At 42.1% G+C, this 115343-nt stretch carries 97 protein-coding genes and 1 tRNA gene (2 of these 98 cut by a window edge); 53 read left to right on the top strand and 45 right to left on the bottom strand.

Going from position 1 to position 115343, the window contains the following annotated elements; all coding sequences use genetic code 11:
- The 4 genes from EOD41_RS13195 to EOD41_RS13180 form a co-directional block, all read right to left on the bottom strand.
- On the bottom strand, window positions 1-201 hold the beginning of the coding sequence (locus EOD41_RS13195; protein ID WP_127705644.1) for a LytR/AlgR family response regulator transcription factor. 474 nt of this gene lie to the left of the window's left edge; 201 of the gene's 675 nt are visible here — the first part of the coding sequence; it begins with the start codon at window positions 199-201; the stop codon falls past the left edge of the window.
- Complete coding sequence (locus EOD41_RS13190) at window positions 201-1703, bottom strand: TlpA family protein disulfide reductase (protein ID WP_127705642.1); 1503 nt, start codon at window positions 1701-1703, stop codon at window positions 201-203. The genes EOD41_RS13195 and EOD41_RS13190 overlap by 1 nt, the downstream gene beginning before the upstream one ends.
- Window positions 1700-3148: a sensor histidine kinase gene (locus EOD41_RS13185; RefSeq protein WP_205780560.1), complete on the bottom strand. Its 1449-nt coding sequence runs from the start codon at window positions 3146-3148 to the stop codon at window positions 1700-1702. Before EOD41_RS13185 ends, EOD41_RS13190 begins: the two co-directional genes overlap by 4 nt.
- Window positions 3149-3537: 389 nt before the next feature.
- Window positions 3538-4569 (bottom strand): hypothetical protein, encoded by a 1032-nt coding sequence (locus tag EOD41_RS13180; protein WP_127705640.1) that lies wholly within the window; start codon window positions 4567-4569, stop codon window positions 3538-3540.
- 609 nt (window positions 4570-5178) lie between these two features.
- Between EOD41_RS13180 and EOD41_RS13175 the strand changes: the two genes are divergently transcribed.
- The 3 genes from EOD41_RS13175 (at window position 5179) to EOD41_RS13165 (ending at window position 8636) form a co-directional block, all read left to right on the top strand.
- Window positions 5179-6597, top strand: coding sequence for an alkaline phosphatase family protein (locus EOD41_RS13175; RefSeq protein WP_127705638.1), 1419 nt, complete (start codon window positions 5179-5181; stop codon window positions 6595-6597).
- A gap of 16 nt (window positions 6598-6613) precedes the next feature.
- Window positions 6614-7708, top strand: coding sequence for a lysylphosphatidylglycerol synthase transmembrane domain-containing protein (locus EOD41_RS13170; protein ID WP_127705635.1), 1095 nt, complete (start codon window positions 6614-6616; stop codon window positions 7706-7708).
- 73 nt (window positions 7709-7781) lie between these two features.
- Window positions 7782-8636, top strand: a complete 855-nt coding sequence (locus tag EOD41_RS13165; RefSeq protein ID WP_127705633.1) for a PI-PLC domain-containing protein — start codon at window positions 7782-7784, stop codon at window positions 8634-8636.
- A gap of 26 nt (window positions 8637-8662) precedes the next feature.
- Here the strand turns inward: EOD41_RS13165 and EOD41_RS13160 are convergent, their stop codons facing one another.
- Window positions 8663-11473 carry a substrate-binding domain-containing protein gene (locus tag EOD41_RS13160; protein ID WP_240663397.1) on the bottom strand — a complete coding sequence of 937 codons (2811 nt, stop codon included), beginning with the start codon at window positions 11471-11473 and terminating at the stop codon, window positions 8663-8665.
- Window positions 11474-11788: 315 nt separating this feature from the next.
- On the opposite strand from EOD41_RS13160, the gene EOD41_RS13155 reads away from it, so the two are divergent.
- From EOD41_RS13155 to EOD41_RS13095, 13 genes are all read left to right on the top strand, one after another.
- Window positions 11789-13120, top strand: a complete 1332-nt coding sequence (locus EOD41_RS13155; protein ID WP_127705631.1) for a sugar porter family MFS transporter — start codon at window positions 11789-11791, stop codon at window positions 13118-13120.
- A 1-nt stretch (window position 13121) separates the two neighbouring features.
- Entirely contained in the window at window positions 13122-14072 is a 951-nt protein-coding gene (locus tag EOD41_RS13150) for a carbohydrate kinase family protein (RefSeq protein ID WP_127705629.1), read from the top strand.
- 208 nt (window positions 14073-14280) lie between these two features.
- Window positions 14281-17328 (top strand): SusC/RagA family TonB-linked outer membrane protein, encoded by a 3048-nt coding sequence (locus EOD41_RS13145; RefSeq protein ID WP_205780559.1) that lies wholly within the window; start codon window positions 14281-14283, stop codon window positions 17326-17328.
- A 19-nt stretch (window positions 17329-17347) separates the two neighbouring features.
- Window positions 17348-19048, top strand: coding sequence for a RagB/SusD family nutrient uptake outer membrane protein (locus EOD41_RS13140; RefSeq protein WP_127705625.1), 1701 nt, complete (start codon window positions 17348-17350; stop codon window positions 19046-19048).
- A 21-nt stretch (window positions 19049-19069) separates the two neighbouring features.
- Complete coding sequence (locus EOD41_RS13135) at window positions 19070-20464, top strand: DUF4960 domain-containing protein (protein WP_127705623.1); 1395 nt, start codon at window positions 19070-19072, stop codon at window positions 20462-20464.
- Window positions 20465-20515: 51 nt separating this feature from the next.
- On the top strand, window positions 20516-22075 hold the full coding sequence (locus tag EOD41_RS13130; RefSeq protein WP_127705621.1) for a glycoside hydrolase family 32 protein: 1560 nt from the start codon (window positions 20516-20518) through the stop codon (window positions 22073-22075).
- Between the two features lie 8 nt (window positions 22076-22083).
- On the top strand, window positions 22084-24051 hold the full coding sequence (locus EOD41_RS13125) for a glycoside hydrolase family 32 protein (RefSeq protein ID WP_127705619.1): 1968 nt from the start codon (window positions 22084-22086) through the stop codon (window positions 24049-24051).
- A 23-nt stretch (window positions 24052-24074) separates the two neighbouring features.
- Window positions 24075-25595 carry a glycoside hydrolase family 32 protein gene (locus EOD41_RS13120; RefSeq protein WP_127705617.1) on the top strand — a complete coding sequence of 507 codons (1521 nt, stop codon included), beginning with the start codon at window positions 24075-24077 and terminating at the stop codon, window positions 25593-25595.
- A 23-nt stretch (window positions 25596-25618) separates the two neighbouring features.
- Window positions 25619-27241 carry a glycoside hydrolase family 32 protein gene (locus EOD41_RS13115; protein WP_127705615.1) on the top strand — a complete coding sequence of 541 codons (1623 nt, stop codon included), beginning with the start codon at window positions 25619-25621 and terminating at the stop codon, window positions 27239-27241.
- Window positions 27242-27395: 154 nt separating this feature from the next.
- Window positions 27396-27863: a MarR family winged helix-turn-helix transcriptional regulator gene (locus EOD41_RS13110; RefSeq protein WP_127705613.1), complete on the top strand. Its 468-nt coding sequence runs from the start codon at window positions 27396-27398 to the stop codon at window positions 27861-27863.
- Window positions 27864-27953: 90 nt separating this feature from the next.
- Complete coding sequence (locus EOD41_RS13105) at window positions 27954-30530, top strand: DUF5686 and carboxypeptidase-like regulatory domain-containing protein (RefSeq protein WP_127705611.1); 2577 nt, start codon at window positions 27954-27956, stop codon at window positions 30528-30530.
- A gap of 3 nt (window positions 30531-30533) precedes the next feature.
- Complete coding sequence (locus tag EOD41_RS13100; protein WP_127705608.1) at window positions 30534-31190, top strand: START domain-containing protein; 657 nt, start codon at window positions 30534-30536, stop codon at window positions 31188-31190.
- Between the two features lie 93 nt (window positions 31191-31283).
- Window positions 31284-32342, top strand: a complete 1059-nt coding sequence (locus EOD41_RS13095; RefSeq protein ID WP_127705606.1) for an NAD(P)H-dependent flavin oxidoreductase — start codon at window positions 31284-31286, stop codon at window positions 32340-32342.
- A 2-nt stretch (window positions 32343-32344) separates the two neighbouring features.
- On the opposite strand, the gene EOD41_RS13090 is transcribed toward EOD41_RS13095, so the two are convergent.
- The 5 genes from EOD41_RS13090 to EOD41_RS13070 all read right to left on the bottom strand — a co-directional run bounded on the left by EOD41_RS13090 (window position 32345) and on the right by EOD41_RS13070 (window position 38502).
- The gene (locus EOD41_RS13090) at window positions 32345-33121 is read right to left on the bottom strand and encodes an oxygenase MpaB family protein (protein ID WP_240663395.1); all 777 of its coding nucleotides are present in this window, start codon (window positions 33119-33121) and stop codon (window positions 32345-32347) included.
- On the bottom strand, window positions 33121-33459 hold the full coding sequence (locus EOD41_RS13085) for a ribosomal maturation YjgA family protein (RefSeq protein WP_205780558.1): 339 nt from the start codon (window positions 33457-33459) through the stop codon (window positions 33121-33123). Before EOD41_RS13085 ends, EOD41_RS13090 begins: the two co-directional genes overlap by 1 nt.
- Before the next feature lie 175 nt (window positions 33460-33634).
- Entirely contained in the window at window positions 33635-34891 is a 1257-nt protein-coding gene (locus EOD41_RS13080; RefSeq protein ID WP_127705602.1) for a PepSY-associated TM helix domain-containing protein, read from the bottom strand.
- A 31-nt stretch (window positions 34892-34922) separates the two neighbouring features.
- The gene (locus EOD41_RS13075; protein ID WP_127705600.1) at window positions 34923-36134 is read right to left on the bottom strand and encodes a DUF4374 domain-containing protein; all 1212 of its coding nucleotides are present in this window, start codon (window positions 36132-36134) and stop codon (window positions 34923-34925) included.
- Window positions 36135-36138: 4 nt separating this feature from the next.
- Window positions 36139-38502 carry a TonB-dependent receptor gene (locus EOD41_RS13070; RefSeq protein ID WP_127705598.1) on the bottom strand — a complete coding sequence of 788 codons (2364 nt, stop codon included), beginning with the start codon at window positions 38500-38502 and terminating at the stop codon, window positions 36139-36141.
- A 259-nt stretch (window positions 38503-38761) separates the two neighbouring features.
- Here EOD41_RS13070 and EOD41_RS13065 point away from each other — a divergent pair, with 259 nt between their 5' ends.
- Window positions 38762-39649: a dienelactone hydrolase family protein gene (locus EOD41_RS13065; protein ID WP_127705596.1), complete on the top strand. Its 888-nt coding sequence runs from the start codon at window positions 38762-38764 to the stop codon at window positions 39647-39649.
- A 72-nt stretch (window positions 39650-39721) separates the two neighbouring features.
- Here the strand turns inward: EOD41_RS13065 and EOD41_RS13060 are convergent, their stop codons facing one another.
- Complete coding sequence (locus EOD41_RS13060; protein WP_127705594.1) at window positions 39722-41407, bottom strand: sodium/sugar symporter; 1686 nt, start codon at window positions 41405-41407, stop codon at window positions 39722-39724.
- 207 nt (window positions 41408-41614) lie between these two features.
- Complete coding sequence (locus EOD41_RS13055) at window positions 41615-43237, bottom strand: NADP-dependent glyceraldehyde-3-phosphate dehydrogenase (protein WP_127705592.1); 1623 nt, start codon at window positions 43235-43237, stop codon at window positions 41615-41617.
- A 384-nt stretch (window positions 43238-43621) separates the two neighbouring features.
- On the opposite strand from EOD41_RS13055, the gene EOD41_RS13050 reads away from it, so the two are divergent.
- A complete protein-coding gene (locus EOD41_RS13050; RefSeq protein WP_127705590.1) occupies window positions 43622-44452 on the top strand; it encodes a phytanoyl-CoA dioxygenase family protein in 831 nt (276 codons plus the stop codon).
- Window positions 44453-44471: 19 nt separating this feature from the next.
- Here the strand turns inward: EOD41_RS13050 and EOD41_RS13045 are convergent, their stop codons facing one another.
- Window positions 44472-46064, bottom strand: coding sequence for a S41 family peptidase (locus EOD41_RS13045; protein ID WP_127705588.1), 1593 nt, complete (start codon window positions 46062-46064; stop codon window positions 44472-44474).
- Window positions 46065-46167: 103 nt separating this feature from the next.
- Between EOD41_RS13045 and murQ the strand changes: the two genes are divergently transcribed.
- The 3 genes from murQ to EOD41_RS13030 all read left to right on the top strand — a co-directional run bounded on the left by murQ (window position 46168) and on the right by EOD41_RS13030 (window position 48569).
- Window positions 46168-46980, top strand: a complete 813-nt coding sequence (gene murQ / locus EOD41_RS13040) for an N-acetylmuramic acid 6-phosphate etherase (RefSeq protein WP_127705586.1) — start codon at window positions 46168-46170, stop codon at window positions 46978-46980.
- Between the two features lie 138 nt (window positions 46981-47118).
- On the top strand, window positions 47119-47685 hold the full coding sequence (locus EOD41_RS13035) for a hypothetical protein (RefSeq protein ID WP_127705584.1): 567 nt from the start codon (window positions 47119-47121) through the stop codon (window positions 47683-47685).
- A 146-nt stretch (window positions 47686-47831) separates the two neighbouring features.
- Window positions 47832-48569, top strand: a complete 738-nt coding sequence (locus EOD41_RS13030; protein WP_127705582.1) for a Bax inhibitor-1/YccA family protein — start codon at window positions 47832-47834, stop codon at window positions 48567-48569.
- Between the two features lie 72 nt (window positions 48570-48641).
- On the opposite strand, the gene EOD41_RS13025 is transcribed toward EOD41_RS13030, so the two are convergent.
- The 6 genes from EOD41_RS13025 to EOD41_RS13000 all read right to left on the bottom strand — a co-directional run bounded on the left by EOD41_RS13025 (window position 48642) and on the right by EOD41_RS13000 (window position 54816).
- Window positions 48642-49457, bottom strand: a complete 816-nt coding sequence (locus EOD41_RS13025) for a TlpA family protein disulfide reductase (RefSeq protein ID WP_127705580.1) — start codon at window positions 49455-49457, stop codon at window positions 48642-48644.
- Window positions 49458-49484: 27 nt separating this feature from the next.
- Window positions 49485-49793 (bottom strand): hypothetical protein, encoded by a 309-nt coding sequence (locus EOD41_RS13020; RefSeq protein WP_127705578.1) that lies wholly within the window; start codon window positions 49791-49793, stop codon window positions 49485-49487.
- A gap of 90 nt (window positions 49794-49883) precedes the next feature.
- The gene (locus EOD41_RS13015; protein WP_127705577.1) at window positions 49884-51581 is read right to left on the bottom strand and encodes a sodium:solute symporter; all 1698 of its coding nucleotides are present in this window, start codon (window positions 51579-51581) and stop codon (window positions 49884-49886) included.
- Window positions 51582-51695: 114 nt separating this feature from the next.
- A complete protein-coding gene (locus EOD41_RS13010; protein WP_127705575.1) occupies window positions 51696-51902 on the bottom strand; it encodes a hypothetical protein in 207 nt (68 codons plus the stop codon).
- Window positions 51903-51984: 82 nt separating this feature from the next.
- Window positions 51985-52236 (bottom strand): hypothetical protein, encoded by a 252-nt coding sequence (locus tag EOD41_RS13005; protein WP_127705573.1) that lies wholly within the window; start codon window positions 52234-52236, stop codon window positions 51985-51987.
- 114 nt (window positions 52237-52350) lie between these two features.
- Window positions 52351-54816 (bottom strand): PIG-L family deacetylase, encoded by a 2466-nt coding sequence (locus tag EOD41_RS13000; RefSeq protein WP_127705571.1) that lies wholly within the window; start codon window positions 54814-54816, stop codon window positions 52351-52353.
- 194 nt (window positions 54817-55010) lie between these two features.
- On the opposite strand from EOD41_RS13000, the gene EOD41_RS12995 reads away from it, so the two are divergent.
- From EOD41_RS12995 to EOD41_RS12980, 4 genes are read left to right on the top strand one after another with little or no spacing between them, the layout of a single operon-like run.
- Complete coding sequence (locus tag EOD41_RS12995) at window positions 55011-55640, top strand: TetR/AcrR family transcriptional regulator (protein ID WP_127705569.1); 630 nt, start codon at window positions 55011-55013, stop codon at window positions 55638-55640.
- Window positions 55640-56998, top strand: coding sequence for a TolC family protein (locus EOD41_RS12990; RefSeq protein ID WP_127705567.1), 1359 nt, complete (start codon window positions 55640-55642; stop codon window positions 56996-56998). Before EOD41_RS12995 ends, EOD41_RS12990 begins: the two co-directional genes overlap by 1 nt.
- Window positions 56999-57022: 24 nt before the next feature.
- Window positions 57023-58078: an HlyD family secretion protein gene (locus EOD41_RS12985; RefSeq protein WP_127705565.1), complete on the top strand. Its 1056-nt coding sequence runs from the start codon at window positions 57023-57025 to the stop codon at window positions 58076-58078.
- A gap of 3 nt (window positions 58079-58081) precedes the next feature.
- The gene (locus EOD41_RS12980) at window positions 58082-59626 is read left to right on the top strand and encodes a DHA2 family efflux MFS transporter permease subunit (protein WP_127705563.1); all 1545 of its coding nucleotides are present in this window, start codon (window positions 58082-58084) and stop codon (window positions 59624-59626) included.
- Window positions 59627-60015: 389 nt separating this feature from the next.
- Here the strand turns inward: EOD41_RS12980 and EOD41_RS12975 are convergent, their stop codons facing one another.
- The 5 genes from EOD41_RS12975 to EOD41_RS12955 all read right to left on the bottom strand — a co-directional run bounded on the left by EOD41_RS12975 (window position 60016) and on the right by EOD41_RS12955 (window position 63729).
- Entirely contained in the window at window positions 60016-60600 is a 585-nt protein-coding gene (locus EOD41_RS12975; RefSeq protein WP_127705561.1) for a carboxymuconolactone decarboxylase family protein, read from the bottom strand.
- A 77-nt stretch (window positions 60601-60677) separates the two neighbouring features.
- Window positions 60678-61223, bottom strand: coding sequence for a peroxiredoxin (locus tag EOD41_RS12970; protein WP_127705559.1), 546 nt, complete (start codon window positions 61221-61223; stop codon window positions 60678-60680).
- A gap of 111 nt (window positions 61224-61334) precedes the next feature.
- Window positions 61335-62201, bottom strand: a complete 867-nt coding sequence (locus EOD41_RS12965) for a DUF2911 domain-containing protein (protein WP_127705557.1) — start codon at window positions 62199-62201, stop codon at window positions 61335-61337.
- A 452-nt stretch (window positions 62202-62653) separates the two neighbouring features.
- The gene (locus EOD41_RS12960) at window positions 62654-63151 is read right to left on the bottom strand and encodes a hypothetical protein (RefSeq protein WP_127705555.1); all 498 of its coding nucleotides are present in this window, start codon (window positions 63149-63151) and stop codon (window positions 62654-62656) included.
- Window positions 63148-63729, bottom strand: coding sequence for an RNA polymerase sigma factor (locus tag EOD41_RS12955; RefSeq protein ID WP_127705553.1), 582 nt, complete (start codon window positions 63727-63729; stop codon window positions 63148-63150). The genes EOD41_RS12960 and EOD41_RS12955 overlap by 4 nt, the downstream gene beginning before the upstream one ends.
- Before the next feature lie 258 nt (window positions 63730-63987).
- On the opposite strand from EOD41_RS12955, the gene EOD41_RS12950 reads away from it, so the two are divergent.
- Window positions 63988-64335 carry a DUF6249 domain-containing protein gene (locus tag EOD41_RS12950; protein ID WP_127705551.1) on the top strand — a complete coding sequence of 116 codons (348 nt, stop codon included), beginning with the start codon at window positions 63988-63990 and terminating at the stop codon, window positions 64333-64335.
- Window positions 64336-64383: 48 nt separating this feature from the next.
- On the opposite strand, the gene EOD41_RS12945 is transcribed toward EOD41_RS12950, so the two are convergent.
- Together EOD41_RS12945 and EOD41_RS12940 are read right to left on the bottom strand one after the other, a co-directional pair.
- Window positions 64384-64902 carry a DinB family protein gene (locus EOD41_RS12945; RefSeq protein ID WP_127705549.1) on the bottom strand — a complete coding sequence of 173 codons (519 nt, stop codon included), beginning with the start codon at window positions 64900-64902 and terminating at the stop codon, window positions 64384-64386.
- Complete coding sequence (locus tag EOD41_RS12940) at window positions 64880-66088, bottom strand: sensor histidine kinase (RefSeq protein WP_127705755.1); 1209 nt, start codon at window positions 66086-66088, stop codon at window positions 64880-64882. The genes EOD41_RS12945 and EOD41_RS12940 overlap by 23 nt, the downstream gene beginning before the upstream one ends.
- A gap of 256 nt (window positions 66089-66344) precedes the next feature.
- On the opposite strand from EOD41_RS12940, the gene gltX reads away from it, so the two are divergent.
- The 3 genes from gltX to EOD41_RS12925 all read left to right on the top strand — a co-directional run bounded on the left by gltX (window position 66345) and on the right by EOD41_RS12925 (window position 70305).
- Window positions 66345-67865 (top strand): glutamate--tRNA ligase, encoded by a 1521-nt coding sequence (gene gltX, locus EOD41_RS12935; protein WP_127705547.1) that lies wholly within the window; start codon window positions 66345-66347, stop codon window positions 67863-67865.
- A gap of 160 nt (window positions 67866-68025) precedes the next feature.
- A complete protein-coding gene (gene lptB, locus EOD41_RS12930) occupies window positions 68026-68766 on the top strand; it encodes an LPS export ABC transporter ATP-binding protein (RefSeq protein WP_127705545.1) in 741 nt (246 codons plus the stop codon).
- A 15-nt stretch (window positions 68767-68781) separates the two neighbouring features.
- Entirely contained in the window at window positions 68782-70305 is a 1524-nt protein-coding gene (locus tag EOD41_RS12925; RefSeq protein ID WP_127705543.1) for a GH3 auxin-responsive promoter family protein, read from the top strand.
- Between the two features lie 2 nt (window positions 70306-70307).
- On the opposite strand, the gene EOD41_RS12920 is transcribed toward EOD41_RS12925, so the two are convergent.
- Genes EOD41_RS12920 through EOD41_RS12900 form a run of 5 tightly spaced genes read right to left on the bottom strand, consistent with a single transcriptional unit; the run spans window position 70308 to window position 73961 of the window.
- Window positions 70308-70619 carry a hypothetical protein gene (locus EOD41_RS12920; RefSeq protein WP_127705541.1) on the bottom strand — a complete coding sequence of 104 codons (312 nt, stop codon included), beginning with the start codon at window positions 70617-70619 and terminating at the stop codon, window positions 70308-70310.
- Window positions 70620-70672: 53 nt separating this feature from the next.
- A complete protein-coding gene (locus EOD41_RS12915) occupies window positions 70673-71206 on the bottom strand; it encodes a shikimate kinase (RefSeq protein ID WP_127705539.1) in 534 nt (177 codons plus the stop codon).
- Between the two features lie 9 nt (window positions 71207-71215).
- A complete protein-coding gene (locus EOD41_RS12910; protein WP_127705537.1) occupies window positions 71216-72274 on the bottom strand; it encodes an ABC transporter permease in 1059 nt (352 codons plus the stop codon).
- A 2-nt stretch (window positions 72275-72276) separates the two neighbouring features.
- Complete coding sequence (locus EOD41_RS12905; RefSeq protein ID WP_127705535.1) at window positions 72277-73428, bottom strand: BT_3928 family protein; 1152 nt, start codon at window positions 73426-73428, stop codon at window positions 72277-72279.
- On the bottom strand, window positions 73425-73961 hold the full coding sequence (locus tag EOD41_RS12900) for a DUF1599 domain-containing protein (protein ID WP_127705753.1): 537 nt from the start codon (window positions 73959-73961) through the stop codon (window positions 73425-73427). Before EOD41_RS12900 ends, EOD41_RS12905 begins: the two co-directional genes overlap by 4 nt.
- 139 nt (window positions 73962-74100) lie before the next feature.
- On the opposite strand from EOD41_RS12900, the gene folP reads away from it, so the two are divergent.
- On the top strand, window positions 74101-74955 hold the full coding sequence (gene folP, locus EOD41_RS12895) for a dihydropteroate synthase (protein ID WP_127705533.1): 855 nt from the start codon (window positions 74101-74103) through the stop codon (window positions 74953-74955).
- A gap of 2 nt (window positions 74956-74957) precedes the next feature.
- On the opposite strand, the gene EOD41_RS12890 is transcribed toward folP, so the two are convergent.
- Complete coding sequence (locus tag EOD41_RS12890) at window positions 74958-77342, bottom strand: PAS domain S-box protein (protein ID WP_127705531.1); 2385 nt, start codon at window positions 77340-77342, stop codon at window positions 74958-74960.
- Window positions 77343-77667: 325 nt separating this feature from the next.
- Here EOD41_RS12890 and EOD41_RS12885 point away from each other — a divergent pair, with 325 nt between their 5' ends.
- The 7 genes from EOD41_RS12885 (at window position 77668) to EOD41_RS12855 (ending at window position 86304) form a co-directional block, all read left to right on the top strand.
- Window positions 77668-78831 (top strand): zinc-dependent alcohol dehydrogenase, encoded by a 1164-nt coding sequence (locus EOD41_RS12885; RefSeq protein WP_127705529.1) that lies wholly within the window; start codon window positions 77668-77670, stop codon window positions 78829-78831.
- Between the two features lie 36 nt (window positions 78832-78867).
- Entirely contained in the window at window positions 78868-79671 is an 804-nt protein-coding gene (locus EOD41_RS12880; RefSeq protein WP_127705527.1) for an SDR family NAD(P)-dependent oxidoreductase, read from the top strand.
- A gap of 182 nt (window positions 79672-79853) precedes the next feature.
- The gene (locus EOD41_RS12875; RefSeq protein ID WP_127705525.1) at window positions 79854-80972 is read left to right on the top strand and encodes a hybrid sensor histidine kinase/response regulator; all 1119 of its coding nucleotides are present in this window, start codon (window positions 79854-79856) and stop codon (window positions 80970-80972) included.
- 20 nt (window positions 80973-80992) lie between these two features.
- Window positions 80993-84553: a response regulator gene (locus EOD41_RS12870; RefSeq protein WP_127705523.1), complete on the top strand. Its 3561-nt coding sequence runs from the start codon at window positions 80993-80995 to the stop codon at window positions 84551-84553.
- Window positions 84554-84558: 5 nt separating this feature from the next.
- On the top strand, window positions 84559-84927 hold the full coding sequence (locus tag EOD41_RS12865; protein WP_127705521.1) for a response regulator: 369 nt from the start codon (window positions 84559-84561) through the stop codon (window positions 84925-84927).
- A 4-nt stretch (window positions 84928-84931) separates the two neighbouring features.
- On the top strand, window positions 84932-85750 hold the full coding sequence (locus tag EOD41_RS12860; RefSeq protein WP_127705519.1) for a CheR family methyltransferase: 819 nt from the start codon (window positions 84932-84934) through the stop codon (window positions 85748-85750).
- Window positions 85732-86304: a chemotaxis protein CheB gene (locus tag EOD41_RS12855; protein ID WP_127705517.1), complete on the top strand. Its 573-nt coding sequence runs from the start codon at window positions 85732-85734 to the stop codon at window positions 86302-86304. Before EOD41_RS12860 ends, EOD41_RS12855 begins: the two co-directional genes overlap by 19 nt.
- A gap of 9 nt (window positions 86305-86313) precedes the next feature.
- Here the strand turns inward: EOD41_RS12855 and cobA are convergent, their stop codons facing one another.
- On the bottom strand, window positions 86314-87048 hold the full coding sequence (cobA, locus tag EOD41_RS12850) for a uroporphyrinogen-III C-methyltransferase (RefSeq protein ID WP_127705515.1): 735 nt from the start codon (window positions 87046-87048) through the stop codon (window positions 86314-86316).
- A 247-nt stretch (window positions 87049-87295) separates the two neighbouring features.
- Here cobA and nirB point away from each other — a divergent pair, with 247 nt between their 5' ends.
- Together nirB and nirD are read left to right on the top strand one after the other, a co-directional pair.
- Complete coding sequence (gene nirB / locus EOD41_RS12845; RefSeq protein WP_127705512.1) at window positions 87296-89782, top strand: nitrite reductase large subunit NirB; 2487 nt, start codon at window positions 87296-87298, stop codon at window positions 89780-89782.
- A 26-nt stretch (window positions 89783-89808) separates the two neighbouring features.
- Window positions 89809-90159, top strand: a complete 351-nt coding sequence (nirD, locus tag EOD41_RS12840) for a nitrite reductase small subunit NirD (RefSeq protein ID WP_127705510.1) — start codon at window positions 89809-89811, stop codon at window positions 90157-90159.
- On the opposite strand, the gene EOD41_RS12835 is transcribed toward nirD, so the two are convergent.
- Window positions 90156-90806, bottom strand: coding sequence for a Crp/Fnr family transcriptional regulator (locus tag EOD41_RS12835; protein WP_240663393.1), 651 nt, complete (start codon window positions 90804-90806; stop codon window positions 90156-90158). The two genes, nirD and EOD41_RS12835, sit on opposite strands and share 4 nt — an antisense overlap.
- Before the next feature lie 481 nt (window positions 90807-91287).
- On the opposite strand from EOD41_RS12835, the gene EOD41_RS12830 reads away from it, so the two are divergent.
- The 7 genes from EOD41_RS12830 (at window position 91288) to EOD41_RS12800 (ending at window position 100743) form a co-directional block, all read left to right on the top strand.
- Window positions 91288-92820: an alginate export family protein gene (locus EOD41_RS12830; RefSeq protein ID WP_127705506.1), complete on the top strand. Its 1533-nt coding sequence runs from the start codon at window positions 91288-91290 to the stop codon at window positions 92818-92820.
- 10 nt (window positions 92821-92830) lie between these two features.
- Window positions 92831-94117 (top strand): MFS transporter, encoded by a 1287-nt coding sequence (locus EOD41_RS12825; RefSeq protein ID WP_127705504.1) that lies wholly within the window; start codon window positions 92831-92833, stop codon window positions 94115-94117.
- 20 nt (window positions 94118-94137) lie between these two features.
- Window positions 94138-97650: a nitrate reductase gene (locus EOD41_RS12820; protein WP_127705502.1), complete on the top strand. Its 3513-nt coding sequence runs from the start codon at window positions 94138-94140 to the stop codon at window positions 97648-97650.
- Window positions 97651-97652: 2 nt separating this feature from the next.
- Window positions 97653-99089 carry a rubredoxin gene (locus EOD41_RS12815; protein ID WP_127705500.1) on the top strand — a complete coding sequence of 479 codons (1437 nt, stop codon included), beginning with the start codon at window positions 97653-97655 and terminating at the stop codon, window positions 99087-99089.
- A complete protein-coding gene (locus EOD41_RS12810) occupies window positions 99082-99684 on the top strand; it encodes a DUF4202 domain-containing protein (RefSeq protein ID WP_127705498.1) in 603 nt (200 codons plus the stop codon). Before EOD41_RS12815 ends, EOD41_RS12810 begins: the two co-directional genes overlap by 8 nt.
- 47 nt (window positions 99685-99731) lie before the next feature.
- Window positions 99732-100382, top strand: a complete 651-nt coding sequence (locus tag EOD41_RS12805) for a DUF1349 domain-containing protein (protein WP_127705496.1) — start codon at window positions 99732-99734, stop codon at window positions 100380-100382.
- A 76-nt stretch (window positions 100383-100458) separates the two neighbouring features.
- The gene (locus tag EOD41_RS12800; protein ID WP_127705494.1) at window positions 100459-100743 is read left to right on the top strand and encodes a GNAT family N-acetyltransferase; all 285 of its coding nucleotides are present in this window, start codon (window positions 100459-100461) and stop codon (window positions 100741-100743) included.
- Here the strand turns inward: EOD41_RS12800 and EOD41_RS20930 are convergent.
- The 10 genes from EOD41_RS20930 to EOD41_RS12755 all read right to left on the bottom strand — a co-directional run bounded on the left by EOD41_RS20930 (window position 100740) and on the right by EOD41_RS12755 (window position 108881).
- Entirely contained in the window at window positions 100740-100958 is a 219-nt protein-coding gene (locus EOD41_RS20930) for a hypothetical protein (RefSeq protein ID WP_205780557.1), read from the bottom strand. The genes EOD41_RS12800 and EOD41_RS20930 overlap by 4 nt on opposite strands.
- Window positions 100959-101294, bottom strand: a complete 336-nt coding sequence (locus tag EOD41_RS20925; protein WP_205780556.1) for a cupin domain-containing protein — start codon at window positions 101292-101294, stop codon at window positions 100959-100961.
- A gap of 58 nt (window positions 101295-101352) precedes the next feature.
- On the bottom strand, window positions 101353-102030 hold the full coding sequence (locus EOD41_RS12790) for an MCP four helix bundle domain-containing protein (RefSeq protein WP_127705492.1): 678 nt from the start codon (window positions 102028-102030) through the stop codon (window positions 101353-101355).
- Between the two features lie 84 nt (window positions 102031-102114).
- Window positions 102115-103464 carry an alkaline phosphatase family protein gene (locus EOD41_RS12785; RefSeq protein ID WP_127705490.1) on the bottom strand — a complete coding sequence of 450 codons (1350 nt, stop codon included), beginning with the start codon at window positions 103462-103464 and terminating at the stop codon, window positions 102115-102117.
- 7 nt (window positions 103465-103471) lie between these two features.
- On the bottom strand, window positions 103472-104668 hold the full coding sequence (gene eboE / locus EOD41_RS12780; RefSeq protein WP_127705488.1) for a metabolite traffic protein EboE: 1197 nt from the start codon (window positions 104666-104668) through the stop codon (window positions 103472-103474).
- Window positions 104669-104680: 12 nt separating this feature from the next.
- Window positions 104681-105844, bottom strand: a complete 1164-nt coding sequence (locus EOD41_RS12775; RefSeq protein ID WP_127705486.1) for a 3-dehydroquinate synthase — start codon at window positions 105842-105844, stop codon at window positions 104681-104683.
- Between the two features lie 51 nt (window positions 105845-105895).
- Window positions 105896-106783, bottom strand: coding sequence for a UbiA-like protein EboC (gene eboC, locus EOD41_RS12770; protein WP_127705484.1), 888 nt, complete (start codon window positions 106781-106783; stop codon window positions 105896-105898).
- 2 nt (window positions 106784-106785) lie between these two features.
- On the bottom strand, window positions 106786-107766 hold the full coding sequence (locus EOD41_RS12765; RefSeq protein WP_127705482.1) for a TatD family hydrolase: 981 nt from the start codon (window positions 107764-107766) through the stop codon (window positions 106786-106788).
- 15 nt (window positions 107767-107781) lie between these two features.
- Window positions 107782-108519 (bottom strand): EboA domain-containing protein, encoded by a 738-nt coding sequence (locus tag EOD41_RS12760; RefSeq protein WP_127705480.1) that lies wholly within the window; start codon window positions 108517-108519, stop codon window positions 107782-107784.
- Window positions 108516-108881, bottom strand: coding sequence for a transmembrane 220 family protein (locus EOD41_RS12755; protein WP_127705478.1), 366 nt, complete (start codon window positions 108879-108881; stop codon window positions 108516-108518). The genes EOD41_RS12760 and EOD41_RS12755 overlap by 4 nt, the downstream gene beginning before the upstream one ends.
- A gap of 280 nt (window positions 108882-109161) precedes the next feature.
- On the opposite strand from EOD41_RS12755, the gene EOD41_RS12750 reads away from it, so the two are divergent.
- From EOD41_RS12750 to EOD41_RS21265, 4 genes are all read left to right on the top strand, one after another.
- Window positions 109162-110688 carry a sialate O-acetylesterase gene (locus tag EOD41_RS12750; protein ID WP_127705476.1) on the top strand — a complete coding sequence of 509 codons (1527 nt, stop codon included), beginning with the start codon at window positions 109162-109164 and terminating at the stop codon, window positions 110686-110688.
- Between the two features lie 101 nt (window positions 110689-110789).
- Window positions 110790-110864: transfer RNA gene (locus tag EOD41_RS12745), tRNA-Val, on the top strand.
- Window positions 110865-111102: 238 nt separating this feature from the next.
- Window positions 111103-111279 carry an Arm DNA-binding domain-containing protein gene (locus EOD41_RS21270; protein ID WP_127705751.1) on the top strand — a complete coding sequence of 59 codons (177 nt, stop codon included), beginning with the start codon at window positions 111103-111105 and terminating at the stop codon, window positions 111277-111279.
- Window positions 111280-111331: 52 nt separating this feature from the next.
- The gene (locus EOD41_RS21265) at window positions 111332-111718 is read left to right on the top strand and encodes a phage integrase SAM-like domain-containing protein (protein ID WP_127705749.1); all 387 of its coding nucleotides are present in this window, start codon (window positions 111332-111334) and stop codon (window positions 111716-111718) included.
- A gap of 195 nt (window positions 111719-111913) precedes the next feature.
- Here the strand turns inward: EOD41_RS21265 and EOD41_RS12730 are convergent, their stop codons facing one another.
- Entirely contained in the window at window positions 111914-112336 is a 423-nt protein-coding gene (locus EOD41_RS12730; protein WP_127705474.1) for a hypothetical protein, read from the bottom strand.
- Between the two features lie 997 nt (window positions 112337-113333).
- On the opposite strand from EOD41_RS12730, the gene EOD41_RS12725 reads away from it, so the two are divergent.
- The 3 genes from EOD41_RS12725 to EOD41_RS12715 form a co-directional block, all read left to right on the top strand.
- On the top strand, window positions 113334-113723 hold the full coding sequence (locus tag EOD41_RS12725) for a DUF4348 domain-containing protein (RefSeq protein ID WP_164849935.1): 390 nt from the start codon (window positions 113334-113336) through the stop codon (window positions 113721-113723).
- 23 nt (window positions 113724-113746) lie between these two features.
- Window positions 113747-114202 (top strand): hypothetical protein, encoded by a 456-nt coding sequence (locus tag EOD41_RS12720; RefSeq protein WP_127705470.1) that lies wholly within the window; start codon window positions 113747-113749, stop codon window positions 114200-114202.
- A gap of 422 nt (window positions 114203-114624) precedes the next feature.
- Window positions 114625-115343, top strand: the 5' portion of a protein-coding gene (locus EOD41_RS12715) for a helix-turn-helix transcriptional regulator (RefSeq protein WP_127705468.1). The gene runs 265 nt beyond the window's last position; the window shows 719 of its 984 coding nt (coding positions 1-719); its start codon is at window positions 114625-114627; its stop codon lies off the right edge, out of view.

Here is a 115343-nt window from a genome sequence, read left to right as displayed (position 1 = left end):
TTGCATCAGTTCCATACCGGTAATATGGGGCATTTTAATATCCAGAAAAAGCAGCTGCACATTGTTCTTTGCCAGGTAATCTATCGCCTCAAACGGATTCGTAAAATAGCCATCCATCTGCAAAAAAGGCACCTTTCCCGCGTGCGATCGTATCACTTCAAGGGCAAAGGGTTCATCGTCAATAGCTATGGCGTTTAACATTACAGGTATTTTTCAATCTGGCGGTAAAGTTCAGCGCCGTCACTTGGGCGTTTGGCCAAAGTTTCAACCAGCTTACCATCTTTGTCAAATATAAAATATGTAGGGTAATAATTTTGCTTGTCCTTTTGGCCGGGTAGCAATTCATCCCAAAATGAGGATACCTGGTTGTTGTTTTTACGCAGGTGATAACCCGTCATGCCATTCGTCGCTATAAATTCGCGCCAGCGCTTGTCCTGGGTATCGTCGTCCATATCAAGGTATACAAACACAACGTCCTTATTTTTAAAATACTGTTTCAGCGCCAAATTATATTTAATTTCCGCCTTACATGGCCCGCACCAGGTGCCCCATACATCAAGATACACCACTTTGCCTTTAAGCGATGATATCACTTGGTTAATAGATGTTATATTCTCAAACCCGTCAATAATCTGAATATCACCTTTACTTTGGTTTGCAGCCAATGCAGTGCGCAGGTTATTCACCATGCTTGTTAGCTCAGGCAGATATTTACTACGTGGAAAATATTTATTCATCTCCTCCATTAGCGGTAGCGTATAGGTTATGTCTTTTTCATAACATTGAACTACTATGGCCTGCGCCAGCCACGCTTCGGCTACAAGTTTCTCGTAAGTGTTGTGTATGGGCAGCCAATTCAAAAATATTTTTCCTTTTTCGTTTATCACCTTATTCGCATCATCGAACGTAAGATTGTAATATTTAAGTACGGATGTTTTACCCGCGGCCTTGTCGGCTTCAATTTGCAAATATGTCTCGCCTTCCATACGCGCCCCGTTAGCATTGGCCATCTGATAAAACATTGGCCCGGCCGGAAAAACTTCAGGTGTAATGGAAATATCTTTGTAAATCGTCAACAAAAATTCGGCAAGGGTTTTCCTGTTTTTACCAGATGAGCGGCCAAAGTGCACTAACTGTACTATGGCTTCGGATTTTACTTCCTGTGCAATAAGCGCTTTTGTAGCCGATGGTAACTTCGCGGCGTTTATTTCGGCAATCTTTTCATCGCGGATAGCGAACCATGGCTTTATTACCAGTTTCTGCTGTTCTTCGTTGCTGTATTTTGCAAAGGGATTATCTTTCCCGAAACCTTTGCCAAAAAATGGTATTTGATCCATTTTTAGTTTATACAGTAGCCGGTTCTCTGCGGCGGCGCTCCCTTTAAAATGGCTCAATACAGTATCTCTTAAATTGATGCGGAAGGATACCGCTTTACCGGGTGTAAGCAGCAACGTGCTTTTTACACCATGATATTCAAGCGTAGCGAATTTTTGTTCAGACACATCGATCAGCTTATTAAAATTCCCTTCATTATCAACACCAATGTTGATGTTATTTTCGCGATAATAACCGTATACGAACGGTATATTAATAGTAATAGAATCGGTCCCGGCCGCGCCAGGTACGCTCCCGCTGAGCCTGAACTGGGCCATACAGTTAAACGCGGCTATTAAGACAAGGCAAAATATTATCAGTTTTTTCATGTTAATTTTATGGTTAGGTGGATAAAAAATTCTTTGGTGGTTTCGCGTATCACCAGTTCGTGCCGCTGCGGATAAAGGTGCTGCAAACGTTGTTTTACATTTTCCAGCCCTATGCCTGAGCGTTCACGCTCAGGGTCGGTAGACGAATACACGTGGACGCTGTTGTACACATCAAGCTGCAATTTATCATTGCTAAGGCTTACGCTGATGTTGATCCATGATCGTTCGCGAAGGCTGATGCCGTGCTTGTATGCGTTCTCTACAAAAGGTATCAGCAGCATGGGCGCTACCTGGTAGTAGCCTTCAACGTCGGGTATGGCAACATCGATACTGATATCGGGCGATGTGGAGATACGCAGATTTTGCAGATCGATATAATTTTTCAGGTAATCGAGCTCGCGGCTAAGCGCTATATTGTCCTGTGTATTTTCGTGCAGCATAAAACGCATCATGTCGCCCAGTTTCTGAATGCCTTCGCCTGTTTTTTCGGCCTGTTCACTCAACGCGGTACCATACAGTGTATTAAGGGCATTGAACAGGAAATGCGGGTTAATTTGCGACCGTAGAAATTGCAGATTGGCCGTTGAAGTACTCAGTCCGCTGCGCAAATCACTTAATTCGGTTTCACGGCGTTTACGATGCGTATATACAGCTAATGACAGCGGAACAATCAGCAATTGCTGCCCTAGCCAAAATGCCATAAACATAGCCGGCCAGTTATTGCCGCCGTTAGTGCCCTTGAAAGTAAAAATGGCTATAAGCGGAGCGCTAATTAATAAAGAAACAATGAACAGTTGCGTCCAGAGTAGCGGGTTTTTTAATTTGCTTTTAAGTAACCAGTGCACTAAAACCGCATGATTAATGAAAGCCCCCGGTACTATCAGCAAAAAGAAAAAGCCAACCGCGTCGGTTACATGAAACAACACTGCCGGTACCAGTAACAGCAGCCAGAAGAATACGAAACAAAATATATCGTTGTAAATGAGTTTTTTATCTCGCGAAAGATTGGATTGATGATTAGTTTGATACCAAGCAACTACGCGTTTAATCACTTGGTATGCTGCCAGCAATCCGAAAATATTGATAGTTGTCTTAAACTGTTCGAATATCGCCGTCATTACAACGGTGCTGTTGTAAGGCTCTTTATACCAGCTGATAAATACCAGCGCTATCCATACCGCAATAAAAACCGGCAGAACGGTTAATATCGCGTTGCCAATTTTCCTCTCGTTAATTAAACGGTTTGGCAAACCTGTGGCTGCATATAAAAACGACAGGTACAAGCACAAATACCAGCAAACTTCAGGTATAAAATAATTGCTAAGAATGTCAAAATACAGGCCATGCGAGCGAAATTCGGCTCCAAAATTACCGGCAAAATCGGGCTGACTGTAATAAAGTATAGTGGTGTTGATAGGCTGATAAACACATATCAGCATTAGCATTGTCGCGATAAAAATTTCGACGTGTTTAAGTTTCCTGCTGCAAGCTTACGCCTGCTTTGCCTGCTTATAAAATAAATGTGACATAAGTGCTGAAAAATGTGACGAATATTAATTAAGAATAAGAGCATCGCATGTTAGAGGGCTGCTTGGTTTGTAGCGTTTATAAAGTCAGAATTTTTCTTTGTAACAAGTTGACCTGCCTACACACACGACGAGATAAGGTAAAGAAAACACAAGTAATTTGTGATAATATCAAAACACCTTAGTATTGTGACTTAGAAACCAAAACCTACAATGAAATATACCAACCGGACAAGGTCCTACAACAGGGATAGGCACCCAACATATTTTCTATGTTGCTCTGTACAGCACACTTATATAGTATTTAATTAAAACTCAATTTTATATAAACCGTTACCGGCTAGATAAAGCGTTTTGCCGTCCTTTGAAATTGCCATGCGTTTGTTCTCTGCCTCTTCTGCAATTGCCGTAACGTAGTTATTTCTAATACGCAGCACGAAACCTGTATTCCCTACGGTGTTCGATCCGGTGTTATATTCACCTGTCTTTAAATAGATTGTTTTGGCGTCTTTCGATATTCTTATACCCGCAGTGGTTCGATAGCCAACGCTATCTATATGGCCCTCAAGAGGGAAAGGGAGGTGATTACTTGCACCTATACCGTAAACATCTTGCAAAATATAATCGAATGACTGGGCAGCGACGGTAAAAACGTACATTTTTGCAAAATAAAAGTCGTTAAAGGCTGACAGGCCGGCCATCCAAAGCTGACCCGGCGTTCCGCCAACATCAAAGGTAGTAAAAAAGGCGCCTTCCGTTGTACCTTCGTCTGGCGAAACCAAACCAACCTGGCCGTTTTTGGTGATTTTTAGCGTTGATACCAGACCCGGGTTAAAAAGACGCTGTACTCCAACGATCAGGGACTGATCAGTCTCGTCAACCGCAACAGGATATTCACCGAAGGTTTCAGCTGTAAAGTCCTGCAAGGGGGCTTGTCCAACAGTATATTCTTTAATCAGTCGTCCAGCTTTTATAACTTTTATGCCGGTTGATGCCCGTAGATAAAAAGTAAAATCCTTTGATATAGCCAAATAAGTAGGATTAAAGTTGTTGTAAACCAATGCCGGCCAGTTTAAGTCAACAAGGTTTGTGCCAACCAGGCGTTTTAATTTGCCGTTTTCAAGCAAAAAAACTTTATCATCATAGCAGATATGAATATCGGTAAATGTATGCTGCGCAGGAGTAAATATTGCTTGAGGTACATATAGCGCGCTATCCGTAGGTGTTAAAGTTTCTTCATCCGAAGGTTGTGGCGAATCCTGCAACTTTTTACAGGAAAAACTGATTATTACAATGGCCAGAACTATCAGCCTGATTGTAACGGTGTTTAATCTTTTCATACCTATTTGTTTAATTGGCTTGCGAAACTTCATGCAAGTTCAAACAAAACGAACTTTGTTGAAGTAGTTTAAATGCGATTGTATAATTAAACGTGAATAACTGTAAAATACACGCGTCGTCTTGCACTGTATATAAGCATATTGCAAATAGTATAGTTCTTATCAGTTAACGTAATACCAAAGGATCTGCTACATTACAGGGTTATTTAGAGTGCATCTTTATCATAATTATCATCCGAGTGCAAGAGTATTGTTAGGAACAGTTGATGTTTGGATTGACATATTAAAATCAGGCACGAGCACCGCCAAAAGCGAATTTTTTGCGTTAACCTGTTTGCCTGAGTTGTTCTTTCATGGAAGAAATCCGTAAAAATCGTTATACAATAATTTAAATTTGTATTAAATCATGCTTAAACAAATCGGGGATAACATAATTAGTTATACATAATATAGCACTTTTTAAAAAAATTAGTTAAATAAAATATCGTTTAGTTACCCTTTTACTTGCCATATATAAAAAAACTTAGGTAAGGTGCTGCAAAGAAATTTTTAGTTCGTTTATTTGCAGCACTTTTTTTAATACATTTTGATATTTAGTGCTTATAGATAATGATGAATAAAAAAAGAGTACTGTTTTATTTGCTGGACGGTGCTCATAGCGAAGTAATGCCTGAATTAATTTCAGCAGGCATGTTGCCTAATATAAGCCGCATAATTAATGAGGGTACCTACCGAAATGCTACAAGCTGTTTTCCTTCAACAACAGGCCCGGCTTATCTTCCGTTTTTAACCGGGCATTTTCCCGGCACAATGGGTATAACAGGTATACGTTGGTTTGATAAAAAAGAATTTAAGAGAACCCGATGGAACAAAATGGCCATGCGTTCATACTGTGGTCCTGAAGCTGCATGGTTTAATACCGATATGCCCTCTGATAAACCAACGTTATTTGAATTGCTTGGCGAATCATACAATTTGTTTAATATGATTACCCGTAATGTACCTGATGAGCGTGATTTAGGAAAGAAGGGAAAGGGGCCAATGTATATGAAAGCTCACTTTAGGCTCAAACATCATCCTGTAGACATTGAGGGGCATCGTAGAATAATGGCCTTATTAAACTCAGGTAAAGATTTTGATTTCCTTTTTGCTGTATTTCCAAGTGTTGACTGGGATTCTCATTATCATGATATACGTGATAAGCGAACTTTTGAGGCATATAAAATAGCTGATAATAGTATAGGCGAAGTAAGGGCTTTATTAGAGGAAAAAGGTTGGTGGGATGATACCTTATTTATATTAACTTCAGACCATGGGCTTACCCCAACACATACCCATTTGGACTTAGGTGATTGGATGACAAATCATGGGCTTAAGTCGGTATATTATCCTGTAATATGGAAACAAAAGCCGAAATCGGCAGTAATGATTTCCGGTAACTCGTTCGGTAGTATCCATTTGCTTAATCATGAAGGTGATCATGTTTTAAGGGATAATGAGATTCAAAATATTATGGGAACACAGCGGTTACAAGAACTTGTTGCCGAACCTGCAGTAGATTTTGTTGTATATCGTGGCGATGAGGAACAATCATATATAGTACAAAACGAGCAAGGCAGGGCTATTGTAAGTGTTAATGAAGATGTTTTTAGCTATCAAATATTAACAGCAGATCCGCTTAAGCTTGGTAAAGATATAAAGGTAAACGGACACAGAGCCGCACTTGAAGCTACGTTTAATTCTGAATACCCTGATTCACTATTTCAAATTTATCAGTTATTTCAGAGCCGCAGAGCAGGCGATATTGTTGTAAGTGCAAACATAGGTTATGATCTACGGGATTTTTGGGAATACCCCGAACATAAAGGCTCTCATGGATCTCTTAATAAATCCCACATGCTTGTGCCGTTAATATATAATCAAAAAAACTGGAACGAATTCCCGGCCCGAACTGCAGATATTTATAATACAATTTTAAAGTGGAAAGGGATACATCCTGAGTACTCAGAGGGTGAACCGTTATTCTAACGTACAATTATATTTTATGATAGAAAACCAATCAGGCGAAGATCAACAAGATGCAATTGCTGAAAATAAGAAAGATGTTAAGGCGATATTTGACAGAAAAACAATAATAAAGGGAGCTTTTTGGTTTGCCCTGATAACAGTTATAACTATTGCCGGTATATTTTTTTATAATAATACCGGCGATACAATAAAAGCCTTATCCCATATCTCTTACGGCTACATTCTGATCTGTATAATTATGCTGTTTGTTGATCTCATGTTAGGTAGTTGGCGTAATCATATTTATATACGTAAATTAAGTCCGCAAGTATCTCATTGGGTTAGTTTTAGGGCAAACGTAGCCAATATGTTTATGGGTGCGGTTACACCAGCTCACGGTGGTGCAGGTCCTGCACAAATTTATGTGTACACAAGTAATGGCGTAACATTTATTGATGCATTTGCTGTAAGTTTAATTAACATGGGTGCAACCCTGATATTTATGCCACTGGCCGGTTTTGTAGCTATCATGTTAATGGATACAAGTGCTGTAAGCGGCATAATACCTGCTATGCTTAAGTATGGCTTTAGCTTTTTTCTTCTTTTTTTGATAGCTTTTTTGCTGGCGTTCTGGAAGCCGGTGTGGATTGGCAAACTAATTAAGCAGTTAGCTAATTTTATAGCAATTTTGTTTCCTAAACGTAAACAGAAGCTTGAAAACTGGGCAGAGCGGTCTTATTTAAACATTGCTAAATATCAACAAACTTGCAGTGTAATTATTAAACAAAATCCTTATTTATTTCCACTAAGTATTTTAATTACCACTGTACTATATTTAAACAAGTACTGCTTACAATATGTAATATTGTTAGGCTTAGGTGTACATTCTGATTTAATACAGGTTATAAGCATACAAGTGCTTATACAGTTTATGATATATTTTGCCCCAAGCCCTGGTGGAAGCGGCTTTGCCGAAGTAGGTATATCAATTCTGTTCAGCAAAATTGTTCCGAAAACTTTGATACCTGTATTTACACTTCTTCAACGATCATTTTTGTTGTTTTTTCCTGCGCTTATTGGGGCATATGTGGTTATTAGCTTATTAAAAAAGCACACAACTCAAACTGAGTAATTATCATTGACAATTTATTGATAGTCAATTAATTTTATATATTGCGGGAAATCTATAAAAGGTTTCCTTTATCATGTTTAAACAGTATTTACATTGGCTTTTTACCCGGGTTTTAACGCTTGTTATAATAAGTTTTTGTATAGTATGTAAAGCTATTTGCCAAGACACATCATTTCCGCAAGGGTTTGCTCATAATGATTATCTTCATAAAAGACCTTTAAATGAAGCGTTGGAAAACGGATTTACCCATATTGAGGCCGATGTTCATTTACTTAATGGAAAACTAATAATAGCCCACTACTTTCCATATTTCAAAAGCCAACGTACGCTTGAAAAGGTATACCTTAAGCCTCTTGCAGCATATTTACTTAGAGATTCTCAAAAAGTTGCCCATGCCGGCGCATCCTCAATAGTGCTCATGATTGACATTAAAACTAATGCCGCAAAAACTTATGAAGCTTTAAAGCCTGTATTAAAGAAATATGAAAATATTTTAACAAGTTATCATTCGGGCGTTATAAAGCTTGCACCTGTTACAATAGTGCTTTCAGGGCATAAACCACTAAATATTATATTAAATGAAGATTCAAGATTAGTATTTGCAGATATTGAGTTAGATAAAATAGAAAAGTTCGAAAATCAGCCAAATGTTTTTTTAATGGCCAGCTGCAAATATTCTAAATTTTTAAGCTGGAGGGGAAACGGGCCTGTTCCTGTAACTGAAGATATAAAACTAAGGGAGTATATTAAGATGGCTCATGAGAGAAATGAAAAAGTACGTTTGTATGCTGCACCTGAAAACCAAAAAGTTTGGAGTTATTTACTTTCTATAGGAGTAGATCTGATAAACGCTGATAACCTGGTTAACCTGCGAAAATTTTTATTCCATAATCAGTTTCAATTTGCATTGAACCGAAATGAACGATAAACCTCTGGAGGCTTTATTTCACTTTTTCAAATGTGCTGACTTCTTTTGAACTCTGTAGGGGTTATACCATATTTAGCCTTAAAAACCGTTGAAAAGTAATTGGGTGTCGCAAATCCTACCATGTAAGTAACTTCTGCAATGGTGTAGTTTTCATTAATTAGCAAGTACTTAGCCTTTTTAAGGCGACGTTTTAAAATGTAATCGGTAATGCTGCAGTTTAACAGGGCTTTTACTTTGCGATATAACTGAACACGGGATATGCCTATCAGCTTGCAAATATCATCAACGCTGAAGTTTTCGTTAGATAGATTTTGCTCAACAATGCCTGCAAAGTCGTTTAGAAACTTTTTATCCAGCGAATTTGACATCGGAACTTTTCCTTGTGTACTTATATCGCTTGAATAATGATCTTTTAGCAACGCCCTGTTCTTCAGTAAGTTTTTAGCTGTTGCCAGTAGGTAATCATAATTAAAAGGCTTGGCAATGTATGCGTCAGCCATGCTTTCAATACCGTGTATTTGTTGTTCAATACTGCCTTTAGCAGTTAGCAGAATAATGGGAATATGTGATGTACGGATATCTGATTTTAAGCGTCTGGTAAGCTCGGTACCTATAATACCGGGTATCACCACGTCCGAAATGATAATGTCGGGCACCAGTTCATAAGCGCTGTCAAGGCCGGCGGTGCCACTACTGGCAGTATATACTTCATATTGTTCGCTTAGTTTGGCGCTCAGGTAGTTTAGCAGGTCGATATTATCTTCAATAATCAATACCGATTGTTCTTTCAGTTCACGCAGCGCGTCGGTATTCTGTATTTCTGTCGTCTCATCCAAATCGGTAGTGTAAACTTTTGACCGTTCGTATAATTCCGCTTTATTGAGAGGTTCCCTTTTTATTTCATCTTCAGCGAAATGTTCAGCGCCGGTTTTCAAAGTCAGGGTGAAAGTTGTGCCTTCCCACTTTTTGCTTGATACTTTTAAATCGCCATGGTGCAGCAACATCAATTCTTTTGACAGTGAAAGTCCCAACCCCGAACCTTTGGTGGAATTGGTGTCAGCCTGATAAAAATGTTCGAAAACATGCAGCACTTCATCGTCCGTCATACCAATGCCGTTATCCTGAAAATCAACATACACATATTCATCGTCCTGCCTGATAAACACATGTATCTTACCATTTGGCCCGGTAAATTTCAATGCATTTGCCAGTAGGTTAAATACTACTTTGTCCAGCATATTGGCATCAAACCAAACGTCAATGTTTTGCGCGTCTGTATGGATTAACCGCAGGTCGATATTGCGTTTTTTAGCGCTGTGCTGAAAACTGTCAATTATATCTTTAACAAACTCAACCAGGTTATTTGGCGAGGCGTTCACCTGCATTTTTTCGTATTCTATCTTGCGGTATTCTATCAACTGGTTCACCAGTCGCAGCAAACGGAATGCATTTTTATGTATCAGGTTCAAGTTTTTACCCGCAACCGAACGAATTTTATCATTATTCAGCAAATCTTCCAGCGGCGATAGTATCAGCGTAAGCGGCGTACGGAACTCGTGGGATATATTGGTAAAAAAGTTCAGCTTAGCTTCAGTTGCCATTTCGGCCTTTGCCGACATTTCTATCAGCTTGTTACGTTGGCTTAAAATCTCGTCGTTCTTGGCTTCAAGGCTTTTATTAATCTTACGGTTTTCTAATAGAGAATACGAAGCCAGTCCGCCAAAAATTATGGCCAGTACCAGTGTTATAACCGTGATGTTTAATACCGTTTGCTGGCTTTTAAATAGTGTTTCCTGCTCGGTAAGTAAAGCTTGCTGGCGCTCGATATCTTTTTGCTGGCTGCTTACTTTTGCCCACTGCAGTTTCATCAGCTGCACGTTTGATGAATCGATAACCAGCGATTGCAGGTTATTTTCTTTTGAGAACGACTCTTTATTCAATATCCGAAAGGCGGTTACAATAGCTTCTTTACCGCCGGTCGGGTACAACATACTTGCATTAAGCACACCTGAGCCTACCATTTGTAAACCGCCACCATTACCGGGCAGCGCGTCAATACCTACTACCTTAATGCTGTGATTTAATCTGAGGCGATTTATAACACTACGCGCGCCCGCTGCCATCACGTCATTATGGGCAAATACCATATCGACGTTGTTAAGGGATGCGGCCGATTTAAGCAGTTGATTTTCGGCAGTACCTTTTAGCCAGTTGCCGTATAACTGCGAGGTTACTTTAACATCTTTAAACCGCTTAATGCCATCGGCAAAACCACGCTGACGTTCTATAGCAGGTGATGATCCGGGCAAACCCATTATTTCAACGATGTTGCCTTTGCCTTTTAAAACATTACCGGCATACTCACCGGCCATTTTGCCAATCTCGTAATTGTCAGCGCCTACATAGGCGGTGTACAGGTTTGATGATGTTTTACGATCAATAACCACTACCGGGATACCTTTATTATAAGTCTGCTCAACAATAGGGGTAAGGGGCATGGCCTCGTTAGGTGAAATAATTAGGATGTCAACACCGTCGTTAAGCATCTTTTTTACCTGTTCTATCTGTGTTTTGCTGCTTCCGTTAGCATCAGCATAAACTAAAGTGGCATTAGGATGAAGCGAGAGCTCCATTTTAATCTCTTCCATCATGGTTTTTCGCCACAGGTCGCTACCTACACATTGCGAAAAGCCGATAACATACTCAGGATCGTGTTTTTTACCACCACAGCCGCTTAACATGGATATGGCAAGCGTAAAAAGCAGTGGTTTTGCAAACACGTAACGCTGCGTAGTATAATTAAACACCTTTTTTAATACAGAAGATACAGAGCGCATTAATAACAGGATAATTGGTTATAACAGCCTTAAAGAATGGCAAAGATTAAAGATATATAAAAATGTACGCTTGCTCCAAATAGCGGCTTGGTAACATAGTGTACTAAGTAACTGCCGATGTATCAAAACTGTAAAATATGGTTACAAAATTGTAAATGTGTTTAAATAAAGCAGGGGGGTAAAAAATTAAATTACTGTAATTCAAATAGTTATTATTAAACTGTAATTTATAATCATTTGGTACGATTATTATATTCCGCCGCCGCATATCACTCTACCTTGCAGCCATTAATTCCAATTATACTTTAACATTTTATGGGAAAACATTCTGTACTGGCCTGGTCAATGGTCGTAGCGCTTGGGGGCTTTTTGTTCGGTTTTGATACCGCGGTTATCTCCGGCGCCGAAAAATCTATTCAACAATTCTGGCATCTTTCAGTATTTGAGCATGGCCTTACCATATCTATCGCGCTTATAGGTACTGTTATCGGTTCGCTGTTTGGCTCACGCCCATCTGATAGCTTCGGGCGTAAAAACACTTTGTATTTTGTAGCAGTAGCCTACCTGTTATCATCATTGGGTACCGCGCTTGCAGGCGACTGGTCAGTTTTCCTGGTGTTTCGTTTTCTTGGGGGGCTTGGCGTAGGCGCATCATCGGTAACTGCGCCTATCTATATATCAGAAGTTTCACCTGCCGACCGACGCGGCAGCCTTGTCGGTTTATTCCAGTTCAACGTAGTGCTGGGCATACTTGTATCCTTCCTGTCAAATTACCTGATCAGTCAGCTTGGCGATTCATCATGGCGCTTAATGCTGGGTGTCCAGGCTGTACCATCGGTGATTTTTTTAGTGCTGATCTATTTCATACCGGAAAGCCCGCGCTGGCTTATCCTTAAAAAGGGTGCTACGGATAAAGCGCTATCTATCCTCAGGGTTATCAATCCGCTGAATTGCGACGATGAGTTAAAAGCTATCCAGAATTCGGCACGTAACGCTGAAGTTAAAACAGAAAGCACCGGCATTTTCAGCGGTAAATACAAAACCCCGGTGATGCTGGCGGTATTGTTCGCCTTCTTTAATCAGGTATCGGGTATTAACGCCATAATTTACTATGCTCCGCGCATTTTTGAAATGGCAGGCCTTGGCGCACATTCATCATTGCTGTCAACAGTAGGGGTGGGATTGATTAACTTTATTTTTACTCTGATCGCTATTAATTTTATTGATAAGGTTGGCCGCCGTGTGCTGATGTTTATCGGGTCAGTAGGCTTGATCTCTTCGCTGTTTTTGGTGGCATATACTTTTTACACGGGTCAGTTCAACGGCTTTTCAATACCTATTTACATGATGATATTCATCGCCTTTTTCGCCTTTTCACAAGGGGCAGTTATCTGGGTGTTTATATCGGAGATATTTCCGAATGAAGTACGCGCAAAAGGACAAACGTTAGGTAGTTCAACACACTGGGTAATGGCCGCATTAATAGCCTTCTGCTTCCCGTACCTGGCAGAGCGGCTGGGAGGCGCTACCACCTTTGCCTTCTTCGGCGCCATGATGATACTGCAACTAATATTTGTTTGGCGTATGATGCCCGAAACCAAAGGTAAATCACTTGAGCAAATAGGATCGAACTTAATAATGCATTGATATGGGAAACGGATACAATAACAATTCGGTAGTTTGTTTTGGCGAAATACTTTGGGATGTGTTGCCAACCGAGCGTAAGCCAGGAGGCGCGCCTATGAACGTGGCTTATCATCTGCATAAACTGGGCATTAACAGTTCAATTATAAGCGCTATAGGTAACGATAAACCCGGCGCCGACCTGATAGACTTTCTTGGCAGCATAGGCTTGTCGGCAAATTTTGTGCAGGTAACCGAGGCGCAGGCCACCAGCGAAGTGCTTGCCCGCATAAATGATAACCACGAAGTATCATATGAAATAGTTTACCCGGTAGCGTGGGATAAATTAGGCTGGTACAAAGAGTACGAAACACTGGTAAAAAACTCAGGTGCTTTTGTATTCGGCAGCCTTGGCTCGCGCGATGCGGTAAGCCGTAAAACACTTTTTAAAATGCTTGATTATGCAAGTTATCGTGTGTTTGATGTGAACCTGCGTGCACCGCATTATACTACTGAGTTGATTACCGCCCTGCTTGAACGCTCAAATCTGGTAAAGTTGAATATGGGCGAGCTGATGATGATTGCCAGCTGGTATAATGCCGATTGTGATACCGAAGCCGAGGCTATCGCCACATTATTTGGCCGTTTCAGCATCAGCGAAGTATTGATAACCAAAGGCAGCAAAGGGGCATCATACTATACTGCCAGTTACAGGTACGATTATCCTGCTTATAGTATCAACGTAGCAGACACAATAGGCAGCGGCGATGCTTTTCTGGCGGCATTTTTAGCCATGAAACTGCGCAACGAATCAATGGAAACCACGCTTGACTATGCTGTGGCCATGGGCGCATTCATAACATCGCAGTCGGGAGCGTGCCCTGCTTACTCAGTGTTTGACTTTGACAGATTTATATGGCAAAAGAAATATACCGAAAAAAGAAATTACCGTAGCGGTAGCCTGCTTGCAGGTTAAGTATTCCTTATAGATTGATTGAACCAAATTATTACCACTTAAAACTAAAAATTATGAAAAAAACGAATAGTTTGCAGCCGTCATAAACAGGGCTGTATAACAAAACCAATTGTAACCATGAGGCTTCTCCAATGCCTCAGCCTAAATGTTTATTTTTTAACTTTTTTAAAAGGAAATGAAATTGAAGTATTTTTTACTCATTCTTTCTATGTCTTGTTTTTTCCAGATAACAAGCGCACAGAACAAAACTACCGTATCCGGAAAAGTGACCGACGCTAAGGGCGAAAGCCTTGTAGGCATTAGCGTACTGCTAAAGGGTACCGCAACTGCATCGGCTACCGATGTGAACGGGCAATACAGCCTGCCTGTACAAGGCGACAATGCGGTGCTGGTTTTCTCATATCTGGGCTTTACAACACAAGAGATTGCTGTTAATGGCCGTACCAAGATTGATATAACCTTAACCGATGACGTAAAAACCCTTGAACAGGTAGTTGTTACCGGTTACCAAAGTCAGCGTAAAAAAGATCTAACCGGCGCTGTTACGGTTGTAGATGTTGACGAGGCAAGAAAACAAGCCGTTGCAAACCCCATAAAAGCTTTACAGGGGCAGGTGCCGGGTATGTACATCACCAGTAGTGGTTCGCCAAGTGCACCTGTAACTGTGCGTATAAGAGGTATAGGTACGCTTAACGATAATGATCCGCTTTACATTATTGACGGTGTGCCTACTAAGGCAGGTATGCATGAGCTAAACCCAGCTGATATAGAATCAATGCAGGTGCTTAAAGATGCCTCTGCTGCAAGCAGCTATGGCGCACGTGCCGCAAATGGTGTAATTGTAATTACTACCAAACATGCAAAAGGTAATGGTACCGCTGTAAACGTTAATGCTTATACAGCGCTTTCAAGTTATCTTAATAAAATAGAAATGCTTGATGCCGAGCAATACGGCAAGGTACTTTGGCAGGCAAGCGTAAACAGTGGTTTCGACCCAAATACAAACAGTATACAATACCGGTATGACTGGAATGTTGACCCGGTTACAAATCAGCCGGTTTTAAGTAAGGTGTATGTCCCTGAATACCTGGATGCAGCACACACTATCAAGTCGGCCAATACAAACTGGTTTGACGAAATATCACGGTTAGGTGTTGTGCAAAACTACGATGCGCAGGTATCAAACGCCACGCCAAACGGTAATTACTTATTCTCATTGGGTTATTTTGACAATAAGGGCATCATCAAAACAACCGGTTTTAATCGTCTGTCTGTTCGTATGAACAGCGATTATAAATTGTTCGACGGCAAATTTACCATAGGAGAGAACCTTAGCCTTACTAAAACCAAAGAGGTACAGGCTGATATTATCAACGCGGCATTGCAGGCTGTGCCGCTTATCCCGGTACACACAGCTGATGGCATAGGTTGGGGCGGCCCCGTAGCGGGTATGAACGACAGGCAAAACCCTGTACGTGTGCTTGAAGATAACAAACAGAACGGCTATAATTATATGCGCCTGTTTGGTAACTTCTTTGCTGAACTAAAAATTATTAACGGTTTAACTTTCCGCTCAAATTTTGGTATTGATTATGGCAACTACAATGCCCGTAACTGGCAAAAAAAGTATGTAAGCGGTTACCTGGTTAACGATGTAAATAAGGTGATTAACTCGCAAAATCATGTAGTTAATACAACCTGGACCAATACTTTAGATTACCAGCTGGTAAAAAATAACCACAGGTTAAATGTAACTGCCGGTACCGAGTACGTTACCTCAAATACAAATTTCTTCAATGCTTCCCGCGAAGATTATGTTTTGGAAGATCCTGATTATATGTACCTGGATGCCGGAACAGGTATTAAAGATAATAGCGGCTACGGCGCAAAAAATGTATTGTTTTCATATTTAGCAAAAGCGAATTACTCATACCTTGATAGATATCTTATATCAGGAACCTTAAGGTATGATGGCTCGTCGCGCTTCGGGCAAAATAATAAATTTGGTTTATTTCCGGCTTTTTCTTTGGGATGGCGTGTTAGTGAAGAGCCTTTCTTCAAAAAAATCACCTCTGTATTTGATGACCTGAAATTGCGTTATGGCTTTGGTATAACCGGTAACGAGCAGATTGCTAACAATGCTATTTATAACATTTATCTTTCAAACTATAACATTACTTCGTATGATATAAATGGGAATAAAAGCGGTGTGTTGCCATCCGGTTTTTACCTTACCCAAAACGCTAATCCCGACCTTAAATGGGAATCGACAAAAATGTCAAACATTGGTTTAGACTACTCGCTGTTTAATCAGAAAATTTATGGCAGCATTGATTATTATATCAAAGAAACGTCAGACATCCTGATACTTCCGCCATATATCGGCGTGTTGGGTGAAGGTGGTAACCGTTGGGTTAATGGCGCATCAATGCAAAACAAAGGTTTTGAGTTTATGGCTGGCTACCGTACCTCGATTAATAACGACTGGCGTTTAGAACTTGTAGGCAATATCGCAACGGTTAAAAATAAAGTAACCAAGCTGCCAAACGAAGTGATTAACGCTTATGGCGGCGACGGTAGGGGGCAAAATATATTGGGCCGTCCATTCGGATCATACTTTGGTTATGTGGCCGATGGTTTGTTCCGCACACAAGCCGAAGTTGACGCTCATGCCGACCAACCAGGTAAAGGCCTTGGCCGTATCCGCTACCGCGATTTGGATAACAACGGTGTAATAAACGATTACGACCGTACCTGGATAGGCGTACCTATACCGAACTTTACCTATGGATTCAACGCAAATATTACTTACAAAAATTTTGATCTGTCGTTCCTGCTGCAAGGTGTAGGTTCTGTCGAGGTAGATAATCAGGCTAAACGCTTTACCGATTTTTGGAGTGCAGTTGAATCATCATCTAACAAAGGCACACGCCTGCTAGATGCATGGAGTCCCAGCAATCCTAATTCAAACATTCCGGCGCCTGCACTTACCGATGCTAACTTTGAAGCACGCTTTTCAACCTACTTTATTGAAAACGGTATGTACCTGAAATTACGTAACGCGCAGTTAGGCTACACTTTCGGACAGAATGCTTTAAGAAAAGTAAGATTGAAATCGGTAAGGGTATACGTTGGCGGAGATAACCTGGCCATACTGCTGAAATCAAAATCATTCACCGGGCTTGATCCGGAAAGCGCAGCCTTTGGCTATCCAAACCCGACAGTATTTACCGGTGGTGTTAATGTGAGGTTTTAACCAATTTAAATGAACTGAAATGAAAAGATATTTATTAACAGCGATAATAGGAGCAGCGATATTGTTTGGATCATGCCGCAAGGCGCTTGATGTTGGTCCGCGCGGATCGCTTAACGAAGATCAGGTAGCCACCCCCGAGCAGGCAGAGGGTTTTGTAATTGCAGCCTATTCACAACTGGGCAATGATGAAATAAACCGGGCTTTCAGTATGTATCAGTATGGTAACGTTCGTGCCGATGACGCTTACAAAGGAGGGGGTGGTATAAATGATGGTGACGTATTTCATGCTATGGAAACATTTGTTACTTCAAGGCCCGATCAATGGAACTATGATGGTATCTGGTTCAATATTTATATAGGTATACGACGGGCAAATGAAGGTTTACGCATTATGAACAAGTTTACCGAGACTGAGTTCCCGCTTGTTGAAACCCGTAAAGCCGAGCTGCGCTTTCTGCGTGGCTACTGGTACCTGATGCTCGAGAACCTGTTTAAGCAGATACCTTACATTGATGAAAATGTACCTGCCGAAGAATACAAATTTGTGCTGAATAATGAGTTTACACGGGATGAGATACTGGAAAAGATAGCTGCTGATTTTGAATATGCCGCAGCAACTCTGCCGGCTACACAGCCGCAAATAGGGCGTGCAAATAAATATGCGGCTTATGCTTTCCTTGCAAAAACAAGGTTATTTCAGGCCTATAAGCAGGATGACAAGCATGCCGTTACCAGTATTGATGCCAGTTTACTGCAAAAAGTTGTTGATGCCGCCGACAATGCCCTGAACTCAAGCTACAAACTTCAGCCTGATTTTGCCAATAACTTTTTACCCGGAAGCTTCGAAAATGGTGAAGAAGCCTTTATGTCGGTACAATTTTCAACCAATGATGGTGCCGGACGTGGCCGTCTTAATTTTGGCGACATGCTTACAGCGCCTCAGGGGCTTGGCTGCTGTGATTTCCAAAAACCGTCGCAAACCCTTGTAAACGCCTTCAGAACCACCACCGACGGTGTGCCGTTGTTTGACTCGTATAATGATCAAAACGTAGATTTTTCAGTAAACACTGTCGATCCGCGCCTCGATCATACCATATCACGCCCGGGTGTGCCTTGGAAGTATGAGCCTGTGCACATGGTTACTGAAGCATGGAGCCGCAACATACCAATCTATGGTGTATATAACTCAATGAAAGAGAACGTATCGCCCGATTGTGATTGCTTTGTAAACGTGGCTCCTTTCTTCGGTAATACTAAAACACGCATACTTATCCGGTATGCCGATGTAATGCTGTTTAAGGCTGAAGCTTTGATAGAACTTGGCCGTCAAACCGAAGCCTTGCCGCTTATTAATGAAATACGTGCTCGTGCTGCAAACAGTACTGCTAAGTTAAAAATGGTAAACGGTCAGCCTATATCAAAATATAACGTTAAACAATATGTGCCGGGTGTAAACATTACATGGGATCAGGATAATGCCCGCAAAGCACTACGTTTTGAGCGCAGGCTGGAAATGGCGCTTGAAGGTGAACGCTTTTTCGATCTGATGCGCTGGGGGATAGCAGACCAGGTGATGAACCAGTTTTTTGAGGACGAAAGAGGAACACGTACAATTTATCAGGGGGCACATTTTACTAAGGGTCGCGATGAGTTTTTGCCTGTACCGCAAAACCAGATATTCTGGAGTGAAGGGCGCTATGTGCAAAATCCGGGTTATTAATTATACCTAAACATTAATAAGATGACAATATATATAAAACACTATAAAGCTTTTTCGCTGCTGATGGCGCTGGCGCTGCTGTGGTCATCGTGCAAAAAAGACAAAAACACAGCTTTTGATGTAAATGCCGATGTTACGCTTAAATCATACAGCATTAATAATATACAAGGCGAAATAGATGAGAAAACGGGTGCCATTACTGTATCAATGCCTTTTGGTACTGATGTTACCGCTTTAACTGGCGTTATGCAGTTACCCGGCGGTGCTAATGTATCACCTGCATCTGGTACCGAGCTTAACTTTACAGGTCCGGTTAAATACAGTGTTACAAACGGCAATTTGTACAAAGATTATACAGTAACGGTGAAAATTATTCCGCCGCTTTCATCATTTAGCATAAATGGTGTAAACGGCAGTATTAACCAGGAAAACAAAAGTATAACGGTGATACTACCTGACGGTACCGATCTTACAAGTTTGTCCCCTGAAATATCACTGGTAAATGGCGCCACTGTTTCACCTAACAACGGCGCCGCTCAGGATTTTTCGCAACCCGTTGAATATACCGTTACCATGGGCGGCTTAAGCGTTGCTTATCATGTAACCGTTATCAGCAATTCCACAAATGAATATGCTTATCTGGGACTTGCGGCAACACGTTCAGCAATAACTGATCCGGATGAAAAGGCTGCTGCCGACTGGTTCTTTACAAATTATCCTAATGCAGATTATGTATCATTCCAAAGCATTGAAACCGGTCGCAGTTTGTCAAGCTACAAAGTAATATGGTGGCATTTTGATGCCGCACAGAATTTGCCAGCCGCCGCACTTACGCAAAATGTTACCAATAAGCTTAAAGATTTCAGAGCCAATGGAGGCAACCTGTTACTAACTACATACGCCGCTCGGTATGTTGAAGCACTGGGTATAGTGCCTGAAGGCAGAGGGCCAAACAATGCATTTGGCGATTTTGAAGATGAAAAAGGGAATGGTGGTGGTTTCGTTGAAGCCAATGCTGATTGGGGCATCTCATTCAAAGGGCATGAAAACCATCCGATATTCCAGGGCGTGGATACTTATGAGCCGGGTAAAGCATGGCTGCTGCAAAAAGGTACCTTCAGGGCAAACCATACCTCATGGTGGTTCCTGCCCGAGTGGGGAGGTTACGGCAACGGTGCAACATGGCGCGAGCAAACAGGTGGTATCAACCTGGCATCTGAAGCATGGGACGATAATCTTGACGGACGCGTGGGCTTAGCCGAATGGAAAACCGGTAATGATGCCAATGTGGTGATCATAGCTTTCGGCGCATACGACTGGTATAGCGAACCGAAAAATGGCGGCGGAAGCAACGGCTATATCAGCAATATTCAAAAGATTACTAAGAACGCGATTGACTATTTAAGGGATAATTAAAACACCGGCACCGGCCTGTTAGCGCCGGTGCTTTAAAAATATTTTGATACAATGAGTTTTAAAGAATTTTTACTGGCAGGGGGTATCGCGCTGACATTGTTTAGCTGTAGCAAAGACAAAAGCAATGTGGCGGTAGAGCCGTTTCAGGATGAAACGTTTAACATCTTCCCGAAGCCAACCGCGCCGCAATCGGCGGGTTCTACAGGTTACACAGGCTGGATTGGCGACGTTATGCCGCATTATGCCGAAGGTAAGTTTCAGCTTTTCTTTTTACATGATGCTACCGACGCCGTCAAGCAAAGTAGCCCGGGCCAGCACCCCATACACCGTTTTACTACTGAAGATGCGCTGAACTTTACTTATGAGGGTGAAGCTATTCCGTATGGCAATGCGAATACACAAGATCAGCTTGTGGGCACAGGCTCAATGGTAAAAGCGGGTAATACGTACTATTTTTATTATACAGGATTTAATAGCAACACAAGCTGGCTGCAAAACAACAACACCGGCTGGACCAGCGCAAATACTCGTGAAGCGGTTATGTATGCTACCAGTACCGACCTGAAAACATGGACAAAGAAACAAGACTTTATTTTGAGGGCACCTGCCGGATACACAGCTAATGAGTTTCGTGATCCGTATGTGTTTTATAACGATGAGTTTAATGAGTACTGGATGCTGATGAGCGCGCAGCAGGGAGGCAAAGGTGTAATATTGGTGTTTACCAGTGACGATCCGGCTACAGACAACTGGCAGGTGCGCGGAAACCTTAATGTAGAGGGTAATTACCTCATGATGGAGTGTTCGGACATATTTAAAATGGGCAACAAATATTACATGTTATTCGCTGAAGACTGGACAGGCACCCCTGGAACGCACTACCGTGTATCAAACTCTAGTAATGGACCATGGGTTAAACCAACAGGTGGTACTGATATGTTTGACGGGCACCAGTTTTATGCCGGTCGGGTAGCAACCAATGGTGCCGATTTTTACACCTTTGGATGGGCGCATCGCCGTAATCCTGTAAATGATAATGGTACACGTAACTGGGGCGGTAATTTGATCAGTCATCAACTGGTACAGTTAAGCGGCGACAGGCTTGGAGTGAAAAGCCCGGACGCTGTTCAAAGCTATTTTACCAAAGAAGCTGATTTGACTGTTGCAGGACAAACCGGTACAGTTGATAAATCAGGTTCCAGTTACGCTATCGACGGTTCGACATCGGCTTCGATGTTTAAATTCGGTGAAATAAAAGGTACTGCTAAAATTGCCGGTAATATTAGTTTAAGCAACCTTACCGGCACAGCCTCTATCGGTTTCAATGCATCAGCTAACAATACAGGAACATATATTATAAAGTTTGACCCGGCTAACAACCGCATCGCTGCATGGAATTATGGTACAGAAGTTACCCGCGTTCCATTCAACTTCGAGGCCGGAAAAAGCTATAGCTTCAGCATTGTAATCGATAATTCAGTCGCCGTATTATATGTAAATGATGAAGTAGCTTTAACCAACCGGGTTTATAGTTTGCAGAATCATATGTGGAGCTTTGGTGCCGAAAATACCAAAGTTACCTTAGGTAATTTAAAGCTGCTTACACACTAACCAGGGATATGAAAAATCGGGTTTATTTTATAGTTGGTTGTATGCTGTTTATGGCTGCGGCAATGGTTGAGCGGGTTGCTGCGCAAAATCAAGCCGTGGCTATAACACAGCAAAAATACTTTCCGCAATATCATTTCAGGCCTTTACAAGGATGGATAGGTGACCCGGACGGATTGGTTTATACCGATAGCACTTTCCATCTGTTTTGGTGGGGGCATGCTACCTCAAAAGACCTTGTGCACTGGCAGGAGCAGCCACACCCAATGAAGGGCGACGATGGTTCGTTCTCATATTTCAGCGGCTCTGTAGCGGTTGATCATGATAACACCAGCGGCTTTGGGCATAAAAGCATGATAGCCGTTTTTACGCGTCATTTTGCAGGTGATAGTTTGCCCGAAACACAGGTGCTTTCAATAAGTACCGATGGGGGGCAGGTGTTCAACTATTACAAAGACAACCCGGTGTTGGATATTAAAAAGATATTCTTTCGTGATCCGCAGGTGTTTTGGTATGAACCTGCAAAATTATGGAAAATGGTTGTCACAGTGCCTGATATCCAGCAGATACATATCTACGAATCAAAAGACCTGAAAAGCTGGACTTTCTGCAGCAAGTTTGAAGGCCTTGGCGCTAAAAACTCATTTTGGGAATGCCCTGATTTATTCGAGCTACCTGTCATCGGCACAAAACAAAAGAAATGGGTACTGCTTATAGGTCGCGGGCCCAACCGGGTTCAATATTTTGTCGGAAATTTTGATGGTAAAAAGTTTACACCGGATACTAAAACAGCCGAATATCTGAAGACCGGTAAAGGTTTGCATGCAACGCTATTTGAAAACTTCGAGAACGGCTTAACCAAATGGAAGGTTGAAGGGAACGCTTTTGCAATTAATACATCAGAAGCGGTAGATAATTTGGGTAGCGGTTATGCAGGTACATCCACCAAAGCATCATCAACAGGGAAACTCATTTCACCTAAATTCACTATAAAAAATAACGCTATCAACTTTTTACTGGCAGGGGGAAAGCATCGTGACAGTACCTGTATTAACCTTGTGGTTAATAGCAAAGTGGTACGTGCCACTACCGGCGATAACACTAAAGTATTCAAATGGAACGGCTGGGATGTTCGCGACCTTAAAGGTAAAAAAGCGCATATAGAGATTGTTGACAAAAACGGCGGCGCCAATAACGCCTTTATTGCGGTTGATCATGTCATCTTCTCAGATAAACTGATGAATCAGCAGTTGGAGCATACCACATGGCTGGATTATGGCCCCGATTATTATGCCACCCGCACCTGGCGCAACTACGATAAAAACCGCTCGTTTGGTGATACGGTTTTTGCTATCAGTTGGATGGGTAATTGGGATTATGCCGGAAAGATACCATCAACATGGGGCAAAGGCTTTGAGTCGGTACCACGAATTATGGCCTTGAAACAAACGGAAGCCGGTTATCGTGTGGTTCAGCAGCCAATTTCTGCTTTAAAGCAGTTTCGCAGTAAGCCATACCAGGTTGAAAGACTGAAAGTTTCAGGCACAAAAAAGTTAGGTTTTCAGCCTGAAAGGAATAGTTATGAGCTTGAAGCAGAGTTAAAGCCAACTGCTAACTCTGTATTCGGATTAAATTTACTTGTTGGCGATGGTCGTAAACTGGTCTTGAGGTATGATCCGACAATTTCACAGATTACTTTAGACAGAACAAATTGTACAGATCACACCAGTGACGCTGAATTTACAAAGCTATTTGCCAAAAAGTACAGCGCGCCATTAAGCCTGCAAAACGGTATATTGAAGCTGCATATTTTTGTAGATCAATCGTCAATAGAAATATTTACCAACGATGGCGAAGTAGTGCTTAGTGCGGTAACCTATCCGTCCGAAAATCAAACCGGGATAGAGCTGTTCGTGGAAAATGGCGAAACCATGCTTAACAAGCTAACCGCCTGGGGACTAAATTCAATCTGGAAATAATGAACTTAATTACTATACCGATTATGAGAAACACAAAGATATTATCAGTACTGTTTGCCTCGGTTATTGTGGCGGCCTGTAGTACAAGCAAGAAATCGATAGCACAAAGCAATTCACCTGCCGAGAAACACCGTCCTCAGTTCCATTTTACGCCAAAAGCACACTGGATGAACGATCCGAACGGGATGGTGTATCTTAATGGTACTTACCACCTGTTTTTTCAGCATAACCCGGGTGGTACCACCTGGGGGCCAATGCACTGGGGCCATGCAGTTAGCAAAGACCTGATGCACTGGCAGGAACGGCCTATTGCACTGTATCCCGATAGCTTAGGTACTATATTCTCGGGCAGTGCGGTGGTTGATAAGGATAACACCGCCGGCTTTGGCAAGAACGCCATTGTAGCCATATTTACGCATCACAACAAGGCAATTGAGGACGCTAAGACAGGCCTGCACCAAAACCAAAGCATAGCGTATAGTACTGATGAGGGCAGAAACTGGACGAAGTATAAAGACAACCCGGTACTGCCTAACCCTGGCATATGGGATTTTCGTGATCCTAAAGTGCAATGGTTTGAGTCCGGAAAAAAATGGGTGATGACACTGGCTACTAAAGACAGGATAACTTTCTACTCGTCTCCTGACTTGAAGAAGTGGACAAAAGAAAGCGAATTCGGCGAAAAGCTGGGCGCTCATGGCGGTGTGTGGGAGTGTCCAGATCTGATAACGCTTGATTACAATGGGCAAAAGAAATGGGTGCTGTTTATCAGCATTAATCCGGGCGGGCCAAACGGCGGCTCGGCAACGCAGTATTTTATAGGCAACTTTGATGGCAAAACTTTTACACCCGAAAATACAGCTACACGCTGGGTTGATTATGGTCCGGACAACTACGCTGGCGTAACCTGGTCAAACACCGGTAATCGCAAAATATTTTTAGGCTGGATGAGTAATTGGGACTATGCCGAAAAAGTGCCAACGCAAAGCTGGCGCAGTGCTAATACCATTCCACGTGAGTTAATGCTGGTTGACGAAAATGGTATGCCATATCTTGCATCGGTACCTGTTAAAGAGCTTGATGCTATCACTTCAAAAGCTACTACGCTAAACAATATCACTGTAAAAGGTGATTACGATTTAAGTGAAAAAGTTTCGCCATTGGGCAGTAAATACGTGCTCGATATTACAACAGCCGCCGACGACAGCTTTTCGCTTAACCTTACCAATGCCAAAGGAGAAGAAGTGGTGATTGGTTACGATAAGGCCAGCAACGCTTTCTATGTTGATCGAAACAAATCAGGCGACCTGAGCTTCTCGCAGAACTTCGCACGGAAAATCACAGCGCCTCGCGTAGCTGCAAGTAACCAGGTATCGTTAAAACTGGTTATTGATGTGGCATCAGCCGAAGTTTTTGCCGATGGCGGCCGAACAGTGTTGACCACAATATTTTTCCCCACAGAAATCCTGAACCAATTACATATTAAGTCTGCTAATTTAGTTATTCAAAAGCTCCAATACTCCGGGATTAATTCCATCCATTAATAACTAACCAAATACCAAAAATTATGAGACTATCCAATGTAAAACCTGGCATAGTGGCTTTGCTATGCCTTGCAGCCTATGGCTGTAAACAGGAAAAAAGCCTTGTTCCATCTACTCAAAAGAGCAACAAAGATCCAAATTTGCGTACCGACCTGGTGTGTACGCAACAAACCGAGCAAACAGATTACAGCATTTTTAAGATGACGGCCGACGGTTACCGCGTAGGTGATATGGCGCCCTATTATGATGCCGCGACAGGAAATACGGTGGTTTACTTCCTGAAAGACATTTGGGACGACCCGACCAACACGCGCCACCCGATGTATGCGTTTACCACTAATAACTTTTACAGCTACTCAGCAACCGGACAAATTATCGGTTCAAGTTCGGCTACCTGTGCGCAGGATAATGCAGTAGGAGCAGGAAGTGTGGTAAAAAGCGGCTCAACGTATTATTTCTTCTATTCAGGAAGGAACAACAACTATGTATCGTGCGGCAGTAAACTGGAAGGTGTTGTACGCGCGTCGTCAACCAGCCTGACATCAGCCTTCACAAAAAACACCGGCTTTACCACCATTACGGTACCAACAGGATTGGGATATGATGAAAACGATAACTTCCGCGATCCGTATGTTTTCCTTGACGGTTCTACCTGGAACATGCTGCTGACGGCACGCAAAAATGTATCGGGCACATGGCGGGGTGTTATAGTAAGATACACCTCAACAGACCTTAACACCTGGACGCACCAGGGCGTGTTGTATGATGGCGACTCTACCAACTATTTCAATATGGAGTGCCCGCAAATGATAAAGCTTGGCAGTACTTACTATTTGATCTACTCCGACCAGATAAACAAGTACATGTACTACCGCAAATCGTCATCATTAACCGGTCCGTGGAGCGCGCCGGCAGGCTACAGCCGCTTTGAGGGTAAAGGTTTCTTCGCGGGTAAGGTAATTACTGATCAGTACGGCGATAATTACATCTTCGGCTGGACCAACATCTTATCAGGCCATACCGATGCCGGCTCATGGGTGTGGGGTGGCAATATGGTAGTGCATAAGCTGTACCAACTGGCTAATGGCGATTTAGCTGTAACAATACCTCATACTTTACAAAACTGGATGAACACCAACACGCATACTGTTGTGAAAGACAGTCAGTGGGGCAATGTAACCAACACTATCCCGGGTACCCATTCATACCGCATTGTCAGTCCGGCGCCGTTGGATGTAGCTAACGTGATATTTCAGCCTATTACCCGTGACCGGTATAAGATCAGCACTACTATGCGGTACACCAGCTCGAGCAAGGATTTTGGATTTATGATAGGCGCCTGTGATGGTTATAATGATTTTTATAGTTTGCGATTTGTACCTTCGCAAAACAGGTTCAGTTTTGACAAAACCCAGCATGGTTCTATAACCACATCAACAACGCCCACCAACGATGTACCGCTGAACCTTTCACCCAATACCGATTACTTTGTTGAGATAGTGGTGGAAAACTCAATGGTAGTGGTTTATATCAATAACACCGTCGCGTTTTCAAACCGTATTTATAAAGCAACGGGCACAAACTGGGGCATATTTACTGATAATAGCGATGTTACCTTTAGTAATATCACTGTTAAATATCCGTAATTAATTTTTAATTAGTTCTTAATATAATTAAAGCCCTTTGAAATACCAAAGGGCTTTTTTGTATTGTATTGCTGATTAATGTTTGATATGGTATAATGCTTGCATCATTGCAATATAATTCATATCCTTAGATTTGTTTACAATGGTTAACCCAATGACAACGACGGAACGGAAAGTAGCGCTTGCAATTGAACTTGGCCGCGCGATGCATGACCTGAAAAATCATGTCAGACAGGTTATTCAAGACAAACTAAAAGCTTGTGATACAAATATTACGTTTGAGATGCTGGAGATTATGTGGATGTTATGGGATCGGGATGGCGTTAATCAGCAAGAGATTGCTGATAAAACTTTACGTGATAAATCAAGCATGACGTACCTTATTGATAATTTGGTAAAACGAGGAATGGTTAAACGTGTAGAAGATAAAAAGGACAGACGCAATAAACTTATTTTTTTAACCGGTGAAGCAGTTAAATTAAAAGATCAATTGTGCCCTTGGTTAACAGAAGTATATACCCAAGCTACTACCGATTCGAAAATTGATGATTTGCAAGCCAGTATTGAGCAACTTAAACGAATGATTTCAAATTTAAGACAAGATAACACCTCAAGTCATTAACAACAAATTAACTATTACGCATATTTTCATAGCTTTGTAAAATAGTTTGATATTAAACTATTAGTGCTCAAACTTTCTGACTTTTGCTGCATGAAAGATTCTGAGCGGAGACATGCTGCACGATTTTATACAGTAGTACTCTTTATTATTTGCATTATAGTTAGCATTATACCAGCAGCTGCACAAAATACGGTTATCCACGGTACTATCAGGGATGCTAAAACAAAAGAAACCTTACCATATGTAACTGTTGCCGTTGTTGGCAGTACACAAGGTGTACGTACTGATAATAATGGCAAGTACACATTAAATATTACCGGAACGTTTACGCAAATTCAGGTTTCCTATGTGGGTTACGCGCCGGTTACCAAAAACATTTTGCCGGGTCGTGAACAAACCATAGATATTACCTTACGTACAGATACCAGAGTGCTGCAGGAAATAGTGGTTAAGGGTGGCAAAAAGAAAAAGTACACCAATAAGAACAATCCTGCTGTTGAACTTATCAGAAAGGTTATTGCACATAAAGCGCAAAACCGGATGGAAAGCTATGATTATGTGCAATACCGGCAATACGAAAAGATGTTCTTTTCGTTAAGCAACCTGTCTGAAAAATTTAAGAATAAAAGGATTTTCAAAAATTACCAGTTCTTGTTTCAGGAGCAAGACTCAACCGCTATAGGTGGTAAAAACCTGCTGCCTATGTATATGGAAGAAAAATTATCTGACAATTATTACCGGAAAGATCCGCACGCACAAAAGCAGGTTATAGTGGCGCAAAAACAGGTAAAATACGATGAAAATTTTATAGATAATGACGGGCTAAGCACATATTTTAACCGGATGTACCAGGACATTGATATTTATGATAATAATATATCAATGCTGAGCAACCAGATTTTAAGCCCGATTGCTGATGCAGCGCCCACTTTTTATAAGTTTTTTATTACAGACACAATTAGAGATCAGCAGCCGCAATTGGTAGAGCTGAGTTTTACTCCCCGCAATACAACCGATCAATTATTTGAAGGGAGTATATATATTACGCTCGACGGTAATTACGCTGTAGAAAATGCAGTGCTTTCAGTTAATAAAAACATTAACCTGAACTTTGTGCGGAATATGCAGGCAACATTAAGCTTTGGAAAAAGCGCCGACAGCAGGTATCATTTAAGTGCAAGCGACCTAAAGATTGATTTCGGCATTAATAAGAACAAAGGCGGCGGCATTTTTGGTGAACGTACGGTTACTTTTTCTGATTTTAAGATCAATCAAGCCCAGCCAAAAACTACATATGAGGGACCATCAGTTGTTACAGTACCTAATGCCGATGAAAAAAGTGAGGCTTATTGGCAATCAAACCGCCTGGATACATTAACCGCTGCGCAGCGTGATATCTACAAAAATATCGACAGCTTGCAAACCATTCCGGCTTTTAGGCGCACAATGGATATCATAACCCTTGCAGTGGCCGGCTATAAAAATCTCGGCCCGTTTGAGGTTGGTCCGGTAAATACTTTCTACAGCTTTAATCCGGTTGAGGGGTTCCGCCTGCGTTTAGGAGGACGAACTACCACCGATTTAAGCAAGCGCTATTATTTTGAAACCTACGGCGCTTATGGTTTTAAGGACGAAAAATTTAAATACTTTTTAAGCGGAACCTATTCCATTAATAACAAATCTATTTACAAGTTTCCGCAGCACTATATTCGCGCCAGCTTTCAGCACGATACCAAGATACCCGGACAAGAACTGCAGTTTGTACAGGAAGATAATTTTCTTTTATCATTTAAACGCGGTGATAACGACATGTGGCTTTACAACGATATTTTCAGGTTAGACTATGTGCACGAGTTTCCAAGTCATTTTTCGTACCGCCTCGGGTTTAAAAAATGGAACCAAAATGCGGCAGGCGGGCTTTATTTTATAAACAACATTAAGGGTGAATCAAACACGGTGAATACTATCCGTACAACGGAGTTATCCGCCGAACTTAGATACGCACCACATGAAAAATTTTACCAAGGTAAATTATACCGCACACCCATACCTGATAAGTATCCGATATTTACATTACGTTATACACAAGGTTTAAATGACTTTTTAGGAGGCGATTACGGTTATGGTAATTTGACAGCCAACGTAAGCAAGCGTTTTTATTTGTCGCAGTTTGGTTATACGGATATAACTGTTGAAGGTAACCGTATTTTTGGGCAAGTGCCGTTTCCACTACTTGATATTCACCGCGCTAACCAAAGTTATGCGTTTCAGTTTCAGTCATATAACTTAATGAATTTCCTTGAATTTGTTAGCGATCAATATGGCAGCATTAATATCGACCATAGTTTTAACGGCTTCATCTTTAATAAAATACCATTGCTAAAAAGATTGAAATGGAGGGAAGTAGTTAACTTTAAAGGGTTATGGGGTAACTTACGTGATGAGAACAATCCTGCCTATCACCCTGATCTGCTTGCATTTCCCGTTAATGAAGATGGAACGCCCGTAACTTATACCTTAAATGGCAGACCATATATGGAAGGCAGTATAGGCATATCTAATATTTTTAAATTATTAAGGGTTGACCTGGTGAAACGCTTTAGTTATTTAGATAACCCCGATGTATCAAAGCTGGGGGTAAGGTTCTACGTAAAGTTTGACTTTTAAACGATGGCATACACAATAATAAAGGCAGTTATAATAATTACTATTCTCAGCCTGATAACGTCACACACTTTTGCGCAAACTGATTGGAAGTTAAAAACAGAAGAAGATGGTATAAAAGTGTACCTCGCACCTGTATCAGGCTCAAGGGTTAAAGCGGTTAAAGTAGAATGTGAATACAATGCCGGACCGGCAGCGTTGGTTGCTGTGTTGATGGATGTTAAAAACTGTACCGAATGGGTGTATCATACTAAATCATGTGTATTGGTTAAACAGGTATCGCCTTCAGAACTATATTATTATTCAAAAATAAGTTTGCCGTGGCCGGTAGAGAACCGTGACTTTGTGGGGCATCTTACAGTTTCGCACGATTTAAAAACACATGTGATTACAGTAGATGGTCCGGCAGTGCCTGGTTTTGTGCCCGAGAAAAAAAGTATTGTACGAATTGCAAACTCAAAGGGCCGATGGACAATTACACCTACGGGTAAAAACCATATCAGGGTTGAGTACGTTTTGCAGGTTGATCCTGGAGGTAATCTGCCGGCCTGGTTGGTTAACATGTTTGCCGCAGAAGGGCCGATCCAAAGTTTTAAAAATTTAAAACTACAAGTTGAAAAACCTCAATATCAAAATGCACAGCTGCCTTCAAATTTAAAGTAGGCTTCAGGTAAATGATACGTACAAGCAACGCATTAACATTTTGCTGATGTACCAGTAATTTCGAAATTTGGTGTAGCTTGACTAGTTATCGCTATGCCCGATATTCAATTTCTATTAAACATTAATGATGCTATTGTGCAGGCACCCATGCTTGGTATTACTACACCTGCCATGGTAGCGGCTGCTTCAAACGCTGGTATTTTAGGATCGTTGCCGGTTGGCGGTTTATCACCTGAACGTACATTGGAGCTTATTAAGGAAACAAAAGCGTTAACCGATAAGGCTTTTGCCGTAAATCTGTTCGCGCATCTGCCTGCTGATAACGTGTATGATAAGCAAGTGCAGGCGATGCAAAATTTCCTTGACAAGATATGCGCAGAATTTAGTATCCCTTACAAAAGTCAGGATAGCAGTAAATTCAAGTTTTATTATTATGAAGACCTTATCCAGGTGTTACTTGATGAAAATATTCCGGTGGTAAGCTTTACATTCGGGCAGTTAAAAAACAGTGTAATTGCAACATTTAAAGAAAAAGGTACTTTATTAATAGGAACCGCTACCAGCATTGCAGAAGCGAAGGCATTGGCTAATTCTGGCATTGATATAATAACTGTGCAAGGTATAGAGGCTGGTGGGCATCGCGGCACTTTTTTGCAAGAACAACCTTTGCCTCAAATTAGCTTATTTGCACTTTTGCCGCAAATAGCTGATGAGGTTAAAGTACCACTACTAGCTGCAGGCGGTATTTACAATAAACGGACTATAAAGGCTGCCCTCGCCCTTGGTGCTTCAGGTGTACAGGTAGGCAGTTTATTTATTACTGCTGATGAAAGTGCCGCCAGCGAGGCTTATAAAACCGAGATTTTAAATGCAAAAGACACATCTACAGCGCTTACCACGGCTTTTTCGGGGCGGTGGGCGCGGGGTATAGAGAATGAGTTTATGCGGCGTATGTTAAATACCGGCCTTGATATACCTTATTACACCATACAAAACCAGCTTATGGCTCCCATAAGAACTTATGCGCAAAAAAATAACATAAAAGACTTTATCGCGCTATGGGCCGGGCAGTCGGCCGGAAAAAGCAGAAGAGGATCAACAACAGATATAGTATCTTATTTGATAAGCGAATTTAAAGCTGCTATAAATTAGTATTACAGCCCTTTGATATCCAAAGCCTTGATCTGCACTTTATAGTTTGCTGGTAGTATAGCTTCCTTTAATAAGCCATCAAGATTAATTTTTCTGCATAGCTTATATACACATATAATTGGTTTAAAAATTCCGCTTTCTTTCAAATCCAACAGCTTTTTAACTCTGGCAGGTGATAACAAGGCTTGTACCTGCATTAAAATTACATATCGGAAAAAGCCGAGGTGCTTTTTGTATTGCTTATATAAATCAACTGTACAATCACTTTTTATCAGATTATCATTTAAGTGGCTTTCCCGCATCACAGCCCATTCGGAGTAATTTTCAGGTAAGCCGGGTATATTCATGCCTTCCCCAACCTTTGAAAATACACGAAATATCTCAGCCCTTTGCGCGTCACTAAGTTTTTCTTCAAGCAACTCATACGACCGTATTGAATAATCAATCAGCATAAACAATACATCACGGTATGCCCATGCAGGTATGCTATCGCCTCGTTTTTCCTCAACGCCTTTATGTATGGCGGTTATCTGGCTTATCGCTTTCATGGCTGTTTCCTGTTCCGAAAAAACAATCATCCGGGCATAGTTTACAGTTGAAAACAGCCGCCCTAACGGATCAGCCGGAAGTTTCCCGGTAAAGTACAGCCAGTCGACAGCCTTGTTCAAAGCAAACTCGGCCGACGCCCCGGCGAAAATGAACAGCACCGTATCGGCTCTTCCCCAAATCTTTCTTACAATCGAATGTTTATCCACAAAATATCCGGTGTTACTCATCATTATTTTCCTTTATATCTTTTAACCTCAACACAACTGATACATATAACTCCCAAAGTATAAGCTACGATATCAGTCCATGCAAATGAGCTTCCGAGTATTACCCGGGCCAGTGTTAATTTTTCTAATCCTATCCAACGTATAAAGTGCAAGTATTGCAGCGTTTCTACTAAGTATGCAAAAATGAGCACACCTATTACCGCAGGCAGCCAAGGTATATTTATAAAGCTTTTTACGGTGCAATAAATAAAGATCACTACCAAAAAGTCTCCGAAATAAGGCCTGATAAAACTGTCATTTACAAACGCAGCTATTATTATTTCTGTTATTAAAAGCGCCACAGCCAATAAAAAATATTGTTTGTTGAATCGAAACGTAGCTTTATTGTTCATTTAGAAAGTGCTTTGTATTGCAAAGCTAATTATTCCTTGTTTATAATCAAAATTTAATAAAAGCAAAAAGCCTCTCAAATTTGAGAAGCCTTTAATTAACTGATAGGGTTTAACGAAATTAGAATCAATCCTGCAGAACTGGTTTTAGTGTTTTTATATCCGGCTTAATAACTGCGGTGCGTTGACGTGGCTTTTTGTTCCGTTTGCCCCACCATACCAAAAAGCCCGTTATGGGTAAACTCGCACCAATTAACGAAGCAAAAAATGCAAGTACCTTACCTGGCAGCCCCAGTATGGCGCCTATGTGTATATCAAAATTCATTTTACGCAGTTTTTGCCCGAAACCGGCTTTTTCATAGGGTACGGAATAAGGGTCTTTACGGTTGAGTGGTTTCAGGGTAAACTGGTCAAACGTATAACTGCGGCTGTTATAGAACTGACCGGCGGTAGGGTATACGGTAATATTTATTGCAGCATTAGAAGCGGTATCAGGAAAGGTATAGTAAAAGCCCATAGCTTTTGGGTTTTCTGACAATACCTTTTTCCAAACGCTCTCTATGGCAAGCTTAGGGTCAATCGCGTTAGCTTTTTGCAAACTGTCCGACTGCAGCCTTCTGAATTCGCCCGGCTTTTCGCCACCTGATGTAACCCAGTACAGTCCGTCGCCAAACCATTTTACACCGAACACCATCCCGGTAATAGCAATAGCGAGCAGGAAAAGCATGGCATAAAAGCCAAGCACATTGTGCAGATCGAGATTAACGCGTTTGAACGATGCACCCAATTTTATCTTAAAGCTTTTGTCACGGGTTGATTTATTCCACTTTTTGGGATACCACCATATCAAACCGGTTATCAGCAAGACGATAAAGATCAGCGTAGCGTAGTCAACAATAGGGCGGCCAATATCATAAGGCAGCCATAAGGCCCTGTGCCCGTCAAGTATAAATCGGAAAAAGTCGAAGTCGCCGCGTTTGCTTTCCTCTTTTTTGATGATCTTACCTGAGTATGGATTGATCATCAACTGTACACCACCTCTGCGACCACCGCCACGAACGAACTTGCCAGGTTTACGCAAACCAAGATAAATAGCTTCGCCCTGATGATAGGTGGCGTATGAGGGTATAAGTTCAGGATAGTTGGTCCGCGCAATGTTAGTAAGCGCAGCAGGTGAAAGTACGGGCTTATTTTGATGAGTTACATGCAGTTCAGGCTCAAGCCAGGCGGTTATTTCCTCATTAAAAACCCAGATGCATCCGGTAAGGCATACAACAAACACAATGATGCCTGAAAACAAACCGAGCCAAAGGTGCAGCCAGTTGTTGATGCGTTTGAACCGCGAATCTTTAGATCTTTTTGGTGTAGTTGTAACCGGTTTCATTGTGTTTGTACTTATATAATAAAAGATATGATTAGTCGAGGTGCTGAATAGCGGTAATTACGCCGCCTTCTACTTTTAAGCCTTTTGTAGCAGTTGCCGTAGAAGCATCAATTTTATAAACCCAACTGCTGGCATCGGTAAGGTTTACCCCAACGTAAGCGGTTTTTCCGTCTTTTGGTGTGTAGTTATTGGTGGTAAGACCGGCAATAGTGGCTTTTGCAGGCAGACCAGTAACCGGTTTATAAGTTTTATCAACCACGTTAACAATACCTACATTGCTACCAACTGTATAGGCGCCTTTTTCAGTTTTGGTGGTTGCGTTAACAATAAAAGTATTATTGCCCACATATAACCAGTTGGTGATGTTCATGCCGCCGGTTGCTTCTTCAAAATTGAAAAAATAGCTTTGGTCGAACTCGGTTGTACCCGCTTTGATGCGTGTAATAGCTGATGGCTTGGTTGAGTTAAATGTGCCATCTTTCACAGCAACTGACGACGAAAAAGCATAAACGTCATTGTTTTCAGTTACAGCCAAACCATCAGTGAAGTAGCGACCGATGAAACTGGTACGGTCGTCAGTGATTATTTTGTTTAAAGACATATCGGCGTAGTTGAAAACCGCAATCCAGGCATTGTTCGGATGGTTAGTGGCAAAAGTCCTGTCGATAATGCTGAAATAAGGCGCGTAAACTTTGTCGCCAACTTGTTTTAGCCAGCTAAAGTGTGCAAGTTCGCCAGTGCCGGTAAGTTCGAGTGTATTAGTTGAGCCTTCAGAAGTAATAAGCAGGCTATTAGTGTTTACTTTGTACCAAAGAGAGTTTGGGGTAGCTACGTTTCTTGATATTTTAAATAATAGCAAGTCATCATTAACCGGGGCAAAAGCCTGTACGGTTTCAGTTTGGAAGTTGGTAAGTTTGTTCAATTTACCATCTACAATGTTGTATGCAGTAACAGCACCCGGATTACCCTGCCCGTAAAGCATACTGAAGAATTTATTGTTGTGGGTTACATAATAACGGTAAGTACCATCCTGCTCAACACCGTTACCGGCAGTTGAAATACGGCCCGTGTCAAGGCTGCTTGCTGTAAGTAAATAATCGGCAACACCTGTTGAAGCTGTAGGGGTTACAGTAACAATAAAGTTTCCCGGATCTTCGGGTACCGCTTCGCTATTTTCCTTTTTTGCACATGAGGCTAAAGCAACGGCTACTACTGCTGCCGCTAGAGTAAATTTAATTTTCATACGATTAATTATTTGTTTTGTTAATAAAATATCTGAGATTGAGGTAGAAACCGCGTCCTGGCTTTTGTAAGCTGAAATTATCGTACAATAACTCATTGGTGATATTGCGGCCTTCTAGTGATATATTGTACCGTCCATCAGCCATGCTGTAAACCACGTTAACATCATGGCTTAACTGCATAGGTACAACCTTTTTTGTATCAGTACTTGGTGTACCGCGGCTTGGCCAATACAGCCAAAAGGCATGTACATAAAGCAAGTTATACCCAAAAGTTAATTTGTTTTTAGTTCCACCAATTCCCTTAAGAGTTACTGCTACGTCGGTATTGCCAAAGAAGTAAGGTATATTTGGCATCTGGTCCCCGTACAAGTCACTCTTAGTGGTATAATATTGTCCGGTAGAGGGGTTTACTTCATAAAGCTGCAGGTTTTGCAGGTATTGATAAGTTAATGTTGTACCTGCATTTAACCAGTTTTTGTAAGAGTACCTTATTTCACCATCAACCCCAACGGTATTCACACCATCGCGATTGTCAGGTATCAATTTAGTTTGATTTTGATTTAAGCGGGAATAAACAAAGTTGTCTGATTTACGATAAGTAAAAGTGGCGTTTGCCATGAACTTATTGTCACTGTTAATAGCAAATGCATAAGCTGCACCGGCATTAAGGTTTTGTGATTTTTCAGGCTTCAGGTTAGGGTTGCCTTCAGAATTGATCACATCACCAAATATCTCGTCGGCCTCGGGCATTCTGTTGGTAAGCTCGTACGATGCTTTTAACTGGAAATCTTTTGTTAAAAAGTAGGTTCCTGCTATACCGTAGCCAAACTTATTCATGGTTGAAGTAGTATTTCTGTCACTGGTAACGGTGTTCTGATAAATGTATTTACCAAAAACTGAAGCGCTCCATACACTTTCTATATTATAAGAGTATCCTAATCCAAGTACATTCTTCTGAGTTTTTTTTGGGGCATCATCCTGTTCAATTTTCAGCTCGTCTGTGCCTTTACGATTAAATGTGGTAAATACGTCGCTTAACGCTATCGATTGATTCTCGGCAATACGGTAATTGAGCATGGTATTTACTATACCATTATTGTTTTTGTATTTATATAAACTGCGTGATCGCTCACCGCCTCCTGTGCCTCCTGGCTTGGAGTTACCGTACCAATCAAACCGCGCATCAACCGTATCAATGTTTTGCTCGGTACCAAAGTTGTAATTGGCATTTAAGGTAACGTCAAGATTTTTTAACAGATTGTCTTTTTTATATTTTAACGAGGGCATAACAATGTTACCCCTGCGGTGCCAGGCGCCAAAAACGCTTTCCATACGTGCACCTGTTTGAATTTCCTGATAATTTTTGCCAAGCGTAACGCCTAATAGCAGCTTATCAGCAAAGCTTTTATCAACTACGCCTACATTGGCTATCAGAGTTTCGTTATGATATTTGTCGTGAAAACGCGGTACAAAAACAAATTTACCACCATTGGCACCGGTATATATGTCGGCTGCACCAACATATACTTTATAATTATTGTCTGAATAATTTTGAAATGCATTTAGCTGAAACGTAAAACCACTTTTGCTGGTGGCAGCGGCGTTAATTACGCTGCGGTGAGTGTTGAATGAGCCGTAAGAGTATGATGCATCGATATAATTACGATAACGATTACCGGTTATTATATTGATTGCACCGCCCAGCGCGTCAGAACCTAACCATATAGGCACTACACCCTTATAAACTTCCACCCGCTCAGCTATATTAATAGGTATGTTATTAATTTGAAAAGATGATCCAAAGTTATCCATAGGAATACCGTCGATAAAAAAACGGACACGACTACCTGAAAAACCGTTTAATGAAAGGTTGAAGTTAGAACCTACGCCGCCTGATTCTCTAACCCGCACACCTGATACACGGTCAAGCGCGTCGGCAAGGTTAAGCGTAGTGTTATAGAGTTTTTTGGCATCAACTGCGGTAATGTTATACGCCTGGCGGTTGCTTTCCTGTGCGGCTGTAAGGCCGGTAACCATAACGGTTTCCATGGTAACCAGGTCGTCATCAAGTGTTATTGTCAGTTCGGTTTCTTTACCGGCGATGTCGATATGGCGGGTTTGGGTTTTGTAGCCAACCAGGCTGATAGAAAGTGTGTAGCTGCCGGGCTTAATGTGCTTGATAACAAATAGTCCGGCTTCATTTGTAATGGCTCCGAGTGAGGTGTTAAGAATTTTGGCAGTGGCGGCGGGCACTGGTTCGCCCGCACTGTTTTTGATGCGCCCTTTTAATGATGATAAGGTTTGCGCGCTGGTAAAAATGCTATAGGTACACAGTAATACCAATAGCAAAATTTTGTTACTTTGCATTGCTTTTTAATTGACACGTTGAAAGGCCCCGGTTTCCCGGGACGAGCCGTACAGTTCCCGCTGTGCGGCTCTACTTTTTGTTTCCCACGGCAAATATATATTTATTTAGACTGATTACAAATAACAATATGCGTTTTTATCGTTTTTATACGGAGAAGCATATCATTGCATATAAATTATCAGCTAACCTGGTGAAGTAATGCGATTTATTGCAGATGTAAATTATTTTAATAATTACATTTGATGAAAGCATTTGCCCATGAGCCAGATAAAAAAAGAAGACGTTAAACAGGAAGTTTTCGACCTGTATGATGATTACGCGCATAACCGTGTCGACCGCCGGTCGTTCATCGAAAAACTATCCCTTTACGCTGTAGGCGGATTAACAGTGCCCGCGCTTATGAGCTTCCTGATGCCCGATTACAAAAATAATGTTCAGGTTCCGCCAGATGATACGCGGCTCGATTCGGGTTTTATAACTTATTCGTCACCCAAAGGCGGTGGAAGTATCAAGGGCCTGCTTTCAAAGCCGAAGGATGCTAAAGGCAAACTTGGCGGTATCATTGTAGTGCATGAGAACCGTGGACTTAACCCTTACATCGAGGATGTGGCACGCAGGGCAGCACTGGCCGGCTTTATTACTTTAGCACCTGATGCATTAACACCATTGGGCGGTTATCCAGGCAATGATGATGAAGGACGGACTATGCAGGCCAAACGCACGCAAAGTGAAATGCTTGAAGATTTTATAGCCGCATACGAATACCTGAAACAGCATAAAAATTGCAATGGTAAGGTAGGCGTGGTTGGCTTTTGTTTCGGAGGCGCTATAGCTAACCAGATGGCTGTCCGTTTGCCCGATCTGGCGGCGGCTGTGCCTTTCTATGGCAGTCAGCCCGCTGCTGAGGATGTGCCTAAAATAAAAGCGCCGCTGATGCTGCATTATGCTTCGTTAGACACCAGGATAACTGAAGGTTGGCCGGCTTACGAAGCTGCCTTGAAACAAAACGGTAAAAAATACGAGGCGTTTATTTATGAAAATGCTAATCATGGTTTTCATAACGATACCACACCGCGTTATGATAAAGCTGCTGCCGAACTTGCCTGGAAACGAACAATAGATTTCTTTAAAGCGCGTTTAGCATAAGCCGTTACGTTTGATTATAAAAAAAGGTCCATGCATTTGCACGGACCTTTTTTATGATCATTAAGATAATTTCTACCAGAAAATACTGTACAGTGCTACAAGCGCAGCTACAATAATTAATGCACCTGCTGTAAATGCACGGTTGGTTTTAAACATTGAAGATTCAATTTCCAAGCCGTTTGTTTTTACACCTTTTGCAATATCTATTTTTGATATAACGTACATGCCAATTACACAGATGATGAATACAAAACCCATCCTGTCAAGAAATGGTATCTCATAAACACCTTTATCATTTGCTTTCGAAAACCCAAATGGTGCTAACCATGAAAGATTAACCCACAGAGGCAAAAACTTAAACAGTACTGAAAACGCAAAACCACCTATGGTTGAAAATAACGCTGCATTTGAGGTTGCTTTTTTCCAGAAGAAGCCTAAAATGAACATGGCGAAAATACCTGGTGATACAAAGCCGGTGTATTCTTGTATGTACTGGAAGCCTGATTTACCTTCACCCATCAACGGATCGCCGAGGAAGAGCGAAAGTATTACTCCTAAAAACATGGCAACTACTACCGATATTTTACCCAGCGAAACCAACTGCTTATCAGTAGCAGCTGGATTAATAGCCTTTTTGTAAATATCTAATGTGAATATAGTAGCGATACTGTTAGCCTTACCTGCCAGTGATGCTACTATAGCAGCTGTTAAAGCCGCGAACGAAAGGCCTTTCAGACCTGAGGGAAGTAGATTAAGCAATGAGGGATATGCTTTGTTAGGATCAACAACGCCTTTTGCTGTAAGCATTTCCTCTTGAAACATACCTTTTTGGTAAAGGTAATAAGCGGCGATGCCAGGCAACACAACAATAACCGGCATAAGTAATTTCAAAAACGCCGCGAACAGTATACCGCCGCGTGCGGTTTTTAAATTAGCGCCTAACGCCCTTTGCGTAATGTACTGATTACATCCCCAGTAATTAAGGTTAGTGATCCACATACCACCTATAAGCACAGTTAAACCAGGAAGATCCATATAGTGCTTATTGTCTTTTTGAAATATCATGTGGAAGTGATCGTTCACTTCCTTATGCAACACTTTTAAGCTGCCTGTAATACCTTCTACCCCTGCTTGCTGGCTTATCAAATCAAGTGCAAGATAAGTAGCCACCAAACCGCCCAGTATCAAAACAAATACCTGTATAACGTCTGTATAGCCAATTACCTTCATACCACCAAGAGTTATGATGATCGCAAATACAGCCAAAAATCCTATACATAGATATATGTTATAATCAGTGATAGCATTTAGTGCAAGTGCGCCCAGGTATAATATGGACATCAGGTTAACTACGATGTACAACATCAGCCAGAAAATAGCCATGATCATGGCTACTGTGCCATTATACCGCTCGTGCAGAAACTGTGGCATGGTAAATATTTTGTTCCGCAGATAAACCGGTATAAAGAATACCGCTACCACAATCAGGGTGGCCGCTGCCATCCACTCATAAGTAGAAATAGCAAGTCCCATGGTAAAGCCGGAACTGCTCATGCCTATAAACTGCTCGGCAGAAATGTTTGAGGCGATAAGAGATGCGCCGATAGCCCACCATGTCAACGATCCCTCAGCCAAAAAATAATCTTTTGATGTAGCGTCAGCGTTGTGTTTACGCTTGTACACCCAATACCCGTACGCCGCGACGATTATGAAATATATCACAAATACGCCGTAATCACCCAGTGAAAGTGTTTTCATTTAAAAAATTAGGTTTAATATGTCTTTTTGACAATTATAGGTTTTAGTTCTTGGTTTATCAATATGTAATTGATAACTTTTTTGCAATATATAACTTTAGCTATAAACTCAAGTGTTAAAGTTACACAAGCGAATAAAATTGTGACAGATGCTTAGGCTTAAAGTAAAGAAAGCGGCGTTAAGCCGCTTTCTTTATGAAGTATAATATTACAATATAAACTTAGTGCTCAGGAAACTGGAATCGTTGTCGTTCACAATTTCATTGATGATCTGTTTATTGGTATCATTCATTTTAGTTGCTACCAACGAGCGGATAGAGAACGAACGCAGCGCGTCATGAACCGATAGTGTACCTTCCGCGCTGTCTTTGCGGCCGGTAAAAGGAAACACGTCCGGTCCGCGCTGGCATTGCGCATTGATGTTAACGCGGCTTACCAGGCTCACAAACGGATCAATAAGCGATGAGATCTCTTTAGCATCGTTGCTGAAGATACTTACCTGTTGACCGTGCGGAGAATCGATCTGATAGTCGATCGGCTCATCGATAGAATCAAACGGTACAACCGGGATAACCGGACCAAACTGCTCTTCGCGGTATACTTTCATTTTATCGTTTACCGGGTATAAAACCGCAGGATAAACAAATGATTCAGAGATAGTACCGCCGTTTTCATTGATCACACTTGCGCCGTTAGCTTTCGCATCCTCAATTACTTCTTTCAGGTAATCAGGTTTGTGTGGCTCAGGCAGCGGGGTAAGTTTAACGTCTTTATCCCATGGCAAGCCTACTTTCAGCTTTTCAATACCTTCGGCCATCAGTTTTAAAAACTCATCGGCTACGTCTTTGTGTACGTAGATAATCTTGATAGCGGTACAACGCTGGCCATTGAACGACAATGAACCTAAAAGGCACTCGCTAACGGCAAGCTTAACATCAGCATTTTTGGTGATGATAGCCGCGTTTTTGGCATCCAAACTTAAAACAGCCCTTAAGCGGTTAACTTTAGGGTGACGTTTTTTCAAATCGTTTGCCACCTTGCTTGAACCGATGAAGGCCAGCACATTGATCTTGCCGGTTGCCATAAGTCCTGGTGTTACTACCGCGCCACGGCCATAAACTGTGTTCACCACACCTTTAGGGAACGACTCCTGGAAGGCTTTCAGTAAAGGGTAGTGCAATAACGTACCATGTTTAGGTGGTTTAAACAATATGGTATTGCCCATTATCAGGGCAGGTATAAGCGTAGTAAAAGTTTCGTTAAGCGGATAGTTGAACGGCCCCATACACAACACCACGCCAAGCGGTGAGCGACGCACTTGTGCAACAACGCCTTCTTCAATTTCAAAGCGAGACGACTGACGATCTATATCCTTAAGCGCTTCAATAGTGGCAATCATGTATTCAACCGTACGGTCAAACTCTTTTGCCGAGTCACCGTATGATTTGCCAATTTCCCACATAATCAGTTTAACAATCAGCGCGCGCTGCTCCTGCATTTTATTAATGAACTTTTCAAGGCTCTTTATGCGGTTGTCAACGCTCATGGTAGGCCATTCGCCCCTTCCGTTATCGTAAGCAGCTTCGGCCGCGGCAAGCGCGTCCATAGCTTCAGCTTCGGTGCAAAGCGGGTAGGTGCCAATAAGCTTTCGCTTTAATCCTTCACTTGTTGGAATGCAAACCGGCGAATAAACTTCGCTAACCGGCCCGTCCCATTTCCGCATTTCACCATTGCACAAATACTCGCGCTGGTGTATTTCCTCAATCCTGAATTCCTCCGGTATCCGGTCTTCTTCAACAAAGAGTGATCTGATCTGGTCTTGAAAACTCATGGTTATGTATTGTTTTTTGTCTGTGTTAAGATCTTTGCAATTTAAATCGTGCCGATCATGGGGTCAGTATAATACATGCCTTTCTAAGCGAAAAGCTGCGCAAAGTAAAAATTAAATTTATAACATCAATAACCTGATTGTGAAATTATGAGTAATGTTTGAATTTTTTTGCAATCGATTGCAGTAAAATGACTTATTGTTTTTTTAACACTAAGTGCTTGAACGCATAGTTGTTATATAAATGTGTTGTTGTCGGAAGGCAATTATTGCCCTCAATCCCTTGATTGCTACCTAAATTATGTTTAAAAACTTTATTTTTTTAGTACGATAATGGTAGTAAATAGCGCAATTTAACTCAAGCTTTGAGTAATCAATTATACTATCATGTCAGCAAAAAAATTAACCGCTCAGCAAATCACTGACTATCATAAGGATGGTTATGTTATTATAAAAGGCTTTTTTAATAAGGACGAAGTTGACCGCATGTACACCACCGCGCTTGAAGATGATGCTATGGCGAAGAATGCTGTTGACTTAAACGATCAAACCGGTAAAAAAACGAGATTGTCATTATGGTTTACGCCCGGAAATGATGTGTTTGGGTATATGACTCGCAGCGAGCGGATGGTAAATGCGGTAGCGGAATTATTGAACGACGACAGCGCCGTATGCCATTTTCATTCAAAACTGATGCAAAAGGAGCCGAAAGTTGGCGGCGCCTGGGAATGGCACCAGGATTATGGTTATTGGTATAAAAATCAGTTCATGTTTCCCGACAGGCTTATTAGCGTGATGATAGCGCTTACACCTGCCAATAAAGAGAATGGTTGCCTTCAGGTAATAAAAGGTTCGCATAAAATAGGGCGTGTAAACCATGGCTTTTCGGGTGAACAGGTAGGCGCCGATATGGTGATGGTTGAAAATGCTTTAAAAACCATGCCCCTTGTTTACTCGGAACTTGAACCAGGCGACGCGTTGTTTTTTCATCCTAACTTGCTGCACCGCTCGGAAGCTAACTTGTCTGATTATCCGCGCTGGTCGATTATTTCATGCTATTGCTCAAATTCAAATCTGGCTTATAACGAGCGTGCTACATCATGGCAGGTGCCTATTGATACTGTGCCTGATGAGGCTGTGCTGGAGTGGGAAGCAGCTTCATTGTCAGAAGCGGATTTTATGACAAAAGAACAGGACCCGGCCCTTAAGCAAAGCTGATTCTAATAAATAAACTATACTAATTTAAACTTGCAACGGCCTTGTCAAAAGCAGGGTCGTTGCTGTTTAAGGTACGGAAGTATGCAGTATCACCCCATTTAAAACGGGCTGCGTTGGCCTTAAGTAACGCTTTGATGAGGGGCTTTGAAATTGCTAATTCTTTGTAATCGATTGTTTTTAATGTTTGTGCAGCATACAACATAAAATCGTTTAAGGTAGCGTCGTTAACACTGTAATTGTTCAGGAAGGTTTCCTGACGATCATAACCTTTTAATACAGGCTGCATTTTATCAAGCACATAAGCGGTGAACAATTGCTTTTCGGCAAGTGCACTAACCAGTACAGAGTTTTCAGTTGTATCAGCCGGAACAAAAATATCAGGCATAATGCCGCCTCCGCCAAATACTTTTTTACCTGATGTGGTATGATATGGCGACATCTTTTTGAAAGCGCTGTCTGCTAAATTATTTTCTGCAGAAAATAACTCTCCTTTGCGCATGCGCTCAGCCAGTTCGTTACGATAACTTTCAACGCCCTGGCTGTACGATTTTTGTATGGAACGACCTGATGGTGTATAGTATCGTGCTACGGTAAGGTTTACCGCCGAACTATCCCTGAATTGAAACTGCTGCTGTACCAATCCTTTTCCAAACGAGCGGCGGCCTACAATAACCGCACGGTCAAGATCCTGCAAGGCGCCGGCCAATATCTCGCTTGCTGAAGCGGAATGTTCATCAATAAGTATAGCCAGTTTACCGTTTTCAAAGTTGCCCGAGTCGGTAGCAAAGTAATCGGTGCGTGGTTCGTGCACACCTTTGGTATAAACAATCAGCTTGTTTTTTGGCAGAAACTCATCGGCAAGTGCTGTGGCTGTGTTTAAATATCCGCCGCCATTTCCGCGCAGATCGAGCACCAGCTTTTTCATGCCCTGTGCTTTAAGAGCTTTTAAGGCCTTTTGAAAATCAGCATCAGTAGTAGCTGCAAATTTGCTTATTTTAATATAGCCTACATCGTCTGATGCAATGTACGCAGCATCAAGACTGCTTAAAGGCACTCTTCCTTGTTTAAGTACAAGTTGTTTTGGAGCTCTACTTCCCGGCATCAGTACCAACAATTGCAGCGGGATGCTTTTATCGGTGCGCAAAACTTTAGCTATTCCATCATCTGTTAAACCTGTGCCCGAGAATTTTTTATCGTTTACGCTGATGATTTTAGTGCCGCCAACAAGCCCTGCTTTAGCTGCCGGTCCGCCAGGATAAACCTGAGTCACAATAAAGGTGTCGCGCAATAAATGATATTCTATCCCCAAACCGGTGAAACCGCCTTCAAGCCGTTCGTTAACAGAAGTTGCTTGCCTTGGCGGAAGGTACAGAGAGTGGGGGTCAAGTTTTTGAAGTAGTTCGTTAATGGTTTCGCCTTCAATGCTGTCAACGTCAATAGAATCAACGTAGTTGTTTTGTACCAGTTGCAGCACCTGCGACATTTTGTCGCTTCGGCCGGTTAAACTGAACGGCTGCCCTGTAAGATCATCTTTACTGATGAAAATACCCAGCGCCACCCCTAAAAATACCAGCAGGGCCGACCTGAAAACTATAGAAGCCGTTCTTTTCATAAATGCTGCACACAAATATAATCTATTGACAATATCCCGATTATCATGTGTATATACTATTTGATGTTTTTTACCGATTTTTGTTTCAGCTAATTTCAAATAAATGGATGCTACTACCGAGCAAAGCTCAAACTATAACAACCTGGAGCAGATGAGCGTTAAAGAACTGCTGCAGAATATTAACCGCGAAGACAAAACAGTGCCCGACGCGGTTGAAAAAGCTTTGCCGCAAATAGAGGCGCTGGCTACTATAACCGCCAAAAAAATGCGCAATGGCGGTCGGTTATTTTACATAGGAGCAGGCACCAGCGGCCGTTTGGGCGTGGTTGACGCATCAGAATGCCCACCTACTTATGGTGTGCCGTTTGATATGGTAGTTGGCATTATTGCCGGTGGCGATGGCGCCATACGCAAAGCTGTTGAATTTGCCGAGGATGACCGTGAGCAGGCATGGAAAGATTTGCAAGCCTGGAACATCAATGATAAAGACGTTTTGGTAGGCATCGCGGCTTCGGGCAGAACGCCTTATGTTATTGGCGGGCTGGAAAAAGCTAATGAAAACGGTGTTATTACCGGCTGTATAGTTTGTAATAGCGGTAGCGCTGTAGCCGCAGTTGCCAAGTATCCCGTTGAAGTTATCACCGGGCCTGAATTTGTAACCGGCTCAACACGAATGAAGGCAGGTACAGCGCAAAAGCTGGTATTGAATATGCTTACCACTACCGTAATGATACAATTGGGGCATGTAAAGGGTAATAAAATGGTGGATATGCAGTTAACCAATAATAAACTGGTTGACCGCGGCACCCGCATGATAATGGCCGAAACCGGTTTGCCAGAAAATGAAGCGGCCGTTTTATTAAAGCAATACGGCAGCGTGCGCAAGGCAGTAGAAGCAGCTTTTATGAAACAGTAGTTTGTGAAAATAAGAAAATGCTTTAGTAGCAGTGGCAGTTGCGGTAGCAGTTTCTATCTGTTAGAATTTAGTTTTTAGCATTTAGAATTTATAATACGATTAGAGTTTAGTATTTAGATTTTAGAGTTTAAAAAGAGAATGCACGAAATAGAGCCATATTACCGCTGGCGCGATGATTATATAGCATCAGAAGACGAGCATTCGCCTTTTTATGCAACCCAGTATAGTGAGTTTGAATTTGATAAGCAGATATATAATTATTTGCTGCATCCGCAGTGGGATACCTTTGGTTCGAACACGCTGTACCTGAAGGTGTTGTTTGTTGATTACGACAGGCATTACAGCATCATTGAGTTGATTGGTGAATGGAATGACGCCATTAACAATGATATTATGTTGCTTAAGCGCGAACTGATTGAATTGATGATGGATGAGGGAGTAAATAAATTTGTGCTGATAGGGGAGAATGTATTGAACTTCCACTCGTCAGACGATTGTTATTATGAGGAGTGGTTTCAGGATGTTGAGGACGGCTGGATAGCAGGCATAAACTTCAGAGAGCATGTGATAGAGGAGTTCCGCAGAAATAACATTGATTATTATATCAATTTCGGCGGCGAACTTGATGAACTTACCTGGCGGGGATTAAAACCAGTACAAGTATTTAAAAAGGTTGAAGAGCAGCTGACTCGCAGGTTGAATTAATGCTTTGCCATGCTGAACCTATTTTAGCATCTCACATGCAAAGCAAGTTTGTCCTGAGGATTCCGAAGCCAGTTCGGGATGACTTATAATCGCTTGTTTTGTAGCCTGACAATACTTATCCTTGTATAGATTTATCGAATTAAAAAATGGAAAATAACACACACGATTACGTTTACGACCCGAACGTAATACAAATAGAAGACGCCGATGCGTCTCGCAGGTTTATTGCCAATGTATTTATGTGGATGTTTGTCGCGCTTGGTATATCAGCGGGGCTGGCATGGTGGTTTGGGCATAACGATGTTTTATTTAGCTATTTGATTGATGTCCAAACAAATAGTCGTACTGGTTTAGGAACTATCGTAATGTTTTCTCCTTTAGCATTCATTCTTGTAATGTCATTTGGTGTAAACAGGCTGTCGTACCCGGTACTTATGATACTTTTTGTAGCATACGCATCATTTATGGGTATCAGCTTAAGTTTTATTTTCAGAGCTTATCCACCTGAACTTATTACCGGAGTATTTATCACTACATCAGTGGTTTTTGGAGTGATGGCAATAGCCGGTTACACAACGCATCAGGATTTAACAAAGTTTGGCGCGATATTAACTATGTTGCTTGTAGGCATCATAGTAGCCTCAATAGTTAACTTTTTTATGAAGAGTAGCGGCCTTAGTCAAATCATTAGTTACGTTGGCGTAGCCGTGTTTGTAGGCCTTACGGCGTATGATGTTCAAAAGCTAAAACGCATCGGTGCAGGCCTTGAGTATGGAGAAGCATCAACTAAAAAGATGGCCATTATGGGTGCGTTAACACTATATCTTGATTTTATCAATCTGTTTTTGATGCTGCTGCGCGTGTTTGGTGGCCGCAGAAATTAAGATTATTGGTATTAAAAAGAAAGCCGCTTTAACTAAGCGGCTTTTTTGTTGCTGTGATCTACAGGCAAGTTATCATTGTGCCAATTGCTTATCTATTTGCTGGCTAATATCAGCCTCTAAGTTGTCGTTATACCCGTTTGAGCTTAATAGTATCTTTCCTGTACTATCAACTAAATAAAAACCGGGAGTGCCAACGGTTTTTAATGCCCTTTTCTGTCTTTTTTCTGCTATATAAATTGGGAAGGCCAGGTTATTGCTTTGACGGTATTTTGTAATTTGTTGTGCGGTATCATCACAATAAATACCAAATATTAACACTCCGTTCTTTGCATACTTATTTTGCAGCCGATTTAACATAGGGTTTGCCAAGGTATTGGCGGGACAGGCTGTGGCGCCAAGTTCAATCAACATAACTTTGTTTTTAAACTCCTGTGCCATGACATTTTTGCCGTCTAAGCTAATAACCTTTAGTTCCGGGATTTGCTCGCCATTAGAAAGCATTGCTGTGATTTGTAAAGCAAACCCTTGCTTTTTAAATCTAACTTCTTCCTGGCTAATGCTTTTATTTATAACGTAATTAGAAAAAATATTTTCCTGGTACATTTGCACCCGACCTAAATTGTAACCACCTTTCTCAGCATCGCCTTCCGCTGTTTGCTTTATTTTAAGTGGGAGTAGTGTGTGCTTGTCAATAAGCAATTGGTAATGAGTGTAATTATGGCTGTTGATAATAATCGTATCAGAAATTTTTACCAAAAAGTTATAACAGATAGCATCATTTACTATGCTGTCTTCTTGCTGAACAATAGGCTTTTTGCTATTAATCAAAGTATTTAACACCTCTTTGGCACTTTTCCATTCGCACCAAACTTTGTCAGGCTTAATCAAGTCTGCCGAATATAAACTATCGGCAAGTTAAATGGTGTATAGGGAGTCGCCGTTATAGACTTCTCTAAACTTGGGAGTACCTTCAAAGGTATTGCTGTAGCTATTCATAGCCGTAATTGTCCCTTGGTTATCAAACAATAAAGCAGTTTGCCTTACGCCCCGTGCTGTATCGCCCGTACTAAACGGGTTTTTGCTGATATACCTGTTTTGGTATCGAACGCTTTTTAACGCGTTCATTTTTTGTAATGATTGCTTCAGTATCTGAAGGGGTTGGGCTTGCAGATTATAAAATACAGTAAAGCAGAAAATAAAAAGTAATGAGTTGGTTTTGAGCATCTTTAACTGATTGGTTTGCCAAATGTGCTATCTTAAAGGCATTTAGTGTGTTTATATTGGATCTTTAACATTTTTTAAGAATTGTAAATGTTAAGCAGAGGCGGTTTGTTGCCTGAAAATATTGTTGAGAACTAATGCAATCACTACAACACTAATGCATCCAACTGCATTCAGCCACAAGTAAGCTACAGCTTGAAAGTAACCTAATACGCATACGATAATTTCTGATAATATCGCGGCAGCAAAAACTGCGTTGCTTTTGATGCGCTTTAAGTAAAATGCTACCACAAAAATACCCAGCATAGTACCGTATATATAGGAGCCAAGCTGGTTTACCGCTTCAAGTAAATTGCCCAGTCTGTTTGCATATAAGGCCATGCCAATACTTGCCATGCCCCATATAACCGTTGCCCAGCGTGAGGCGTTCAGATACCCTTTATCAGATGCATCAGGATTAATAACTCGTTTATAAATATCAATTACACTTGTTGAGGCAAGTGAGTTAAGCGCACTGGCTGTTGACCCCATTGAAGCCAGGAACACAATTGCTATAAGCAGCCCGATTAGTCCGATTGGCAGGTTTTGAGTAACAAAACTTAGAAACACGTAATTGGTATCGTTGCCGTCAGCCTTTGGGTTGGTCTTTTTCATTACCGCTATGGCATTGTTGCGTGTATCGTGTACTCGTTTATCGGCGGCTTTAAGTTCTGCCTGGGCAGTAGATATGCGTTGTTCGTCCTTATTGTCTAAGGCTGTTAATAAGCTTTCGGCTTTTGCTTTACGTTGCTCAAAGGCCACAGAATATTGTTTTTCTGCTGCCTGATACTCATTTGCATACTTTCCTTTTTTTACCTGAGCTACTTCATATTGATTAAAGAAAACAGGCGGTTTGTTAAACTGATAGAAAGCAAATACCAGCACACCAATCATCAATATCAAAAACTGCATTGGTATCTTAATCAGTCCGTTCATAATAAGGCCCATGCGGCTTTGCGCTACCGAACTGCCAGTTAAATAACGACCGACCTGGCTTTGATCGGTACCAAAATAACTCAACTGCAAAAAGAAACCACCGATGATACCGCTCCAAACATTGTAACTGTTATCAGGGTCGAACTTCCAGTCGATAACATTCATACGGCCAAGCTTACCGCCAATTTTCAGCGCATTGATAAAACCGGTATTGTCGGGTAGGAGTTTTACCACCATCACCCCGGCAAAAAACATTCCTAAAAAGATGATACTCATTTGCAGCAGCTGCGTGTACGATACCGCTTTTGTACCACCGTAAACCGTATAAATAATCACCAGCGTACCAATAAAAAGAGTAGTGTAAGTAGTGTTTACATTCAATATAGTTGACAGGATAATGGAAGGAGCATAAATAGTAATCCCGGTTGAAAGTCCGCGCTGTATCAAAAAAAGAAAAGCTGTAAGTGCACGGGTTTTTAAGTCGAAACGCTGTTCCAGAAACTCGTAAGCGGTATAAACTTTAAGACGGTGAAAAATGGGTACAAAGGTAATGCACAACACAATCATGGCCAGCGGCAGCCCGAAATAAAATTGTACAAAGCGCATCCCATCGCTGTAGGCCTGCCCGGGAGCTGAAAGAAAAGTAATGGCGCTGGCCTGCGTGGCCATAACCGAAAGACCTACATGATACCAGGGTAACGAGCGGTTGCCTACCAGAAACTGGTCGATATTTTTATTGCTGCCGCTTTTCCATATGCCGTAAATAACAATGGCAAGTACGGTTACAACAAGTACTATCCAGTCTGTAAGGCTCATTCAAAATATTTAGTGACGAGCCAAAATACAGAAATAAGAAAAACCAGCCAAACACCCACAAGGATGTACAACCGGTTCCAGTTATGTATAAAAGAAGGTAATTCGTTTTTTGGATTAGACGTTTTCACGGCCTTTAACCAGCACATTCACAAAAAATGCTGCGGTAAGTAAGCCTAAAACACCACCAACAGGTATGTAAATTAAACCACGGTCGACAATGGCGCCTACAAACATGCCGCAAACCAGTGCTACCAGGTAATAAACGTAATCGTATTTGCGGGCTTCTTCCTCTTTTTTATGCGAATGGTGATGATGTGACATAATAATGCTTTTGTTGCCTGCAAAAATAAGGTTTAATATTTTGCTGACAACAGCTAAATTATCATTTAATGAAAAGAATGTGTTACTTGCAGTGCCAGTCATCGCACCATGGCGGCGATGAAGTGCCGTCACCATGATTTACTTTATAACAAGTGCGTTCTTCAATATTGCCGTAATTATCACAACTTGAGTTAACCCTGGCTTCAGTCCATTCTTCACGTACGCCTTTTGTGCCGGGTTCTGCTAATTTTTTATCAATAAGTTTGTTTGTTTCTGATGCCGGTCTGCTGTGTGCATCTTTCAGAATTTCACTGATTTCTTTTATCAATTCCATTTTATATAATTTAGGGTTGATTATAATTGCTTATTACCTAAATTAAGTGGAATGGCTATTCGCCACTATATTAAATAACGCATCGTGCTTTATATGTATAATGTTGTGATATAGTTAATTTTTTACCGGTTTGCTTAAAAGATTTATAAACAACCTGTAAGCCCCGGGTACACCGGCAGGCAGCTCCCTGAAAAATGCCAGAGAAGTATAAACAAAGCGCCCTTTGCCGTAATCAGTAACTAAAAGCGAACCTTTATCGGGAGACATTCCAGTATCATTCATCAATAAGGGCGTGTTATAAGTTGCATCAATACCCGATGCAAAGTATAGTCCGCGTTCCTGTATCCAGCCTTCAAAATCAGCCTGGGTAATTTTGTTAGGATAATTTAAAACAGGATTAGCCGGATCAGCAAAGGTTACCTTGGCATCTTCTTCGGTTACACGTTGATTAACCACGCTGAAAGGGTAGGGGCCGATATTATCAATTAGTATGTGCCCGGCGGTGTTGTATTGCACTACCAGGTTGCCACCGTTTTTAACATATTCAAGCAGTCTTGGCTGCATAATGGCCATGCGCTCGTTTACATTGTAAGCACGAACACCTACCACAATAGCATCGTAAACCGAAAGATCGCTGTTTGTAACCGCGTCTTCATCCAAAATATTCACTGTATAACCTACCTGACGTAATGATTCAGCAACCTTATCGCCTGCGCCGTTTATGTATCCGATATTTTTGCCGTTGGTTTTTAAATCAAGGTTCACCATTTTGGCCTGTGCGGGCGGGAACAGCGTAATATTCGGAATATGCTCATAACGTATTTGCTTATAGCCAAGGCTCCATTTTTGCCCGTCAACATCTACTTGTGCCTCAAGCGTAGCTACGGTTGGGTTACTGTTTGCCGGGGTGATGGTGAACGCCACAGTCCATTCGTCGCCTTTATTCTTTCCGCTAAAATCAATTTTTTCAGGAATTACCTTCCAACCTGAAACAGGTTTTATGCTAATGCTGCCCGCTTTATTGGTAAAGGCTTTCAGCTTAACATGTACGGTTTGCGGCTGCCCGCTTTTAAACAAGTAAACAGGATTTTCAATATTCGCGGTAACAGGAGGTGTTATTTCAACAGGCTGATAAACTTCGCCGCGTACAGGGTCGGTAAATTTGTATACGATGGGGCGCTGATAGCTGATTTTTTTATTATTTATCTTAAAAGTAAAACTCGTTTTTGTATAGTCGGGGTTTTCAGAGTTTCCGGCTAATGTATCATTAGCTAAGGTGTACATTCCAATGCCACGCGGAGATGCCAGCCAGTATGGTTGGGTTATGTTATAATTAAGGCTTGAGGTATTTTGTGTTGAAGTTGCCAATACGTTTCTAGTAAAAACATGCCCATGAGCACTGGCAATGTACTCACCAGGACTAATTTCGGCAGATTGGACCTTAAAATCATTCCTTTTTATAATTTGCGAACTTACATTCATACTATCACCCACCACATAACTCGGCTGTTCAGCATAACTTTCAAACCATAACCCCGCGCAGGCGGCAATCAAATCTTTTACCTGTTTGGTTTTTTGCTCACGCCAGTAGGTGTCATCCACTTTTTCTATTTTGTCAAGAAGGGTAACCAGTGCCGATACCGATTTTTCGGGATGCTGCGCGTCAAATGCTTTTTGTAAAAATAGGATATCATTGCTGATACCTGCGCTGCCTGTTACACGTGCCCAGGTGGTTTTCACCCCGTCAAGCAAGCTATTTTGCGGAACGTCACCTTTGATTGTTTTAAAAAATTCAAACCATTCGCCGCGTTGTTTTGCCGCGCCAAACCCTTGCGATTTATGGTTCGAGCGGCTTTCGGCGGCTATTTCACCATAACTTTTGCCAAGTAATGTATTGTAACCGCCTACATCAAGCCTGAACTGATCAGATGACGTAGTGTTGGTGCCGCCAAAGTTAAACGTGTTCCACAGCAGGCGTTTGGCCTGCCATACCTGCACATATTTTAAATGTTCAGGGAAGCGCTTTGGGTCGGCAGCGGCGGTAAATGCCTCCTGCGCCAGTATGGCTGATGAGGTGTGGTGCCCGTGCCCGCCTTCGCCTGTTGTTGGAAAGCGACATATCATTACATCGGGCCTAAATTTGCGTATCACCCAAACCACATCGCCTAATATTTTTTCCTTATCCCATATTTTCAGGGTTTCTTCAGGACTTTTTGAAAAGCCGAAATCGTTAGCGCGCGTAAAAAACTGTTCAGCGCCGTCAACCCGGCGGGCAGCTAAAAGTTCTTGGGTACGTATAAGTCCTAACTGCTCACTTTGTTCGTTCCCTATTAGGTTTTGCCCGCCGTCACCGCGGGTTAACGACAAATAGCCCGTGCGGTAGTGCATTCCTTTTGCCAGCCAGGCCAGCAAACGGGTATTCTCATCGTCGGGGTGGGCCGCTATATATAAAACGCTGCCCAAAACATTCAATCCGTCAAGGTTTTGTTGTATGGTTACGGCATCGGCCGGAGGCGCCGTTTGCGCAAATAGAGTTAGTATTTGAAATAGAAAAAGGGTAGTTAAAAAAGGCCGTTTCATATTCTGTAAAAATATATAAAAGATTGAGCGCACATAATCGTCTGTACTAATAAAGCGCAAACATTGTTGTTAAATTATTATTAATTAATCGATTGATTGATTTTTTATAATTGATTATCAATATGTTATGTTTTAATGACAATAAGTTAACATTAATTAATCAATCGATTAATTAACTTTGTGCTGTAAAAATTATGGAAAAGGATAAATCAGATAAGAAGGATCACATACTCGACGTAGCTGAAAAAGTATTTTCAGATCTGGGGTATGACGCTGCTTCAACCCGTACCATATCAGGCGAAGCAGGGGTGAATATGGCCATGTTGAACTACTACTTTGGATCCAAAGAAGGATTGTTCCTGGCGGTATTCGAGCGTAAAATAGAAATGTTCCGCAGTATGTTACAGAACCTGGGTAACGATGCAAGCATGAATGCATGGGATAAACTGGATGCGTTTATTGAAGCATTTATTAATAAGGTAGTTGTAAACAGCTGTTTTGCCAAGCTAATTAACCGTGAGATGTCACTTAACCGCCGCGACGGATTGATGGATAAGATAGGCGACATACTGCTAACAAATGTGCTTGAAGTAAAGAAGATTATTGATGACGGAAAAGCAAGCGGGCAGTTCAGGCAGGAAGCCGATACCGAGATGGCGGTTGCAACAATTTTTGGCACAAAGAATTACATCACCAACACCTCATTGGTGGCATCAAAAATGTTAGGAAACGATGTAAATGACGCAGCCTATATGGAGAATGAATTAAAGCCCCGTATCAAAAAATATTTGAAAGAATTATTAAAAGCGTACTTACTAAAATAATGACAACATATAATAACACAACCAATCCGCACTTTTTACACCGGGAGCTGTCTATATACGCCCTGGTGGCTTTTCTTGTTGCTATGCTGCTTGCCTTTACGGCCAGCGCGCAGGAAAGGGTGATGACACTTGACGAAGCCATAAAACTTGGCGTTGAAAACAGCAAAGCATTAAAATTATCAAACACCCGCATTGAACGTGCCGTTGCCCAGTATAACCAGGCAAAAGACGAATCGCTGCCAACTGGTAGCGCAAGCTTTGGTTACAGCCGTGCACAAATCCCGGCTAACCGTTTAGAGTTTGGCGAAGAAAGTTTCTCTTTGCCAAAAAGTGCCAATGCTTATCTGGGCACTTTATCATTAAGCCAGGTAATTTTCGCAGGTAATAAACTAAAGTATGCCCGCGAATCAACCGAACTGCTTACGCAGATAGCTCGCCTGGACGAGGTGAACGATAAAGATCAGATCGTTTACAATATCATCAGCTCATATTATAACCTGTACAAAGTGTTACAGGGTCAAAAAGTAGTGCAGCAAAACATTGCCACTATTGATCAGCAAATTAAACAGTCGCAACGCTTTTTTGAGCAGGGTATTGTAACCAAAAATGATGTACTGCAATTCCAGTTGCAACGCTCGAACGTTGAGTTAAATGGCATCGACCTTGAAAACAACCGTAAGATTGTTAATTATAATTTGAACATACTTTTAGGATTACCTGAAACCACTCAGTTAAGAATTGAACAGGTAGCAGGCGCCGAGCAGCCAATGGGTATGCTGAACAGCTATATTGATACCGCGCTGGCGAACCGTCCCGAATTACAGCAGGCTGATTTGCAGGCGCAGGTGGCCGACAAGAACATCAGCAGTGTAAAAGCTAATACGCTTCCAAATCTTGCCGCTGCTGCAAGCGCTTACTATGTAGGTGTGGCTGCTAACCCGCTGCCAAAATCAGGTAGCTACATTACGCCAATATCTATTGGCTTAACTGCATCATGGAACTTTGGCGCGCTGTGGACAAATAAGCATAAAGTAGCTGAAGCCAAAATTCAGCGTACTGAAGCCGACATTAACAAAAGTATCACTGTCGACAGGATTAAGAACGAGGTGAACCAAAACTATCAAACCTACATTTCGGCGCTTGAGAAAATAAGGCTGCTGCAAACATCTATCGCGCAAGCGGGCGAAAACAATAAAATATTGGAATCAAAATACCGCAGCAACATTGCTTCGGCTGTTGACCGTGCAGATGCGCAGACATTGTTGTATCAGGCGCAGATCAACCTTGAACTTGCTAAAGCTGACGCCGGACTTGCATACTATACTTTATTAAAATCAACCGGAAAACTAAACAAGTAATAAACACACTCACTATATATTAAAATGGCACAGAATACAGAATCATCAGAACCAAAAAAGAAATCGAAAGTAATACCTATCATTTTAGGGGTTATCCTGCTTGCAGGTGTTATTTTCGGTATAAAAGAATACATTTATTATAGCGGTCATGAGGATACAGATAACGCTCAGATTGACGCGGATATTAGTCCGGTAGTAGCACGCGTAGGCGGTTATGTAGATAGCATTTTATTTGAAGAAAACACCCACGTTACCAAAGGCCAGCTGCTTGTTAAAATTGACGACCGTGACCTTAAGGTAAAAGTTGAACAGGCACAGGCCGCACAATCGGGCGCTACAGCGGGTATCGACGTTGGTCAGCAACAGATATACACTAACCAGGCTAATTCAGCTACTGCAAAAGCTAATGTAGCATCAGCTGCCGCAAAATTAGAGCAGGTACGTAAAGATTACGACCGTTATGCCAACCTGGTTAAGGACGGTTCAATCACCCGTCAGCAGTTTGATCAGGCTAAAACCGAATTACAGGTAGCACAAGCAAATTATCGTGCTGCACAGGATCAGTATAAAGCCGCTGTGGAGCAGGTAGGTACTACCCGCAGCCAGTTAAAGGTTACCAATACCGGCGTTACCCAACGTCAGGCTGATGTTGACTTTGCAAAACTGCAGTTAACTTATGCATCAATAAAAGCGCCTGCAAGTGGTATGGTTGCTAAAAAGAACGTACAGGTGGGCCAATTGGTACAGCCGGGACAAACCTTGTTTGCTATTGTTAACGATAACAGCCTGTATGTAACCGCCAACTTTAAAGAAACACAGCTGAACGACATTCGTAACGGGCAGCATGTAAAAATTGAGGTTGACGCTTATCCGGATTTAGAATTGGAAGGTTCAGTTTACAATTTTTCGCCTGCCACAGGTGCAAAATTTTCTCTGCTACCTCCGGATAATGCTACCGGTAACTTTGTGAAAGTAGTACAACGCATACCTGTTAAAATCAAAATAAACGGAACTCCAGAACAATTAGCGAAACTACGCCCCGGCATGAGCGTAGATGTTTCGGTAGATATAAAAAATTAAATAATGGCTGAGACTGGCTTTAAAAAATGGATAATTACCATCACGGTAATTATGGCATCGCTGCTTGAGCTTATTGATACCACTATTGTAAACGTATCGCTGCCTGACATTATGGGTAACCTTGGCGCTACGCTTGAGGATATTGCATGGGTGGTAACAGGCTATGCGGTAGCAAATGTTATTATATTGCCCATGTCGGGTTGGCTGGGTGATAAATTCGGCCGGAAGAATTATTTTTTGGCCTCAATAGTTGTGTTTACTATAGCATCATTTTTATGCGGTAATGCCACTACACTCGAAGAGCTTGTAGCTTTCAGGATTTTACAAGGCCTTGCCGGTGGTGGCTTGATATCCACTGCACAGGCTATATTGATAGAGACCTGGCCGCGCGAACAAATAGGTACGGCAACGGCTTTGTTTGGTCTTGGTGCCGTAGTTGGCCCTACTGTAGGCCCAACAATAGGTGGTTATATAACCAACCACTATGCATGGCCATGGATATTTTACGTTAATATTCCTGTAGGCGCGCTGGCATTCTTTCTTACTTACACATTTGTTAAAGAAACGCCCAAAATTACAGGCAAGCCTGTCGACTGGTGGGGGATATTACTGCTTGCTGTTTCGGTAGGCTCGCTGCAAACTATACTTGAAAAAGGTGAAAGCGAAGATTGGTTTGCTACTCCGTATATCACCGTGTTAACAGCAACAGCTATTATTGGTGCCATATTATTTGTATGGCGTGAATTAAATACTGATCACCCTGTGGTTAACTTTAGCATTCTACGACATCGAAGCTTCGCAGTGGGTATGTTTACCTCATTTATCTTGGGTTTCGGTTTATATGGGTCGGTATTCGTGTTCCCGGTATTTTGTCAGAACCTGTTGGGTTTTACCGCCCAACAAACCGGTGAGTTGTTGTTTCCTGGTGGTTTATGTACTATTATGATGATGCCTTTTATCGGGAAGATGCTGAATAGAGGTATACCTGCACAGTTTATGGCAACAGCCGGTATGTTCCTGTTCTTTGTGTTTACCTGGATGTTGAGCAATTCGACACTTGAAACCGGCGAGAGAGATGTGATGATACCATTGCTGATACGCGGTGTTGGTATGGCGCTTTTGTTTGTGCCTTTAACCACCCTGGCTATGGCCGATCTTAAGGGACCTGAAATAGGACAGGGTTCTGGTTTGAACAACATGATGCGCCAATTAGGTGGCTCATTTGGTATTGCGGCGTTAACTACATTAATACACGTTAGGCAGGGTTATCACCGAAATGAATTATTGACGAATATTAACGTTTATGATCCTGAACTGTTACAGCGTTTAAATATGTACACCCAAGCTTTTGTAGCCAAAGGCAAATCGATAATGGATGCCACACAAATGGCATACAGGGCAATTGAGGGTACGGTAGTTAAGCAAACATTGTTGTTAACTTATGATGACGCGTATTGGGTTTCAGGACTGATCATGTTGTTCTCGATACCGCTGCTTTACCTGCAGCCTTTCCGTAAGAACATGAAAGCGGTTACTGACGCGCATTAGCCCCCTAACCCCCTAAAGGGGAATAAGATTCATAATATTGATTTTAAAATAATGAACGCCGAATAATGAAGTAAAGATCAATTCATCATTCGGCGTTTAACATTCAGTGTTTGTAATTCCCCCTTCAGGGGGGTAGGGGGCAAACAAAAGCCGTTTCGATACTGAGTATGAAACGGCTTCCCCAAAAAATTAACAATTAAATTAATTTCCACCCCAGCAGCACAGTTCAAGAAATATATTATGAAACCGAGGTTTGTTTAATCTTGCTATAAAATTAATTTTTTTTGCACGATAAATACAAATTTAATTTTTGAACTTATAGTTCATAAAAAACGGCCTTTACAATATTGTAAAGGCCGTTTTTATTTAAAGCGCATATTATAGTAATTTTAAAAGATTACCTTACCGGTTGCAGTTACCAGCGAGGCGATGCGTACGGCATCAAAAATACGCTCTTCGGTAGTACCAAGTTTAATCAGCGAATCTTCGTGAGCATTAACGCACATCTCGCAACCGTTTACTGCCGATACAGCTAAGCTAAGCAGTTCAAAAAATTCTTTACCCGTTACAGGCTTCATCATTATCTGCATACGGATACGTGCAGGTATCTGGCCGTATTTTTCTTTTTGAGTAAAGTGCCTGAAACGATAAAACACGTTGTTTGATGCCAGCAATGAAGCGCAGCCAACAGCTTCAGCAATTTCTGCAGCAGTTGCGCCTTGCTCTTCAGCATAGCGGGTATAGTAATCGGTAAGTGGTTTATTTACGTTGTTTACAGCGATGCTTAAACCAACCAATGCGCACTCTTTAGCGCTTAAATGTTCTGATGTTAAGGTGCTGGTAAAGTTAAGTTTTAAATCGCGCAGGTAACGTGATTCGCCTTTTTCTAACAAAGTAAGGCTTTCGTTACGGTATGCGGCGTCAATACCTGCAAATTGCAGTATTTCGCCTATTATTTCGGTGCTTTCGCTCATGTTATTTAATTTTAAGGGTACAAAAAATCCCCGCACTATCCTAAATGTAAATGCGGGGATATATTATAAGATCAGTGTTATACAGTTAAAGTTTCCTGTCCTTTTTCCCAGTTGCAAGGGCAAAGTTCGTCAGTTTGTAAACCGTCAAGCACACGCAGTACTTCTTTTACGTTACGGCCAACGTTCAGGTCGTTTACTGATACCCAGCGAACGATACCGGTTGGATCGATAATGAAAGTAGCCCGATAAGCGATCTTTTCGTTTGGCTCTAAAATGCCCAGGTCTTCAGCCAGTGATTTAGAAGTATCAGCAAGCATTGGGAATTTAAGGTCACGAAGGTCATCATGGTGAGTTCTCCATGCAGCGTGAACAAACTCAGAGTCGGTTGAAGCACCGATCAGGCGGGTGTCACGGTCACGGAATTCTCCGTAGTTTTTGTTAAATTCAGCAATTTCAGTAGGGCAAACAAAAGTAAAATCTTTTGGCCACCAGAAAATAACTGTCCATACGTTATCGTCGTTAGTTAAAAAGTCTGAAGTGATAGTTTCAAACTCTTTACCTTTTTCAAGGCTAACAACAGCTGTTTTAGAAAATGAAGGGAATTTCTGTCCTATAGTGATCATAGTATAATTGTTTTTTTATTTGCTGCAAAGGTATCTAAAACTATACCACCAACCTAATTCGAATAATTTATGGGTTATAGTTTTTGTTTATAAAGTATTTTTGGAATATAATTATTTACTATCAGAATACATTGCCTTTGCAAGTACCGCTTCATTAAGGCGAACATACTCATCATCGTCTGATGACTTGGCCAAACCAACCCCTTCCTGCGCAGCAGTAATAGCTTCCTGCTTTCTTCCTAACTTAAGCAATACACGGGCTTTCCATAGCTTAAACCATGGTGCTTTTGGCTCAGCTTTTTCAGCTTCCTGTGCCCAGGCTAAGGCTTTATTTAAATCATGGTTATTTTCATAGTAATACTGAATGGCATTGAAGTATGGCTTTTTAGGACCTTTCATTAGCTGATCAATATTGGCTACAATCTGGGCGTCGTCATTAGTGCCCATTTTTATTGCTACCGCAGTATAGTCCCAAAGCAGGTAAAAATCGCAGGTTTTGGTTGTAACGTTTGCAAAAGCGATTGTAAATGTTTCGCGTTTTTCCTTCAGGTTGATTGACGGAACTTTAAAGCGGATAAAGTCGTCAGACTGCTTGTAGGTATAAGCACCCCATTGTTTTGGCGTATTGTTTAAAATAATAGTCCATTCTTTTTCACCGGGAATAGTGAACAATGCATATGTACCCGCCGGTACTTTGTTGCCCTCAACAGTGGTTTCTTCACTAAAAGTAATTGTTGTGGCCCAGTTAGCGCCGGTACGCCATACTTCTCCATATGGCTGTATGCCGCCAAAAATCTTGCGGTCGCGTACGTTAGGTCGCGAATAGGTTACAGTTATTTTTCCTAATCCGAAATCCTGAATAAGGGTTTGTGTTGAGCTGGCTTCGGGAATACGAGGTTGTTGTTGCTGGGCAAAGGTTTTGGTGTTAAAACACGCAATTAAAAAAAGCGCGAATAAATATACCCTGAAATTTTTCATGTGTGGTTATTGAGTTATAAAGTTGCTTTGTAAAGTAACCAGTAAACGCTGGAAAGGCGAAGTTAGGTATAACAAATGAAAAGTATATGAATGGGCAACCTGTAAAAATAAAAAGCCCCCCAGACTTGCTCCGGGGGACTTTCAACCTAAACCTTATCACAATTAAACCGGTAAGTTTACCAGTTCGTGTAATGTATTACAATATCCATACCAAAATTTTGAAATGCACCGAATTATTTATTAGACTCATCAGAAGACCGATATCTGTCCTGTTTTACGCCATGTGGTTGTTGATAGGACAAAATGGCATTTAAAACTGGTGTGATGATTTCCTGGTCTGACAAATCGCTATTAATAAAAGCAAGTACAAGCCGACCTGTTTGTGGAATAAATAACACGGGTTGGGAAGCTAAAATTGAAGTGTCAATAATTTTGTACAGGTGTACAGATAATTATACCGCTTTAACTGCCTTCTTACGGCGAAGCCATGCATCAGAAAGATATAATCCAAGCACTACATCAAAAAATAAGAAAATTTCAAATGCAGGTCCTGAAAATAATCCGGCGGTATCAGGCATTTTATATTCGGGCAGCTTAAAGTTAACTGCTTGCCCGGCCGACCAATCAACCTGACTAAGCGCAAAGATTATCAAAGCAACAATCGACATTATAAAGAATGCGGCTATACCCTTAAATATGCGGGTATCAATTGTTGTTTTAAGCGGTTTAAGCGCAACTTCGGCACGTATCTGCTCCATCACATTATAGGTGAAAGCCATAGGTGGCTCGTCAAGCTCCATTGCCGAAAACTCGGCATTAAGCGCAAGAAGCTCCTTATACTTACGGCGGTATATCTCATCACGCTCAATAAGCAAGCTGATGGCCTGCTGCTCGTCGGCGTTGCAGTTGCCATCAATATAATTCCAAAGTTTTTCTTCTATGCTGCTCATATCAGTTCTTTTGCTTCATGTTTTAAACTGCGCTCCAGCTTTTCTTTTAAACGCTGGCGCGCCCTGAATAGTTTAACCTTCACGGTATTCGCCTCAATACCCAGCGCTTGTGCAATCTCGTCTAACGACTGTTCGCCTTTATAAAACAAAGTTATAATTGTGGCGTCGTCGGGCAATAGCTGCTCAATTGCCTTGTTCAGGTAGTACGACCGTGATTTGTTTTCCACATTATCGGCGTCATACCCCGAAGGCTTATTTTCAATTTGTATAAAGGTCGCTTCGTCGTCTATCGAGTCGGTATCCAATCGTTTCTTTCGCAAATGGGTCATGGCCGTGGTATAAACTATACTGTACAGCCACGTGCTGAATTTCGACTGCGCCTGATATCCTGACAACGACCTGTACGCTTTTACAAAACAATCCTGCGCAACTTCTTCAGCATCCTCCCGGCTTTTGGTAAAGCGCAGCGCCAGCGTAAATATAAAACGCTGATGCCGCCGCACCAGATCGGCATAGGCCGACTGGTTACCCGCCAGGGTTTGCTCAATTAATTCGATATCCGTAAGCTTGCTCTGCATGTATTAACAATAGCTATGACGCCGGGCGGATAATTCAGGTTACAGTGTTTTTAAAAATAATGAATATTAATAGACGGGTATAACGCATCCCTGATTTGTTTGGGATATACATGTCTGTCTGCCTGCTTAGTAAATGTAATTTTAAAATTTTTTCAAATCAGGTGTAACCTCATTAAAAAACATGTGGTCATAGCCTACAAATACACCGCATTTACGGTGCTTTTGAAACAAAATTTATCAACTTTATAAAATAGAATTATGGATCCTTCATTAGGCGTAACACTGGTATTTTTAGGTTTTCTGGCCCTTATATTTGGCGCAGTTTACCTGCGTAACAAAGAAAGAATGGCAATGATTGAGCGTGGCATGGACCCGCGCGGCGGCCAAAAGCCAACTCCGTCACCTTATGTATATCTTAAATGGGCAATGCTTTTAATAGGTTCGGGTGTCGGCTTATTGTTTGCAAGCGTTTTTACCCGTACTATATTGGTAGGCAACGAAGCCGAAAACACCGGCATCTACTTCGCGTTGATATTTATTTTTGGTGGTATCGGTTTGCTGATATCACACCTGATAGAGAAAAAAGAGCTGCACAAATTGGATTAATTGCATGGTTTGGGTACATGCTTGCCGCCTGCTAAGCAGGCGGCTTTTTTATTTCAGATTATATCTATCGCGAAGTATATTAAGATGATGGCGCTCATGCCCGGCTGTGGCATAAACCAAAGCGCGTACTGAAATTTCATACCCGCTGGCAATTCCTGTACGTAGCGACTGTTCGTCGCTTATCGACCTGAACATATACAAATTGGCATCACGCAGTATTTTAAACTCGTCTGCTATATCCTGTATGTTGCGGGTGTTGTAGGTACTGTAATACATATACACTTCCTGGTCGAAACCCGGCAGGTCCTGCTGCTCGCGCGAAAAAACAAAGGCACGAAATGCAAACACACGTTCGGTATCAATCATGTGGCCAAGTACTTCTTTCAACGTCCATTTACCTTCAGCGTACGCAAAAGCAGCTTGCTGTTCGGTAAGCTGATGAAAAAGACTGTAGGTATAATCGCGCTGCTGCTCAAGCACCGATATGATATTTTCATCATCATTTATCAGGCTGATGTAATTAGCCGGTAATGGCCCGTATTCGTTAGGCTGTGGTTTGCTGATCATTTGTTATAGCTTTTAATATAATTCTGAAAGTAGTGCCTTTACCTACTTCTGAGTCTTTCACAAAAATGTGTCCGTTATGGTAGTTTTCTACCATACGCTTGGTAAGGGAAAGGCCTAATCCCCAACCGCGTTTCCGCGTTGTATAACCGGGCTGAAAAACGGTGTCAAATTTCGAGCGTGGTATTCCTTTGCCGGTATCACTTACATCAATAAACACCTGCTTTTTGCTTTCGCCAATCTCAATCCTGATGATACCTTTCCCTTCAATGGCGTTCACTGCATTTTTAAGCAGGTTTTCCAGCACCCAGTCAAATAATGGGATATTCAAACCAGCTTTTACAACTTTATTGCCGCCCATTTCAAAAGTAATACGGTCGCTTACGCGCACACTGAAATAATCGAGAAAATCTTTTACCACATCGTAAACTACATGATGGTCAAGTATGGGGCGTGAACCAATCTTTGAAAATCTGTCGGCCACAATCTCAAGCCTCTTTACATCATTTTCCATTTCGGCTATCAGCGGGTCTTTCTCTGCATTAAACTTTTCTTTCATCAACTCTATCCATGCCATAAGCGAGGATATTGGCGTTCCCAGTTGGTGTGCAGTTTCTTTTGCAAGGCCCACCCAAACCTGGTTTTGCTCTGATTTTCGTGACGAACTGAAAGCTGTATAAGCCGTTAACAGAAATATAGCAATAACGGAAAGCTGTATGTAAGGGAAGTATTTTAATTGCGTTAACAGCGCCGAATCTTTATAATATACCAGCCATTGCGAACCAAGTACAGTAAGTCTTATAGGCTGGTGCTGTTCCTTCATTTCATTAAGCTCGCTACGAAAATAAGCAGTGTCATATTTGATGTTCTTATTTTCTTCAGCCTCAAGCTTAATAAAGGTTTTAGTGGTATCAAGGCCTTTTTTGTACTTAAACTCACCTTTATCATCAACTACCAAAGCCGGTACTGTCAGGCTATCGCGTACCGCGAAAACATAATTCAGGAAATCATTATCATCTGAAGCGAAAACCTGTTTCATGCTAAGCGCCCAAACTTGAGCCCGGGTACGCTCACTATCTGCAATATTTTTCACCAGGTATTTGGTGTATAGTAACGACCCGCTGGCAATCACCACCGCGAAGGCAAGTAAAAAGTATTTCCAACGGCGTTTCTGTTGATACGGGTTCATATAAGGTGTCCAAAGTACGTATTTTGACATGAAAGGCAAAGAGATTAAAGAAGTAGCAGTGGCGGGAGCAGTTGCAGTATATTTAGATATATAATTAAAGGGAGTAAAGTCTTTGAGACTAAGGTTTATTCATGTCTTGTTTTAAGTAAGCTAACTGCAACTTCTTAATCGCCACTAAATCAAAGCCGCGTCATTTAAAACCGCTCACTTAATCAACTGTTCACTAAATCACTCTTTAAATTTATCTTTGCGCGCTATGGCTGATAAAAAAGTGAGGGTGCGTTTTGCGCCGAGTCCAACAGGTGGACTGCATTTAGGCGGTGTACGTACGGTTTTGTTTAACTACCTGTTTGCAAAAAAACACGGCGGCGATTTCGTGCTGCGTATCGAGGATACCGACCAGAACCGCTATGTTGAAGGTGCTGAGCAATATATTTTGGATTGCTTAAACTGGTGCGGACTGATACCGGATGAAAGTCCGGTAGTAGGTGGACACTTTGCGCCATATCGCCAAAGCGAACGCAAGGCTATCTATCGCGAATACGCCGAAAAACTGGTTGCCCAGGGGCATGCCTACTATGCTTTTGATACACCTGAAGAGCTGGAGCAAAAACGTAAGGATGTTCCTAACTTTCAGTATGGGCATGGGCACAGGTACGATATGCGCAATTCGCTTAATTTGCCGCTGCACGAAGTAGAAGAACTGCTGCATGACGGTACGCCGCACGTTATCCGCATAAAAATGCCTGAAGATGACAGCATCAGCTTTCATGATATGATACGCGGTTATGTAAGCTTTGAAACCAACCAGGTTGACGATAAGGTTCTGCTAAAGGCCGACGGTATGCCAACCTATCACTTAGCCGTAGTGGTTGACGATTATTTAATGAAGATAACCCACGCTTTCAGGGGTGAAGAGTGGTTGCCATCGGCCCCTGTGCACCTGCTGTTATGGGAGTATCTGGGTTGGAAGGATGAGATGCCGCAATGGGCGCATCTTCCGCTGATATTGAAACCTGATGGGCATGGCAAACTAAGTAAACGCGACGGCGCACGCCTTGGCTTCCCTGTTTATGCCATGAACTGGACCGACCCAAAAACCGGCGAGCTAACACCGGGGTTCCGCGAACTGGGCTTTTTGCCCGAAGCATTTTTGAACCTGCTGGCCATGCTTGGCTGGAATGATGGTACCGACCAGGAAATTTTTACACTTGACGAACTGGTTGAGCGCTTTAGCCTGGAAAGGGTGAGCAAAGCCGGAGCGAAATTCGATTTTGAAAAAGCTAAATGGTTCAACGCCGAATGGATAAAAAAATTAAGCGCTGAAGATCTGAAAGATAAAGTAGCTACCCTATTTACCGAAAAGGGAATTTCAGTTGATAACGACGAAAAGTTTTTAACGGTAATCGGTTTAATAAAAGACCGCTGTGTGTTGCTTGCAGATTTTTACACACAGGGCGCTTACTTTTTTGAACAGCCGAAAGAGTACGATCTTAACGCCGTAAAACCTAAATGGACAGACGCCAAAACAGCGTTTTTTAATGAGGTTTCAGAAAAATTCTCAGCAAACGAAACCTGGGAAGCGCATGACCTTGAGGCTCAATTCAAAGCATTTACCGAAGAAAAAGGCTTTAAAATTGGTGATGTAATGCTGCCATTCCGAATTATGTTAGTTGGTGGCAAGTTTGGTCCGCATGTGTTTGATATTGCCGCTTTGCTGGGTAAGGATGAAACTATAAAGAGGATTGAGAAGGCGTTGAAAGAGTTTAATGGGTAATTACTCCAACCGTCATGCTGACTTGTTTCAGCATCCCTCATGCTATATAAATTATTCACTTAATAGCGATGGGTTTAAAACCTATCGCTATTTGTTATAAAATAAAATAACTTTAAAGTTTTAGAGTTTACTTGATTAGAATTTAGAACTTTATAACAATATGATTCTTCAGGCCGAGCACCTTGTAAAAAAATATAAGCAACGTACCGTTGTTAACGATGTTTCATTTAACGTAGCGCAAGGCGAAATTGTGGGTTTGCTTGGGCCGAACGGTGCCGGTAAAACCACATCGTTCTACATGATTGTAGGGCTGATAAAACCAAATGAAGGCCGTATAGTTCTCGATGACAAGGAAATAACCGGCGACCCGATGTACCGTCGTGCTCAAAAAGGCATTGGTTACCTGGCGCAGGAAGCATCTGTATTTCGCAAGCTTTCTGTTGAAGATAATATTAAAGCCGTGTTGGAGATGGGCCCTATGAGCAAAGAGGCACAGCGCGATAAACTGGAAGAACTTATCGACGAGTTTAGTCTGCATAAAGTACGTAAAAACCGTGGCGACCTGCTGTCGGGTGGTGAGCGCCGCCGTACTGAAATTGCCCGTGCGCTTGCCGCCGAACCTAATTTTATACTGCTTGATGAACCCTTTGCCGGCGTTGACCCAATTGCTGTTGAAGAGATACAGGCAATGGTGTATAAACTGAAACACCGCAACATCGGTATCCTGATTACAGACCATAATGTACAGGAAACGCTGTCAATTACCGATCGGGCTTACCTGCTTTTTGAAGGAAAAATCCTTGAATCGGGCGTGCCTGAAGTATTGGCTGAAAATGAAATGGTAAGAAAAGTGTATCTTGGTGCGAACTTTGTGCTTAAGCGCAAAAGTTTTGCTTTATAAACCAAGACTCAATACATGACCCTTATAAATTCTGTTGTTTCCTGGTTCATGAAAAAGCGCATTCACCAGATTGAGCTTTTTATGAAGTACCCTAACGAGGTGCAGGAAGAGTGGTTTGAAAACCTGATTATGGGTGCCGAAAATACCGAATGGGGTAGGCTGCATCATTATAAAAGCATTGAAAATCTTGACCAGTACCGCGAACGTGTACCTATACAAAATTATGATTCGCTGAAGCCGTATATTGAGCGCATGCTTAAAGGTGAGCAAAATATCCTTTGGCCTTCTGAAATACGCTGGTTTGCAAAGTCGTCCGGTACTACAAGTGACCGTAGCAAGTTTATTCCGGTAAGCGAGGAAGCATTAGAGGAATGTCACTTTAAAGGGGGTAAAGATGCGCTTACTATATATTTCAATAACCGCCCTAATGCGCAACTGTTCACCGGTAAATCATTAACCATTGGTGGCAGTAGTCAAATAAGCCAACTTAGCCCGGATACTTCTTTTGGTGACCTGTCGGCAGTGATTATGAAAAACCTGCCTTTCTGGGCTGAGTTTCATCGCACGCCCGATTTGGAAACCACCCTTCTTGAAAACTTTGAAGAAAAAATTGAAAAAATAGCCCGTATAACCCGTGATGTTAATGTAACCGGCATAGGCGGCGTACCTACCTGGAACATTGTACTGTTTAACCGCATACTTGAAATCACCGGTAAAAGCAACCTGCTGGAAATATGGCCGAACCTTGAGTTTTGTTTCCATGGCGGGGTGAGTTTTACACCATATCGCGAACAGTTCAAAAAGTTTATTCCTACAGATAACATGTATTATCTGGAAAACTACAACGCGTCTGAAGGGTATTTTGGCATACAGGACAGGGAAGAACCCGGCGAAATGCTGCTGATGCTCGATTATGGCATCTTTTATGAATTTTTACCGGTAGAGAATTTGCATGACGATAATCCTAAAACACTAACGCTTGATGAGGTGGAATTAGGCAAAAATTATGCGCTTATCATCAGCACCAATGCCGGCCTGTGGCGATATATGATAGGTGATACTATTCGTTTTACTTCGCTGTCGCCATATCGTATACAAATTACAGGGCGTACTAAACATTACATTAACGCTGTTGGCGAAGAAGTGATTATTGACAATGCCGAACAAGCGCTTGAAGAAGCCTGTAAGCATACCGGCGCCGTAATACGTGATTACACAGCCGCACCCATTTATTTCAATAATAATAAAAGCGGTGCGCACGAATGGCTGATAGAGTTTGTAAAAGCCCCGGGCGAGTTTGAGCGTTTTGTAGATATATTGGACGAAACGCTGCGTAAAATAAACTCGGATTACGATGCCAAGCGTTTTAAAGACATGGCCCTGCGTCGTCCTTTAGTAAGGCGTGCACCCGAAGACACATTCTTTAACTGGCTGAAAGAAAAAGGCAAGCTTGGCGGGCAAAACAAAGTGCCCCGTCTGGCTAACGATCGTGAGTATATGGATGCTATTTTAAAAGTGATTGAGCCGGTAAAAAGTTAAACTTACATCGCCATATGATGCCCGGGGCGAGGGTCTTCGGGTAGTATCTCCATTTCCGGTGATCCGCAATAATCGGCATACCATTGTATGGCGCCAACTACGTCAAGTGCATCTTCGGCGTTGATATCAATGGTTTCAAACAAATACAGTTTGCTTTCTATATAACCATATAGCTGTATTTCATTATTATCAGGCACATAATTGTCATTGTTAAGGCAGATTACCCTAACCTTAAGGTTGGTATCCCTTGAGTGGATAATATCCCTGCAAGGGTCATTAGGGTCGGTAGCTAACAAATACACATTGTGATCCATAATATTCTGTTAACAACAGTTATGCAGTATGGTTTCGGAATTTTCAACGAACATTACACTGATAAAGTTTCCTGGAGCATCTCAGCAGAAATCAGCAACCCATCAATAATATACCTGGCCTGCATGTAATATCCTTCGCGGGCTGCTAATCTTTCGGTAATAAAATCAACCAGTTCGTCACCTTTTTTGCCTTGTAGTACCGGGCGCTCTGTTTTGCTGTTTTCAAGCCGGTGGGCTAAAGTTTTAGGCGAATGTTTAATGTACAGTGTTTTGCCATTGGTGTTCATCCACGCCATATTGTCGAAAAAACAAGGCAACCCACCGCCGGTTGACACAATGGTGTTCTCAGCATATGGCGTTGTTTTCAAAATATCTGATTCCAGTTTACGAAACGCCTCCTCGCCAAACGACGAAAAATATTCAGCAATGCTCATACCTGCTTTTTCTTCAAGCGCATGGTCCAGATCAATAAAAGCGGAGTTGGTATGTGCAGCAAGTTTTTTGCCCCAGGTGGTTTTGCCGCAGCCCATAAAGCCTATCAAAAATACCAGTCCTAATCCCTTTTTTTCTGTGTCGATGTCGCTCATGTGTTGTTATCAGAAAGCTTTTACCCGTGGATCTACCCAAGCATACAGGATATCCGTCAGGATATTGATCAGCACAAAAATAAACGCTATAAATAATATTGAGCCCATTATGACTGGAAAATCTGACATTTCGAGCGCGTCAACCGTAGCCTTGCCTAAGCCATTGTAACCGAATACATACTCTACAAAAAACGACCCGGCAAGCAGTGAAGCAAACCAGTTAGCTATAGCGGTAATTACAGGGTTCAGCGCATTCTTTAATGCATGGCGATAGATAATAGCATTTTTACTTAGCCCTTTTGCTTTGGCTGTGCGAATGTAATCTTGCCCGAGCACATCAAGCATAGCATTTCTCGTAAGCTGTACAATAATAGCCAGCGGCCTCAGGCCAAGAGTAATTGCGGGTAATATTAAATTTTTTAAAGTAAGCACTTCTCCTTTAAACGGATCATAATTATACAAACCGCCCGACATGTTCAGCCCGGTATACTTGTTCAATACAAAGCCAAACAGCCAGGCTATAATAATGCCTGCGAAAAATGAAGGTGCAGATATGCCAAGTGTTGATAAGCTGACACACAGCCTGTCAATCCAGGTGTTTTGATTCACCGCACACAACACCCCTAAAAATATCCCCAGCACTATAGCCAGCAGCATAGCCGCTGTAGCCAGTATCAACGTATTGGGTAATACATTAATTAACATGGCTGAAACATCTTGACGGGTTTGATAAGAGCGGCGAAGGTAAGGCCATTTCAAGACCAATACATTATTGCCCCAAACCGGAATAAGCTTAACATAGCCGTAACGCTGTTGCTCGGCAGTACTGTTTACATGCACGCCAACCGGAGAAAGATCATTAATATAGTAAATAAACTGTACAGGAACGGGTTTATCAAGCCCAAACTCCTTACGCACAGCTTCCAGCGATTGTACATCAGCGCGCTGACCCTGAGTCATTCGCGCTGGGTCGACAGGTAATATATTGAATAGAAAAAATACCACCACTACAATACCCAGCATTACTGCCAAGGCATAGCCGGCTTTGCGGATGATGTAGCGTATCATAATTAATGCTGAAAATATTGTTTTACCAACTCGTCATACGTCGGCATATTGTGATAATGCCATTTGTTTATAACGGTACCATTTTTAAGTAGCATTACTCCCGGATTTGCACGAACCATACTCTTCAGAGGTACCGCATCTGCAAAAAAGGTCTCGAGGTAAACAAGCTTATGTGCCGAGGTAAATTTCATTACATCCTGTGCTGAGTTTGAAGTAAGCAGCACAGTACGCGCGTTATAATTTTCAGCCAGATTCAAGGCCAATGTATTTAGCTTGATCATAGCATCAACGTCAGTTTCTTTAAGGTTGTATGCTACAATCACCACATTATAAAAAGGGTTTGATAGAAGTTCCTGCGTATAGTCGTTACCCTGCATATCATTTATATTCAAGTCGACTATTTTAGGCGTAAATCCTTTTTTAACCAGGCGACTTTCCGGATCGCCTACTACTTCCCAGTTATTGTCTTTCCAGATGCCAGTTTTCATGTACTCCTTGTCGGTCATCACCTTCGTTTCGCCGGTCTTTTTATTTTTCAGATTGTAGGTCTGCTCATACTCATCAGGCTTGGCACCGGGTGGCACTTTCATCGATTCAGGAATGTTTGCGCCTATCTTATATGGCAGAAAATCAATCACCGGTAAAAAGTTGTATGTGTATAAGCCAGCGCCTATGGCTAAAACGGTTGCTATGCCAATGGCAATGTCACCGCCTTTTTTAGTGAATACAGGTCTGATTTTGTTTCTGTTGAAGAACAACACCAGGGTAAGCAGTAACAATACAAGATCTTTACTAAACGACTGCCAGGGTGTAAGCGGAATAGCGTCGCCAAAGCAGCCGCAGGTTTGTACCACTTTAAAATAAGCTGAGTAAAAAGTAAGGAAGGCGAAAAATATGATCAGCAGCAGCAAGCCCCAAACTACGGTTTTAGCGCGCGCGCCTATTAGCAAGGCAAAACCCAATATCATTTCCAGCGCACAAAGTATAATGGCTATGGCAACGGCAAGGCTATCCAAAAAAGTAATATGAAATACCTCGAAATATTCTATCAGTTTGTACGAAAAGCCAAGCGGGTCATTTGCTTTTATAAGGCCCGAAAAAATGAACAACAGGCCTACAAATATCCGGCAAAGCCAAACCAGTGCGTTTTTCATTTTACTCCTAATTTTATCAGTGCGAACACCGAATAGTTCAGCATATCCTGGTAGTTGGCTTTTACTCCTTCAGATGCCAGCGTTTCACCTTTATTGTCCTCTATTTGTTTAACCCGCAGCAATTTCATTAATATCAGATCGGTTAACGAGCTGATGCGCATATCGCGCCAGGCTTCACCATAATCATGGTTTTTGGCAAACATCAGGTCACGGGTCTCGTTCACTTTTTGGTCGAACAATACACTCACCTCTTCAGCAGGCAGGTCGGTAGGCGTATCAGGTGCGCAGTCAAGCTGCATCATGGCAATAACGCAATAATTTACAATGCCAATGTATTCGCCGGTAATATCTTCGCCAACCTTTGAAACCTTTTTTTCTTCAAGCGTGCGGATGCGCTGCGCTTTGATGAATATCTGGTCGGTAATGCTTTCAATACGCAAAATGCGCCAGGCGGTACCGTAATCACGGGTCTTTTTTATAAAAAGATTTTTGCAGACATTAATTACTGCATTGTATTCTTCTGCGGTGTTCACCAGCTTGTCGGTACGATAGGTAAATGATGGAGAGCAGAGTGACCGTTTTTCTCTTTTTGCGCCTAAAAGGTAGTCCACCAACAGCACACTAAGTGCTATTGCAAATATATAAAGTAACTTTACATCCACTAATTCAAGAATGACAGCAAAAACATTTTTTCAGAAAAAGACAAGCCTAAACGCGGGGGGGAAACTCATTGACTTAAGTACCCCAAAGGTAATGGGCATTATTAACCTTACACCCGATTCTTTCTATACCGACAGCCGTAAGCCTGCCGTTGACGATGCGCTTCAACAGGCTGAAAAAATGCTGATTGATGGTGCTACTTTCCTTGATTTGGGTGCTTATTCTTCACGCCCTGGAGCTGATGATATCAGCATGCAGGAAGAAACCGATCGTTTATTGCCTGCTGTTGAGGCTATAGCCAATGCATTTCCCGAAGCGATTTTGTCTATTGATACCTTCCGGGCAAGCGTAGCCGAAAACGCTATTAGCGCAGGAGCGCATATTATCAACGATATCTCAGGCGGGCAACTTGATGAAAACATGTTTACTACTGTGGCGCGTTTACAGGTGCCTTATATCCTTATGCATATGAAAGGCAATCCACAAACGATGAACAAGCTTGCCGAATATGATGATGTTTTTAATGAAGTGCTTGACTATTTCGTCGCAAAATATCACCAGCTAAAACAGCTGGGCGTACATGATGTGATTATTGATCCTGGTTTTGGCTTTGCTAAAAAAGCTGAGCATAGTTATACACTGATGAACAGGCTGCAGGATTTTGATATACTTGAATTGCCGGTATTAGTTGGCGTATCGCGCAAGCGAATGATATATGGCTTGCTTGACATCAAACCTGAAGACGCCTTGAATGCCACCACCGCATTAAATACTATTGCTTTATTTAAAGGAGCAAATATTTTGCGTGTGCACGATGTAAAAGAAGCGGTTGAAGCGGTTAAGATATGGCAAGCCTGTAATGCCTGATGTTAATAACAGTTCTCCGGTATTTCAAATACAAATGTCGATCCCTTGCCAATTTCGCTTTCTACCCACAAGCGACCTTTATGGCGGTCTATAATCTCGTGGCAGATATATAGTCCGATACCAAGACCAGACATGTGTGCCGCCAAATTTTCTACCCGGTAAAACCTTGAGAAAATGCGTTCGTGCTGCTGTTTCTCAATACCGATACCAAAATCCTGCACCGAAACGCGAATCTTCTCATTTGCCTTTTCAGCCTTGATGATCACCTTATTGGCTCCGGGCGAATACTTTACGGCGTTTGATATCAGGTTGATGATCACCTGTTCGATACGCTGCTGATCGGCAGTAACCAATATGTTATCGGCAGTATGCAGTTCAATATGATGCGAAGGATATGTTGACTGCATCATTTCGGTAACGTCCCTTAGCAGTAATGATGCGTCGAAGCCTGTAAACGAAAAAGGCAGTTTACCTGTTTGTATTTTTGAAACGTCCAGCAAATCGGATATCAATGCCGACAGTTTATTTACCTGCTGCAGCGTTTTTGTGATGAACGATTTGTTACGGTCGCCATCACTCATGTGTTTGTTTATTAGCTGCAGGTAACCGCTTATACTGGTTATTGGCGTTTTTAGCTCGTGACTGGCAAGGCCTATAAATTCATCTTTTTTTGCATTTAACACCTGTATTTCTTCATATAAACGGGCATTATCAAGTGCGGCTGCAGCCTGTGATGCTACACCGGCAATAAGTTCTTCATGCTCGGCAGTAAATACGCCAGATTCAGGATGCCCGAAAAATAACCCACCTATTACGCTGCCTGATTTTGATGATACCGGAACAGCCAGGTAGCTTACTACAGGTAAATGCCCTTTAGGCATGCCATAGTGAGGAGCACTTTTGCCGTATTTAGGATCTTTAGTAATGTCATCAACACGCACAATCTTTTCCCCGCTAAATGTTGAGTGAAAAATAGCCGTATTTCTTGGCATGCCAAACTTGTCGAATGCTTCGCGTGGAGCGCCGGAAAGCGAATACAGCATGTATGATTCACCTTGCGAATTCATTTCATTATAAAAGAAAGCTCCGAAAGCAGCGCCTGTTAACTGGGTTGTGGCCTCGGTAACCTTGTCAAGAATACTTTTTATATCAAGGCTTTCAGAAACCATTTTGCCAACCGAATTTAATATCTCGAGGTTATCGGCATATTGCTGTAGCTGCGATTCGGCGTTTTTTTGCTTGCTGATATCTCTTGCTATTTTTGATGCGCCAATGATATTTCCTTTGCTGTCGAGAACGGGCGAAACAGATAATGAAATGGGTATGCGAGTGCCGTTTTTTGCTACCCGTATGGTTTCAAAGTGGTCAACCCGGTTGCCTTTTGAAATATTACCTATAATAATATCCTCTTCATGCAACCGCTCAGGCGGAATAAGCAATGAAATATGTTTTCCCAGCGCCTCTTCTCTTGTATAACCGAACATACGCTCGGCCGCCTTGTTCCAGCTGGTTATAATACCATTAAGCGTTTTACTGATAATGGTATCGTCAGATGTATCCACAATGGCCGCAAGTGTGGCCCTGTTTTCATCGGCAATCAGTTTGTCAGATATACTGCGGGCTATTTTTGACGCGCCCACTACCTGTCCGCGGTTGTTGCGTATAGGCGAAACGGTGAGCGATATCTGTATCTCATGTCCGTTCTTATGTACGCGTATGGTTTCGAAGTGATCAACCTTTTTATTGTTGCTTACACTACTGATGATATGCTTTTCTTCATCAAGGCGTTCGGTTGGTATAAGCGTGGTAATTGGTTTGCCTATTATTTCTTCTTCAGTATAGCCAAAAAGTTTCTCGGCGGCATGGTTCCAGCTCGTAATTGTTCCATCAAGGGTTTTGCTGATAATGGCGTCGTCAGATGATTCAATGATTGCTGCAAGCATAGCCTGTCTTGTTTCAAGCTGCTTTTGTTCGGTAATATCAATTATAGTATTGCTTGCACCCGTAAGCTTTCCATCAGCATTAAAAAAAGGAGTCACGTATATTGATACTTCGCGTAAACTGCTGTCAGACAATTGCAGTGTAAGTTCAAGCCCTTCAATCGGTTCTCCGCTTTCCAGCGCTGTAACTAAAAGATGGTTTAAATCTATTACGTCGCCACCCGGAATGGGTGATATTTTAAGCAGATCATACCAAACATCTGTGCCTGTAGCCGGATCCTTTGTAAAATATTGCCTTGCTTGTTGGTTGAAGTAAGTTATACGGCCATAGCTGTCGCATAAGCATATTGCCACATGTCCGGTCGCGTCGGCTGCGTTTGTAATACCGGCTGGCTTGGTAGTGCTTTCTTCAGATTTTATAACAGGATCAAGAGGCAATTCGGACATATAGTATCAGTAAACCAGTAACCATTTGGTAGCATTTTAGTTTTCCAGTTAATAAAAAGGGATGATCAATAGTATTAGTATTCAAATATAGCTATATGTTTTATATCTCCTATGCTTTAACAGCGGTGTGTAAATGTAAATAATAGGATATATACTAAACTAAAAGTATAACTAAATATTATCGGCAATCTTTATATTATGCCTCTTGCGGGTAAAAATAATTTCTTATTGCTTAAATAGTTTAAAATTTATAAAACTTACAACATGTAATGGTGTTGAATAATTATTGTGAATTTAAAATTTTAATAGATACTTAATTTATTTTATGAAAGCAGCAGTTTTTCACAAACCCGGCGATATCACCGTTGATACGGTTGACGATCCAAGGATTGAAGACCCGGGAGACGTTATCTTAAGAGTTACCTCAACCGCTATCTGCGGATCAGACCTGCATATCCTCAGCGGAGGGGTGCCGCAGGCAAGTGATATGATTATGGGTCATGAGTTTATGGGCATTGTAGAGGAAGTAGGAGCAAACGTTAAAAATCTTAAAAAAGGCGACCGTGTGGTAGTGCCGTTTCCTATAGCATGCGGGCATTGCTTTTTCTGCACGCATGGCGCTTCGCCCGCTTGTGAAAATTCAAACTATAAACACTATGGGCCTGATGGCGATTTGGCCGATAAAAAAGGTGCGGCGCTGTTTGGTTATACTGACTTGTATGGCGGTTACTCGGGCGGACAGGCTGAGTATGTACGCGTGCCTTATGCCGATATAAGCCCGAGGGTAGTACCTGATCATATGACCGATGAGCAGGTGCTTTTTCTGACAGATATCTTTCCTACGGGATGGTCGGCTATTGACTGGGCGCAGCTTAAAGGCGGCGAAACTGTAGCTATATTCGGTTCAGGGCCGGTTGGCCTGATGGCGCAAAAGGCCGCCTGGCTAAACGGTGCAGGCCGTGTTATCGCTATTGATGTGCTTGATTATCGCCTCGAAAAAGCAAAAGCCGTTAACAAAGTAGAAACGCTTAATCCGCACAAGGTGGATGTGGTAGAGGCAATACGCGAAATGACTGCCGGCCGTGGCGCTGACGTATGTGTTGACGCGGTGGGTTTTGAACCTGAAAGAGGAATAATGGACCGTGTTAAATCGGCGGTAAACTTTGAAGTAGGCAGTATGAAAGTGCTTGACATGTGCTTCAAAGCAGTGCGCCGCAACGGTACAGTTACTATTATGGGTGTATATGGTTCGCCGTATGATAACTTCCCGATGCACAGGATTTTTGATAAGGGATTAACCATTCGTCAGGGCCAGGCGCCTGTATTGAATTATATCGATCATTTAATTGACCTGGTGCGTGATGGAAAAGTTGTGCTTGATGATATCATTACGCATACCCTGCCTCTAAGTGAAGCCTCGAAGGGATATGAAATATTCCAGAAAAAGAAAGACGACTGCGTTAAAGTGGTGCTAAAACCGGGAGCATAAAAACTCATTTATAAATCAAAAAACATTTAAATATCTATGGAAAATAATCAAAAATATGCCCTTATTACCGGTGGTTCGGCTGGTATAGGGTTTGAACTGGCAAAACTGTTTGCTGCCGATAAATACAACCTGGTGCTTGTCGCGCTGGAAGAACAGGAACTTGCCAATGCCGCAGCGCAACTAAGGCAACAGGGCGTTGAAGTTATCACTATGGCGAAAGACCTGTTCGATCGTCAAAACGCTTATGCCGTATATGATGAAGTAAAGGCTAAAGGTATCCAGATAGACGTACTGGTAAATGATGCCGGACAGGGAGCTTACGGTTTATTTAAGGATAACGATATTGAACGTGAACTGCTTATCATCGACCTTAATATAGCCTCGCTTGTAATATTAACCAAACTATTTGTACAGGATATGGTTGCACGCAATGAAGGTAAGATACTCAACCTTGCCTCTATTGCCAGCCAAACACCGGGACCTTGGCAAGCAGTTTACCACGCTACTAAAGCGTTCGTGTTGTCGTTTAGCGAGGGTATCCGTTATGAGTTAAAAGATCATAACATCAGCGTTACCGCGCTGCAGCCTGGCGCTACCGATACCGACTTCTTTGCCAAAGCAGATATGCTTGACGCGAAGATTGTTCAGGACAAGAGCAGCCTGTCAGACCCTGCCGATGTAGCTAAAGATGGTTACGAAGCGCTAATGGCCGGTACCGATAAAGTGGTATCAGGCTTTAAAAATAAAGCTATGATGGCCATGAGCAACGTTACACCTGAAACAACTTTAGCAGGTATGATGGACCAGATCCAAAAGCCTGTTGATAAGGACAAAGAGTAAGATACCAGTAATATTTTGCAATAAAGGGGCTCTTCGGCACAACCGAAGGGCCTTTTTTGCGTTATGTTATTACATTTATAGCGTGTGCAAACATGCTTCTATTGCCTGCGTCCAATTTTAATAGGTGATATTAAGCAGGTTACTTATATTTACAAGCCGTTTACTAAAACAAACAGATATAAATGATCCTCCTTGTTGACGACAAGTCAGAGAATTTAATAGCATTACGAAAAACATTAGAAAGCCGTGGTTTTGAAATTGACACGGCACTTTCGGGTGAAGAAGCGCTTAAAAAAGTACTGAAAACCGACTATCAACTTATTATTCTTGATGTGCAGATGCCCGGTATGGATGGCTTTGAAGTAGCCGAGGCTATCAGTGGCTTCAGTAAAACACGGGATATTCCAATTATATTTCTTTCGGCTGTTAACGTCAGCAAAAAGTTCATCACAAAAGGCTATGAAGCAGGGGGTAGGGATTATCTTGTTAAGCCTTTTGATACAGATATCCTGGTGCTTAAGATTCGTACATTTATTAAGCTTCATGAACAAACTACCGAGCTGAATACTATTCAGCAGTCGTTATTAAAAGAAATAGCCCAGCGTAAGCAAGCTGAAAGCAAAAAAGATGAGTTTATAGGCATTGCCAGCCACGAACTGAATACACCGCTTACTTCGGTAAAAGGTTATTTGCAATTAGCCGAAAGGCAGCTTGAAAAAGATCAGGTTGATCAGGCAAAAATGTTTATTGGGCGTTCAAAAGCACAAGTGGAAAAGCTAAATCATCTGGTGTCAGACCTGCTTAATGCTACCCGGATAGAAACCGGTAAGCTTAACTATAAATATACTGAGTTTGAGCTTGAACCCTTTATAGGTCACGCTGTTGATAGTGTGCTGCAGTCGTACCCTGATGTGCAAATCAATACTGATGTAAACGGCTCCGTTAAAATTTATGGAGATGAAACGCGGCTTGAACAGGTGCTGGTGAACTTCCTGACAAATGCTGTGAAATACGCTCCTGAAAGTAATAATGTATGGCTAACTGCCCGTTTATTGCCCGGTGATCTTGTTGAAGTACGCGTTCGTGATGAAGGTATCGGCATCCCAAAAGAAAAACAGCCCTACATCTTTGATAAATTTTATCGTGTAGAAGATAATCATAACCAGTTTCAGGGACTTGGCATGGGCTTATACATCTGTTCTGAAATCATCAAACATCATGGCGGCGAATACGGCCTTGAAAGTGAGCCGGGTAGCGGGTCAACCTTTTACTTCAGGATTCCGCTAAAAGCAGTTCAATAATTTTTCTTTTATTTAAATAAATGAAACAAACACTTACGAGAAATTTGCAGATAGGTTTTGGCTTTACGCTCCTTCTGCTTATTATCAGCTCTGTTTTATCGTATGTAAGCATACAAAACTTGCTAACCAGTTCAGACATGGTTGACCATAGTAACCAGGTGGTAGCCCAACTGGAATCCATCATGTCGACCATGAAAGATGCCGAAACCGGTCAGCGTGGGTTCTTGTTAACCGGGAAAGACGAATTTCTTGAACCTTATAAAGGAGCTTACGGCAAAGCGCTTACTACTACAAACAAAGTGCTTGGCATGACAACCGATAACCCGCGTCAACAAGCCAATGTCAATAAGATTAAAAACATTCTTTTAAAACGCCTTGATATTTTACAGGATATCCTTGATCAACGGCAAAAAGGTTTAGCCCTTACTGTTGAAGAGTTGCGTAAAGGGCGGATAGCTATGGATGAGCTGCGCCAGGCTATAAGTACTGCTGAAACAGAAGAAAGAAGCCTGCTTGCTGCTCGTGTTGAAAAGCTGCAATCGTTTACGGGGCTTACACCGCTCATTATCATTTTTGCAGCCATCCTTTCTGTGGTCGTGTCGGTTTTCTCATACTTAAAAGTTACCGCAGATATGAGTGAGCGCATGCGTTTGCAGCGTGTGCTTGAAATCAAAGAAGAGGAAGTTAGCAGGCGTTTGGAGATCATTCGAAATATCGCCGGGAAAATTGCCGCCGGCGATTATGGCATACGGGTTGATGACCATGAGAAGGATGATCTGGGAAGCTTGGCGCTGGCGTTGAACCGTATGGCCGAGTCGCTGCAAACGTCGTTTACCAAACTTACCGATAACGAATGGCTGCAAACGGGTATTAGCAAGCTAAATGAAGAAATGATTGGCGAAAAGGATGTACCTGTTCTTGCAGCAGATATCCTCAAGTTCTTAATGGAATACACCCGCAGCCAGGTAGGTGCTTTGTATACCCGAAACAACGGTACTTTAACACTTGAAAGCAGTTTTGGTGTAACAGATATACCAGCCTTCGTAAAAGTTGGTGAGGGTATTGCAGGGCAGGCAGCCGCCAACGACCAGGAAATATGGCTGAAAGATATTGCCGAAGATCAATTAGTAATAAACCATGTCGGTGGTGGGATCAAAACAAAAAACATCCTTGCCATTCCTATTCATCATGAAAAACAGGTTAAAGGTGTAATAGAACTGGCAACAATATATGAGTATCCGCCACGCAAGCTTGATTTTCTGCATAACGTATCGGGTAATATAGGTTTATCATTAAATGCGGCTGAAAACCGTAAGAAATTACAAGAGTTGCTCGAAGAAACTCAAGCGCAGTCGGAAGAATTACAGGCGCAGCACAGCGAGCTTGAAAATGTAAACACCGAACTTGAGGCACATACGCAAAAGCTTCAGGCATCAGAAGAAGAATTGCGTGTGCAACAGGAAGAACTGCAGCAGGCTAACAACGAGTTGCAGGAGCGTAACAGCATCATTCAGGAGCGTAACCTTGAGATTCAGAAAAAAGCTGAAGAGCTTGAACAAAGCACAAGGTATAAATCGGAGTTTATGGCCAACATGTCCCATGAATTGCGTACGCCGCTGAATTCTATCCTGTTATTATCAAGATACCTGTCTGAAAACAATGAGAATAACCTGAATGAAGAACAGATAGAATCAGCCAACGTAATTTTGAATTCAGGCAACGGCTTGCTGAAGCTGATTGATGAGTTGCTTGACCTTTCAAAAATTGAGGCCGGTAAAATGGAGCTTGAATATCAGCGTGTGCAGGTTAATGATCTGCTATCAGGACTGCAGGCCATGTTTGTTCCGGTTGCCCGAGAGAAAAACCTGGCTTTCGTTATCAATAATGAACTTGGTGCCGCGGCCGAGCTGGAAATTGACAGGATGCGCTTGGAGCAAATCCTGAAAAATTTAATTGCTAACGCGTTGAAGTTTACTTCAACCGGGCAGATCAGCGTTTCACTGCGTCCATCAGAACAACATCCGGGATTTGTTGATTTTTCGGTTACTGATACCGGTATAGGCATTCCGAAGGAAAAACAGCACCTGGTGTTCGACGCGTTTCAACAGGCTGACGGCTCCACTAAACGCAAATTTGGTGGTACTGGGCTTGGTCTTTCAATCAGTCGCCAGTTGGCACGTTTGCTTGGCGGTGACATCAGCCTGGTAAGTGAGCCCGAAAAAGGAAGTACGTTCACGGTTACCATACCTGCGGATAGAACAGTCAGCCTTGATCTGCCTGTAAATCAGTTGCCCGAAGTTGAAACGCCTGTAAATATTCAATCAACACCGACTGCTAATAAATTCCTGGTGCCGGTTATCCCGGAAGATATCCCGGACGACAGGGAAGGGCTACTGGATACTGATAAAACGGTGCTGATTGTTGAGGATGATACTGCATTTGCAAAATCGCTACTGAAGTTTACACGTCAGCGTGGTTATAAAGGTATTGTAGCCGTGCGCGGTGATCAGGCGCTTGAACTCGCGCAGCATTACCGCCCTGTAGCTATATTGCTCGATATACAACTCCCTGTAAAAGATGGCTGGGAAGTTATGGAAGAGTTGAAGACTGACCCTGCCACCCGTCATATTCCGGTGCATATTATGTCGTCGCTTGATGCACGTAAGGAAAGCCGTATGAAAGGGGCTATCAACTTTATCAATAAGCCTATCGCTATCGAGCAAATGAAGCAGATATTCCACAGGCTGGAAGAAGCGCTTAGCAAAGGGCCAAAAAAAGTATTGATAGTTGAAGAGAATAATAAGCACGCTGAGGCCTTAGCTTTCTTCCTCGAAACTTTCAATGTGTCGTCGGCAGTGTCGGGCAATGTATCTGATAGCATAAAAACACTTCAGGAAAAAGAGGTAGAATGTGTTATTATGGATATGGGTATCCCCGGGCAAAATGCATATGAAACGCTTGAAACAGTAAAGAAAAGCCCGGGACTGGAAGATTTGCCGATCATTGTATTTACAGGTAAAAACCTTTCAGCGGGTGAAGAGCAGCGCATCAGGCAGTATGCCGATACCATTGTGGTAAAAACGGCTCACTCTTACCAGCGTATTCTGGATGAAGTGGCGCTTTTTCTGCACTTGGTTGAAGAAAACCGTAAAGGCGGTGGCGCACTCGAAAAGGACAAAAAACTGATGGCTCTAAATGAAGTGCTTGAAGGAAAAACCGTACTAATAGCCGACGATGATGTCAGAAACATATTCTCGCTTACACGTTCACTTGAAAAGTACGGTATGAAGGTGATATCAGCTACCGATGGTAAAGAGGCATTGCAGCAACTTGAGCAGCATAAAGAGACCAATGTTGTGCTAATGGATATGATGATGCCTGAAATGGATGGTTACGAAAGTACCACGCGCATAAGGCAGCATCCCGACTTTAAGCACATTCCGGTTATTGCCGTTACGGCTAAAGCCATGCTGGGCGACCGTGAGAAATGTATCAGTGCGGGCGCTTCAGATTATATTTCAAAGCCGGTTGATATCGATCAGCTTATTTCATTGTTAAGGGTTTGGCTATACCAAAAATAGAAACTATGCCGGCTAAAAAAATACTTGTTATAGATGACGACGCACGTAATGTGTTTGCGCTGAACCTGGTGCTAAAATCAAAAGGCTATACACTGGTTTCAGCTTCCGACGGACCAACAGGCATTCGTATGGCTGAACAGGACGCTGATATAGCACTGGTGTTACTGGATATGATGATGCCCGAAATGGATGGTTATGAAGTAATTTCAATCATTAGGTCGAAACCTGCTATAGCGAAGCTGCCATTGATAGCTGTAACTGCACAGGCCATGGCCGGCGACCGGGAAAAATGCCTTGAGGCTGGCGCTGATGATTATATTTCAAAACCTGTGAACGTTGATCAGCTGATTGTGATACTGGATAAATACCTGTAACCGGATGGAGAAAGTAGTAACAGATCAGCAGATAGAAATATTGCTGAATGATCTGCTGGAGAAATACGGGTACGATTTTACCGGTTACACCAGAGCCTCGCTTAAACGCCGTATAAACCGGCTTTTTTCGTTAGACAAGTTTCCCAGTTTTGCTGAGTTTCGTTTCCGGTTGCGTACAGATGAGCGCTATTTTGCAAGGTTTATAGAGGAGATCACCGTGAACGTTACCGAGATGTTCAGGGACGCAGGTTTCTTCAAAACTTTAAAAGAAGAGGTATTGCCGGTGCTGGCAACTTATCCTTTTATCAGGATATGGCATGCGGGCTGCTCAACAGGTGAGGAAGTGTACTCCACCGCGATTTTCCTCAAAGAGGCAAATTTATTGCACAAGTCATTATTATATGCTACCGATCTAAATCCGGCAGTAGTGAGTCGCGCGGCAAAAGGCATGTTTCCGCTGCATCATCTGAAACAATACTCGCAAAACTATCATCAGGCAGGCGGTACGGCCGAATTTAGCAGCTACTACACAGCCGCTTATGATCACGTAATTTTTAGTGAAGAATTGCGAAGCCGTATGGTTTTTTCAACACATAACCTCGTTTCCGAGAGTTCTTTTAACCAGTTTCAGTTGGTAATGTGCCGCAATGTGCTTATTTATTTTGATAAAGAACTTCAAGGCAAAGTTTTTGCTCTTATTGACGAAAGCCTTGACCCGCTCGGTTTTCTCGCGCTCGGAAGCAAGGAAAGTATGAAAATGTTTCCTATTGTTTCGCGCTACCGGCAGGTAGGCAAAGAGAAGATATGGAGGAAAGTTACTTAGAACAACGTTGCGTTATAATTGGGGGCTCCGCCGGTAGTTTGCAGGTTGTACAGCATATACTAAATAAGCTTAAGCCGGGATTTCAATTGCCGGTAATTATTGTATTGCACCGAAAAACCGATCATACCTCCGGCTTAACGGATGTATTTAATTATAGAAGCACGCTGCCGGTTAAAGAAGCTGAAGATAAAGAGATAATTAATCCTGGTACAGCATACGTTGCGCCGGCAGATTATCATTTATTGATTGAAAAAGATCTTTCTTTCTCTCTTGACGGTTCCGAAAAAGTGCATTACTCACGGCCAAGCATCGATGTAAGTTTTGATGCTGCGTCTGAAGCTTTCGGAGCAGGATTGATTGGTGTTTTATTATCAGGAGCTAATGCCGACGGTACAAAAGGCCTGGAGATTATACGTGCTAAGGGTGGAATAAGCATTGTCCAGAACCCGGCAAGCGCACAAGTGCCCTTTATGCCCAAACATGCCATTGAAAGCGGCGTAGCGGGTTTGGTAATGACGGCTGAGGAAATAAGCGAATATCTGAATTTGCTTTAAAGCCAGAAACTACACGTTGTCATCTAAACTGGTTACTTTTCCTATAATGATGATAGATGGATAAGTTAGCTGATGCTGCTCAGCTAAAGCCGGCATATCCTTAATTGCCCCCTTAACCGATCGCTGATGCGGCAGTGACGCATGCTGAATAATTGCCGCCGGGGTGTCGCCTTTATTATATTGTGTATAAATTCTGGCGATCTCAGGTAATTGTTTCATGCCCATATAAATAGCCACAGTAGCATTACTTTGCATGGCCAGTTGCAGATCGCCCGATAAAGTACCGTCCTTTTTAGTCCCGGTTAACATCCAAACACTTTCACTTACTGCGCGGTGTGTTAAAGGAATATCATTTAAACCCGATGCCTGCATACTGGTAATTCCCGGCACGTAGGTTGTTTTTATACCAAGCTGCCGTGCAAACACTACTTCCTCATAACCACGTCCGAAAATAAACGGGTCGCCGCCTTTTAATCTTACAATCATCCCACCCTTTTTTGAGTAATGCTCAATTAATTCATGTATTTCTTCCTGTGAAGTATATTTTGTATAAGGTTTTTTACCTACGTACACGTGTTCGCAATCAGGTTTTGTATAATTCAACAACTCTTGGTTAGCCAAATTATCATAAAGGACAACATTTGCCTTTTGCAGAATGTTGAATCCTTTTAAAGTGATTAACTCTGGATCGCCTGGCCCTGCTCCAAGTATTACTAATTCAGCATTTCCCTCATTAACTGTCATCTTTAATAATAATTCTTTTAAATATTTACTTAAATTCCTATTAATATTACATAAGATATAAAAATTAGTCAAAATTTTAATTTTTAATCTGATAAATATTGTATGAATAATAAAAATAGTGAAAATAATTGCCTTTAATATTGATTTTTATAATTCATATTTCTATTATTGTGTAAGACATCTCTTTCAAGGTCGCAAAAATTGAGAGTAATGTTATTTTAAAATTGCTTTAACAATAAATTACCGTATGAAACCAACTATTGTAGTGGTAGGTAATGGCATGGTTGGTTATAAGTTTTGTGAAAAGCTTGTGGCCAGGTCAAACGCTTACCGTATTGTTGTTTTTGGTGAAGAGCCCCGCCGGGCTTACGACCGTGTGCATCTCAGCGAATATTTCGCAGGTAAATCAGCAGAAGATCTTTCCATGTCTTCCTCTTCCTGGTATGCTGATAATGGCATTGAACTTCATTTAAGTGATCCTGTTCAGGAGATCAATCTTGAGGTTAAAGCTATTCATTCTTTAAGCGGTAAAATTATTAATTATGATTATCTCGTGCTGGCCACCGGGTCGGGGGCTTTTGTACCTGATATTCCTGGCATAGAAAAACAGGGTGTTTTTGTTTACCGCACTATTGATGACCTCGATAAGATCAAAGAATACGCTGTAAATGCAAAAAGCGGTGTAGTAATGGGTGGCGGCTTACTTGGGCTTGAGGCGGCTAAAGCGCTTATTGATTTGGGGATTAATAACGCTGATGTAGTTGAATTTGCCCCGCGACTTATGCCAAGGCAAATTGATACTGCCGGAAGTGCCATGCTGCAATCAAAGCTTAGCCAGTTGGGTTTAAGTATCCACCTTAATAAAATTACATCTTCTATTGAAGGTGACGGGTGTGTAACCGGCTTGCGTTTCAACGATGATTCGCTGCTTGAAACGGATATGCTGGTGATATCGGCAGGTATCCGTCCGCGTGATGAACTGGCGCGGCTGGCCGGCCTGCAGGTAGGTACACGCGGTGGCATTGTGGTAAATGAAAAAATGCAAACCAGCGATCCTGCGGTTTTTGCCATTGGTGAGTGCGCGCTGTATGAGGGCATGATATACGGATTGGTTGCTCCTGGTTATGAAATGGCTGAAGTGGTAGTGTCGCAATTAACCGCAAACGATAAAACCTTCAATGGCTTTGACATGAGCACCAAGCTTAAACTAATAGGTGTTGATGTGGCCAGTTTTGGTGATGCTTTTATAAGCGAGCCCGATTGCCGTACGCTGGTTTTTGAGGATACGCATAAGGGTGTTTACAAACGGATAAACATCAGTAATGATGGTAAATATTTGTTAGGTGGCATTTTGATAGGTGACGCGGCGGCTTATAATATGCTGCTGCAAACGGTAAACAATAAAATTGTGTTACCGCCTGATCCTGAAGACCTGATACTTGGTGCCCGGGGTGCCGAGCAAAGCGGCGGTGCAGGTGTAATGAACCTGCCTGATGAGGCGCTTATCTGCTCGTGCGAGGCCGTTAGCAAAGGTAGTATCTGCAGCGCGGTAAACAATGGGGCTGTTAATCTTGATGCATTAAAAAAATGTACCGGCGCGGGTACGGGTTGCGGCGGTTGCGTGCCAATGGTAAAAGACCTGATAGCCGGTACCCTTAAAGCTAATGGCCAGTATGTTAAAAATGTAATATGCGAGCACTTTGATTATTCACGGCAGGAGTTGTTCGATCTGATAAAGGTTAATAAGCTAAAAAATTATGATCTGGTGCTGGATCACCATGGCAAAGGTGATGGCTGCGAAGTTTGCAAGCCGCTTGTTGCCAGTATTCTTTCCAGCTTATGGAATGACTTGATTGTAAAACAGGATACCATTCAGGACAGCAATGACCGTTATCTGGCAAATATTCAGAAAGGGGGCACTTACTCGGTTGTGCCGCGTATACCGGGTGGTGAAATTACCCCTGAAAAACTAATTGTAATAGGGCAGGTAGCTCAAAAATATAACCTGTACACCAAAATAACCGGCGGACAACGTATCGATATGTTCGGCGCACATGTAAATGATCTGCCGGATATATGGGGAGAATTGATAAATGCCGGTTTTGAAAGCGGGCACGCTTATGGCAAATCATTGCGGACTGTGAAAAGTTGTGTAGGCAGCACCTGGTGCCGGTTTGGTTTGCATGACAGTGTATCGTTCGCGATAGAAATTGAAGAGCGTTACAAAGGTGTCCGTTCGCCGCATAAACTGAAAGGTGGTGTAAGTGGATGTATCCGCGAGTGCGCTGAAGCGCAGGGTAAAGACTTTGGTATTATAGCTACCGAAAAAGGCTGGAACTTATATGTGTGTGGCAATGGCGGCTCGAAACCGCAGCATGCCCAGTTGCTTGCAGCTGATATCGACAGCAAAACCTGTATCCGGTACCTCGACCGCTTTCTGATGTTCTATATTAAAACTGCCGACCCGCTTACACGCACGGCAACATGGCTGAATAAACTTGATGGCGGCATGGCATACCTGAAAAATGTTATTGTAAACGATAGCTTAGGTATAGGCGATCAGTTGGAAGAGGAAATGCAGCTGCTGGTTGATAGCTTCCACTGCGAATGGAAAGAGGTGGTGAACAACCCTGAGTTGCGCAAGCGCTTCGCGCACTTTGTAAATGCTCCGCATGAAAAAGATCCAACGGTAAAATTAGAAACCATGCGCGAGCAGGTAAAGGCCGCGTGGTAATTAATTAACTATTAAGCTTAATAAAAATGGAAGTTTTAGAAGATGTACAATGGGTGCTGGCTTGTTATACAGATGATGTACCCGAAAATGGCGGCGCTTGTGTAAAGCATGGCAGCGAACAGATTGCGGTTTATAATTTCAGCCGCCGTGGCGAGTGGTATGCTACACAAAACCTTTGCCCGCATAAGCAGCAAATGGTGCTGTCGCGCGGAATGATCGGCAGTGCCGGTGAAGCCTGTGAGCCAAAAGTGGCTTGTCCGTTCCATAAAAAAACATTCTCTCTTTTATCCGGCGAATGTTTATCGGGAGAGGATTATCAGATCAAAACCTATCCTGTAAGGGTTATAGACGGTAAAGTTTATATTGGAATAGTTTAATTGGTTGACGGGATAAGCGTGGCCAACGCGTCATGGTTGGTTATGGTAATGCTTTTCCCCAAAACACTTACAAGACCATCCGTTGCCAGTTCGTTAACTACCCTGAAAACCGTTTCGTAAGTAGTGCCTGCATATGAGGCAAGGTCCTGCCGGCTTAAACGTATATTGATAAAGCCTTCCTGGGTTATGCCAAATTGCTTATGAAGTTTCAGCAACGCATCGGCAACCCTTCCTTTTACCGGCATGTGTGCTAGGTCGCGCATGCGCCGCTCAGATACCCTTAATTCATTGGCGAAAAAATTAACCAGCTGAAAAGTGAGTTCGTTGTTCACACGAAGTGTGCTTTCGAAAAAGCCCATATCAACATAGCAAATAATAGAATCTTCTATAGCGGTTGCCGATATTGGGTAAGTTAGGTTTTCGCCCAATCCGCGGTGGCCAAGTATAGCTCCGTTAGTAGCAAAACGTAGAATCAGTTCCTTCTCTTCGTCCCATTGTTTTGATACCTTAATATTTCCCTGATAAACGAAGTAAATTCCTGTAACAGCGTCTCCTTCTTTAAATAATTTCTCGCCGCGCTTTAGTTTTATGTTAATTTTTGCATATTGTATTGCATGATGCCAGCCATTAATGCAGTTTTTGCACATAAAACAAGAATTTACATCGCAAATTGCTTTATTTTTTTTCATGGAATAACAAAAAAGGAAGTTTTTTACTAAAATATTCAGTGAATGTTTAATAACGAAACATTATATACTGATTTGTATAAATTTATAATTTAATTTTTTTAAAAATAATGATAAAAGTATGAATAATAGCAATGTTATAGGCTAACATGTCAATTTTTTAATTGCAAAAATCATAATTATATTAAAAAATTGCATGTAATAATTATAAAAATCCGAAAAGTTGTGATTTTTGTAAGGAAAAAATAAAGTTTTGTTTTAAAAATTATGTCTGTTTTATTATTTAAGCTATATTTACTAAAACAAGAAGATGAAAATATGCATAAATGACTTATGCAGAATGAAAAGAAGAGTTTAAAATAAAAAAGCCCTGTCGGAAGGTCGCAGTTCCGGACAGGGTTATAAGTTTTCAATTGCTTTAACAAATAAAAAACCTTAACAAATGTACAAAAATGTATTAAAACAATACAGGTTTGTTCTTTCAGGGTTAGCGCTTGGTTGTGTCCCGTTTTATGCTAATGCGCAAATTACCATAAGCGGTCAGCTAAGGCCCAGGGCAGAGTTGCGGGATGGTTATGGAACGCTTAAACCCTTGAACAACAAAGCTGCAGCTTTCGTATCGCAGCGAACGCGGCTCACCTTTAATTACAAATCCAGCCGCCTGATTTTTCAAACATTATTACAGGATGTGCGGCTTTGGGGGCAGGATGCCTCTACCATAACCGTTGCCGATGGCAGCCGCCTTAGCGTGCACGAGGCCTGGGGCGAACTGATCCTTTCGAATAAGAAAGATACTTCTTTCAAAAATTCATTAGTTGATTATTTCGCTGTAAAAATTGGCCGGCAGGAGGTTGTATATGATGACGAACGCCTGCTTGGCAATCTCGACTGGATGCAACAAGGCCGGCGCCACGACGCGCTTGTTTTTAAACTACTCCAGCATGGCTGGCAGGCCGATCTGGGCGTTGCTTTTAATCAGAATACCGACGCTGTAAATTATAACGGGACCTATTATACACCGGCAAATGTACCGGTAACGATAAAAGATAGTAATGGTAATTTGGTAAACACGCCCTCGGGTATGATTCCGTTGGTTGGCAGTAATGGTAACAGCGCGAAAAACGGTACGCTAACCACATTAAACCCGCCGGGAACTAATGGATTAAATCAAAATTACAAAGCTTTGCAATATCTGTATCTGGCTAAAATGTTCAATAAAACAAAGATATCAGGGCTATTTCTTACAGATCAGTTTGGTAAATATGCGCTTGATTCGGTAAAGAATACAGCCGGTGCCGATGTGGGCTATGTTTATGGTTACCGATTTAATCAACCCGGCTTTAACCTGCGTTATACCACGGGCTTGTATATCAACCCGGTATTCGGTGACAAAAATCAATGGGTACTCAACGCTGGATACTATTATCAAGGCGGCCATGATAAAGACGGGAAAAAGTTAAACGCTTATACTTTTGCGCTCTCAGCGATGTATAACCCCGGTCGGATAAGTTATACTGCAGGTTGGGATTATCTTTCAGGCAATGATGCTTTTTCTACTTCGAAAACGAATCACCGTTTTGATCCGCTGTATGGCACGCCGCATAAATTCTGGGGACTAATGGATTACTTTTATGCTGGCAGCGGCTCTCCTGCGGGTGGTTTAAGTGACCCATTTGTAAAAGTAAAATACGCTTTACCAAAACTTAATACTGAACTGGCCGGACATTACTTTATGCTGGCTAATGATCAAAGGGATATTAATGGCGCTGCCGTAAGCAAACACTTGGGTACTGAACTCGACCTCACCGTTGGATACAAACTAAACAAATTTACTACCGGCACTTTGGGCGTATCGTACATGGCGGCTACCGGCAGTATGGAATACGCCAAAAACATTACGCCCGGCACAGCGTCCCTGCACCCGGCGTGGGCTTATCTGCAACTGAATATCAACCCCGACTTCCTCATTAAATAAAACATTCAATATGGAAAATCAGCTTATCAAACTCAATATATTTTCTATCAAAGGCGTTCAAATGCGCACATTTCACATTACCTGGTTAATGTTCTTTGTCTGTTTTTTTGGCTGGTTCGGCCTGGCGCCGCTTATGCCTACCATCCGTACTGAGCTTAATCTTGATAAATCACAGATCGGTAATATCATCATCGCGTCTGTTGGTTCGACCATTATCGCCCGGCTTATTATTGGCAGGCTGTGTGATTTGTGGGGGCCGCGTATAACAGCGGTACGGCTGCTGCTTGTCGGTTCACTGCCTGTGTTTCTGGTAGGACTGGCACATGATTATACTACCTTTCTGCTATTCCGTATGGCTATTGGTGTTATCGGTGCATCGTTCGTTATTACCCAGTTCCACACCTCAATGATGTTCGCTCCGTCAATAAAAGGTACCGCCAATGCGGTTACAGGCGGCTGGGGTAACCTGGGGGGCGGCGTAACCAATATGGTAATGCCGTTAATATTCGCCGCTATAGTTGGCTTTGGTTATACCCCCGCCGAGGCATGGCGTTATGCCATGATTGTTCCAGGAGTGATGATGCTGTTGATTGCCTTGTTATACTATAAATACACTACCGACACGCCTAACGGTAATTATAATGAAATAGGCTACACGGCCAAATCAAATAAAACCGACTGGAGCGTATTATCCGACTGGCGCATATGGGCGCTTACCATGGCTTACGCAATGTGCTTCGGCATGGAAGTGACATTTGACAATGTGGCCTCGCTGCACTTTGTTGATTCGTTCCACCTGTCACAAAGTTCGGCTGGTTTTTGGGCGGGCATATTCGGGTTCATGAACATTTTTGCCCGTGCTTTGGGTGGCATCGTCTCTGACGAGGTAGGCAAAAGCTACGGCATGCGGGGCAAGGGCTTGTTATTGGCCGGTGTTCTGTTACTCGAAGGCGCGGGGCTGCTCATGTTCGCCCGTTCGGGGACTTTACCTGTCGCTATTATTTCTATGCTGACGTTTGCGCTGTTCCTTAAAATGTCTAACGGAGCAACTTATGGTATTGTGCCTTTTATCAATCAAAAAAATGTAGGGCTTGTAAGCGGTATTGTAGGAGCAGGCGGAAACCTTGGCGGTATGCTCTTTGGCTTTTTGTTTAAATCAAGCACTATCACTTATGCCGATGCCTTTACTTATATCGGTTATATGGTGATTGCAGTGTCTGTCATCGTATTTATTACCCGTTTTAAAAAAGAACCTGCTTCTGTTCTGCAAACTACGTCACCAGTGGGTGTAGCCTGATTATTATGTATTAAACATCTATGCAATCACCCGGAAAACATAATGAATCATACACATCTACCTGCTGCTATTGCGGGGTAGGGTGTGGTGTGATAGTGAAGAAGGAAAAGAACGGCACCATCAGCGTGGCGGGCAACAAGGATTATCCGGTGAACAAGGGTATGCTTTGCAGTAAAGGCCTGAACCTGCATTATACCGTGAACGATAAAAGCGACCGGCTGCTTTATCCGCAAATGCGGTACAACAAAAACATGCCCATGAAAAGGGTAAACTGGGATGAAGCGCTCGAGCGCACTGCCGCCGTTTTTAAAACCTTTATTGAGAAATACGGTCCGGACTCGGTAGCGTTTTATGCTTCAGGGCAATGCCTTACAGAAGAATATTATGTGGTAAACAAGCTGATGAAGGGCTTTATCGGCAGCAATAATATCGATACCAATTCGCGCCTGTGCATGAGCAGCGCAGTTGCTGCTTATAAAATGTCGTTGGGTGAAGACAGTGTGCCGGTTTGTTATGATGATATAGAGCTTGCTGATTGTTTTTATGTTACGGGTGCTAATCCCGCCTGGTGCCATCCCATTTTATGGAGAAGGGTAGAGGCGCATAAGGCTGCTAATCCGAACGTTAAGATCATTGTTGTTGATCCCCGTGCTACCGATACCTGCAGTGTTGCCGACCTGCACCTGCGGGTCAATCCGGGAACGGACATCACGCTTAACCATGCTATTGGCCGTTTGCTGATCGAGAACGGTGATATTGATATCGATTTCATCCGAAACCATGCCGAAGGCTTTGCGCAATACAGTGAACTTGTCTTTAAACGTACACTCACTGAAGCCGCGCTTATATGCGGCGTTAGCGAACATGATATAAGGCTGGCGGCAAAATATATTGGCGAAGCGAAAGGTTTTATTTCCATGTGGACAATGGGGCTTAATCAAAGCTCGGTGGGTGTGAATAAAAACTTAAGCCTGATCAACCTTAACCTGATAACCGGGCATATCGGTAAACCCGGTTCCGGGCCATTATCGTTAACGGGGCAGCCAAACGCTATGGGCGGGCGTGAGGTTGGAGGATTGGCAAACCTGTTGCCCGCTCACCGTGATCTAAAAAATTCGCTGCACCGTGAAGAAGTGCAAAAATTTTGGAACAGCAAGCCAATAAACCCACAACCGGGGTTAACGGCTACCGAAATGTTCGAGGCGCTGGAAGGCGGCCGGTTAAAGGCCATCTGGATTATGTGTACTAATCCGCTCACCAGTTTGCCAAATGTGCGGCTGGCGGAACAGGCGCTCAAAAAAGCAAAGTTTGTGGTGGTACAGGAGATAAGCAGCAAACCCGAAACCCTGGCATACGCCGATGTGATATTACCAGCCGCTGCTTGGGCCGAAAAAGAAGGCACCATGACTAACTCGGAGCGGCGTATCAGTTATCTCAATAAAGTAATCGATCCACCGGGTGAGGCGCTGCCCGACGCTGAGATAATATGCCGCTTCGCCCAAAAAATGGGTTATAGAGGTTTCGATTATAAAAATGCCGCTGAAATTTATGCCGAGCACGTAAAACTTACTGCAAAAACAAATATCGATGCTACCGGTGTTAGTTATGAATTGCTTAAAGAGCAGCAATCGGTACAATGGCCTTTCAAAAAAAGACTTCGCCCTGCAGGGACACCACGCTTGTTCGCCGATAAGCAATTCTATACACCACATGGCAAAGCTATCATCCATGCTGTGCCCGACGCGCTGAACAGTGAGCAGCCTGACGATAATTATCCGTTTATCCTGACCACCGGCCGTGTTCGCGACCAGTGGCACACCATGAGCAAAACTGGCAAGGTAAGCAAGCTAAATCAGCATACAAAGCAGTCGTTTATAGAGATAAACCCGCACGATGCCATACTGCTGCAACTTAACGAAGGTGATGTTGTTGTAGTAAAGTCGCGCCGTGGTGAAGTAAGGCTTAAGACGAATATCACATCTTCAGTTAAACAGGGTGTTGTTTTTATACCGATGCATTGGGGCAAAATATTAGGCAACGATTTGCACCGGGTGAATAACTTAACAAACGATGCGCTTGACCCGATTTCAAAAGAGCCAGACTTTAAATATTGCGCGGTTAGCGTTCAAAAATATGAAAAGCCTTTTCAGCGTATTGTGGTGATAGGGGCAGGCGCAGGTGCGTATGGTTTTGTAAAGTCGTACAGAGAATTAAACCCGCGCGACCGTATCACTATCTTCAGTAAAGAAGATTTTCCTTTTTATAACCGGGTGATGTTGCCCGATTACATTAGCGGCGAACAGCAGTGGGAACAGCTGGTAAAAATGAAGGATGAAGAAGAGCCTTTTTACAAGATAAATTTACTGCGGGGGGTAAGCGTTGAAAAAGTAGACCGGCAAAAGAAACAGGTAACCGATTCAAGGGGCGGTGTAACGCCTTATGATGTATTGATTATGGCGACAGGCAGCCAGGCTTCTGTACCACGCAATGTACCGGCTTTGCCGGGCATATTTACCATGCGCAGCCGTATTGATGCAGATAATTTTAAACGCCATGTACCTAAGAACGGGCATGTATTGATAGTAGGCGGTGGTTTGCTGGGTTTGGAAATGTCAGCTTCGCTACGTGAAATAGGGGCAAAAGTGACTATTGTACAGCGTATTTCTCGATTTTTAAACCGTCAACTCGATGACTTGGGCAGTCAGTTGCTTCATGAGGAAATGGTTGACCAGGGGTGCGATATTTATTATAACGATGAGGTGCAGCTGTATTATGGGCGCTCAAAATTAACCGGCGTTGGCCTGGCCAGTGGACGGAAAATCAACTGCGACGCTATGATAATAGCCATTGGAACCACACCCAATCTTGAACTTGCACGCGATTGCGGCTTGGAGTGCAAGCGTGGAGTTGTAGTGAATGAGCGCCTGCAAACCAGCGATCCGGATGTTTTTGCAATTGGTGAAATAGCAGAGTTTGAAGGGGTATTATATGGCATTACAGCCGCTGCCGAGCAGCAGGCAGCCGTTGTAGCAGGGTACCTTAACGGAGACATTGCCAGTTATTATAAAGGCAGTATCTTCATGAATATCATCAAGATACATGGGTTTGACTTATGCAGCATTGGCCTGCCGGAATGTCCCGACGACCCTGAATACGAAGAAGTGGTATTTATAGATAAGTCGAAGCGCTATTACAAAAAATGCATTATTCATCAGGACAGATTGGTTGGTACAATACTGATAGGTGACAAGAGTGAATTTTTGGAGTTCAAAGAACTAATTGCTAACAAAACCGAGCTAAGCGAAAAGCGCCTGCAGTTATTGCGAAGCGGGGGCAAGGCAAATCCGGTTTTGGGTAAGCTGGTATGCAGCTGCAATAATGTGGGCAGCCAAAATATAATCAACAAGATCAACGAAGGGTGTGATAATATAAAAGATTTGTGCACTGCAACAGGGGCGGGAACCGGCTGCGGATCGTGCCGGCCTGAAGTAAAGCGTCTGCTTGAGGAAGAGTTGAAAAGAATTAACGCGTAATTATGTCGCAATTCACTATTAAAATAAACTTTCCGGGGGGCTTTGTTTCGGCCGGCGACTTGTATGAGATACTGGTAATAGCCGCCGAAGCAGGCGCTGAAAACATCAGGTTTGGAAACCGGCAGCAGGTGTACTTTAGTATAGATGCTAACCGATTGAGTGATATGGAGACCGAAATGCTGGCCACGGGCATAAGGTATGAAGTAGATACCGACGAGTATCCGAATATTGTTAGCTCATATGTATGCGATTACATTTTTAGTCAGGAAAGCTGGCTTAAAGAAGGTGTTTACCGCGATATTTTCGATTTGTTCAATTTTCAGCCTAAGCTGAAGATTAACATTATTGACAGGCACCAAACCTTTGTGCCCTTTTTTAGCGGTAACTTCAACTTTATCAGTTCTAACGTGAGCAACTACTGGTATTGGTATATTCGTTTCCCAAAAACAAGTCAATTTTACTGCTGGCCAGCGTTAATCTATTCCGAAGATATTCCCGTTGTAAGTAAAGTGGCTGAAGGACTGATTATGCAGCAGTGTGGCTTATTTTATGATCAGCAAGAGACGAATGAGCAATTGTTCCATTCAATGCTTTCAAAAAAACTGGAAATTACAACCCATCCCATTACCGAACCGCTGCAATTGCCCGATTTTTTTCTGCCCTATTATGAAGGCTTTAATAAATACGCCAACAAATATTGGCTTGGTATTTATCGCCGGACCGAGTTGTTCCCGATAGACTTTTTGAAAGATGTATGCAGCTTGTGCATACGTACTCGTATTGGACAATTATACACCACACCATGGAAATCGGTATTGATTAAAGATATCCAATCGGCAAACCGTGCCGAGTGGGGCGTAATACTTGACAGGTATCACCTTAACATCAGGCACGCTTCAAACGAACTGAACTGGCAGCTTGAAGATATTTGTGCTGAAGGATTAATGCTTAAACAACAACTGGTGCGTGATTTTGAGGATGCCGATCTGCGTACCTTCCGACTGACGTTTGCGATAAAAACACGCCCGAAAACAGGCCTGATGGCTTCGGTGGTTATGAGGAAGCAGGCACCGGGAATATTTGAGATATTGCACACTGTTAATTTTAACCCAAACTCAAAGGAATACATCAGTTACAAAAAAAACGTAAAAGCAGATAGTTTAGCCGCTGAACTGATGGAGCTTTGTAATGGTTACCATACACTTTCAGCAGATAATTTTAATAATACACCCGCAAAAGTTGAGAAGGTTGAAGAAAGTACCGATGTTTACCACGAGCTTTACGAGTGCCGGCATTGTAAAACAATTTATGACAGCACCTACGGTGACAGCTTTAATGATATAGCGCCGGGTATAAAATTTGAATTGCTGGCTGATACGTATGTATGCCCGGTTTGTGAAGCCGGTAAAACAAGCTTTGAGTTGATAATAAATGGATAAATTAGAAATAGCATTTGCCCTTTTTGACGAATACAACAAAAAAGATCCGTCCGTATTTGTGTATGACGGTCAGGAATATCCGCAGGAATATTTTTTTGCGCTGAAGTTACATGAGTGGGTACTGAAGCTTGATCCGCAGGCGAATGAGGAATTATTACTTGCTTCGCGATGCCAGCATATTGGTAGATGGGAAAGTCCGCGGGAAAGTTACCCGCCGGGACGGGAAGCATACCTGAGTTGGCGCAAAAACCTTGCACTTCATCATGCTGACGTTGCATCAACATTATTGAGGGAAGCAGGATATGGCGATCAGGAAGTTGAGCGTGTGCGAGAAATTTTGCTGAAGAAGCGTATTAAGCTTGACCCGGATGTGCAAACTATTGAAAACGCGCTTTGCTTGGTGTTTCTTCAATATCAGTATGAAGTCTTTAGGAAACGTTATGAAGATGATCCTGAAAAGATGGTAAATATTTTACATCGTTCGTTATTAAAAATGGATACTCAAGGGCACGCTTTTGCACTTCAGCTTAATTATAGTGAAGAGGGATTAAAGCTGGTTAATGAGGCTGTCGCGTTAATCACAAAGAAATCTTAAAACATTAACAGTTGATGTTTTAAAATCCTTTTCTACATTTACCGGCAATGAGAAAATTACTTTTTACTGTCTGTCTTTCGCTGAGCATTCAGCGGTATGCTGCCGCTCAAACCCTCGAAAAAATGCTATGGTTTAACGAGCCTGAAAAATGGGAAATAAAAAACAACGCGTTGATAATGCAGGTAACGCCTAAAAGCGATTACTGGCGAATATCACATTATGGCTTTACAGTTGACGATGCGCCTTTTTATTTCACAACATACGGCGGCGAGTTCGAGGCAAAGGTAAAGTTAACAGGCGCTTACAAAGCACGGTTTGACCAGATGGGGCTGATGATACGTACCGATCATAAAAACTATATTAAAACCGGTGTTGAGTTTGTTGACGGCAAGTTTAATGTAAGCACTGTTGTTACCCATGATAAAAGCGACTGGAGTGTTACTACATTAGAGAAAGTTCCGCCGTTTATATGGATAAAAGTGGTAAGACGGCTTGATGCGCTTGAAATATTCTATTCTCTTGATGATAAAACGTATATCATGACACGTAACGCGCCGCTTCAGGATAACGCGCCGGTTATGGTAGGTTTAATGGCAGCATCACCAGACGGTGAAGGCTTCCGTGCAACATTTGAAAACTTTACAGTAAAACACTTGCCCGATCAGCGTCGGCTTGAATGGCTGAAAAATCACCAATAAAAATTGCTGAAAAGCATAGCAGATGTTTTTATTCTGATAAAGTATTCTCAACTTGCAGAAACTAACCATCTGCATTATGTCATACGAAGAACTTCAAATAACAAATAACGAGGCCATCCATCAATTTCAATTGGGTGTTGAAGGCCATACCGCTTTTATTGATTACCTGCATAAAAACGATAAATATTACCTGGTGCATACCGGCGTACCGCCCGAACTTGAAGGTAAAGGTGTAGCATCGGCGCTGGTTGAAAAGGCGTTAGCCTATCTTGAAGAACACAATGCCAAAATTGTACCTATGTGCACTTATGTACAGATGTTCCTGAAGCGCCATCCCGAATGGAACCGTATGGTAGCTTAGTTATCAATATATTTTTTATAAGTTGCCCGGTATCCTAACAGATATGCTATCGGCGACAATATGCCAAAAACAATCTTTTGTGTAACATAAGAGGGTTTTACGGTTCGGAAAATGTCTGAATACTTGCTGAGTGTTAAAGCTACCTGCAATATATTGGGCATACCGTTTTTATTTACTTTACCATCAGCAGCAAGTCCCCAGGTGGTTTCAAACATCTATTCGGTATCCATTGCAGGGCGCACTTGCCAGTTTACTACCGCTTTGGCAGTGCTCACATTCCACATGGCATGCGGTTGATTTGCGGGAATGTGCAAGCTGTCCCCCGATCTTAATGTACGTCTTTCGCTTCCTATCTTTACCTGTAGTTCCCCTTCAAGCACTTTAAAATCTTCGTGTTGATAAGGGTGATAATGTTCTATTGGTTGCTGCGAACCTGCTTTAAAAGTACTTTCCATTTCAAGCAGTTGTCCGCTTGTATCTTTAGTAGTTTGTATGAATTTTATATTTTGCCCGGTTACCGGGTTAATAAGTAATTTTCCCTTACAAGCCATTGTGATGTTAAGTTGATTAACATCAATGACGAATATTAACAAGCAAACATTACAAAGGTTAATTCAACTTATAGTTTTCAGCAGGAATATTGGCTATACGTGAACTCATTACTAACCGGGTTATCAGCACACCAATAACTATCGCTACCACAATCTGCAGTTTTGATAATAAGTTAAATACATTGGCATTAAATTCTGATTGCTTGATGATATCTTTTCCTACGTTCGACTGAATGTTTATCAGTTGATCCAGTACCTTTAGACTGCCCTTATGAGCTTGTTTCAGTTCATTATCATAAACCAGTCTTGCAGCTGAGGCTTCGCCGCTTTTTATCAAACCAAGGGCAGTTGCCTCGGCGTGATTATAAGTAGAGTAACTATGTTTAAAGTTGGCAATAGAAGCGGTTTCACCTTTCACCAGATACGTGTTTTCAAAGTCTGATAATAAGCCGGATATTTTATTATGGATTGCTTTAAGCTGGTTAACTGTATTAACATCAACATTATTCTTGCCAAGCATATCATTAAGCAAAGCCATTTTATTATGTAAATGATGGCTTATGTAATATACATCAGCGGCAGGTATCAGTCTGTCGTTGTAAATGGTGTTAACCGAGCGGTTCATGCTATTAAGGTTTTTGCTGCCGAGTATGCCGGTTAGCAACACAAAAAACATCACGCAAAAAAGCAGCATAGCCACTTTCATTTTTTGCTGAATGAAAAGAGTCCATTTCATAGCTATACAATTGAACAGGCGAATGCCTGATGGTTTATACAATATAACTATTTATCAGGAAATAAAGTGTTTAAATTTGAACGATTAGCCATTAAGATGCTGCCAGATGATATCGTGTACATCAGGAGCTTCAATAGTTTTATCTATCTTTCCGGATGTAATAAGTACAGGTTTGTATTGGTCATCAACGCCTATACGGCCATGAGAACCTTTTATTAGAGTCGCATCAAGCGGAATAACATCCATTACATAGCGCAGACCGGCTTTTTTACGCAGCAGCTTATATCCAGCACGGGCTTTTGATGTCATAAACATTTCAACCGGATCGTATCCCGGTTTTTTGTGTATATCGACAACACGCGCATAATCGGGCGCTACGGCGTCATCCAGCCAGAAATAGTAGGTAAACCAGCTATCCTTATCAGCCATTACAACAATGTCGCCGGCACGCTCATGATCGATATGATATGCTTTCTGTGCTTCACGGTCAAGCACCAGTTCAACACCTTTGGTGTTTTGCAGCAAGGTCTTAACCTTTTCAGTAACCGATGGGTCGTTTATATAGATATGCGCTATCTGGTGATCGGCAACGGCGAATGCTTTTGAGGCGCCGGCATCAAGCAGTTCAAGTCCGCGTTCTACACGTATGCCCAGTAAACCTTCCTTGCGTAATAATCGGTTAAGGTGAATGGGATTATTTACAGGAGAAATGCCGTATTCGGATAGGAGGATGATCTTTGCTCCTTTCTTTTCATAATAAGTAACCAGTTCTTTAACAAGATCATCTATCTCTTTTAATTCTGTACCAATTTTTGAAGTATCAGGGCCAAATTTCTGCAGGCAGTAATCCAGGTGTGGCAGATAGATCAGCGTTAATGTAGGATCGTGCTTATCATCGGTAAACATCGACGCGTCAGCAATCCATTTGCTTGATTTAATGTTTGCGCCGGGTCCCCAAAATTGAAACAACGGGAATGTACCCAGCTTTGCCTGCAATTCATCACGCAGTTCTGCGGGGTATGAATAACAATCGGGCATTTTACGGCCATCAGCCAAATAATTGGGTCGCGGTGTTACTGAAAAATCGGTAGTAGAATACATGTTATACCACCAGAACATCATTGCCGAGGTAAACGATGGGTCTTCCTTCTTCGCCTTGTCCCATATTTTTTCGCCCTGAACAAGCTTGTTCGATTGCTTCCAAAACTTTACTTCGCTATCAATACGGTCGTACCAGCCATTGCCCACAATACCGTTATCAGCAGGCCACTTACCGGTTACATAAGCCGACTGCACCGAAGTAGTTACTGCAGGCAGTAGCGGCTCAATAGTAGTAATGTTGTTTTGGGCGATATATTTCTGCAAAAACGGCGTATGCTCACCAATTACAGATTTCGAAAGGCCGACAATATCAATAACTACCGTTTTTTTCATAGCGATATCAGTTTGTTAGTTCGTTTTTTACCCATGCCAGTTCGCGGGAGATTGATTGCGCTATAGGCAATTTATCTTCATTAGGTAATACGCCCCAGGTGTACGTTTCCACTTCTAGATGGGATGTAAAAGTGTTGCTCTTTTGTATGGAGAGTACTTCTACAATATCGGATTGAGTTGACTGCAACAGACCGAAGTTTTCCAGAAAAACCGGTACGTGGAAATGGGCACGCCATTCTTCAGCTTCGTCAACAGCCGATAAAGCATCAGGCAAGTCGGAGTAGCGTAACAGTTCGCCATCTACTTTAGCAATTACCTGGTGCAGATATATTGGCTCGTTAAACTTTGCGAATTCATTTAATACAGCCTCACTGTTATCATTACTAAAAGTGGCTTTTAGCGCAGCACTTACCTGTATTTTGCCAACTTTAATGCCTTTTTGCTGAAGCTCGTTTAACACTTCAGCATATCGTTCATAACCTATTGCAAAATGGCATACGTCAAAACACAGAGTTATATGTTGCTTAATTAACTCTTCGGCTTCTGCAATGGTTAATTTTAATTTTTCGGTAAAATGGATAATGCCCCGCGGTAACAAATCCTGTTCAAACCAGTCGATAAACTCTCGTCCGGTTTCCAGTATGCCATCAGGTTCCGGCTCAATATCAAGGTGCATGTAAATGCCGGTTTGCTTATTCAAGAGGTACAATTCTTCAGCAACAGCTAAAATATGCTTGGTAGCCGTGACTTTTGCTTCAGCAAGTTTTTCTTCAGTATCAAACCAATGTCGGTAGCTTAGCGGTGAGGTAGAAATGCCGCCTTCCATGCCTTCGGGCAGCAGCGCCGCCAATATGTGGAATAATCTTATGGTGTAAGCCAGCCGGTCATCAGTAGTCCAATCTGGCGCGTGCACCTGGTCTTTAACCACAGTATGATGAAAACCGCCGTACGGAAAACCGTTCATGGTAAACACATAAGCATTATTCTTTTGTAGCCATTGTTTGAATTCGGCCATGTTATCACCAAGCAAAATCTCTACACTGGCGATATTCGACAGGCGCAAACCAATGCCCATTGGCGCGTCAGGCGATAGCTCTTTTTTTATTTCCGGAAAGTTTTGTTTCAATGCAGCGAAGTGACTCGACCAGTCTTCCCCGGCGTGTATGTTGGTGCAATAAGTTAAATGCCCGGCTGAAAGTTTCATGGATAATAATTTTTATTGCACCTGTTGATGCTGCAGATTATGCAGCAATTTCCCGGCCTGTTTTAACAATTCTACGTCTACCTCGTGCACTTCCTCACCAACACCTATGGCGGTTAGCAGCATTATGGTTAGTTGTCCTCCAAGATGCTCCCTAAACTCTTCAAAACCGGTTAGTATCGGGCTGTCATCACGGTGCACCTCAAGCAATGGATGAATGATATCAAAACCAAGGTTTTGAAGCAATTTTATAACACGGTTACTATCATTTACCGATAGCCTGCCCGAAAGCTGAGAATAAACGGTATCAAGAGCGATGCCCATGGCCACAGCTTCACCGTGGCGGACTTCAAAATTGCTCAGGTACTCTAACTTATGTGCGCTCCAGTGACCGAAATCAAGGGGTCTGGAAGAACCACTTTCAAACGGGTCTTTCGACGCGATGTGCTCTATATGCAGTTGTGCGCATCGCCATACCAGGTAATTCATGGTTGGCATATCACGCTGAACCAGTAGCGCCGCATTATTTTCAAGCCAGGTGAAAAACTCAGCATCCTTTATCAGGGCTACTTTTATTGCTTCAGAAATCCCTGAACGCCAGTCACGGTCGCTAAGAGTAAGCAGAAAACTATCGTCATTAAATACAACTACAGGCGGCGCAAAGGTTCCTAAAAAGTTCTTCTTGCCGAAGTAGTTAATACCGTTTTTCACGCCAATTCCTGAGTCGTTTTGCGACAGCACGGTTGTTGGAATACGGATATGTTTGATACCACGGTGCGACACCGCGGCGGCATAACCAACCATGTCAAGCACTGATCCGCCGCCGATGGCGGCAATGTACGAATGCCTGTCTATACCATAAGTATTCACCGCTTCAACAACCTGTTCAAAGTAAATAGGATCGTTTTTCACGCCTTCACCACCCGGAACGATAAGTATATCAGGTATAAGCTGTATACCGGGATGCGCATAAAAATAATCTTTTAGCTGAGTATTTAGTTCAGGGTGCGCTTCAGCAACCCCACTGTCAACAACAAAAAATATCTTACGCTGTACTTCGGCCGTGTTATTTTTCAGCAAAAAATCGCTGAAGAGGGTATTCGCTGTATCAAACAGCCCTGTGGTGAAGTAAACGTTATATTCAAATTTAATCGTAAACGATTGATGTAAATGCTCCATGTAAAACACAATCCGGGTTATATGCTAAACATATAACGCTTTAAATAATAATTAAGTAACTGCAAATATTTTTGACAGCCATAATGATAACGGCAGCAAACAGGCAATTATCAATGCAATATACAACGTACTGAAAGTTGCCGCCCATGCAGCGTCCATCAGTATCAAAGAAATTACACCGGCCTTTACCGCCGCACCAATGTTTTTACCTACGGGATCAATAATCGCCTTTGACAGCGGTTTCATGATCATCCATAAAAACGGCAGCAAAAATACCAGCGCCCACCACCTGTGGTTAACAAATATAAAATACAGGATAATTCCAGTAACTATTCCGTATAAGCCTGCAGCAATGTACAGGTTGGTTTTGTTGCCGCCATGTACCTCACCACGGCTTATCATGGTTATTGAAAATATATAAACGACCGGCACAACAGCTAAAAGGTACCAATGCTGTAAGGCACCGGGTATTACGCTTATTCCAAGCAATAAGTTTAACCCGCGACACAAGCCCATATTAAGCGGACCAAAAAACGCATGATGCTTGCTGATTTTGTTATACAGTAAGGCAAAAAACGTAATGACCATTGCTAAAGCCGCGGCCTCAAAGCTGCAAAACGAAGCGATAAAAACGCCCAAAAACAACAGTAGCGTACCCAGCCGTGCAGCAGCTCCTAAGGTGATGATGCCACTCGGTATGGCGCGTTCAGGACGTTCAACCTTGTCCAGCTCGGCATCAAAAACATCGTTAAATACTATACCGCCGGCATACAGGCAAGCTGTACTTATACATAACAAACCTGCAACAGGCCAGTAAGTACCGGCGGCAAACCCGTCTGTAAAAGCACCGGCGATAGCAGCACCTGCCAGTACATCAGCCACCGAAGTGACGATGTTTGCAGGGCGCATTAAACGCAGGTAGTGTATAGCTTTGCCCACGTTTAGCTGATGATAATTGAAGATTTATCAATACGTGGCTGCTGACCGCCGCGCAACACAGTGTTGCCTTCAAACTTAGCGCTTTGATCAACAGACACCGCAAAATCAGCCTCATCTATCTGTCCGCTTTGGCTGAAAGCTGTAATGGCGTTGCTATAAGTAACCAGCTCGATATCTTTCTCACTTATGCCATTCAGCTTCATCAAAGCAGCTGTTTTAGGCACTGCTAATGGATCACTTATACCCCAGTCGGCAGCCGAGTTGATCATGATGCGCTCGGAGCCGTATTGTTTTACTATTTCAACCATGCGTTGGTTGCCCATTTTTGTAAATGGATAGATAGTAAATGCCGCCCAAAAACCACGATCAAGTACTTCTTTAACCGTTTCCTCATTGTTGTGATCAATAATCACCATGTATGGGTCGAGTCCATGTTCAATGGCTATATCCATGCTGCGTTGGGTGCCCCGTTTCTTATCGCGGTGCGGTGTGTGTATCTGCACGGGTAAACCGGCTTCTTTAGCCAATTCAAGCTGTGCGCGATAATATTTATCTTCGGCGGCGGTCTGGTCGTCAAAACCAATTTCGCCTATGCCTACCACACCATCTTTATAAATAAATAGCGGCAGCACTTCCATTACCTGTTCAGCCAAAGCTTCATTGTTAGCTTCGCGAGAATTCAGGCCTATGGTACAGTAATGCTTTATGCCGAATTGCGATGAGCGGAATCGTTCCCAACCAACCAGGCTGCTATAATAATCTTTAAAGCTGTCGACACCTGTACGCGGCTGCCCAAGCCAGAAAGCGGGCTCTATCAAAGCTACCACACCGGCATCAGCCATAGCCTGATAGTCATCAGTGGTGCGCGATGTCATGTGCACGTGCGGGTCAAAAAACTTCATTCCCTTAACGGCACTAATATCAAACGCTTCGGGTTTCCCGGCAGGTACCTGCCTGTCTTCTATGTTAAGGCTGCAACACATATCTTTTTCAATAATTTAAATAGCACCGGCGCTTTCCCAATGCCCTTGTTTCATTTCGTTTAACAGGCCGGCTTCAGTAAACTTTGCTGCAATATCCCAAAGCGCGGGATCAACTGTGCGGCCTGCCGCCCAGCGTTCTTTAGCAAAATCAATAAGAATACATACCAGTTCAGGATTATTACGTTCGTCGAGCCCGGTAATCAAATGCATTTGTTTATCGGTAAACAACGCTTTCATGATCAACTGGTTCCATGCGCCTTCATCCAGGCGTTCTGCCGGATAAGGATTACGATACATAATCGCTTCCAGCACCAAACCTATATTACTTCGGATGCCCTCAGCGCAACGCTTTACCCAAAGTTCGGGATAAGGCAACACCGGCAAAGCCGAATATAAAGCCACCAGTTCTTTCATCTCTCCTGTAGTGAACAGGTTCTCTATCTGCCTGAAATATTTTCCTTTATCTATATCCGGCTGAATAAGTAACCATACACGGCATAGCCTGTCAGTCGCCCAATTATCAATTGTAAAGCCTGGCCGGATGGTATTTAATATATCTTTTTGCTCGGCAGAGATATCAATAACCGCCTTGCCGGTTTTACGCGGCATCATAGCAAAGGCACCATAAAAAGCGGTGGTATTATTTGTATCCACCTGTTTGAACCATGCCCATGCCACGGGGGAGATACTCCCTTCAATTACTTCAGCAAGTACTGCGTTTAATGCTTCAATATTGTATCCAAACCCATTCATGGCGCAATAAAGTAATTAATAAGCAATGCGCCGGCAATGATAAGCAAGCCAAAAAACTCTCGTGTTTTTTCTATGTAAGGCTTGGTAGCCTGCATGCTTTCAACTATGCTCGGCTTATTGTATTTGGTAATCCAGTCGCGTACGCCATCTTTTGCAAAGAATAAAATAACAGCATAAATAAGATAAAATGATATCAGGAATATATACACTATTGGATAATACATGCCGAAAGCGGCCAGTCCGCAACACGCCGCGGCGCTTACATAAATCGGCACCCACAACCACGAATCATTGTCATTAAGGTTTACATAGGCAAAGCCTAAAAACGATATCAGAAAAAGTATATTAAGGGCAATAAGCATAGTTAAATTGATCAGCAGACGACGATGTTATCGATTGCGACTTACGAAATTATGCATAATTACGTCTGCAAAAAGTAATAATTCATAAAAGTTACAAATGTCACATTTTTAGATCCGGCTTTTAAAAAAAGTTGATCCGAGCATAACTATAGCCAAGTTTAATTACATATAAATTTACTGCCGTAATTAATTGCTTTTGTTATTTGTCAAAGCCTTATATTGTAACTATTTTGTCGCTGCAAAAACGTTTAAGCGTTTGCAGCCAATTAAACCAACTATAATGAAAGTTTTCTTTTCCAGCATACTTATTGTATTCGCCCTGTTAGGTTGTAGTAAAACAACCGTTCTACCTTCACCGGAAATAAACACTCCCCCAATTGAGCAGGATACAGTTAACGCGAGCGCTTTTTCCGTCTCCAATGTTTTTGGCGATAACATGGTAATACAACGCGATAAGCCATTCTCCATTTGGGGTAGAACTTCTGCCGGACGTACTGTTACTGTTAAGACAAGCTGGAGCGGTTCAATATTTACAACCGTTGCGCAAACTGACGGTACTTGGAAAATAACATTGCCTGCTACCGGCGCTATAAATGTGCCTCAAACCATTGTCAGCAGTGTAAACGGCATTAAGCCGGATACCCTGAGCAACGTTTTGATTGGCGATGTTTGGATCTGCTCCGGTCAGTCGAACATGGATATGCCGGTTGATTCGGTTAGTCCGTGGTTTGGTTATGAAGGGGTAATAAATTATCAGGCCGAAATTGCATCTGCCAACTTTCCGGAGATAAGGCTTACAAATGTCGACGACTGGTTTAGCACTCAGCCTCAGGAAAATATTCGTACTGCTGCTAAATGGCAGATGTGCAACCCTCAAACTGTGAAAAATCATAGTGCTGTGTCATATTTTTTCGGGCGGATGCTTTATACGCGATTAAAAGTTCCCGTCGGACTAATTGTATCGAGTGTGGGTGGTACGGATTGCGAGTCGTGGACTGACAAAGAAACCTTACAAGCCGATCCTACTTTGAATTCGTTTTATAACGGCAAAAACAGATCGTCGCAATTATACAACGGCATGATATATCCGTTGCGAAATATGGCTGTTAAAGGCTTTATATGGTATCAGGGAGAAAATAACCGGCATAACATCCCGGCAAGTAATTATACTTTACTTACCTCATCAATGATACAAGGGTGGCGTAAAGCGTTCAACCAACCCGAATTGCCTTTTTATTATGTGCAGGTTGCACCATATGCTGAAGATTTTTTTACATCGAACCCATGGGGCGGCGACCCCGTTTTGTATGATTATTCAATATTCCGCGAAGCGCAGGAAAAGATACGGCATGTAACACCTAATACGGGTATGGCTTTTACCACTGATGTTGGCGAAGCGTTTAGAATACACCCCAAAGATAAGCGCCCGGTAGGAGAACGCCTGGCTTATATCGCCCTTAACCAAACATATTCGCAAAGTGATGTTGTTTGGAACGGGCCGCGTTATGCCTCGCACACCATTAATGGTAATATTATAAGCATCAGTTTTGTGCCTGGTACAGCCCAAGGACTTACAACTAAAGATAACAAGCCGCTTGCACAGTTATTTTTTGTGGCAGGTACCGATAAGATATTCCGTAAAGGTAATGCCACAATAAGTGGAGACAAGGTGCTTGTTAGCATACCGGCAGGTACTCCGCTACCGGTACAAGCCATACGGTACGCGTTTACAAACATTGGCATTACTAACTTGCAAAACAGTGCCGGGTTGCCTGCAGAGATGTTCAGGACGGACAATTGGGAATGACAAGTTAATTTAATTGGTTAACCTACAAAGCTTTGTAAAATAAATTAAAATATTTTTTGAACAAATAACTAAGGTTTCTATATTTGCAGTCCCAAAACGATGGGAGCATAGCTCAGCTGGTTCAGAGCATCTGCCTTACAAGCAGAGGGTCACAGGTTCGAATCCTGTTGCTCCCACACAAATAAAGCCCTTCAGAGAGATCCGAGGGGCTTTTTGTTTGTAAGCCAGGCCTCGATAGCCGTTAAACTACCTGAGATGTTCGCGCATTGTTCGCACATTGCTTGTGCAGCGGAGTAACCAAAAATTTCAAAATGGTTACCTACAAAATCATGTTAGTACAGCAGTTGACCATAAATCTCCAGTTATGGTTTACTTCAAGATTCTTTTGAATGACAAAAGAGAAAATCAGATTTAATTTACCCTGTAACCGTAAGGGTAACGTTCAACAGGAAAAACACATCATTCAACACCGGAGTGAGAGTTCATGCCAAACAGTGGGATGATGCAGCTCTACGGGTTCGCTCTACGCATCCGAATTCCCAGGTGTTTAATAAAACTATTACAGATTTTACAGCAAGATACAGAATTTAGCATTAAATCTTGTTGCTAATAACGAGTTCTCATTCGACGAACTTAAAAACAGCTGAATGGAAGTAGCGCAAAGCTTCAGACTAATAATACAACCTACTTCGCTGATTTTGCAAACCTGCTAGTTGAGGAAATGCTACAGATTAATCAAACTGGAAACGCTATAGTATATCGTACAACGATCAACCGTTTTACAGCATTTGCCTCAAATCTGAGACTTAGGTTTAACGACATTGATTATAAGTTACTGGATGGGTTCAAAAGGCATTTGTTGAAGGAAGGAATTAAGCCCAACACAATAAGCAATTACTTTCGGACTCTAAGTGCGATTTATAACAAAGCGATAAAGGCAAAATTAGCGGATAGAAGTAAATATCCGTCTTTAGATATTGTGTTCAAACAAGAACGTACAGGCTTTTCATCTGCATGGCAGTATTATTAAGCATTAAGTGCTTGGGCTGCCAGGATCTCACCGTTCAGCCCAAGCGCTTTTTTAAATCACTTCATATTTATTGATCTTACCTTATCAATATTGTTTTCTCAAGTCGGCTGTTTCGCCATCTTTATATTCCGAAAAAAGATGAAGTGTGAAACTGTATTAAATCTATGCGTTCTAAAAAGAGTTAATTGACAGTTATCACTTTTGAGCCGAGGTAAAATGCCTGATTTTTGTAAATCCCATCTTCTTCACGACTGACAAATAAATAATATGCCTGTCGTTAAATTTAACATCGTCATTAGTCTTAATCAACTCGATTAACTCTCTTAGGGCAATAAATTTTAACTTGCTATGATTGAAGTTCACAAATTTCGTTTTCTTGGTAACATTGCTTCGAAGTACAGGGTACAAATTGTCTTTTAAGCACGGGCAGTATATGTGGTAAAAGACCTGAGACCTGGCTGCTGTGTCAGCGCTGATCATCCGATCAGCCACTGGTATCGCATCTAAATCTAAAAAATAATACACAGTGTCAGCCACCGGCTTCGATATTGTTGGTTGCTGACAAAAAGCATGCACGCCTGTTAATAGTACCACTAAAAGACTTACGATTTTTTTCATAATAATTTAATTACAGCCTCCAGGCCTAATGAAGACAAATATTCCAAGGCGCAAATCAACAAGTTGATAAACCAATTGCGGCATACCGGAGCCCAATTCACTTATCTAGAATACGAGGGCGACCATGAGGCTTACCGTAAAGATCACCGAAAACCGGCATTTTTTTTAAAAAAAATGTACAAAAATATCGTAAATAACAAAGCCTTGTAGCTTATAGCAAATCGGTCACTCATAATAATTCAGCACCTTATTGTATTACTACGTTTTATATTAAGGGGTTATAAACCATGTTTTTCAAGTGAAGTGTAGGTGTGATTTAAATTCCAGATTAAAGCGTTATTTAGATATTCATTTGCACATTTTACCTTTTAAAGGATGTAGGTAGAGATGGTTTTCCCTCCTCCTCAATTTCTAAAAACCTATTTTTTCGAAAAATAAAAATACAAATCATATCAAGGGAGTTTAACCCCTTCTTCAGTAGGAGTGTAATTGACAAATTTATCTTTAATCCAGACACTTAAATCCAACTCCATCCTTTATAAGGGAAAATAGTCAAAGTGTCGGAAAGCACTATAGTTGATACATTTTCTAAATACATAGTATAATAAATTATACTGCTAGAAATAAACTGTGCACTTAAGGCTGATCGGAGCTCTTTACCTTTTAAATGCTGTTAGTAAGACTCAACCCTAATCTCAACAAGAATTCAAACTCACACCGCAAAACGTAGAAAACACAAAACTCAATTGTTCCTCTTTCATAAAAAAGGACAATTGTATAACCTTTTCTGTCCACTTTTTTTGAGTTCTCAATCCTAAAGTTTCTTTCCCGGTATAAAGTACGAAAAGTTAAAAACAGGAATTGAAGAAAATCCAATAATAGGCTATTCAAGATAATTGTATATTTAAATACATTAACCGGAATATAATTAATGCGCACGATCTTTAAATCTACACTTATTGCCAACCTCTGCTATTTGACCTTTTTTATCACTCATGTGAGCGGTGAACCACACCTTAGGGAAAGTGATTTAAATAGATCAATATACCTGTATAGTGATCCAATTGCACAGGTTGAAAAGTTCGATGCGTTCTTTAAAAAGTTCAATGCCAATACTAGTTTTCAGCTTGCCAGAATCATGTTTCCCCTTAAAATAGTAACGGTAGATGACGCAGATAAGCAATATGTTAAGTATATCAACAAGCCGGAGTGGAGACTTGTAAATTTGCTTGAAATCAAGGATATTATAATATCTAAACAGAATATGGGTAAAGGAAGAATAACTATTCTACTTGAAATTAAAGATACAGGTGTGCACACAGCATACACGTTTGAAAATAAAAATGGTAAATGGTATTTGTTCCTTGTTACAGATAAATCTACATAACACAATTAAATAGCGCACTTGGTATGGGTTACGAAGAAGGTGTATATTGGAAATTTGACGAGCTGGTTAAGAATCTGATCATTCTATCATCAACTGCAGAACGACAAAAAGAACTCATGGGGCATGGTTGTGTTGCTGATGAAATGGCTGAGGATTTTCACAGCTACTTTACTTTGAGCAAGCAAGAATACCTTGATGCAGGCTTAATTAATCAACAGCAATTTGATAGATTGAACGAGCTTGACCAATTACTGGATAATTATAGCGGAGACCAAAACCCTGACTTTTGGGATGACCAACAGCTCTCTTCTAACGAAGACTGGAAAGTATTGCGAAAAATTGCCAGAGATATACTTGAACTTTTGGGTAAAAGTGATTTAGAGATCAGTTATGAACGAAAGGAAGAGTATGTGCAAAATGAACAGGTTAAGCGTTTGATTACACAGTACACCAAATTCTTATTGGTAAAGAAAAAATAATTGAGTCAAAGGGCTATCACCAAACTTAATCGAATGATGCCAGCGACACTTAAATTCAACACCATCCTTTATAAGGGAAAAATAGTCAAAGTGTCGGAAGTTCAATTAAGGTGATTGGCATTTTAATATTTTACATTAGCTTGATGAGACCTTTATCATATATATGTATTACGATGTTTTGCTTGTTATCTTGTACAACTTGAACCATTTAAAGTATATTCAAAAGACACAACATTTTCATACAGAATATAGCTTATAATAAGGTTAATTATCGAAAAATTATCAGCCACCAGTAATTAAAACTGAATTTTCAGTTAATTGCTTATGGCTGTTTTGTAATTAGGGTATGCGTTCAAGAAATATTAAAGACGTATATGAAATTGTATTTTAGATATTGAATTTTGGCCTTATACCAACTATTTATGATATTTAGCTTTTCCGCAACACCCGATTTTGACTTTTTGACGCAATTTTCACATCATATTGGCACGCCGGTACATGATGGACTAATGCTTATTCCGGGTGATTTAGGACAAGGTTACATACGCAAATTGTCGTTCGGCCAAGAATTTAAGATTACACTGCACCAGTACACGCTTCATGAAGACCTCATTATAAAGCGCAATGCGTCGGGACTTGGTAATGAACTGATCACTATTTTCTTTTACAGCAACGAACAAGCACTTGGTATTGCCTTTAATAATACTCCGCCGGTGCTTTTTTCTCAGCGGGATGATTCGGCAATACAGGTTACCTCGAACGACCTGAGTTCAACCATACGCTTTCCCGCCGGCCACCATATTCATTATGTAGTTATCGCCATTTCGCCGGTTTATCTAGCGGCTTTATTAGCTATTGAAAATCCTAATTCGGTTATCAAGACCATTAGCAGCAACGGTAGTTCTTTTCTTTTTTTTGAAAGTATGACCGCAGAAACCAAGCTATTGTTAAAAAATATGACAGCTGTAAACATGAACGACAGCCTGAGTCATTTTTATATGCAAATTAAAGTACAGGAACTATTGTATTTGCTTTTTCATCAATTGGCCTCACGGGAAAACAGCACGCATCAAAGCATTAATAATGCGGATGCTGAACGGTTACTTCATATCCGCAAGGAGGTACTAAGCGACCTTAGCGT

This window comes from Mucilaginibacter limnophilus (genome assembly GCF_004005815.1).
Classification (GTDB): domain Bacteria; phylum Bacteroidota; class Bacteroidia; order Sphingobacteriales; family Sphingobacteriaceae; genus Mucilaginibacter; species Mucilaginibacter limnophilus.
The sequence above is the reverse complement of the archived record's forward strand: the minus strand, read 5'-3'. Positions and strand labels throughout refer to the sequence as shown.

What these genes read in the sequence shown, in the direction of transcription:
- EOD41_RS13135 (WP_127705623.1), top strand. Translation starts at nt 19,070, where the DNA reads ATGACAATATATATAAAACACTATAAAGCTTTTTCGCTGCTGATGGCG.
- EOD41_RS13045 (WP_127705588.1), bottom strand. Translation starts at nt 46,064, where the DNA reads ATGAAAAGAACGGCTTCTATAGTTTTCAGGTCGGCCCTGCTGGTATTT.
- EOD41_RS12940 (WP_127705755.1), bottom strand. Translation starts at nt 66,088, where the DNA reads ATGAACCCGTATCAACAGAAACGCCGTTGGAAATACTTTTTACTTGCC.
- lptB (WP_127705545.1), top strand. Translation starts at nt 68,026, where the DNA reads ATGATTCTTCAGGCCGAGCACCTTGTAAAAAAATATAAGCAACGTACC.
- EOD41_RS12825 (WP_127705504.1), top strand. Translation starts at nt 92,831, where the DNA reads ATGGAAAATCAGCTTATCAAACTCAATATATTTTCTATCAAAGGCGTT.
- EOD41_RS12915 (WP_127705539.1), bottom strand. Translation starts at nt 71,206, where the DNA reads ATGAGCGACATCGACACAGAAAAAAAGGGATTAGGACTGGTATTTTTG.
- EOD41_RS12775 (WP_127705486.1), bottom strand. Translation starts at nt 105,844, where the DNA reads ATGGAGCATTTACATCAATCGTTTACGATTAAATTTGAATATAACGTT.
- EOD41_RS12810 (WP_127705498.1), top strand. Translation starts at nt 99,082, where the DNA reads ATGGATAAATTAGAAATAGCATTTGCCCTTTTTGACGAATACAACAAA.
- EOD41_RS13180 (WP_127705640.1), bottom strand. Translation starts at nt 4,569, where the DNA reads ATGAAAAGATTAAACACCGTTACAATCAGGCTGATAGTTCTGGCCATT.
- EOD41_RS13145 (WP_205780559.1), top strand. Translation starts at nt 14,281, where the DNA reads ATGTCTTGTTTTTTCCAGATAACAAGCGCACAGAACAAAACTACCGTA.
- EOD41_RS12855 (WP_127705517.1), top strand. Translation starts at nt 85,732, where the DNA reads ATGGAGGAAAGTTACTTAGAACAACGTTGCGTTATAATTGGGGGCTCC.
- EOD41_RS13160 (WP_240663397.1), bottom strand. Translation starts at nt 11,473, where the DNA reads ATGCGCTCTGTATCTTCTGTATTAAAAAAGGTGTTTAATTATACTACG.
- EOD41_RS12985 (WP_127705565.1), top strand. Translation starts at nt 57,023, where the DNA reads ATGGCACAGAATACAGAATCATCAGAACCAAAAAAGAAATCGAAAGTA.
- EOD41_RS12890 (WP_127705531.1), bottom strand. Translation starts at nt 77,342, where the DNA reads ATGTCCGAATTGCCTCTTGATCCTGTTATAAAATCTGAAGAAAGCACT.
- nirB (WP_127705512.1), top strand. Translation starts at nt 87,296, where the DNA reads ATGAAACCAACTATTGTAGTGGTAGGTAATGGCATGGTTGGTTATAAG.
- EOD41_RS12835 (WP_240663393.1), bottom strand. Translation starts at nt 90,806, where the DNA reads ATGTGCAAAAACTGCATTAATGGCTGGCATCATGCAATACAATATGCA.
- EOD41_RS12960 (WP_127705555.1), bottom strand. Translation starts at nt 63,151, where the DNA reads ATGAGCAGCATAGAAGAAAAACTTTGGAATTATATTGATGGCAACTGC.
- EOD41_RS13005 (WP_127705573.1), bottom strand. Translation starts at nt 52,236, where the DNA reads ATGGAATTGATAAAAGAAATCAGTGAAATTCTGAAAGATGCACACAGC.
- EOD41_RS13095 (WP_127705606.1), top strand. Translation starts at nt 31,284, where the DNA reads ATGCCCGATATTCAATTTCTATTAAACATTAATGATGCTATTGTGCAG.
- EOD41_RS12730 (WP_127705474.1), bottom strand. Translation starts at nt 112,336, where the DNA reads ATGAAAAAAATCGTAAGTCTTTTAGTGGTACTATTAACAGGCGTGCAT.
- EOD41_RS13120 (WP_127705617.1), top strand. Translation starts at nt 24,075, where the DNA reads ATGAGAAACACAAAGATATTATCAGTACTGTTTGCCTCGGTTATTGTG.
- EOD41_RS13010 (WP_127705575.1), bottom strand. Translation starts at nt 51,902, where the DNA reads ATGTCACATCATCACCATTCGCATAAAAAAGAGGAAGAAGCCCGCAAA.
- EOD41_RS12875 (WP_127705525.1), top strand. Translation starts at nt 79,854, where the DNA reads ATGATCCTCCTTGTTGACGACAAGTCAGAGAATTTAATAGCATTACGA.
- EOD41_RS12905 (WP_127705535.1), bottom strand. Translation starts at nt 73,428, where the DNA reads ATGAAAAACGCACTGGTTTGGCTTTGCCGGATATTTGTAGGCCTGTTG.
- EOD41_RS12995 (WP_127705569.1), top strand. Translation starts at nt 55,011, where the DNA reads ATGGAAAAGGATAAATCAGATAAGAAGGATCACATACTCGACGTAGCT.
- nirD (WP_127705510.1), top strand. Translation starts at nt 89,809, where the DNA reads ATGGAAGTTTTAGAAGATGTACAATGGGTGCTGGCTTGTTATACAGAT.
- EOD41_RS12955 (WP_127705553.1), bottom strand. Translation starts at nt 63,729, where the DNA reads ATGCAGAGCAAGCTTACGGATATCGAATTAATTGAGCAAACCCTGGCG.
- EOD41_RS13065 (WP_127705596.1), top strand. Translation starts at nt 38,762, where the DNA reads ATGAGCCAGATAAAAAAAGAAGACGTTAAACAGGAAGTTTTCGACCTG.
- EOD41_RS13000 (WP_127705571.1), bottom strand. Translation starts at nt 54,816, where the DNA reads ATGAAACGGCCTTTTTTAACTACCCTTTTTCTATTTCAAATACTAACT.
- EOD41_RS13015 (WP_127705577.1), bottom strand. Translation starts at nt 51,581, where the DNA reads ATGAGCCTTACAGACTGGATAGTACTTGTTGTAACCGTACTTGCCATT.
- folP (WP_127705533.1), top strand. Translation starts at nt 74,101, where the DNA reads ATGACAGCAAAAACATTTTTTCAGAAAAAGACAAGCCTAAACGCGGGG.
- EOD41_RS13100 (WP_127705608.1), top strand. Translation starts at nt 30,534, where the DNA reads ATGGCATACACAATAATAAAGGCAGTTATAATAATTACTATTCTCAGC.
- EOD41_RS13070 (WP_127705598.1), bottom strand. Translation starts at nt 38,502, where the DNA reads ATGCAAAGTAACAAAATTTTGCTATTGGTATTACTGTGTACCTATAGC.
- EOD41_RS13075 (WP_127705600.1), bottom strand. Translation starts at nt 36,134, where the DNA reads ATGAAAATTAAATTTACTCTAGCGGCAGCAGTAGTAGCCGTTGCTTTA.
- EOD41_RS12805 (WP_127705496.1), top strand. Translation starts at nt 99,732, where the DNA reads ATGAGAAAATTACTTTTTACTGTCTGTCTTTCGCTGAGCATTCAGCGG.
- EOD41_RS13185 (WP_205780560.1), bottom strand. Translation starts at nt 3,148, where the DNA reads ATGCTAATGCTGATATGTGTTTATCAGCCTATCAACACCACTATACTT.
- EOD41_RS13125 (WP_127705619.1), top strand. Translation starts at nt 22,084, where the DNA reads ATGAAAAATCGGGTTTATTTTATAGTTGGTTGTATGCTGTTTATGGCT.
- EOD41_RS13130 (WP_127705621.1), top strand. Translation starts at nt 20,516, where the DNA reads ATGAGTTTTAAAGAATTTTTACTGGCAGGGGGTATCGCGCTGACATTG.
- EOD41_RS12830 (WP_127705506.1), top strand. Translation starts at nt 91,288, where the DNA reads ATGTACAAAAATGTATTAAAACAATACAGGTTTGTTCTTTCAGGGTTA.
- EOD41_RS13165 (WP_127705633.1), top strand. Translation starts at nt 7,782, where the DNA reads ATGTTTAAACAGTATTTACATTGGCTTTTTACCCGGGTTTTAACGCTT.
- EOD41_RS13155 (WP_127705631.1), top strand. Translation starts at nt 11,789, where the DNA reads ATGGGAAAACATTCTGTACTGGCCTGGTCAATGGTCGTAGCGCTTGGG.
- gltX (WP_127705547.1), top strand. Translation starts at nt 66,345, where the DNA reads ATGGCTGATAAAAAAGTGAGGGTGCGTTTTGCGCCGAGTCCAACAGGT.
- EOD41_RS12760 (WP_127705480.1), bottom strand. Translation starts at nt 108,519, where the DNA reads ATGAATGGGTTTGGATACAATATTGAAGCATTAAACGCAGTACTTGCT.
- EOD41_RS12820 (WP_127705502.1), top strand. Translation starts at nt 94,138, where the DNA reads ATGCAATCACCCGGAAAACATAATGAATCATACACATCTACCTGCTGC.
- EOD41_RS13035 (WP_127705584.1), top strand. Translation starts at nt 47,119, where the DNA reads ATGCACGAAATAGAGCCATATTACCGCTGGCGCGATGATTATATAGCA.
- EOD41_RS13105 (WP_127705611.1), top strand. Translation starts at nt 27,954, where the DNA reads ATGAAAGATTCTGAGCGGAGACATGCTGCACGATTTTATACAGTAGTA.
- EOD41_RS12965 (WP_127705557.1), bottom strand. Translation starts at nt 62,201, where the DNA reads ATGAAAAATTTCAGGGTATATTTATTCGCGCTTTTTTTAATTGCGTGT.
- EOD41_RS13115 (WP_127705615.1), top strand. Translation starts at nt 25,619, where the DNA reads ATGAGACTATCCAATGTAAAACCTGGCATAGTGGCTTTGCTATGCCTT.
- EOD41_RS12755 (WP_127705478.1), bottom strand. Translation starts at nt 108,881, where the DNA reads ATGCTTATTGCCCTTAATATACTTTTTCTGATATCGTTTTTAGGCTTT.
- EOD41_RS12980 (WP_127705563.1), top strand. Translation starts at nt 58,082, where the DNA reads ATGGCTGAGACTGGCTTTAAAAAATGGATAATTACCATCACGGTAATT.
- murQ (WP_127705586.1), top strand. Translation starts at nt 46,168, where the DNA reads ATGGATGCTACTACCGAGCAAAGCTCAAACTATAACAACCTGGAGCAG.
- EOD41_RS13140 (WP_127705625.1), top strand. Translation starts at nt 17,348, where the DNA reads ATGAAAAGATATTTATTAACAGCGATAATAGGAGCAGCGATATTGTTT.
- EOD41_RS13080 (WP_127705602.1), bottom strand. Translation starts at nt 34,891, where the DNA reads ATGAAACCGGTTACAACTACACCAAAAAGATCTAAAGATTCGCGGTTC.
- EOD41_RS12790 (WP_127705492.1), bottom strand. Translation starts at nt 102,030, where the DNA reads ATGAAATGGACTCTTTTCATTCAGCAAAAAATGAAAGTGGCTATGCTG.
- EOD41_RS12800 (WP_127705494.1), top strand. Translation starts at nt 100,459, where the DNA reads ATGTCATACGAAGAACTTCAAATAACAAATAACGAGGCCATCCATCAA.
- eboE (WP_127705488.1), bottom strand. Translation starts at nt 104,668, where the DNA reads ATGAAACTTTCAGCCGGGCATTTAACTTATTGCACCAACATACACGCC.
- EOD41_RS12990 (WP_127705567.1), top strand. Translation starts at nt 55,640, where the DNA reads ATGACAACATATAATAACACAACCAATCCGCACTTTTTACACCGGGAG.
- EOD41_RS12750 (WP_127705476.1), top strand. Translation starts at nt 109,162, where the DNA reads ATGAAAGTTTTCTTTTCCAGCATACTTATTGTATTCGCCCTGTTAGGT.
- EOD41_RS12815 (WP_127705500.1), top strand. Translation starts at nt 97,653, where the DNA reads ATGTCGCAATTCACTATTAAAATAAACTTTCCGGGGGGCTTTGTTTCG.
- EOD41_RS13090 (WP_240663395.1), bottom strand. Translation starts at nt 33,121, where the DNA reads ATGATGAGTAACACCGGATATTTTGTGGATAAACATTCGATTGTAAGA.
- EOD41_RS20925 (WP_205780556.1), bottom strand. Translation starts at nt 101,294, where the DNA reads ATGGCTTGTAAGGGAAAATTACTTATTAACCCGGTAACCGGGCAAAAT.
- EOD41_RS13190 (WP_127705642.1), bottom strand. Translation starts at nt 1,703, where the DNA reads ATGAAAAAACTGATAATATTTTGCCTTGTCTTAATAGCCGCGTTTAAC.
- EOD41_RS13175 (WP_127705638.1), top strand. Translation starts at nt 5,179, where the DNA reads ATGATGAATAAAAAAAGAGTACTGTTTTATTTGCTGGACGGTGCTCAT.
- EOD41_RS12860 (WP_127705519.1), top strand. Translation starts at nt 84,932, where the DNA reads ATGGAGAAAGTAGTAACAGATCAGCAGATAGAAATATTGCTGAATGAT.
- EOD41_RS12920 (WP_127705541.1), bottom strand. Translation starts at nt 70,619, where the DNA reads ATGGATCACAATGTGTATTTGTTAGCTACCGACCCTAATGACCCTTGC.
- EOD41_RS13110 (WP_127705613.1), top strand. Translation starts at nt 27,396, where the DNA reads ATGACAACGACGGAACGGAAAGTAGCGCTTGCAATTGAACTTGGCCGC.
- EOD41_RS13030 (WP_127705582.1), top strand. Translation starts at nt 47,832, where the DNA reads ATGGAAAATAACACACACGATTACGTTTACGACCCGAACGTAATACAA.
- EOD41_RS12975 (WP_127705561.1), bottom strand. Translation starts at nt 60,600, where the DNA reads ATGAGCGAAAGCACCGAAATAATAGGCGAAATACTGCAATTTGCAGGT.
- EOD41_RS13060 (WP_127705594.1), bottom strand. Translation starts at nt 41,407, where the DNA reads ATGAAAACACTTTCACTGGGTGATTACGGCGTATTTGTGATATATTTC.
- EOD41_RS12880 (WP_127705527.1), top strand. Translation starts at nt 78,868, where the DNA reads ATGGAAAATAATCAAAAATATGCCCTTATTACCGGTGGTTCGGCTGGT.
- EOD41_RS13055 (WP_127705592.1), bottom strand. Translation starts at nt 43,237, where the DNA reads ATGAGTTTTCAAGACCAGATCAGATCACTCTTTGTTGAAGAAGACCGG.
- EOD41_RS12925 (WP_127705543.1), top strand. Translation starts at nt 68,782, where the DNA reads ATGACCCTTATAAATTCTGTTGTTTCCTGGTTCATGAAAAAGCGCATT.
- EOD41_RS20930 (WP_205780557.1), bottom strand. Translation starts at nt 100,958, where the DNA reads ATGTTTGAAACCACCTGGGGACTTGCTGCTGATGGTAAAGTAAATAAA.
- EOD41_RS12970 (WP_127705559.1), bottom strand. Translation starts at nt 61,223, where the DNA reads ATGATCACTATAGGACAGAAATTCCCTTCATTTTCTAAAACAGCTGTT.
- EOD41_RS12870 (WP_127705523.1), top strand. Translation starts at nt 80,993, where the DNA reads ATGAAACAAACACTTACGAGAAATTTGCAGATAGGTTTTGGCTTTACG.
- EOD41_RS12950 (WP_127705551.1), top strand. Translation starts at nt 63,988, where the DNA reads ATGGATCCTTCATTAGGCGTAACACTGGTATTTTTAGGTTTTCTGGCC.
- EOD41_RS12910 (WP_127705537.1), bottom strand. Translation starts at nt 72,274, where the DNA reads ATGATACGCTACATCATCCGCAAAGCCGGCTATGCCTTGGCAGTAATG.
- EOD41_RS13150 (WP_127705629.1), top strand. Translation starts at nt 13,122, where the DNA reads ATGGGAAACGGATACAATAACAATTCGGTAGTTTGTTTTGGCGAAATA.
- EOD41_RS13020 (WP_127705578.1), bottom strand. Translation starts at nt 49,793, where the DNA reads ATGCTCAAAACCAACTCATTACTTTTTATTTTCTGCTTTACTGTATTT.
- EOD41_RS13170 (WP_127705635.1), top strand. Translation starts at nt 6,614, where the DNA reads ATGATAGAAAACCAATCAGGCGAAGATCAACAAGATGCAATTGCTGAA.
- cobA (WP_127705515.1), bottom strand. Translation starts at nt 87,048, where the DNA reads ATGACAGTTAATGAGGGAAATGCTGAATTAGTAATACTTGGAGCAGGG.
- EOD41_RS12720 (WP_127705470.1), top strand. Translation starts at nt 113,747, where the DNA reads ATGGGTTACGAAGAAGGTGTATATTGGAAATTTGACGAGCTGGTTAAG.
- EOD41_RS12885 (WP_127705529.1), top strand. Translation starts at nt 77,668, where the DNA reads ATGAAAGCAGCAGTTTTTCACAAACCCGGCGATATCACCGTTGATACG.
- EOD41_RS12945 (WP_127705549.1), bottom strand. Translation starts at nt 64,902, where the DNA reads ATGATCAGCAAACCACAGCCTAACGAATACGGGCCATTACCGGCTAAT.
- EOD41_RS12865 (WP_127705521.1), top strand. Translation starts at nt 84,559, where the DNA reads ATGCCGGCTAAAAAAATACTTGTTATAGATGACGACGCACGTAATGTG.
- EOD41_RS12785 (WP_127705490.1), bottom strand. Translation starts at nt 103,464, where the DNA reads ATGAAAAAAACGGTAGTTATTGATATTGTCGGCCTTTCGAAATCTGTA.
- EOD41_RS13050 (WP_127705590.1), top strand. Translation starts at nt 43,622, where the DNA reads ATGTCAGCAAAAAAATTAACCGCTCAGCAAATCACTGACTATCATAAG.
- EOD41_RS12765 (WP_127705482.1), bottom strand. Translation starts at nt 107,766, where the DNA reads ATGTGTTGCAGCCTTAACATAGAAGACAGGCAGGTACCTGCCGGGAAA.